Annotated in this window: 92 protein-coding genes, 4 tRNA genes and 4 pseudogenes; 68 read left to right on the top strand and 32 right to left on the bottom strand. The window is 45.4% G+C overall.

Going from position 1 to position 102,373, the window contains the following annotated elements; genetic code table 11:
* A partial coding sequence (locus tag JW968_03285) for a hypothetical protein (GenBank protein ID MBN1385976.1) occupies positions 1-165 on the bottom strand: 165 nt, incomplete at its 3' end.
* A gap of 450 nt (positions 166-615) precedes the next feature.
* On the opposite strand from JW968_03285, the gene acsA reads away from it, so the two are divergent.
* The gene (acsA, locus tag JW968_03280) at positions 616-2,337 is read left to right on the top strand and encodes an acetate--CoA ligase (protein MBN1385975.1); all 1,722 of its coding nucleotides are present in this window, start codon (positions 616-618) and stop codon (positions 2,335-2,337) included.
* Positions 2,338-2,384: 47 nt separating this feature from the next.
* On the opposite strand, the gene JW968_03275 is transcribed toward acsA, so the two are convergent.
* Positions 2,385-3,434, bottom strand: coding sequence for an mRNA surveillance protein pelota (locus JW968_03275; GenBank protein MBN1385974.1), 1,050 nt, complete (start codon positions 3,432-3,434; stop codon positions 2,385-2,387).
* A 343-nt stretch (positions 3,435-3,777) separates the two neighbouring features.
* On the opposite strand from JW968_03275, the gene JW968_03270 reads away from it, so the two are divergent.
* The 5 genes from JW968_03270 to JW968_03250 all read left to right on the top strand — a co-directional run bounded on the left by JW968_03270 (position 3,778) and on the right by JW968_03250 (position 11,069).
* Entirely contained in the window at positions 3,778-4,965 is a 1,188-nt protein-coding gene (locus tag JW968_03270; protein MBN1385973.1) for a hypothetical protein, read from the top strand.
* A gap of 54 nt (positions 4,966-5,019) precedes the next feature.
* A complete protein-coding gene (locus JW968_03265; GenBank protein ID MBN1385972.1) occupies positions 5,020-8,121 on the top strand; it encodes a transglycosylase SLT domain-containing protein in 3,102 nt (1,033 codons plus the stop codon).
* Positions 8,118-9,041 (top strand): hypothetical protein, encoded by a 924-nt coding sequence (locus JW968_03260; protein ID MBN1385971.1) that lies wholly within the window; start codon positions 8,118-8,120, stop codon positions 9,039-9,041. Before JW968_03265 ends, JW968_03260 begins: the two co-directional genes overlap by 4 nt.
* 133 nt (positions 9,042-9,174) lie before the next feature.
* Entirely contained in the window at positions 9,175-10,110 is a 936-nt protein-coding gene (locus tag JW968_03255) for a hypothetical protein (protein MBN1385970.1), read from the top strand.
* Positions 10,111-10,121: 11 nt separating this feature from the next.
* On the top strand, positions 10,122-11,069 hold the full coding sequence (locus JW968_03250; protein MBN1385969.1) for a hypothetical protein: 948 nt from the start codon (positions 10,122-10,124) through the stop codon (positions 11,067-11,069).
* 56 nt (positions 11,070-11,125) lie between these two features.
* Here the strand turns inward: JW968_03250 and JW968_03245 are convergent, their stop codons facing one another.
* From JW968_03245 to JW968_03235, 3 genes are all read right to left on the bottom strand, one after another.
* On the bottom strand, positions 11,126-11,890 hold the full coding sequence (locus JW968_03245) for a hypothetical protein (GenBank protein ID MBN1385968.1): 765 nt from the start codon (positions 11,888-11,890) through the stop codon (positions 11,126-11,128).
* Positions 11,891-11,923: 33 nt separating this feature from the next.
* On the bottom strand, positions 11,924-12,898 hold the full coding sequence (locus tag JW968_03240; protein ID MBN1385967.1) for a replication factor C small subunit: 975 nt from the start codon (positions 12,896-12,898) through the stop codon (positions 11,924-11,926).
* 62 nt (positions 12,899-12,960) lie between these two features.
* Entirely contained in the window at positions 12,961-13,224 is a 264-nt protein-coding gene (locus JW968_03235) for a PRC-barrel domain-containing protein (GenBank protein ID MBN1385966.1), read from the bottom strand.
* Positions 13,225-13,517: 293 nt separating this feature from the next.
* On the opposite strand from JW968_03235, the gene JW968_03230 reads away from it, so the two are divergent.
* The 10 genes from JW968_03230 to JW968_03185 all read left to right on the top strand — a co-directional run bounded on the left by JW968_03230 (position 13,518) and on the right by JW968_03185 (position 23,009).
* The gene (locus JW968_03230) at positions 13,518-14,594 is read left to right on the top strand and encodes a tyrosine--tRNA ligase (protein ID MBN1385965.1); all 1,077 of its coding nucleotides are present in this window, start codon (positions 13,518-13,520) and stop codon (positions 14,592-14,594) included.
* 21 nt (positions 14,595-14,615) lie between these two features.
* On the top strand, positions 14,616-15,971 hold the full coding sequence (locus JW968_03225; GenBank protein ID MBN1385964.1) for a TldD/PmbA family protein: 1,356 nt from the start codon (positions 14,616-14,618) through the stop codon (positions 15,969-15,971).
* Complete coding sequence (locus tag JW968_03220) at positions 15,968-17,230, top strand: TldD/PmbA family protein (GenBank protein ID MBN1385963.1); 1,263 nt, start codon at positions 15,968-15,970, stop codon at positions 17,228-17,230. The genes JW968_03225 and JW968_03220 overlap by 4 nt, the downstream gene beginning before the upstream one ends.
* On the top strand, positions 17,227-18,279 hold the full coding sequence (locus tag JW968_03215) for a M24 family metallopeptidase (GenBank protein MBN1385962.1): 1,053 nt from the start codon (positions 17,227-17,229) through the stop codon (positions 18,277-18,279). Before JW968_03220 ends, JW968_03215 begins: the two co-directional genes overlap by 4 nt.
* 398 nt (positions 18,280-18,677) lie before the next feature.
* Positions 18,678-19,778, top strand: coding sequence for an AAA family ATPase (locus JW968_03210; protein ID MBN1385961.1), 1,101 nt, complete (start codon positions 18,678-18,680; stop codon positions 19,776-19,778).
* A 43-nt stretch (positions 19,779-19,821) separates the two neighbouring features.
* Positions 19,822-20,556 (top strand): hypothetical protein, encoded by a 735-nt coding sequence (locus tag JW968_03205; GenBank protein MBN1385960.1) that lies wholly within the window; start codon positions 19,822-19,824, stop codon positions 20,554-20,556.
* A gap of 365 nt (positions 20,557-20,921) precedes the next feature.
* Positions 20,922-21,554, top strand: coding sequence for a GTP-binding protein (locus JW968_03200; protein MBN1385959.1), 633 nt, complete (start codon positions 20,922-20,924; stop codon positions 21,552-21,554).
* Complete coding sequence (locus JW968_03195) at positions 21,555-21,944, top strand: DUF2073 domain-containing protein (protein MBN1385958.1); 390 nt, start codon at positions 21,555-21,557, stop codon at positions 21,942-21,944.
* Between the two features lie 43 nt (positions 21,945-21,987).
* Positions 21,988-22,362 (top strand): hypothetical protein, encoded by a 375-nt coding sequence (locus tag JW968_03190; GenBank protein MBN1385957.1) that lies wholly within the window; start codon positions 21,988-21,990, stop codon positions 22,360-22,362.
* Entirely contained in the window at positions 22,359-23,009 is a 651-nt protein-coding gene (locus JW968_03185; GenBank protein MBN1385956.1) for a hypothetical protein, read from the top strand. The genes JW968_03190 and JW968_03185 overlap by 4 nt, the downstream gene beginning before the upstream one ends.
* Here the strand turns inward: JW968_03185 and JW968_03180 are convergent.
* A complete protein-coding gene (locus JW968_03180; GenBank protein ID MBN1385955.1) occupies positions 22,993-24,183 on the bottom strand; it encodes a redox-regulated ATPase YchF in 1,191 nt (396 codons plus the stop codon). The genes JW968_03185 and JW968_03180 overlap by 17 nt on opposite strands.
* Before the next feature lie 130 nt (positions 24,184-24,313).
* Between JW968_03180 and JW968_03175 the strand changes: the two genes are divergently transcribed.
* From JW968_03175 to JW968_03165, 3 genes are all read left to right on the top strand, one after another.
* Entirely contained in the window at positions 24,314-24,895 is a 582-nt protein-coding gene (locus JW968_03175) for a hypothetical protein (protein MBN1385954.1), read from the top strand.
* A 276-nt stretch (positions 24,896-25,171) separates the two neighbouring features.
* Complete coding sequence (locus JW968_03170) at positions 25,172-25,612, top strand: hypothetical protein (protein ID MBN1385953.1); 441 nt, start codon at positions 25,172-25,174, stop codon at positions 25,610-25,612.
* 7 nt (positions 25,613-25,619) lie between these two features.
* Positions 25,620-26,249 carry an adenylate kinase gene (locus JW968_03165; GenBank protein ID MBN1385952.1) on the top strand — a complete coding sequence of 210 codons (630 nt, stop codon included), beginning with the start codon at positions 25,620-25,622 and terminating at the stop codon, positions 26,247-26,249.
* Between the two features lie 25 nt (positions 26,250-26,274).
* Here the strand turns inward: JW968_03165 and JW968_03160 are convergent, their stop codons facing one another.
* Complete coding sequence (locus JW968_03160) at positions 26,275-27,231, bottom strand: helix-turn-helix domain-containing protein (protein ID MBN1385951.1); 957 nt, start codon at positions 27,229-27,231, stop codon at positions 26,275-26,277.
* Between the two features lie 333 nt (positions 27,232-27,564).
* Between JW968_03160 and JW968_03155 the strand changes: the two genes are divergently transcribed.
* The 7 genes from JW968_03155 to glmS are packed head-to-tail and all read left to right on the top strand — an operon-like array spanning position 27,565 to position 35,594.
* Entirely contained in the window at positions 27,565-28,905 is a 1,341-nt protein-coding gene (locus JW968_03155; GenBank protein MBN1385950.1) for a phosphoglucosamine mutase, read from the top strand.
* A complete protein-coding gene (locus JW968_03150; protein MBN1385949.1) occupies positions 28,902-29,699 on the top strand; it encodes an inositol monophosphatase in 798 nt (265 codons plus the stop codon). Before JW968_03155 ends, JW968_03150 begins: the two co-directional genes overlap by 4 nt.
* 49 nt (positions 29,700-29,748) lie before the next feature.
* A complete protein-coding gene (locus tag JW968_03145; GenBank protein ID MBN1385948.1) occupies positions 29,749-30,930 on the top strand; it encodes a hypothetical protein in 1,182 nt (393 codons plus the stop codon).
* Positions 30,927-31,826, top strand: a complete 900-nt coding sequence (locus JW968_03140) for a CoA-binding protein (GenBank protein ID MBN1385947.1) — start codon at positions 30,927-30,929, stop codon at positions 31,824-31,826. The genes JW968_03145 and JW968_03140 overlap by 4 nt, the downstream gene beginning before the upstream one ends.
* Positions 31,819-32,589 carry a citryl-CoA lyase gene (locus tag JW968_03135; protein MBN1385946.1) on the top strand — a complete coding sequence of 257 codons (771 nt, stop codon included), beginning with the start codon at positions 31,819-31,821 and terminating at the stop codon, positions 32,587-32,589. The genes JW968_03140 and JW968_03135 overlap by 8 nt, the downstream gene beginning before the upstream one ends.
* A gap of 52 nt (positions 32,590-32,641) precedes the next feature.
* Positions 32,642-33,835, top strand: a complete 1,194-nt coding sequence (locus JW968_03130) for an NTP transferase domain-containing protein (protein MBN1385945.1) — start codon at positions 32,642-32,644, stop codon at positions 33,833-33,835.
* A 1-nt stretch (position 33,836) separates the two neighbouring features.
* On the top strand, positions 33,837-35,594 hold the full coding sequence (glmS, locus tag JW968_03125; GenBank protein ID MBN1385944.1) for a glutamine--fructose-6-phosphate transaminase (isomerizing): 1,758 nt from the start codon (positions 33,837-33,839) through the stop codon (positions 35,592-35,594).
* Here the strand turns inward: glmS and truD are convergent.
* Positions 35,587-36,546, bottom strand: coding sequence for a tRNA pseudouridine(13) synthase TruD (gene truD, locus JW968_03120; protein MBN1385943.1), 960 nt, complete (start codon positions 36,544-36,546; stop codon positions 35,587-35,589). The genes glmS and truD overlap by 8 nt on opposite strands.
* Before the next feature lie 144 nt (positions 36,547-36,690).
* Between truD and JW968_03115 the strand changes: the two genes are divergently transcribed.
* Positions 36,691-36,895: transfer RNA gene (locus JW968_03115), tRNA-Arg, on the top strand.
* The gene (locus JW968_03110; GenBank protein MBN1385942.1) at positions 36,896-38,005 is read left to right on the top strand and encodes a hypothetical protein; all 1,110 of its coding nucleotides are present in this window, start codon (positions 36,896-36,898) and stop codon (positions 38,003-38,005) included.
* On the opposite strand, the gene gatE is transcribed toward JW968_03110, so the two are convergent.
* From gatE to JW968_03080, 6 genes are all read right to left on the bottom strand, one after another.
* Positions 37,998-39,815, bottom strand: a complete 1,818-nt coding sequence (gene gatE, locus JW968_03105; GenBank protein MBN1385941.1) for a Glu-tRNA(Gln) amidotransferase subunit GatE — start codon at positions 39,813-39,815, stop codon at positions 37,998-38,000. The two genes, JW968_03110 and gatE, sit on opposite strands and share 8 nt — an antisense overlap.
* Positions 39,812-41,095, bottom strand: coding sequence for a Glu-tRNA(Gln) amidotransferase subunit GatD (gatD, locus tag JW968_03100; protein ID MBN1385940.1), 1,284 nt, complete (start codon positions 41,093-41,095; stop codon positions 39,812-39,814). Before gatD ends, gatE begins: the two co-directional genes overlap by 4 nt.
* 3 nt (positions 41,096-41,098) lie before the next feature.
* The gene (locus tag JW968_03095; protein MBN1385939.1) at positions 41,099-41,854 is read right to left on the bottom strand and encodes a Nif3-like dinuclear metal center hexameric protein; all 756 of its coding nucleotides are present in this window, start codon (positions 41,852-41,854) and stop codon (positions 41,099-41,101) included.
* Positions 41,855-41,870: 16 nt separating this feature from the next.
* A complete protein-coding gene (locus JW968_03090) occupies positions 41,871-44,144 on the bottom strand; it encodes a CDC48 family AAA ATPase (GenBank protein MBN1385938.1) in 2,274 nt (757 codons plus the stop codon).
* Positions 44,145-44,206: 62 nt separating this feature from the next.
* Positions 44,207-44,635, bottom strand: coding sequence for a hypothetical protein (locus JW968_03085; protein MBN1385937.1), 429 nt, complete (start codon positions 44,633-44,635; stop codon positions 44,207-44,209).
* Between the two features lie 92 nt (positions 44,636-44,727).
* Positions 44,728-45,234, bottom strand: coding sequence for a hypothetical protein (locus JW968_03080; GenBank protein MBN1385936.1), 507 nt, complete (start codon positions 45,232-45,234; stop codon positions 44,728-44,730).
* A gap of 158 nt (positions 45,235-45,392) precedes the next feature.
* Between JW968_03080 and JW968_03075 the strand changes: the two genes are divergently transcribed.
* From JW968_03075 to JW968_03025, 11 genes are all read left to right on the top strand, one after another.
* The gene (locus tag JW968_03075) at positions 45,393-46,172 is read left to right on the top strand and encodes a thioredoxin domain-containing protein (GenBank protein MBN1385935.1); all 780 of its coding nucleotides are present in this window, start codon (positions 45,393-45,395) and stop codon (positions 46,170-46,172) included.
* 72 nt (positions 46,173-46,244) lie between these two features.
* Positions 46,245-46,997 (top strand): TatD family hydrolase, encoded by a 753-nt coding sequence (locus JW968_03070; GenBank protein MBN1385934.1) that lies wholly within the window; start codon positions 46,245-46,247, stop codon positions 46,995-46,997.
* Entirely contained in the window at positions 46,994-48,190 is a 1,197-nt protein-coding gene (locus JW968_03065; GenBank protein ID MBN1385933.1) for a radical SAM protein, read from the top strand. Before JW968_03070 ends, JW968_03065 begins: the two co-directional genes overlap by 4 nt.
* Before the next feature lie 21 nt (positions 48,191-48,211).
* Positions 48,212-48,284 (top strand) — tRNA-Val (locus JW968_03060).
* Positions 48,285-48,302: 18 nt separating this feature from the next.
* Positions 48,303-49,547: a hypothetical protein gene (locus tag JW968_03055; GenBank protein MBN1385932.1), complete on the top strand. Its 1,245-nt coding sequence runs from the start codon at positions 48,303-48,305 to the stop codon at positions 49,545-49,547.
* A gap of 8 nt (positions 49,548-49,555) precedes the next feature.
* A complete protein-coding gene (locus JW968_03050) occupies positions 49,556-49,969 on the top strand; it encodes a hypothetical protein (protein ID MBN1385931.1) in 414 nt (137 codons plus the stop codon).
* Complete coding sequence (locus JW968_03045) at positions 49,944-50,177, top strand: hypothetical protein (GenBank protein MBN1385930.1); 234 nt, start codon at positions 49,944-49,946, stop codon at positions 50,175-50,177. The genes JW968_03050 and JW968_03045 overlap by 26 nt, the downstream gene beginning before the upstream one ends.
* A 31-nt stretch (positions 50,178-50,208) precedes the next feature.
* Complete coding sequence (locus tag JW968_03040) at positions 50,209-50,751, top strand: DUF2391 family protein (protein MBN1385929.1); 543 nt, start codon at positions 50,209-50,211, stop codon at positions 50,749-50,751.
* Between the two features lie 75 nt (positions 50,752-50,826).
* Positions 50,827-51,228 carry an archease gene (locus JW968_03035; protein MBN1385928.1) on the top strand — a complete coding sequence of 134 codons (402 nt, stop codon included), beginning with the start codon at positions 50,827-50,829 and terminating at the stop codon, positions 51,226-51,228.
* A gap of 1 nt (position 51,229) precedes the next feature.
* Positions 51,230-52,678 (top strand): RtcB family protein, encoded by a 1,449-nt coding sequence (locus tag JW968_03030; GenBank protein MBN1385927.1) that lies wholly within the window; start codon positions 51,230-51,232, stop codon positions 52,676-52,678.
* A 22-nt stretch (positions 52,679-52,700) separates the two neighbouring features.
* Positions 52,701-53,120, top strand: coding sequence for an archease (locus tag JW968_03025; protein ID MBN1385926.1), 420 nt, complete (start codon positions 52,701-52,703; stop codon positions 53,118-53,120).
* A 25-nt stretch (positions 53,121-53,145) separates the two neighbouring features.
* On the opposite strand, the gene JW968_03020 is transcribed toward JW968_03025, so the two are convergent.
* Together JW968_03020 and JW968_03015 are read right to left on the bottom strand one after the other, a co-directional pair.
* On the bottom strand, positions 53,146-53,748 hold the full coding sequence (locus tag JW968_03020; GenBank protein ID MBN1385925.1) for a metallophosphoesterase: 603 nt from the start codon (positions 53,746-53,748) through the stop codon (positions 53,146-53,148).
* On the bottom strand, positions 53,745-54,314 hold the full coding sequence (locus JW968_03015) for a threonylcarbamoyl-AMP synthase (GenBank protein ID MBN1385924.1): 570 nt from the start codon (positions 54,312-54,314) through the stop codon (positions 53,745-53,747). The genes JW968_03020 and JW968_03015 overlap by 4 nt, the downstream gene beginning before the upstream one ends.
* Before the next feature lie 576 nt (positions 54,315-54,890).
* On the opposite strand from JW968_03015, the gene JW968_03010 reads away from it, so the two are divergent.
* Positions 54,891-55,160: an acylphosphatase gene (locus JW968_03010; GenBank protein ID MBN1385923.1), complete on the top strand. Its 270-nt coding sequence runs from the start codon at positions 54,891-54,893 to the stop codon at positions 55,158-55,160.
* 224 nt (positions 55,161-55,384) lie between these two features.
* Here JW968_03010 and JW968_03005 read toward each other — a convergent pair whose 3' ends face one another.
* The 5 genes from JW968_03005 to tadA form a co-directional block, all read right to left on the bottom strand.
* The gene (locus tag JW968_03005; GenBank protein ID MBN1385922.1) at positions 55,385-56,455 is read right to left on the bottom strand and encodes an AAA family ATPase; all 1,071 of its coding nucleotides are present in this window, start codon (positions 56,453-56,455) and stop codon (positions 55,385-55,387) included.
* Positions 56,456-56,657: 202 nt separating this feature from the next.
* On the bottom strand, positions 56,658-57,137 hold the full coding sequence (locus JW968_03000; GenBank protein ID MBN1385921.1) for a PH domain-containing protein: 480 nt from the start codon (positions 57,135-57,137) through the stop codon (positions 56,658-56,660).
* 1 nt (position 57,138) lies between these two features.
* The gene (locus JW968_02995; protein MBN1385920.1) at positions 57,139-57,417 is read right to left on the bottom strand and encodes a hypothetical protein; all 279 of its coding nucleotides are present in this window, start codon (positions 57,415-57,417) and stop codon (positions 57,139-57,141) included.
* Positions 57,418-57,437: 20 nt separating this feature from the next.
* Positions 57,438-58,715, bottom strand: a complete 1,278-nt coding sequence (gene serS / locus JW968_02990) for a serine--tRNA ligase (GenBank protein MBN1385919.1) — start codon at positions 58,713-58,715, stop codon at positions 57,438-57,440.
* Between the two features lie 85 nt (positions 58,716-58,800).
* On the bottom strand, positions 58,801-60,633 hold the full coding sequence (tadA, locus tag JW968_02985; GenBank protein ID MBN1385918.1) for a Flp pilus assembly complex ATPase component TadA: 1,833 nt from the start codon (positions 60,631-60,633) through the stop codon (positions 58,801-58,803).
* A gap of 221 nt (positions 60,634-60,854) precedes the next feature.
* Between tadA and JW968_02980 the strand changes: the two genes are divergently transcribed.
* Positions 60,855-61,001 (top strand): hypothetical protein, encoded by a 147-nt coding sequence (locus tag JW968_02980; protein MBN1385917.1) that lies wholly within the window; start codon positions 60,855-60,857, stop codon positions 60,999-61,001.
* 9 nt (positions 61,002-61,010) lie between these two features.
* On the opposite strand, the gene JW968_02975 is transcribed toward JW968_02980, so the two are convergent.
* From JW968_02975 to JW968_02965, 3 genes are all read right to left on the bottom strand, one after another.
* Positions 61,011-62,108: a GTP-binding protein gene (locus tag JW968_02975; protein ID MBN1385916.1), complete on the bottom strand. Its 1,098-nt coding sequence runs from the start codon at positions 62,106-62,108 to the stop codon at positions 61,011-61,013.
* 1 nt (position 62,109) lies between these two features.
* Positions 62,110-64,041, bottom strand: a complete 1,932-nt coding sequence (locus JW968_02970) for a transglutaminase domain-containing protein (protein MBN1385915.1) — start codon at positions 64,039-64,041, stop codon at positions 62,110-62,112.
* 43 nt (positions 64,042-64,084) lie between these two features.
* Positions 64,085-64,168 (bottom strand) — tRNA-Ser (locus tag JW968_02965).
* Positions 64,169-64,667: 499 nt separating this feature from the next.
* Here JW968_02965 and JW968_02960 point away from each other — a divergent pair.
* The 3 genes from JW968_02960 to radB all read left to right on the top strand — a co-directional run bounded on the left by JW968_02960 (position 64,668) and on the right by radB (position 66,751).
* Positions 64,668-65,312 (top strand): hypothetical protein, encoded by a 645-nt coding sequence (locus JW968_02960; GenBank protein MBN1385914.1) that lies wholly within the window; start codon positions 64,668-64,670, stop codon positions 65,310-65,312.
* On the top strand, positions 65,309-65,962 hold the full coding sequence (locus JW968_02955; GenBank protein ID MBN1385913.1) for a ribonuclease HII: 654 nt from the start codon (positions 65,309-65,311) through the stop codon (positions 65,960-65,962). The genes JW968_02960 and JW968_02955 overlap by 4 nt, the downstream gene beginning before the upstream one ends.
* A 102-nt stretch (positions 65,963-66,064) precedes the next feature.
* Positions 66,065-66,751, top strand: a complete 687-nt coding sequence (gene radB / locus JW968_02950; protein MBN1385912.1) for a DNA repair and recombination protein RadB — start codon at positions 66,065-66,067, stop codon at positions 66,749-66,751.
* Here radB and JW968_02945 read toward each other — a convergent pair.
* Positions 66,745-67,137 carry a hypothetical protein gene (locus tag JW968_02945; protein ID MBN1385911.1) on the bottom strand — a complete coding sequence of 131 codons (393 nt, stop codon included), beginning with the start codon at positions 67,135-67,137 and terminating at the stop codon, positions 66,745-66,747. The genes radB and JW968_02945 overlap by 7 nt on opposite strands.
* Before the next feature lie 160 nt (positions 67,138-67,297).
* Between JW968_02945 and JW968_02940 the strand changes: the two genes are divergently transcribed.
* Both JW968_02940 and JW968_02935 read left to right on the top strand, forming a co-directional pair.
* A complete protein-coding gene (locus JW968_02940; GenBank protein MBN1385910.1) occupies positions 67,298-68,056 on the top strand; it encodes a hypothetical protein in 759 nt (252 codons plus the stop codon).
* 198 nt (positions 68,057-68,254) lie between these two features.
* Complete coding sequence (locus JW968_02935; GenBank protein MBN1385909.1) at positions 68,255-71,275, top strand: hypothetical protein; 3,021 nt, start codon at positions 68,255-68,257, stop codon at positions 71,273-71,275.
* Positions 71,276-71,560: 285 nt separating this feature from the next.
* On the opposite strand, the gene JW968_02930 is transcribed toward JW968_02935, so the two are convergent.
* Positions 71,561-72,511 carry a phosphate uptake regulator PhoU gene (locus JW968_02930; protein MBN1385908.1) on the bottom strand — a complete coding sequence of 317 codons (951 nt, stop codon included), beginning with the start codon at positions 72,509-72,511 and terminating at the stop codon, positions 71,561-71,563.
* A 138-nt stretch (positions 72,512-72,649) separates the two neighbouring features.
* On the opposite strand from JW968_02930, the pseudogene JW968_02925 reads away from it, so the two are divergent.
* The 6 genes and pseudogenes from JW968_02925 to JW968_02900 all read left to right on the top strand — a co-directional run bounded on the left by JW968_02925 (position 72,650) and on the right by JW968_02900 (position 82,321).
* Positions 72,650-75,172 (top strand): annotated as a pseudogene (locus JW968_02925) (hypothetical protein).
* Positions 75,173-75,583: 411 nt separating this feature from the next.
* Positions 75,584-76,546: pseudogene (locus JW968_02920) on the top strand (hypothetical protein).
* A gap of 222 nt (positions 76,547-76,768) precedes the next feature.
* A pseudogene (locus tag JW968_02915) lies at positions 76,769-78,070 on the top strand (hypothetical protein).
* 33 nt (positions 78,071-78,103) lie between these two features.
* Positions 78,104-79,516: pseudogene (locus tag JW968_02910) on the top strand (hypothetical protein).
* 300 nt (positions 79,517-79,816) lie between these two features.
* Positions 79,817-81,055 carry a hypothetical protein gene (locus JW968_02905; protein ID MBN1385907.1) on the top strand — a complete coding sequence of 413 codons (1,239 nt, stop codon included), beginning with the start codon at positions 79,817-79,819 and terminating at the stop codon, positions 81,053-81,055.
* A 120-nt stretch (positions 81,056-81,175) separates the two neighbouring features.
* A complete protein-coding gene (locus tag JW968_02900; GenBank protein ID MBN1385906.1) occupies positions 81,176-82,321 on the top strand; it encodes a hypothetical protein in 1,146 nt (381 codons plus the stop codon).
* 8 nt (positions 82,322-82,329) lie between these two features.
* Here the strand turns inward: JW968_02900 and JW968_02895 are convergent, their stop codons facing one another.
* A complete protein-coding gene (locus tag JW968_02895; GenBank protein MBN1385905.1) occupies positions 82,330-82,932 on the bottom strand; it encodes a 30S ribosomal protein S2 in 603 nt (200 codons plus the stop codon).
* Positions 82,933-83,072: 140 nt separating this feature from the next.
* Between JW968_02895 and JW968_02890 the strand changes: the two genes are divergently transcribed.
* Positions 83,073-83,417, top strand: coding sequence for a DUF192 domain-containing protein (locus JW968_02890; protein MBN1385904.1), 345 nt, complete (start codon positions 83,073-83,075; stop codon positions 83,415-83,417).
* Here JW968_02890 and JW968_02885 read toward each other — a convergent pair.
* Together JW968_02885 and JW968_02880 are read right to left on the bottom strand one after the other, a co-directional pair.
* Positions 83,414-84,010, bottom strand: coding sequence for a hypothetical protein (locus JW968_02885; protein MBN1385903.1), 597 nt, complete (start codon positions 84,008-84,010; stop codon positions 83,414-83,416). The two genes, JW968_02890 and JW968_02885, sit on opposite strands and share 4 nt — an antisense overlap.
* A 185-nt stretch (positions 84,011-84,195) precedes the next feature.
* Positions 84,196-84,329, bottom strand: a tRNA-Trp gene (locus tag JW968_02880).
* Positions 84,330-84,421: 92 nt separating this feature from the next.
* Between JW968_02880 and JW968_02875 the strand changes: the two genes are divergently transcribed.
* Positions 84,422-85,531, top strand: a complete 1,110-nt coding sequence (locus tag JW968_02875; GenBank protein MBN1385902.1) for a hypothetical protein — start codon at positions 84,422-84,424, stop codon at positions 85,529-85,531.
* An 11-nt stretch (positions 85,532-85,542) separates the two neighbouring features.
* On the opposite strand, the gene JW968_02870 is transcribed toward JW968_02875, so the two are convergent.
* Positions 85,543-88,773 carry a hypothetical protein gene (locus tag JW968_02870; GenBank protein ID MBN1385901.1) on the bottom strand — a complete coding sequence of 1,077 codons (3,231 nt, stop codon included), beginning with the start codon at positions 88,771-88,773 and terminating at the stop codon, positions 85,543-85,545.
* A 197-nt stretch (positions 88,774-88,970) separates the two neighbouring features.
* Between JW968_02870 and JW968_02865 the strand changes: the two genes are divergently transcribed.
* The 5 genes from JW968_02865 (at position 88,971) to JW968_02845 (ending at position 92,393) form a co-directional block, all read left to right on the top strand.
* Positions 88,971-89,843, top strand: coding sequence for a hypothetical protein (locus JW968_02865; GenBank protein ID MBN1385900.1), 873 nt, complete (start codon positions 88,971-88,973; stop codon positions 89,841-89,843).
* 12 nt (positions 89,844-89,855) lie between these two features.
* Positions 89,856-90,047 carry a MoaD/ThiS family protein gene (locus JW968_02860; GenBank protein ID MBN1385899.1) on the top strand — a complete coding sequence of 64 codons (192 nt, stop codon included), beginning with the start codon at positions 89,856-89,858 and terminating at the stop codon, positions 90,045-90,047.
* On the top strand, positions 90,048-90,932 hold the full coding sequence (locus tag JW968_02855; protein ID MBN1385898.1) for a TIGR00269 family protein: 885 nt from the start codon (positions 90,048-90,050) through the stop codon (positions 90,930-90,932). It begins immediately after the preceding gene.
* A 112-nt stretch (positions 90,933-91,044) separates the two neighbouring features.
* Positions 91,045-91,671, top strand: a complete 627-nt coding sequence (locus tag JW968_02850) for a hypothetical protein (GenBank protein ID MBN1385897.1) — start codon at positions 91,045-91,047, stop codon at positions 91,669-91,671.
* Positions 91,668-92,393, top strand: a complete 726-nt coding sequence (locus JW968_02845) for a hypothetical protein (protein ID MBN1385896.1) — start codon at positions 91,668-91,670, stop codon at positions 92,391-92,393. Before JW968_02850 ends, JW968_02845 begins: the two co-directional genes overlap by 4 nt.
* A 66-nt stretch (positions 92,394-92,459) precedes the next feature.
* On the opposite strand, the gene JW968_02840 is transcribed toward JW968_02845, so the two are convergent.
* Together JW968_02840 and JW968_02835 are read right to left on the bottom strand one after the other, a co-directional pair.
* Positions 92,460-92,810 (bottom strand): hypothetical protein, encoded by a 351-nt coding sequence (locus JW968_02840; GenBank protein ID MBN1385895.1) that lies wholly within the window; start codon positions 92,808-92,810, stop codon positions 92,460-92,462.
* Between the two features lie 72 nt (positions 92,811-92,882).
* Entirely contained in the window at positions 92,883-93,317 is a 435-nt protein-coding gene (locus tag JW968_02835; GenBank protein MBN1385894.1) for a peptidylprolyl isomerase, read from the bottom strand.
* Between the two features lie 102 nt (positions 93,318-93,419).
* On the opposite strand from JW968_02835, the gene JW968_02830 reads away from it, so the two are divergent.
* The 9 genes from JW968_02830 to JW968_02790 form a co-directional block, all read left to right on the top strand.
* Positions 93,420-93,992, top strand: coding sequence for a M50 family metallopeptidase (locus JW968_02830; protein ID MBN1385893.1), 573 nt, complete (start codon positions 93,420-93,422; stop codon positions 93,990-93,992).
* A gap of 551 nt (positions 93,993-94,543) precedes the next feature.
* Entirely contained in the window at positions 94,544-96,178 is a 1,635-nt protein-coding gene (locus JW968_02825; protein ID MBN1385892.1) for a CTP synthase, read from the top strand.
* A gap of 203 nt (positions 96,179-96,381) precedes the next feature.
* Positions 96,382-97,368 carry a protein translocase subunit SecF gene (locus JW968_02820; GenBank protein ID MBN1385891.1) on the top strand — a complete coding sequence of 329 codons (987 nt, stop codon included), beginning with the start codon at positions 96,382-96,384 and terminating at the stop codon, positions 97,366-97,368.
* On the top strand, positions 97,368-99,095 hold the full coding sequence (locus tag JW968_02815; GenBank protein ID MBN1385890.1) for a hypothetical protein: 1,728 nt from the start codon (positions 97,368-97,370) through the stop codon (positions 99,093-99,095). The genes JW968_02820 and JW968_02815 overlap by 1 nt, the downstream gene beginning before the upstream one ends.
* Positions 99,096-99,153: 58 nt before the next feature.
* Positions 99,154-99,531: a hypothetical protein gene (locus JW968_02810; GenBank protein MBN1385889.1), complete on the top strand. Its 378-nt coding sequence runs from the start codon at positions 99,154-99,156 to the stop codon at positions 99,529-99,531.
* Positions 99,528-99,875 (top strand): EamA family transporter, encoded by a 348-nt coding sequence (locus JW968_02805; GenBank protein ID MBN1385888.1) that lies wholly within the window; start codon positions 99,528-99,530, stop codon positions 99,873-99,875. Before JW968_02810 ends, JW968_02805 begins: the two co-directional genes overlap by 4 nt.
* Positions 99,872-100,537 (top strand): UMP kinase, encoded by a 666-nt coding sequence (locus tag JW968_02800; GenBank protein ID MBN1385887.1) that lies wholly within the window; start codon positions 99,872-99,874, stop codon positions 100,535-100,537. Before JW968_02805 ends, JW968_02800 begins: the two co-directional genes overlap by 4 nt.
* A gap of 234 nt (positions 100,538-100,771) precedes the next feature.
* Positions 100,772-101,320: a hypothetical protein gene (locus JW968_02795; GenBank protein MBN1385886.1), complete on the top strand. Its 549-nt coding sequence runs from the start codon at positions 100,772-100,774 to the stop codon at positions 101,318-101,320.
* Positions 101,313-102,373, top strand: a 1,061-nt coding sequence (locus tag JW968_02790) for a hypothetical protein (protein ID MBN1385885.1), incomplete at its 3' end; no start/stop codon positions are given. The genes JW968_02795 and JW968_02790, both read left to right, overlap by 8 nt.

Below are 102,373 nucleotides of genomic sequence, written 5' to 3'. Positions count from 1 at the left end.
TTCAAGAACATCATAGCTCCTTGACCTGGGAACATTAGCGATATCAGAAAGCTCACCAGCAGTCGACACACCCCTCGACAACAACGCCGCCCAAATCTTAACTTCATATAGATTCAGCGAAAAATACCTTCTCAATCTGCTCAAAAACTCTTCTTTGACAATCATTTCACTCCCCCTCCTTTTTATAAGACAAAAGTCCAGTAATCCTTACATGCCACTACTATTAATATATTACGTTTTTTCACCCGCAAACTAAATTACACATTTTATCTTCTGATAAGAGGAAAAAACAGGGAAAATCACTTCACGACTCCGGAGTAGAAAACAAATATTATGCAGATAAAAACAAGCATTATGCAGATAAAAACAAATAGAATACAGATATTATCTGATAAGCATATTGTCTTCTTTCATCTGATAAGCCACAGTAAAGTCACAGACAAACCAAATATGACCACGCTGTTCTTTAAAAATAGTTTTTAAACAAGACCTTTTTCTCAAAATAAATGATGACCAAAAAATAATGGGGACAAATGACACTGAAGACAAATGGGCAAAACTTTTAAGTAAACCCGGAATAGGGGGTATAAAAAGCCCCGAGGTGCTATAGTGGAAATCCTGAAAAAAGACTCGCCAGAGAGGATAAAAGGCCTCCAAAAATGCAACCTGAAAGACTATGATACAGCAAGATCATCATTCGACCGGTCAATAGCTGACAAAGAGCTTGAATTCTTTGAAGACGGCAAGATGAATGCTGCGCACAATGCCATAGACAGGCATGTCCCTTCAATCGGCGGCAAGACAGCACTCATCTGGACCGACGGGAGCTGGGAAAGAAAATACAGCTTCTCAGACATGAAAAAACTCACAAACAAATTTGCGAATGCCATCAGGAAACTCGGGGTGAAAAGAGGAGAAAAAGTATTCCTCTTCCTTCCAAGAGTGCCAGAACTATACATATCCTTCCTGGGGGCACTCAAGGCAGGCGCGATAGCAGGAACACTCTTCTCTGCCTTCGGACCAGATGCTCTCTACGACAGGCTCGGCGACAGCGAGGCTGTCGCGATAGTCACCAACAAAGAGCTAAAGGAAAGGCTTGACAAGGTAATGAATAAACTGCCCAACCTCAAGCATGTGATGCTGATCGACGGCGGGGATCCGGAAGGAGGCATAAGCTACTGGAGCGAGATGGACTCAGCCAGCGAAGAATTCGAGACAGAACACATGGGCAAGGATGACAGCGCCTTCATGCTCTACACCTCGGGCACAACAGGCAAACCAAAGGGAGTGATCCATAAGCATCATGCGATAGCCCATGACCACCTCACGGCAAAATGGGTGCTGGATGTGCATGAAGACGACATCTACTGGTGCACAGCAGACCCAGGATGGGTGACAGGGATAGCCTATGAGATACTGGGGCCATGGTCAAACAAGGCAACACAGGTGATCTATGCAGGGAAGTTCTCCCTAGATGCATGGTATTCGGTCATCGAGAAATACAAAGTGAATGTCTGGTACACAGCACCGACAGCAATAAGGATGCTGATGCAGAAAAAGAGCGAGACAGGTAAGAAGTATGACCTGGGCTCGCTGAGACATCTCGCATCTGTCGGCGAGCCGCTCAATCCAGAGGCAATAAGATGGGGCCTCAAGGAATTCGGACTTGCATTCCATGATACCTGGTGGCAGACAGAGACAGGAGGGATACTGATGGCAAACTACCCCTGCATGGACATAAGACTCGGAAGCATGGGGAAACCTTTCCCGGGACTGTCTGCAGCAATAATCGACGACCAAGGAGATGAACTGGGTCCAGGGAAAGAAGGCAATCTCGCATTCATGCCAGGATGGCCCTCAATGATGAAAGAGATATACAAGAAACCCGAGAAGTATGAAAGCTACTTCATGAAGGGCTGGTATGTCTCAGGCGACAGGGCGAGGAAAGACGAAGACGGATACTTCTGGTTCATAGGGCGCGCAGACGATGTGATAAAGACAAGCGGAGAGAGGGTCGGGCCATTTGAAGTCGAGAGCGCACTGCTAGAGCATCCAGCGATAGCAGAGGCCGGAGTGATAGGGAAGCCTGATGAGGTCCGCGGGGAGATCATCAAGGCATTCGTCGTATTAAACCCTGGATACAGCTATGATAAGAAGCTATATGATGATATCAAGAATTTCGTCAAGCAGCACCTTGCAGGGCACGCCTATCCCCGAGAGATAGAGGTTGTCGAAAAGCTGCCAAAGACAAGATCAGGGAAGATAATGAGGAGGATGCTCAAAGCAAAAGAACTCGGCCAGGAGATAGGGGATGTATCGACACTGTCAGAAGAATGAGGGATAGCCAAAAACACTGCCTGCAATGCACAGACCTCATAAAGAGATCATCTTATCCTATATCTTAAGATGGCGGCAATCCCCCCCAAACCTTCAAGCTTCCTCCCTGCTTCTGAATCAGCACCTATAAGGCGGACATCAGCACCCATCGAATCAGCCTGCTTCATGACCCTTTCCAAGCCATTGAAAGTGTTCTCCTGCCTCGTCTTCCTTATCAGAGAATCTGCGACCAACAGAACCGAAACAGCACCCATGGCAACAGTCTCGGAAGTCTCCCTGAACCCATACACAGCAAGACTGTCCTTCGAGATTTCCTTAAGCAGCTCTTCAACCAATGAAGTCTCCCTGGCAACCCTGTCCTTCTTCAACACACCCTTTATCTCCTCTCTCCCGAGAATCTCATTGATGGCCTCTCCCTTCACGCTCGAGCAGGTGGCAAACACAATCTTCTTCTTTATCACATCATCCCTGAGCTCCCTGTTCAGCTCATCCTTCCAGAATGACGGACTGGCGGCAATTATGTTTGGTGTATGATATCTCAAATCATAATCAGACAATGTCTTAATTATCCTCTGATAAAAATTCTCACCCTTCACAGAAGGCTCACCTTTTTTCGAGACATCACCATGGAGCTCACTGAGCACACTGAAGCCCTTCCTGGTGAGGAGAGCAAAGATCGCTTCCTCCCTGTCAAAGATGCATATCAGCAGGTCGCTCTTGGCAGAATCCGAAGCCTCCCTGAGCTTCTCAATCTGGTATCCTGGGAATCTCTCTTTCTCAATGCTGAAAACCGTATCAAGTTCAATATTCAGGCTATGATAAGAACCCCGGGGCACATCATCAGGGCCATCAAGCACAGTGCCATTGACCTTCAGCATCTGTTCACTGAAATCAATCTTCTCAGCCTTGATTTTCACAAAAATGCTCTTCCTGACAGTCTGACCGCGCTCTCCTGATTCGATGCGGACCTTCCTGTAGCTGTGACCAGAGAGGACATCCCCTGGGTCAATTATCTGGCTTAGATACCACAAATCATCCAAGTCCTCAACCTTCAGCTTCACAAGGCCATTCCTGAAATCTGAAAAGATTATTCTCATACCAATCCCCTATCAACCTGCACAAGCCAGGATATATACAAAATCCAATAAATACAAAATCCCATAATTCCAGACCATTGTTTTGTTTCTATTTTAATTATATTAGCATATATAATCATATTAGTATATGCGAAGAGGGCTTTTAAATCAAAAATATCACAAATCCGGCTACTAAAATAGAAAAACATATATATATAAAGTTATTTGTTTTAAAAAGACCAAAAAGACCAAATACTGAAATATTATATACCAAGACCATATTGGTAAGATACCCGAACCAAGGGCAGATCAGCAAATCAAAGCAAGCACACTAACATAAATTATGCAAAAAAGGTGGCTGTAGATGAAAAAAGGACAAGGGACAGGAGCATCAGCTGCAACATTTGTCGCACTTCTAGCTGCATTGATATTACTTTATGTACTATTCCTCCCCCCATCTGAAAGAGAGGCACTGCTCGGCGAAAATTATACAGGCTATGGCGGTGATGACGGGGGTAATGACACTGCTGAGAGGACAATCCTCCTGGAGAATCCCGGGAAAATCGAAGGATCCGGAGAAGAGGAGATAATACACAACATAGCATCCTTATCCCTGCTTGCAGTCACTGAGACCAACCTGATCAAGAAAGTCAACAACATCTATGTGAAAAACGGGTGGTTCGACAAGCAAGATGCAAGGGTGTCATTTACATTCGAAGACCTTCCCAACACAGACAATACGATGATGGGATTCACAATAGGGGAGAAAGCCATAGGCAGACTCAGCGTATATCTCAATGGCGAGAAAGTATATGATGATGAGACCACATCACCAGCTCCGGTGCTGCTCGACAAGAAAAACCTGGCAGAGACAAACGAACTAGTGCTCTCAGTATCGACAGTCGGATGGAAGTTCTGGAAGACAAACGAGTATATCATCAAGGACCTGTCGATCACAGCAGATGTCCAGGACATAAGCAGGCAGACAAGCAGGAACACATTCATCGTGACATCGACTGAAAAAGACAATCTCGAGAAGGCCACGCTCAAGTTCATCCCAGAATGCGAGGCCGGGGATGTCGGCAAGCTTAACATATACATAAACAACCACAATCTCTATTCAAGCGTTCCTGACTGCGGCCTCCTGATACCTCTGGAGTTCTCACCAGGATTCCTCTCCACCGGAGAGAATGAGCTAGTATTCAGGACCACCAGAGGGAATTATGTCATAGACAGGATACAGGTCAAGACAGAGCTGAAAGACATATCATTCCCGGTGTACTACTTCAGCCTGACCTCAGACGAGTACAATGATGTAGCCAACAACGAATTCGACATAAACCTCTCGATGGACTTTGTCGATGACATAGAATACAAGCAGGCCACAATCGTGGTCAATGGGTATGAGACGCATGTAGACCAGAGAGACAGGAAATACTGGAAACTGATCGACGAGTTCATAAAGAAAGACAACAATGCGATCGAGATAATACCGAAAAAGAACTCAAAGCTAGAGATAATAGAATTAAGAGTAAGGCTTCAAGAGCATTAATCTTATTTTTTTCTGAAAAAGAGGAATAAAATGGCAGAAGGAGAATCTTCTAAAATGGCAGCATTGAAGGCCATACTGAAGAAATCAGCTGTCAAAATCGGCGAGAAAATAAAAGAGAATTATACAGAATACATGAAGAAGAGAGAGAACAGATACGCCCCTCAAACCGCCCCAAAAAAAGGCGTCCTGGCCACCATCGGCATCGGCGGGCTGGCACTGGGGAAATTACTCTTTTCAAAAGGCAAGCAGGTGACGGAAAGGCCGGATATCGGCACATGGATGATCTGGCTCGGCCTTGCAGCATGGATAACTGAACTGGGCATCTGGGGACTGAGGCCGTGGGACCTTCTATGGGGCAGCAAAGATATTATTGCATTCGCAGCAACCTATCAAGCTTTCATAGTACATACCATGGTCCTCTTTGTGGTGCTCTTCCTGGCAGAAGGCGATTTTGTCCTGATCTTCAAGACAATAATGCTCATCTTAGGCGGTTATATAACATTCATCATCCTGCCTTCACTGATTAAGATCCTCAACCTGCCACCTCTCTATTCAGATGTTGCAATATCTGTCATGGCTGTCTTCATAATATCAGTGCTCGCCACCAGAGTCACGACAAGCTACGCTGCACAGGCATTTGTCATGCACACTGCGATGCCACACCTCAGCACGGCTTATTCAATCCTATGGAAAAACATAAATGACCCCACATGGACACCAATACTGACGGCATTAAGCTTCATCTTCATAGGGGCATATTGGCCATATTGGATAATATTCGGCGCAAAAATATCAGGATCAAAATTCGCCAAATGGCTTAATATCATAATATTTCTCGCAATCTTCCTGTTCCTGCTCGTCCCTATCATGAAAGATGCCTACACACAGAGGACAGAACTCCCAGTCTCCCAAGAGGGCCTTCAAAGAATGGCCACTTTGACCGGGCCGACTGCCAAAGAAGCTGTGCAAGACTTCATAACATGGGTAACAACCCTGCCAACCAAGACGACAAGCCTATACCAAAGGCAGATAGACTATGCTACCGGCGGGGATTACTACACGGGCAAAGTAGACGAGAACCAAGAGGAACCACTCGGTGTCTACATAAAAGACCTTGAGCCAAGCAGCCCGAAGTTCGATTTCAAAGAACCAGTGACAGTCTGGGGGCTCATGTATGCGAGGACAATAGAGAATGACATCCAAGTGAACCTCAGCTGCAATGCAAGCAAGTCAAAAATCCTGAACAACGGGATTGTGTCGCCATCCAGGCCGATAAAGGTGACAACACTGGATGAAGTCGACATCAGCTGCGGATTCAACTCAAGCACGCTGCCCCTCGGCACGAACAATGTATACATCAATGCATTGTTCAATTTCGAGACGATGTCCTACCTGCGTACATACTTCATGGCAGACCACAGGATAAGAAGCCTGAGGAGAGAAGGGGTAGATCCACTGCAGCAGTATGACATAATAGACACGAATCCGGTCGCTGTATACACAAACGGGCCGCTCTATGTCGGCATGGAGACAAAAAAGCCGCCGATAGGAGTCGGTGAGAATGATACAGTGCCTCCCAGGTTGGGAATAACCCTGGACAACAGGTGGGAAGGGCAAGTAAAGAAATTCACCAAGATAGAGATCCACGTGCCTGAAGAGACAAACCTCACAGACTGCGACTGGAACCACAAGTTCAACATATCAGATGCACAAGAAGAAGGCTATAAAATATATTCACTCAGCGAAGAAGGCCTGAAGAATCTCGGCACATTGAATGATGGTTACAAGAACATAAACTGCAGGATAGGTGTTGTGGATCCTGAAGGACTGCTCGGGGACCAGCCCATCACGACAAAATACTTCAAGATGACAGCAGAGTATGTATATGAACTCTCAGAAAGCGTCCCGGTCGAGGTGTTCTGCGCAGACCCGACAAGCCCAGAATGCAAGACCTACCAGGGCAGGGGTAGCTATTCAGGAACAAATTTTGATTTCCAGCAGTCAGACATACTATACCCTTCTGAAGCCAACAAGAAGATAGTGGAAAAAATCATCGAGACATGGCACCCTACCATCTTGGAGCACACTTCAACATACAATGTCCCATACTGCCTGATTGTGGGCACAATAGCACAGGAATCAGGAGGGAATGTCAATGCAGTTTCAGGTACAGGAAGCACAGGATTGATGCAGTTCATAATCAGCACTGCCAGAGATTATGGAATAGACCGCAATGACCCAAAAGATTCAATAAAAGGCGGGACATTGTTCTACAGAGATCTCCTGAACCATTTCAGCAGATATGGGGCTCCATGGAAATACACATTCTCGATAGCATCATACAATGGGGGGCAAGGCACAGTGGACAAGGCAATCCAGAAACTTGGAACATATTCAGTGACATGGCAGGATGTATCTTCGCAGCTCACACCAGAACTGCTGAAGAGCACAGGGGATCCGGCATACACCGACCCAAGCTTTGACCTTGACAGGAAAATCGAGGAGATAAGAAAGCATGTGCCGAGAGTGCAAGGATACACGATGTACTGCGAAGAGTTCATGGGCTCACAAAATATTGTGGTAACACCAACTGAAGATGATTTCGACACCACAAGCATAACACTCGAGTTCAGGAAAGGGGAGGAAAAGGAGCTGGACAAGGATAAAAAAATCAAGGCTAAACTCACAAACTTCGTGGAGAACAAGGCAGCATACTACACAATCACTGCACTAGACAGGACATACCAACTGATGACAAATACAACAGAATCCTGGCCGACAACAAATCCATTCATAAAATCCCAAGTCACAAAATACACAAATGAAACTGTGACCTCATCATTCACAATAGCAAATGCCGCATCAATCAACAAAGAATTTGTCAGATATGGCATTGCGATAACACCGACAATGTATCAGGAGAAGAGAGAAACAATATTTGAGAATCATCTATATGGTTTCTATGATGACACAAACAACCAACACAGATTCACACTGCTGACCCCTGACAACAAGGTATTGTGCACAATGTTCCTATCAGCGCAAAGCCCAGTACAAACCTGCTCTGCAATACCCCGGCTGAAAGCCACAATATTTGATGCAAACAGATATGACAAGATAGCAATAAACATAGCCTATGAGCCTGAACCAAAATGAGAATGAGAAAAGAAATGATAATCATCGGAATGATCTGTGCGATCCTGCTCATCGGGGGCTGTACAGGAGGAGGCAGCGGGGGCTCAAAGGTTGTGGATGTAAGAAAGGGTTTCGACGGGCTTTCGCTCGAGTTCCATCCCAATGCACCGCCGGCAAATTCCTTAGTCAATTCCACAATAGACATAATAGCAAAAGTGACAAACAAAGGCGCGTCAAATGCAACAGGGATACTTGTACTCTCACTCGAGAAGGGATACATGGACCTAGAATCCGGGCAGAACAAAGTGAAATTCCAGATACCAGGGAAAACAATCTATTACCCTGATGACCAGCAAGAGTTCTATGAATTCACAGCTGAAGTCAGGGATCTGGATCCGCTCCTGGAAAAGCATAACTCGATCATAATCGGAACAATCTGCTACAATTACACGACAACAGCCTCATATGACATATGCGTCGATACTGATGTATACGGCCAGAAAATCGGCATGAAGCCATGCACGTCAAGCGATATCCAGAGCAGTTCAGGGCAAGGAGGACCAGTCGCTGTGACAAACATTGAGCAGAAAACAAGAGAGAGCGATGGAACCATAAGGCCAATGTTCATCATAACAGTCGAGAACAAAGGAGACGGGCTTGTGATGAACCAGGCGCTCGTGGAAAAGACATGCGGCTCAGATCCGATAATGGACATCGACTGGAACCTGATACAGATAGAAGCAAAACTGGGGGCGGTCAGCCTCCAGTGCGATCCCGGCCACATTGACTTGAAAGAGAAGAAAGACAGGATCAGATGCATCTATCCAGAATACTCGAACATCGAAAGAACACAGGGAAACTACATGACAAACCTCAATATAAAGCTCAATTACGGCTATACAACCTCAAAATCCAAGACAGTGACCATAGAGAAGATATAGAGAAGATATAATCGCTTTTTAGTGCCAAAAAAGCGTGATTCAGGCTTTTTAAACTGTCTGATGCTAAAAAAACCAAAAAGTTTATATAGAAAATAAATAAAGATAGATAAAGACTAATAAGGTGAACCGGTACATGGGCAAAAAAAGAGACATCATACTATTATCCACAATCCTTTTTCTATTATCAACATTGCTATTGACCGGCTGCAGCGGACCAAGCGAGCCCCATGATTCAGTGCCTGCGCATCAAGGAACTGAGGGCCTGGTGCTGCGATACATGCAAGGACAGCCGCCGAGCAGAGTCTACAATGGAGACCAGCTAGATGTCACTGTAGAGCTCAGGAACAGGGGAGCATTCCCTTCCCAGGAATCAGGAGAGCCATTCATCGGAACAATCATACTCGGGGGTTATGACCCGGTCTATCTGCCATTCTCGCCATCATACTATATCCTCGACGGGACAGAACTCTACGGGAAAGACCAATACAATGTCGAAGGAAGCTATGCAACGAGGACATTCTCTGTCCCAAGGGTCAATATACCCAGAGATGTCGATTTCTACAGGCCAACGATACAGGCAACAGCATGCTATGAATACAAGACATTCGCAGCAGCAAGCGTCTGCATCGATCCCGACCCCTGGAAATCAGGAGTCGAAGACGAGGTCTGCGATGTCACAGATGTAAGCATGGGAAGCCAGGGAGCCCCAATAGCTGTCACAAGAATCGAAGAGGATGTCACAAGCCAGGACATCAAATTCAAGATAACCTTCTCAAATTCAGGAAGAGGATACGCATATGACTACATGGCCAGGGATGCATGCCCAGACATAGAATATGTAGACCTGGACAAGATAGATGTGCATTCAGTGATATTATCAGGCGCTGAGATCAGGGGAAGCTGCACGCCCCCTAATCCAATCAAGATGTACAACAACCAGGGATTCGTGGTATGCAGCGCGCAAAAGCCGAGCGATGAGACTCCGGCATATGTCACACCGCTCCAGATAACCCTGAAATACGGCTACATGGATTCAATAAAACAACAAGTAGAAGTCGTCCAATCCTAGGAGGGATAATAATGAAGAACAAAATCATCATGGCCCTTTTGATAAGCTCAATCCTAGTATTTACAGGATGCACAGAACAGGAATCATCAACATCAAAAACAAACCCATTTGTCGGCGGTGATACAGGCCTCACAATACAGTTCGAGCCAGACTCGCCGCCAGCAGAGGTATATGACGGAGGGAGCTATCCATTCGGCATTGTGGTGAGAATCAAGAATGTGGGCGAGACAAATGTGCTCCCAGAAGATGCAACAATAAAGATAACAGGCATCGACCCAAATGAGTTCAATGTGAATACAGCTGATCTCATCAAGCATCCTGAAGATGAACTCATAAGGACAAAGAAAGACGCAGAAGGGAACATACTCGAAGGCACAACAACATTCGTGAGCTTCGACGACCTTAACCATGTGGATCCGCTCACAGCATCACATCTCTATCCGATAAAAGCAGAAGTCTGCTATGAATACGCCACACAGGCAATCTCAGACATCTGTGTCCGGGAGAATCTTCTCGATACAAAAAAAGAAGGGGTGTGCATGATAAACGAGGACAAGCAGGTATTCAGCTCAGCAGCCCCTGTAAAAGTCGAGGAGTTCAAGGAAATACCCAGAGCAAGCGACAAAGTCGCATTCCAGTTCAAGGTCAAGCACAAAGGGACAGGCGACATATTCAAGAGAGACTCGAACTGCGCACAGAATTACACAATAGAGAACAAGGTATGGGTCGAAGTCACGACAGGGATAGAAGGCCTGTCGTGTTCAGGTCTGACAGACGGCACTGCGCCAAACAACGGCTATGTAACCGTGTTCGGTAATCCCGGGGAGAGGATTGTGGCCTGCACACAGGCAATCGCGAATCCAGCAGACTATGAGAAGCCGGTCAATATAAGGCTTGAATACGATTATCTGCAGGACATCACAACAACACTCCTGGTGAAGCACGAGCCTCTCGAGTAATAATGTTTTTTGAATTCTTGCCAAATATTTTTTTATAATATTACTTTACCAAAAACCTATCCTAAAAATCCAGAATTCTTATTGATGATGCCCATGATATACTCTGAACCGTACCCAAACATCTGATAATAATCAATTATCTCCCTATAATCCATGCCTTTCTCAAGATCAATCCTGATCAGATATGCTATCTCATCGTCATTAAATCGCACCTTGAGGTCATCGAACACATTGCCCAGCTCAGACAGCTCATTGAAGTGATTCTTTATCTTCAGCAGGACCTCCCGTATACGGTGCTGCTTCTCAAACATGACCCTTTTCTGCTCAATCAGCCTGTTCTTGAGCTCAGAATTCTCTGCCTTCAGCTCATCTGTTATCCTTGTGTCTGTCTCCCTGATAGCCTCCAGCTCATCCTGGATCTCCCTGAGCCTCCTGAGATGATGCTCCTCCCTGGCCTTAAGGGCTTCCCTCTCTGACTCGAGCTCAAGCTTCAGCTCAGCCTCACGCTCAAGATAGGTGTTCTCAAGCTCAGCGAGAGACTTCCTGTACTTCCCCTCCCTCTCATTCAGGACCTTATCATAATGCGCTATCCTCTCCCGGATACGGAGCTCAATCATCTCCCTGGCCTTGACCACCTCGTTCTCAATGAACCGCTTCTTCTCGATCAAAGCATCTTTCAGAGCATTGACCTCTCGCTCAAGATCGCTGTTTCGCGTGATAAGAAGCTTGGTCTCATTTGCCAGATTATAGATGATCTGTTTCTGGTTGTCCTCAAAAGAAATGTCCTCAACCCCTTTTTCCTTCAGCTCAATCTGCTCCATAAACCCAACCAATGCCATTAATTTATTTAAATATTACCTTTTTTTCTTCCCTTCGCCGGCCAGGACCACCTTTGCCAGAAAAGCCTCAAGCTGGACAAACTCATCAGAGCCCTCCACCATCCTGAACTCTGCCTCCCCGCAATGGACCATGAGCTGCATGATCACTGACGGATCAGCATCAAGACCAAGGAGCTCCTTCTGGATCTGCTTTATCACATCAAGGCCTGATAGGCCGAAATCGAGCATGGTCTTCAGGAGAGCATCACGCGCCTCGACAAACCTCGAATCCACGGCAAGCTCAAGCACATGCTTCAGATCCTCCGGCCTTGCAGCAGAAGCCATGGAATAAATGAGATCAGTGCCGATATCATCAGAGATGACAGCACAGCTCTGCAGGATATTCTCGACTTTCCTGCAATCACCGCCTGAAATTTCATAAAGCGCATCCTTCGCATCCTGAGAGAGCTTAAGACCCTCCTTCTCAGAAATCTTGACGATAATGGCATCAATGTCCTTCCTGGACAGAGGCCTGAACCTGAATACAGCACATCTTGACTGGATAGGATCGATGATCCTCGAGCTGTAATTGGCTGAAAGGATGAACCTTGTCGTCTGGGTATAATTCTCCATGGTCCTCCTTAGAGCCTGCTGAGCCTCTTTGGTCAAGGCATCGCACTCATCAAGATAAATCAGCTTGAAAGGCACATCACCTATGGCCCTTGTCCTGGCAAAATCCTTCACCTTGTTCCTGATTACATCGATGCCGCGCTCATCTGAGGCATTCAGCTCAAGGAAATTGGCACGCCAGCCATCCCCGAAAAGCTGTCTCGCGATGACCAAAGAAATGGAAGTCTTGCCGACGCCAGCAGGGCCAGTGAACAGCAGATGTGGCATGTTCCTGCCTTTCACAAATGCCTCAACCTTCTGGACAGTATCATCCTGACCCTTTATATCAGAAAAATCCATCGGCCTATACTTCTCTGTCCAAATCTGAGCATCTTCACCCAAAAAACCACCCTCCAAAACAAGATAAATCCAAATATATTGATTATATAAAGTTTATGCAGAAATCAAATGATGTCTTCCTCAGCTATGACCATGAAATCCCCAATCGCTATGACTGCACTGAAAGGCACCAGAAGATTGCCGTTCTTATCCTTCTCAAGCTCAAGCTTCTCAGTATAGGACGTCGGATTCACAAGAACCATATGGATAAGCTCACCGGAACGGGTCTCAAAGACAATATCACCGACCTCGCCAAACCTCTTACCTGTCTTGCTAACAACTGTCTTACCTATGAGCTCCCTTGAAAAATGCTTATCGTCTTCTGCCATATGAACCCCTCGTTTTTCTCCCTAAGACAAATAAAACCGAATTTTCCGTGTTCTAAAACGGTGCAAAGCTGTCCCAATAAATAAAACAGTCCTATTTAAATGTTTTGTTTTGATTTAAGACTTGAAATCAGGCCTAAAAGCAATTTTTAGGCTTTTCAGACCTTTTAGAGAAAAAATATTTTTGTTCCCAAACAAATATAAAGAATAATCCAATCAACATACCTGACATATCCATACATGGTATTTTTATATATCAATCTCCGGCATGAACCATTGCCTACACAGGTGAGAAAATGAATACTGAGGAAAGGCTTGAACTAATCCGCCAAGTGGGGGAAGAGATCATAACAGAAGAGGACCTGAGGAAAGTCCTTGAAGAGAAGAAGCAACCCATAGCCTATGACGGATTCGAGCCATCAGGGAGGATGCACATAGCGCAGGGGATCCTGCGCTCCATCAACACGAACAAGATGATCAAAGCCGGATGCAAATTCAAGTTCTTAGTGGCAGACTGGCACGGCTGGGCCAACAACAAGATGGGCGGCGACCTCGAGAAGATAAAGAAAGTCGGTGAGTATCTCATCGAGATATGGCGTGCATGCGGCATGGATCTGGACAATGTCGAGTTCGTCTGGGCCAGCGACTTCATGAACGATGACAACTACTGGAAGAAAGTCATGAACATCGCACGCGCATCCACAGTCAAGAGGATACTTAGATGCTCGCAGATAATGGGAAGGAGCGAAAGCGAAGCCCTGCAGGCATCGCAGATATTCTACCCCTGCATGCAGTGTGCAGACATATTCCATCTTGACGTCGACATATGCCAGCTCGGGCTCGACCAGAGGAAGGTCAACATGCTAGCCCGCGAGATCGGGCCGCAGCTCGGCTACTGGAAGCCGGTCATTGTCTCACATCACATGCTCATGGGGCTCGGGCAGCCAGCATCAAAAAATGCAGATGCCACAGAAAGGGCGATAGAGCTCAAGATGAGCAAATCAAAGCCGGACACAGCAATATTCATGACAGACTCATATGATGATATCAAGAGGAAGATGAACAAGGCATACTGCCCGGAGAAGATCACAGAGAACAACCCCATAATGGAGTATGCAAGATACGTAATCTTCGAGAAATTCAAGACTCTAGACATAAAAAGGCCCGAGAAGTACGGCGGCGACCTCTCTTTCGTGTCATATGATGAGCTAGCCAAATCCTACTCCGACGGAGAGCTCCACCCAATGGATCTCAAGACAGCAGTCGCAGACAGGGTGTACGAACTCGTGAAACCGATAGAATCACACTTCACAAAGAACAAGAAAGCGGTGAAGCTGAAAGAGGAGATAGAGAGCTTCAGGGTCACAAGGTAAAAAAATATCCAGCTGAACCAAATGCCAACCACACCATTAGACGAAAGAGGAGTAAGATACTGGGAAATCAGGCAAGGAAGGATCCAGAGCAATTCTGTAGCCCTATGGAACAAGGAAGTAAAGGACATGAGCCACGGGGTCCATGAAGGAGCATCAGTCAGAGTCCTGTACAAGAACGGATGGGGATTCGCATATTCTGAAGAAGGAAACCTGAAGAGCATAATGAAACAGGCCCTGTCGATAGCAAAGATAATAGACAAGAAAACAAAGGTCAGGAGAGAGATAGCTTCCCAGAAAAGGACCAAGGCAAGCAAGGCAGTGCCGATGAAGACAGATTTCCACGGCATAGGCTTCGAAGAGAAGAAAAAACTTCTGCTCGAGATGGCCAAATCAGCACTTTCTGACAAGAGGATAACAAATGCATCCACAAACTATCTTGACATCACAAAAGAGACAAGATTCACGAACTCGGAGGGATCAGAGATAAGGCAAAGGCTCAACTACTGCTACGGCGGCGCATCAGTCACAGCAAAAAGAGGCCTGAAGATAGAGCAGTACAGCAGAAGGGTGGGGGCGCAGGCAGGCTATGAGGTGACAAAAGAATTCCATGCAGCGACAGAGAAGGCAAAGGAGAAAGCAATAGCGCTGCTTGATGCAAAAGTCCCGAAAGGAGGCAGGACAAAGGTCGTGTGCGACGGAGTCCTGACGGATGTATTCATCCATGAAGCCCTGGGCCATGCAGCAGAAGCAGACCACATAATACAGAAGGCATCATGCCTCGACGGGAGATTAGGCACAAGGATAGCCCCAGACCATGTCACTGTGATAGACGACGGCACAATACCAAAGATGTGGGGAAGCTACTTCTATGACGATGAGGGGATCAAGGCCAGCAAGACGACGTTGATAAACAAAGGGAGGCTCCAGACATTCCTGAACTCAAGGGAGACAGCAGCGGCGCTCAGGCAGAAGCTAACAGGGAACGGCAGGGCAGGGGGCATATCACAGATACCTCTTGTCAGGATGAGCAACACATACATAAAGAAGCATGACTGGAAAACAGAAGAGATGTTCAAGGAGATGAAGAACGGATACTACCTCAAGGGGAGCAGCGGGGGGCAGGTCGACACTGCAGTGGGCAGCTTCCAGTTCTCAGCACAGGAGGGCTACCTCATCGAGAGGGGCGAAATAAAGACACTCCTAAAGAACATCTCATTAGCGGGGAATACACTGGAACTCCTAGGCAACATAACTGCGATATCAGACAGGTACCAGGCCGGATTCCCGGGGCACTGCGGAAAATCAGGGCAGATGGTGCCTGTCATCGGGCACTGTCCCAGCATACTCATAGAAGATGCTCTAGTCGGCGGAAAATGAACTCGAAAATAAAAAGAATAATAAGAGAAGCGGAAAAAGAAGCAGACCATGTGCAGATAAACATCGGCTCTGTCACACATAAGTCCCTCACAATAAACAACAACAGCTACCAGAGCTTCGAAGAGACAGAGAAGGGCAAATACCAGATAAGGGTGTGGAAAAACCAGGCCATGGGCTACGCATATTCAAACAGGCTCACAAAAGACACACTCCGCCAGGCCATCAAGATATGCAAGGCAAATGACAGGCTAGACTATTTCCACGGAATCCCGAACAGGTCCAGATACAGCAACATAAGATGCCATGACAAGAAAGTGGCTGAGCTGACAAAAGCAGAGATGTCAAGCATGGCCGACGTCATAATAGATGAATGCGTCAAGTCAGGAATAATAGCCTCGCATGTCGCAATCGAGGCCAAGCATGAAGAGAGCCAGATATTCAATTCAAACGGCATAGAAGGAGAACAGAAAAGGACAGAGTTCGGGCTTTGGGCAAACACAATAGCCAGGAGCGGAGCGAATGTATCAAGCTATTGGAACTCAATGACAGAAGTGAAGCTTTTCGACATCATACCCTTCATAGATGACCTTAAAAGGAAGACATATGATTTCCTCTACCCAAGAAAGATGGAACGAAAAGCGAGATATGTGCTATTCAAGCCAAAGACAGCAGCTGACCTGATACATAATGCGCTGGTGCCGAACTTCTCTGCAAAGAACATAGAAAAGAACAAATCAGTCTACAAAGGCAAAACAGGAAAATCAATCGCGCACCCGAAACTGTCGCTTGTCGATGACGGGACACTTGAATGGGGGCAGAATTCGAGCAGATTCGACTATGAGGGGACACCATCGCAGAAGACTGTCATAATCAGCAACGGGATATTCAAATCCCCGCTATATGACTTCAACACCGCAAAAAGGCTCGGGCAGAGGAGCACAGGGAACAGGACAGAGCAGGGCATCGACCACTCCAACCTCATACTCACAGGCCCATACAGTGAGATCGATGATGCACTGATTGTCGAGACACTGATAGGGAGCCACACAGCCAATCCTGCGACAACGGCATTCTCAACAAAAATGGAGCATGGATACTACCTGAAAAAAGGCGAGCGGATACCTGTCAAAGACGTGATGCTGTCAGGCAAGATGGACGAAGTCCTCAGAAACATCGTGTCTGTGGGGCGGAAAGTCTCGAATAACTATGGGATATACACAGGCGCGCTTGCCTGCAAAAAGGTGAACCAGACCATATGAAACTGAAAGAATTCAAGAGAAACCTGAATAGCAGGGGGATCGATGCAGCTGCGCTGTTCAACATATCATTCACCACTTCAGACCCAAGCATAAAATATTTCACAGGATCCAGCTGCGAGCACGCAACACTCATAATACCAAAATCAAAAAGGGATACACTGTACCTACCCCCGATGGAACTTGCCGGGGCAAAGACATCCATCAATGCAAAACCGCTCACAAAGGAATTCCATGAGCTGTTCAAAGGTATCAAGACAAAAAACCTCGGAGTCAACAGGAAAAAGATACCTGAATACTACACTGCCAGAATAAGGAAAGAGACAGGAGCAAAGATATCTGATGTCTCCAAATCCATAATAGAGCTCAGAAAAAAAAAGACCCAACATGAGATGGAGAACATCACGAATGCCTGCAAGGAGACTGACAGGATACTCACAGAGGTGTATTCTGAAATGTCAAAAAAGAAGATCAGGACAGAATCAGAGCTCGCAGGCAGAATCCTCTATCACATGAGCTCAAGAGGGTATCAGCCGTCGTTCCCGCCGATTGTAGCAAACAGGAAGAATGGAGGGAAGCCCCACCATACACCAACAACACAGAGGATCAGGAAAGGATTCTGTTACATAGACTTCGGCCTGTGGAACAAAGGATACACATCAGACATAACAAGGACAATATACTTCGGCAAGCCAAGCAAGAAAGAGAAAGAGATCTATGACAAGGTCCTGCATGCCCAAGAGGAGGCAATATCAGCAGTCAGGCCTGGGATCATGGCAAGACAAGTCGATGCAGCAGCAAGAGAAAGCCTAGGCAGTCTCGCAAAGCATTTTCTCCACGGGCTCGGCCATGGTATAGGCGTAGAAGTGCATGAAAGGCCCTACCTCAATGAGAAATCACTGGAAATCATCGAGAATGGCCAGGCATTCACAATCGAACCAGGCATCTATACAAAGAGATACGGCATAAGGATAGAAGATGACATCCTTGTCCACAGCAGGGCAAAGATCCTCACAAAGGCACCAAAAGAACTTCTCTGCTTCCCAATATGATAATCAGCTGACATGGGCTCTGCCAGGAATCCCGGGGCTGCAACAGCGGAAATGCTCCATTCCCATTCTCACGATCAAAGATTATGAGAGTCAGCCGGCATGTCTAAAACCCCTGATTTTCAGATATCCAAAATGATACCTGTCAAGAAACAGAATCACCTCATACCTCACTCAAGCTGAACATGAATCCCCTCAGGCCGCTCCTGATAAAGGATAATAATAAAAGATAATCGATCAGAGAGCTTCCCTGGCGACGTACCTGTATCCCAGTCAGAAAATCATCCTGACCTTAAACCAATGACCCGGACAGAGCCGCTGACTGGGAAATATTTATAAATAGCCGACCACCCCAATCCATTATGGTTATAAAAGACCAAAACAAGGAGCTGGAAGATGTGATGTACAGCTATACAACCAACATCAGCCAGCTCGAAGAGGAGAACAAGCTCCTCAGGGACACGATAAACAGCCTGAAGGAAGAGGTAAAAAAATACAGGGAACCTCCGCTCCTCGTGGCGCAGGTAAGGCAGATAAGCAAAGGCCACGCATTCCTCATGCTCCAGAACGGAAATGAGTTCTTCGTTGCGCTGTCTGGAGATGCAGGCAAGATAAAACCTGGAGACACAGTGCTGGTCGAGCAGAAGAACCTCACAATAATCAGGAAAGCAGAGAAGATGAAGAAATTCAATGTGGAGAAATTCATAATCATCGAGAAGCCCAAAGTCCAATGGGGTGAAATCGGCGGCCTCAGCAGAGAGGCAGAAGAGATAAGGGAAGTTGTGGAGCTTCCGCTGAAGAAACCGGAGCTATTCGAAAAGATAGGGATAAAGCCCCCAAAGGGGATACTCCTGCATGGCCCGCCAGGAACAGGCAAGACCCTTCTGGCAAAGGCAGTCGCGACAGCAACAGATTCGACATTCATCGAGATCGTGGGCAGCGAGCTTGTCCAGAAATTCATAGGTGAGGGAGCAAAGCTTGTCAAAGAAGTGTTCCAGCTGGCCCGCGAGAAAGCCCCTTCAATAGTATTCATAGACGAGATAGATGCCCTCGCTGCCAAGAGGATAGAAGTAGGGACATCCGGCGAGAGGGAGGTCCAGAGGACATTCATGCAGCTGCTGGCTGAGATAGACGGGTTCAAGCCGTTGGGAAATGTCAAGATAATCGGATGCACAAACAGGAAGGACATACTCGATCCGGCAGTGATCAGGCCAGGAAGGCTTGACAGGCTCATCGAGATAGGGATACCGAACGATGAAGGAAGGAAAGAGATATTCAAGATACACACAAAGAACATGTCCATCTGTAAAATAGATATCGACAAGATAATATCGAAGATGCATGATTTCTCAGGAGCAGAGATAAACGCATCATGCACAGAAGCAGGATATTTTGCAATCAGGGAAGACAGGTCTAAGGTCACAGAGAAGGACTTCCTGAGTGCAGTCGAGAAAGTCAGGCAGAAAGAAGAAGAAAACGACTACAAAGGAATCTTCGGTTAGATTCAACCAGGCCAGATAATTCTAAAAGGGGTAGGCGGATAAAATGTCAGCATTAGAAGCAACACTAGGCGGATACCTTGTACTGTACGACAATTCAATAGAGACAAACCTGCCGAGAAGGCATTTCAATGAGTTCTATGCCAGAGCAAAAGGGGCAAGCGCCATAATCACCAGCTACCTGAGAAGACACTCCAAAGACATCTCAGATTTTGTACTGAGATACATCCGACGGGGAAAGCCTGTAAAGATTATCGGGCAAGGAGTGCTTGACTATGGGAAAGAAGTCCTGGCAGCCACTGATTATACAAAAGATACAGAAGAAAATGGCAGCGCAAACCTCGAGGAAGCAGTCATCCTGCTCTCAAAATACTATGAGCAACCAAGAAGCGTGGCGCCATTCACGATAAAGAGATCCATCTCAACAAGATACTTACTGGACCATGAATACATGCATGCAGAAGCAAGAGAAAGAACAGAAGCAGGGGTGGAAAGGAACCTTTACAACTATTACAAATCAAGATATGAGAGCACAACAGGACAAGAAAAACTGGATTACAAGACACTCATGATGATAGCATTGTACAGGATGAATTACCATGCACCAAGAATCGACAAAGAAAATGCAAAGAATGCAGAAAGAGACAAAAAATCCTCAGAAGACAAAAAATCAGATGAATCCGAGGGAGACGAGCCAGAGAATGGTGGGGCTGACCCCCCGGATGAAGCAGACCATGAAGAAAATCATGAAGGAGACTGTGAAGGTGACTCTGAGGAATAAATCCAAGTGACGTACCCAGTGCCATGACCAAGTGCCATAATTTATAAATAATCAAGCGCTATTGATATTGCGCGATGATGTAGTGAACACCAACAGATCCCGCAAGGGAGATGATGAACGGAAGTAACTACTGAGCGCCTATTATCCTTATGACCTCAATTCTTATGACGCCATATGATTCTTATGATGTCCTGTATTCTGTCAGGCTTAAAAGGGAAACATATATAAACCAATTCCTGCAAAAGATGATAACAAAAATATGATAATATTATATCAATCAACATATAACCCAATACATAAATCGATATATAACTCAATATATAAATCAGCATATCCATGACACATTAATAATATATGGTGGTCAGATGATTGAACTTTTCAAGAAATTCCTGAACAAAGTCTTCAAGAACATCTTCAAAGAGAAGAAGCATGTAAAACTCGGACTATACGGTCCTCCGAACGGGGGGAAGACAACACTTGCCAACAGGATATGCAAGGACTGGCTCGGCGAGGAGATGGGCAAGACAAGCGCCATGGCCCACGAGACAAGAGAAGTCCAGATAAAAGAACAGATAAACATAAAATCCAAAGGGAAGGAGCTCTCATTCAACCTTGTTGACACGCCCGGGATCGCGACAAAGATCGATTATGAAGACTTCGTCAAAAAAGGAATGAAAGAGAAGGATGCAAAGAAGAGAGCGAAAGAGGCAACAAAAGGAGTCATCGATGCAATAAAATGGCTCGATGACATGGATGCAGTGATAGTGGTGCTAGACGCCACAAAGGACCCTTATTCTCAAGTGAACATAACAATCATCGGAAATCTCGAGGCCAGGAAGATACCTGTACTCATCGTAGGGAACAAGATCGATCTCAGGAGAGCCAACCTCAAGAAGCTCCAGGCCACGTTCCCACAATATGATGTCATCGGGATAAGCGCCAAATTCGGCAAGAACATAGACAATTTTTATGAAGGATTATTTGCACTGGTGGGATAAATGCTGACAATACAATTCGTGCCGTATACAGAGATAGAATCCCTGAGCTCGCTCGGTAGAATAAGGAAACTGCTGAAGATAGCCAAAGAGAACAAGATAGTGCTGCTAGAAGGCCGACTCAAAAAGGAAGAGGAAGCAGAGATGATAAAGACGACAATGGAAGAGATCGATGACGAGTTCAAGGGGATAGAGATGGCAGTCATAAATCCAGAGGCGAAAGAAAATGACCCGGTCGGGAAGATGAGGGCGATACTGGCAGGAGCCCTCCTCGGGAACAGGCAGGGATTCACAATCATAGGGCCGGCAAGCGTAGTGAAAGAGATAACCAAAGACCCACACAAGATACAACTCCTCGCGCAAGAGCCGAAGAGGAGAAGGAAAAAGAGATAAGGCACAGGAAAATCAAAGAAATTTTCTGCGTGCGGAGTCCAAAATGCCGCATCAATGCGTGAGATGCAACACATTTTATGACGACGGATCCAACGAGATCCTAAAAGGATGCCCATGCGGCTCAAAACTGTTCTTCTACATACGAAAGGAAAAGCTACAGCAGGCAGAAGAGATAACCGAGAAGCTCACCAAAGAGGAGAAGAAAGAGATCGAGAAAGATGTCCTTAACATCATAGGCGAGCACAGGAACAGGGATGACCCTGTTGTTCTCGATTTCGAATCTATCAGGGTGCTGAAGCCGGGCAAGTTCGAGATAGACCTCGTGCACCTATTCAAGAAAGACCCTCTCGTCTACAAGCTGGAAGACGGCAAATACATGATAGACCTTCCCACGACCTTCAAGCACGCAAAAAAATGAGAATTCTCCACCAGAAAGGATATGCCATCAACAAAAAAGCCGATGCTATCGTGAATTCCGCCAACGGGCTGATGCTCCTCGGAACAAGCGGTGCCGGGAAAATCAGGGAGAAATCAGAGAAACTCAAAACGCCAGAAAAAGCGGCATACAACCTTCTGCTCAGAAAGCTCCCAAAAGAGATAAGGCATTACTACACCATGATGTATGACAAGCACAATTGGGAGCCGAGATACGCCCAGATGTCCTCAATGAGACTCCTCCTCAAGAACGGCGGCCCGTTCCGGAGAGGGACGGCAATCCTCGATAAAGGATGGTCGAAACATGACAGGCGCAAGCTGATACATGCGATAGCACTGACATATGACCCGGCAACAGGAAAAAGGAAGAGGGCATCAGAAGCCACGATAAGGAAGGCGGCCACCGAGGCAATCAAGATAGCGCTGTCTGAAAAAGCCAAGAGCATAGCAATACCTGTGATGGATGCAAGAAAGAAATATGGCGTGACACCGAGCAGATCACTCAAGGCAACACTCTCAGGACTCAAGAAGTTCGGGAATGAAAAGATAAAGGTCATCATCTGTTTCGACAATCCCAGGACTGCAGCATATCTCGATTCAATAAACAAACGCGCTATTTCCCGCTTATGATCTCTATCACATCACCGCTCTTCAGGACATGATCCCTGCCCACAGCCCTCTTTGTCTTGACATCAATGGCCCTGATGAAATTATCCCCGAAATCAGAATGCAGACGATAAGCGAAGTCAAGGGCTGTCGATTTATCCGGCATCAGGAAGCAGTCAGGCAGGGTATTCCCATACTGATCCTCAAGCTTGTTCAGGCCGCCCGGGAAAATGGGGAGGTATTTCAGCAGCCCAAAAACCGCCTTGTCCAGTGCATCCTGCACACCGGTGGTATGATACCTGTCAAGAACATTGACCTTGATGAAATCAAGAGCCTTCATCTGCGCCTCATTCAGGCCGCCCTTAACCATGTAACTGCCAGAGCCCGGCAAATAATCAATCATATTGCGCTTTCTGGCCTCCTTAAGAGCAAGTTCTGATTCAGCACTGCAAGGAACAAATATGAAGTCAGGGAATCCCTTCCTGAGCCTCTCATAATTATCATATGCCCCCCGGATGTCGATTTTATTGCAGGCAATAATCATCGGCTTGGTCAGTTTCCTCAGACGGACAGCCAATGACTTCAGCTGATCAGCACTCCACAGAGCAGGCTTCTCAGGATCAAGATCCAGCAGCCTGACAGACGACTTAATCATCTCCTCATCAACACCCAGTCCAGAAAGCTGCTTCGCAAGCGCCTTCTGCACATGGCCATGCTCCTGCTGGATGGTCCTGGCGAACTTCTCCCAACCCTTGTTCAGGATGCCGAGATACCACATATCAAGCTCAACTTCCAGGAACTTCACATCTTCAGCAGGGTCATACTGAAGGGGCTGTATTGACTCACCTTTCTCATTTGTTGATCCAGAAGCATCAATAACGTGGATCAGGGCATCAGCCTGCCTCAGATCATCAAGGAACTGATTGCCCATACCTTTGCCCTCATGAGCACCCGGAACAAGACCAGCAACATCAATGACATCAACAGGCACAAAGCGGATATGATCTATGCAATAGCCCTCCCTCGGATTGCACTGCCTGCCAAAAAATTTGTCTGCACAAGGGGTCCGCACAAAACCCACCCCATGATTCGGTTTGATCGTAGCAAAAGGATAATTCGCTATCTCGACATCAGCCAGAGTGAGGGCCTTGAAGAAAGTGCTCTTGCCGACATTAGCCTTACCAACAATGCCAATCATCATTTTATATCCTGGTAAAAAGGGTGCTTTAAAAATATTATGAGCTATACATGTGAAAACTGCCCAAATCTACACAAATTTTATAAATTCTAAGCTGAATATTTAAAAAGAGAGGAAAAAAGAGGCAAAAATGGCAGAACAAGTCATGGTGGTGAATGATATCGCCCTGAAGTACAGGGATGTCTTCCACATGAAAGGGCTCTACCAGATGATAAGATTCTGGCTCTTATATGAAGATTTTGTAAGAGAGGATTATGACCAGCCAAGTTCTGAGAAATACATGGAAAAACTGATGCTTGAGCGCAGAGAAAAAGGGGGCCACAAAGAGATGTGGATCTGGTGGAGGACATTCAAGGATGAGACAAAGTTCTTCAGGCTTGAGCTGGATGTCGACTATCATGTGCTCTTCATGAAAGACATAGAGATAATGCACGAAGGGGTGAAGCTCAAGACCCAGCAAGGCGAGGTAGAGATAAAACTGACAGCAAGGGTCGTCATGGACCCGGAGGGCGACTGGGAGAAGAACAAGATACTGAAAGCATTCAACCTGCACAATTTCGTGAAGAAGAGGCTGCTGAAGAAAGAGCTTGAAGGCTACAAGCTCAAGCTGTACAGGAAGACCTACGAGCTCCATAGGAGGATAAAGCAATATCTTGACATGAAAGGCTTCCTTGAGGAGACAGAGGCATTCTGGCCCCAGCACGGGCATTAATATGTATCAGTCTTTATAAAGGCTTTATAAAAAGATATTTAAATAGGAAATTTTCTCACAGAAACAGCTACATTTATGCCCCCGTAGCATAGTAGCTATTGCGTCTGACTTGTATCAGCCAATCAATGATTGCTGGGAAGCAATCAGAAGGTCGGGGTTGCAAATACCCCCGGGGGCTTATTCTCTCTCATCAATGATTAAAGCAGTGATTCACTCATACAGGTAAGAAAAAGAATATAAACCTGATTCGGCGGATCAAAGCAAAGAGGTGGTAAAGTGGACGCGAAACAAATACAGAAGTATGGTTTGGACCATGCATTTCTTGATCATGAATTCGAAATATCCAAGATAGAGGTCACCAACTTCGTCCTGCGGGACATAAGAGGAAGGATACTAGAGAAGATAAACCAATTCCTTGAGATAGTGACAGAGATAATCCAGCCAGACAACAAAGTGACAAGCTTCAATGAAATCAGATTCTTCTCAGACAAAGAGAAAATACAGGTGTTCAATACAATGCGAAAACTAAAGATAATGCACAGAGAAGGCCTCAAGCTGGAAATAGACTCCTCAGAGGAGAAAGAGATAAAATATATAAAGAAAACAACAATAGAATGGAATGACCTCAAGAGAGAGATGCTGCAGATCGTCGACAAGCTGCAGGATGCATGGAAAAAAGAGCTGAGAGTCGAGAAAGAAGTGGAATATTTCGGGTGAAAATCCAATGAAGATCCTGATAATGGGGCCGCAAGGCGCAGGAAAAGGGACACAAGCCAGCAGGATAAGCAAGAAGCTTGAAGTGCCCCACATATCTACAGGAGACCTGTTCCGTGAGGCGCTGTCAAATGGGACAGATCTCGGGGCCAAGGCAAAAGAGTACATGAACAGAGGTGAGCTGGTGCCAGATTCCATTGTAGTCGGCATGCTCAAAGAGAGAATCGAGAAAGAAGACTGCAAAAAGGGATGGATACTTGACGGGTATCCCCGGAACAAGCTCCAAGCAGAGGAGCTGGACAAGATAACCAAAGTGAGCCACATGATTGTGCTGACTTTGGACGATGATTTCGCAGTCCAGAGGATTGGCGGGAGAAGGACCTGTTCAAAATGCGGAGCAATATTCCACACAACAAACCTGAAGCCGAAAAAAGAAGGAATCTGCGACAGGTGCGGCGGGAATCTCATCCAGAGAGAAGATGACAAGGAAAAAGCGATAAGGGAGAGGCTGAAGATATACAGGAATGATACAGAACCTATCATATTGCATTACAAGAATAAAGGAATCAAGATGATAGAGGTGGACGGAAAGAAATCAATCCAAGAAGCATTCGATGAGATAATGCCACAGCTCAGATGAACCTGCTGAAACCCCAACAAACAATTCACACCAATTCTACAGAATCTATCTTGCCGTCGCCATCAAGGTCAAATCCCCTGACAATAACAGCAAAGCTGTCCTGGCCAGAGAAACCCCTCAATATCTCCTTATGGAATCTCGTGAATCCGATCACAGCACTCTTCACACCCACATACCTGTAGCCAGCGATGAACAGGATACTGTGCCTGGGAGAATACGGATTAGGGATCCTTGCGATTATCCCCGCTGTGTCCTCACTGATCAGCTCACCTGCCTCTGAGATCAAGCCAGCACAAGTATATCCCTTCTTCGACGCCCTGATGTCAAACTTTATAGGCAGGAAATTATTTATCTCATGCGAAACAAGATTGGGGCCGGGGCCTCCGACAATTATCAGATTATCCTTCTCTTGCCTCTCAGATTTAACGTCGACATCGAGCTTTACAGCAAAATACTTGGGGAAACGGCAGAACTGGCCCATGAACAAGGCCAGATCAACAGCATAATGGCCGTCCCTTGCAGCAGCCTTGTAAGGACCATGCGGGTCAGGACAGCCGACAACAAACTTAGCATTGAAATCACCATCCCTGATGAAAGGCTCAAGAAAAGCCTCAAGCTTCTTATCAACAGAGGCCCTCATTCCCTTAAACCTGCTCCATTCCCCACCAAGTGAGACAGCAAAGTTCATGCTTTTCGGGAAGAATTTCTTCGCTATCGTCCCCCTAATCTCCTTCTTCTCAACAATCTCAATAAGATCAGCATTAAGCATCTGCTTCATATGATAATAGACCTTCTGCTCATGCATCCTGAGCTTCTGCGCAAGCTCAGCAGGGTACATCGGGGTCTCTGCAAGAAGCTTCAAGATCCTCAGCCTGATAGAATTCGAAAGAAGCTTGATGGATTCGGGATTCTCCAAGATCTCACAATCTGAATGGAGCATCCCGTCTTTTGTGATCCTGACAAGCATCGACCTATCTTTCATGACAAAAAAGGAACAGGAACAATATTATAAATCTTTTTATAATATTATTATAATATTCTATAAATAATAATGTTTTTTAATAATAAAAATTGCTCTATTTTCACTATAAAACTTAAAAAAGTCTTATTAATACTTTTAGAGCATTATTACTGCTTATAAAGCTTTTTAAAGATATAAAAGAGCTAATAAAATATAATATTATCAATACATTCTTAATAGAATATATAAACGAGAGCGGCAAAATATGAAACACCCATTAACCTCTTTTTTTCTTTTTTTGGGTGACAGATCAAAGAATCTGATTTTTATGATTCATCCCAGCATGGAGGGCACATGATGAAGCTATTCGGAACAGACGGGATAAGAGGCAAGGCAAACCAACACCCTATGACACCAGACCTGATGATAAAGCTCGGCAAGGCAATCGCAAAACATTTCTCCAACAAAGGGAAGAAGACACGAATACTCATCGGCAAAGACACAAGACTATCAGGCTACATGATAGAGTATGCGCTTGTGTCAGGCATGTGCTCCATGGGAGCAGATGTACTTCTTGTCGGGCCAATGCCGACACCTGCGATCGCACATCTCACGAAGAGCTTTGCAGCAGATGCCGGCATAGTGATAAGCGCCTCACATAATCCAGCTGACGACAATGGGGTGAAGATATTCGGCAAAGACGGATTCAAGCTTCCGGACAATGAGGAAAAGAAAATAGAGATGATGATCGAGAAGGATGTCACAGACGAATCTGTCGTCGGAGACAGGATAGGGAAGGCCTCCAGGATAGATGACGCGCAAGGGAGATATATCGAGTTCGCGAAGGCCAGCATAAAGAACAACTCACTGGATGGCATCAAGATAATCCTGGACTGCGCAAACGGAGCAGCATACAAAGTGGCTCCGCTGATACTCTCTGAGCTCGGGGCAGAGGTCATCCCAATGGGGAACAAGCCAGACGGGCTGAACATAAACCAGAAAGTCGGGGCAATGCATCCTGAAGTCATCCAGAAAAAAGTTGTCGAAGAGAAGGCAGACATAGGGCTTGCTCTCGACGGAGACGGAGACAGGATAATCATGTCTGATGAGAAGGGCAACACCGTTGATGGGGACAAGATAATGGCCATAATAGCAGACTATTGGCAGAGGCAAGGCAAGATGAAATGGGCACTTGTGGCGACCCAGTACAGCAATATGGGACTGGACATAGCAATGAAGAAAATCGGGGTCGATGTCATCAGGACAAACTGCGGAGACAGGTATGTCGTAGAAGAGATGCGTAGGGGCAAGCACAGGATAGGGGGAGAGCAGAGCGGGCACATAATCCTTCTTGATCATGCAACAACCGGAGACGGCATAATCGCATCACTCTACATACTGGACATCATGAAAAGGACAGGCAAGAGACTATCAGAACTCGCTTCGGTCATGAGACATCTCCCACAGGTGATAGTCAATGTAAAGGTGAAAGAGAGGAAACCAATAGAAAGACTGGATGCAAACAAAGAGGCCAAGAAAGCACAGGAGAGTCTCGGCGGGACCGGGAGAGTGTTCCTCAGATATTCAGGGACAGAGAACAAGCTAAGGGTAATGGTGGAAGCAGAGGATCCATCAGAAGTGAAGAGAATATCAGATTCCATAGCCAAGAAAGTGAAGGAAGAGATAGGTGAATGACGATGCCAGAATTCCTCGAGACTGCAAAAGCAGCGGCACTGAAAGCAGGCATCATACTTATGGAAAAGTTCGGAACCGGAGTGCACTCAGAAAAGAAGAAGGACAACTCTTTTGTAAGCGAGGCAGACCTCGCTGCAGAGAAGATAATCCTGGAGACAATCAAGAAAATATATCCTGAACACTCATTCTTCTCAGAAGAGGCAGGAAGGTCAGAAAATGACTCTGAATACTGCTGGTACATAGACCCACTGGACGGGACGCATAATTATCTCCACAATATACCATTCTTCGGGGTCTCGGTCGCGCTGGCCAGGAATAAAAAGTTCATTGCCGGCGTCATATACCTGCCATTCACAGATGAGCTTTTCTATGCAGAAAAAGGAAAAGGGGCATGGCTCAATGACATGAGAATCAATGTATCAGACAAGAGCATAAATGAAGCAGTGTATGCATCACCAGCATCCTTCATCCACCAGGGAGATGAAACCATCATAGACCTAATGAAGCTCTTCAGGAAACACTGCCCTGAAGTCAGGATGACAGGATCATGCGCCTTCGGGCTGGCATATGTGGCATGCGGCAGATTTGACATATCAGTCAAGGCCTCCATAACACCATATGACACAGGAGCAGGGAAAGTCATTGTCGAAGAGGCAGGGGGCAAAGTGACAAAGTTCGACGGTACAGACTTTGACGGGGACTCATGGAACTTCATAGCATCAAACAACAGGTTCCATGAAAAACTGCTTGAGATGCTAAAAGGATTCAAAGCGAGGACAGGAGAGAAAAGATGAAGACAAGGGAAATCAATCATTTTCCTGCTTTCATCCTTGCGGTGCAAAGATGAAAATAATGGAGCATGAAGGAAGGACTATCCTTTTCAAATCCGGGATCAAAGTGCCTTTCGGCAGGATAATACATAATATAAAAGAGGCAGATGAAACACTGGATGAATTCAACTATCCTGTTGTTGTCAAAGCGCAAACATTATCTGGTGGGAGAGGGAAAGCCGGCGCAATAAAGACAGCCTCAGACAAAGAGGAAGCAATGAAATATGCCAGTGAGATGCTGGGAGCCCAAATCCTCGGGGAGAAGATACAGGCCATACTTGCAGTCGAGAAACTGGATGCCATAAAGGAATATTATGCCTGCTTCACATTCAGCACCGATATAAGGGCTCCGATATTGATATTCTCAGACAAGGGAGGGGTCGATGTAGAGCACAATGATGCAAAGATAATCCGCATCGATGCCACAGTGGGTGTGAATCGCCAAAACATAGGAACAATCACAAGCCAACTCAACATACAAGAAGACCTCTCAGAATTCATAATCAAACTATATGACGTGTTCATGGGGAACGATATGCTCCTTGCCGAGATCAATCCTCTCATCGTGACCGCAGAAGGAGAGATATATGCAGCTGACATGAAAGGAGTGCTTGATGATGAAGCATTGGGCAGGCATGATTTCCCATTCCCCAAAAGAACAGGCTTCAGAGAGCTGACAGAAAGAGAGAAGAGAGCAAAGAAGATAGATGAAGAGGACTACAGCGGGGTTGCCGGAAAGACCTTCATAGAGCTGGATGGTGACATCGCAGTGCTGGCTTCTGGCGGGGGGGCGAGCATCACAGCAGTCGATGCACTCTACAGCTATGGGGCAAGACCAGCAAACTATACAGAATACAGCGGAAACCCGAGCGGAGAGAAAGTGAGGAAGCTGACTGAAGTGACACTAGACAAGCCGGGGCTTACAGGATGCTTTGTGGTCGGCGGGAAGGCGAACTTCACAAGAATCGACATAACACTCAAGGGATTTCTCCAGGCAATACAGAGGATCAAGCCAAACTATCCTATTGTCATAAGAAGAGACGGTCCATGCAAGAGAGAAGCATTCGAGATGCTAGAAGAGGCAGCAAAAGAAGAAGGCTATGACATCCACCTCTTCGGATATGACACCCCGATCTCAAAAGCCGCTGAAATAATGGCAGACCTATCAAGGAAATACAAGGAGAAACTAAAATGAGCATAATGATCGATGATGAAACAAGAGTGATGATCCAGGCCATAACAGGCAAGCAAGGAAGACAAGCCTGCAAAGAGATGCTCGACTACAAAGTGAAGGTAGTGTGCGGAGTGACTCCAGGCAAGACAGGCCAGAATGTAGATGGAGTCCCTGTGTATGGATCAGTGAATGAGGCGCTGCATAACCATGACGTCGATGCAACAGTGATATTTGTGCCTCCGATGCAGGCAAAAGAGGCTGTCATGGATGCCATAAACAACGGAATCAAGCTCATCAATATCATCACAGAGAATATACCTGTGCATGACACAGCCTATTTCCTGGAAGCAGCAAGAAAAAGCGGGGCTGTGATTGTCGGACCATCATCAGTCGGCATAATAAGCCCTGGCAAATGCAAGATGGGACCAATCGGCGGAGCGGACAACAGCAGCTACATGAATGGACCAGTCGGGATAATATCAAAGAGCGGCGGAATGAGCTCAGAGACAGCAAATCTCCTGACACAGGAGGGCATCGGACAATCCACAGTAATAGGAATAGGCGGGGATCGGCTCATAGGATCAGACTTCGTCGACATGCTCAAGATGTTCGAGAGAGACAAGGACACCAAGTGCACTGTGATCTTCGGAGAAATCGGGGGCACGTATGAAGAGCTCGTGGCAGAATCAGTATCAAGAGGAGAGATAACGAAGCCGATAGCAGCATTTGTGTCAGGCAATTTCGCATCAAATCTCCCCAACATGACACTTGGGCATGCAGGAGCCATAGTTGAAGGAACAAAAGGCACCCGCCAGGCAAAAGTAGAAGCTTTGAGAAAAGCAGGAGTCAAGGTTGCGGAAGTCCATCATCATATTCTGGATGAAATAAAGATGATACTAGGTGATAATCATGGCTGACAAGAAATGGAAGACAAGCATAGCAGACTCGACCCAAGAAGGGGCGATAATCAGAGGATATCCATTGATCGACATGATAGATAAACTGACATTCACAGAAGCCATATTCCTATTGCTGAAAGGAGAGCTGCCGAGCGAGAAGCAGAGGAAGATGACGGATGCCATACTGGTAACATCAATAGAGCATGGGATTGCGCCACCATCAGCACAAGCAGCAAGGATAATAGCAAGCGGAGGCAATTCCATAAATGTCGCTATTGCAGGAGGCATATTGACATTGGGAGAGCATCATGGCGGAGCAATAGAAGAGGCAGCCCGCATCATGCAAGAGAATGCCCCAAGGACTGTCAATGAGAACCCAAAGAAGATAGCGGCAGAAATCGTCAGGAACATACTTGACCAGAAGAAAAGGCTATCAGGATTCGGGCACAAACTCTATACCACTGACCCGAGAACAACAAAGCTTTTTGAGGTGGCCAGGAAGATCGGATTCTTCGGTCCTGCATGCGAACTTGCACTGGAGATGGAAAAACAGATAGAAGAACAGAAAGGAAGAAAGCTATGCCTGAATGTAGACGGAGCAGTTGCTGCAATAATCACAGAGATGGGATTCGACTGGAGAATGGCAAAGGCATTCTTCATCATACCAAGGACATGCGGGCTAGCGGCACATTCATATGAAGAGCTCACAAAGGAAGCGCCATTCAGAAGATTAGAAAAAGGAGAATATGAATATATCGGGGAAAAAAGGAGGGAACTATGATGAAGCAACGAAAAGAAATTTCCGATCTTAACTTTTTCCCAGGAGGTAAAAAATGAAGGCTGTGATATTATGCGCCGGGAAATCAACTAGAACATATCCATTGACTGTGAACAAGCCAAAGCCCCTTCTCAAAGTGGCAAACATATGCATACTGGAAAGGAACATGAATGAGCTGCATAAACTGGTGGATGAATTCATACTTGTGGTCGGATTCAAGGCGGAGATGATCAAGAACCATGTGGGCAAGGAATTCAAAGGGAAGAAAGTAAGATATGTGGAGCAGCAGAAGCAGCTCGGCACAGGACATGCTGTGCTGCTGACAGAGAAGCTTATCAAAGACAGGTTCATCGTCATAATGGGAGATGATCTCTACAGCGGAAAAGACATCGAGAAATGCACAAAACACAGGAATTGCCTGCTCGTGAAGGAAATTGACGATGTCAGATCCTATGGTGTCTGGAAGGTAAAAGGAAAAAGAGTCCACTGCATGACAGAGAAGCCCACGAAAAAAGCGAAGGGGCTGGCGAATATAGGCGCATATGTCCTCAGCAAGGAGGTATTCGGCTATCTGAAGAAGATCAAGAAAGGCCCCGGAGGAGAATATTACCTACCATGGGCTGTGGCTGACATGGCCAAGAAAGAAGAAGTGAGATATGAGAAGTCAACAGATTTCTGGTTCCCGCTGCCATACTCATGGAGCCTCCTCGATGCAAATGAAGGCACACTCAAGAGATTCAAGAGAAGCATAATCCGGGGAGAAGTGGAAAAAGGCGCGACGATAAAAGGGAATGTCGTGATAGGCAAAGGCACCATAATCAAGAGCGGTTCCTATATCGAGGGGCCTGTCGTGATAGGCCAGGACTGCAAGATAGGGCCGAACTGCTACATAAGGCCACACACCTCCCTTGGCGACAGATGCAAAGTCGGGAATGCAGTCGAGATAAAGAATTCAATCTTATACGAAAATGTGAGTGTCGGTCACCTATCCTATGTCGGAGATTCCATCATCGGCGAGAATACAAACTTCGGGGCAGGGACCATAACCGCAAACCTGAGGCATGACAACAAGAACATAGTGACCATGCTCCATGGCAAGAAGATAGACACAGGAAGAAGGAAGCTCGGTGCAATAATCGGAGAGAATGTGCACACCGGCGTGAAGACGACGATATACCCCGGAAGGAAGATATGGCCGGGCGTCGATACAATGCCTCTTCAGGTTGTCGATAAGGATATGGTGAGATGAGATGTGCGGCATAATAGGGTATATCGGGAAGAAGAATGCAAGCAAAATAGTTGTCGAAGGCCTCAAGATGCTCGAATACAGGGGGTATGATTCCTGGGGGGTCGCTTTCAAAGATAAAGACAAGATAGACATAATAAAAAAAGTGGGGCAGATAAGCAAGTTCACACAAGAGCTTCCCGAGTCCAATATAGCAATGGGGCACACAAGATGGGCGACACACGGAAGGGTAAATGAGACAAACGCGCATCCCCACACAAATTCAGACAAATCCGTCGCAGTTGTGCATAATGGGATAATCGAGAACTATCAGGAACTCAGAAAAGAGCTAAAAGACAAGGGCTACAAGCTCATCACAGAGACAGACACAGAAGTAATACCATTCCTGATAACCGAGCACATGAAAAAGAGCGGATTCACAGAAGCTGTACGGAGCACATTGCTGGAGCTGCAAGGCAATTATGCAATAGCCGCCATCAACAAAAAAGACGGCATCATGATAGGCGCCAGAAAAGGGAGCCCGCTCATACTGGGAGTCGGAGACGGGGAGAATTTCATCGCATCAGATGCGCCGGCATTCATGCAGCACACGAGAAAGGTGGTCTTTCTTGAAGAAGGAGAGATGGCAGTCCTGAATGGCGGATACAAGATATTGAATGTAGAGACAGGAGCAGAGAAAGAAAAAGAGATCTCTGAACTCACATGGAGCATAGAGAAGGCGATGAAAGGAAAGTTCCCTCATTTCATGCTCAAGGAGATACATGAACAGCCAGAATCACTTCTCAGGACAATGAAAGCAGGCAATGGAGAGATAAAAAAAGCAGCTGAAATGATAAACAAAGGATTCGGCATATTCCTTGTGGCATGCGGAACAGCATACCATTCATGCCTGTCAGGAAGCTACCTGTTCTCAGAGATAAGCCATAAACATGTCAATCACACAATAGCATCGGAGTTCAAGTACTATGAAGATTTCCTGACAGACAAGACACTCATGGTGCCGGTCTCGCAGAGCGGAGAGACAGCAGATCTCCTGGATGCAGTGCGATCAGGAAAGAAGAAGAAAGTCAAAATCCTGCCGATAGTGAATGTCCTGGGTTCAACGCTTGCCAGGATGGGAGATGATATAGTATATCTGAATGCAGGACCAGAGATAGGAGTGGCAAGCACAAAAGCATACACATCACAGGTAGCTGTCATGATCCTGCTAGCCCATGCAATAAACGGGGACCTGGAGATCGGCAAGCAGAGGATCAGAGAGGCATCAGATGCAATAAAAGAATTCCTGAAATCAGATGGAACAGAAAAGATACAGAAAATTGCAAAGGAAATCAAAGACAAGAGAAGCATATTCACACTCGGGAGAGGGCTGAGCTATCCGACAGCACTGGAGGCAGCACTCAAGATAAAAGAGATAAGCTACATACATGCAGAAGGATTCCCAGGCGGAGAGCTGAAGCATGGAACAATAGCACTCATCGAGAAAGGGACGCCGTGCATTGTCTTTGTCCCTGAGAATGAGACAAAGATGGAGATACTGAGCAATGCCGGCGAAGTCAAGGCACGAGGCGCATCAATAATAGGTGTGGGGCCTGAGAACAATGAGATATTTGATTATCATATAAAAGTGCCAGACATAAAAGAGGCCCATGTGCTCGTCAATATAGTCCCGATGCAGCTGCTGGCATATCATCTTGCACTTCTGAGGGGATGCGATCCAGACAAGCCTAGAAACCTGGCGAAGAGCGTCACAGTCAAATAAAAAGCCTCTTGATGACAAGGGTCGCATAGCTGCCTTTGGGAAGCGAGAAGGTTATCGAGCACTTTTTCTTTCCTACATTCAATTCATCAGGTTCAAGTTCACCTATCTCCATATCCTTAACCTTAACGCAGATATTTCTTGGCACCCCTTCTGCAGAAAGCTCTGGAAATTCCCTCAAGACAAAATCCCTCAAAGTGATGCCTTCTCCAGAAAGAACATCCTCCACAAGGTGCATATCTGATGAGTACTCGGATCCAAAGCCAGGTATGTCAATCCTGATATCGATGAAATCATCCGGGAAAACAAAATCACCCAGAGAATAAGGAATAGATACCAGATCATCATTTCTTTTTTGGAGGTACAAAGCCACAATCTTATTCCATAAATAAGACTGGTATGCATGAATGAAAAAGATAATTTTCTTCTTGGTCAAGGACCTGAGAAGATTAACAGGATTATTGCCTGAAACACCGAGGAGCCCTGCTGCTCCTGAAAAATCCCTCTTGACCAGGCGCCTGCCAATCTCAACATTCTTATCAGAAAAACGCTGCTCATCAAAATAGTTAACGATGGATACAATCTTTTCAGGCCTCTTGTCTATGTTTCTCACAATAATCTCAAAACGATTCCCGTCCAAATCCCCAAGACTGATGGGATCCTTTGAAGTACAAACATAATCAAGCTCGATATCTTTAAGATACAAAGCATCAACTCTTGATTTCTGGGACTTAATAGAGACATATTGCTCGGTCACAGCATGCTTATCCTTATTTCCAGCAAACCCTATGCTCTTCAGCGGGATCTTCAGGCTCTTAGCAATGAGAGAAACAGCATCAAGCGTGTTCCACCCAGTTTTCTTCATCTTATAGATCAAGAAAGGGCCTTCTGATGGAATATGATCCGCAATCTCAAAAACCTTAAAATCCTCTGGAATCTGCTTAATCCTGAACATATTATAACGAAAGACATAATTTTATTATAATTGTTATGCCTTTCGAATATAATAGAGAAAATTCATTATTGAGAACTAATAGCCTCTATTATATATATAAAAGTCGAAAACTATTAAAAGATTAGTATTCGCTGCTTTATAAATGCGCCTGTAGCCTAGCCTGGATTTCCCAGAAAGGGCAAATAGGGTGACAGCCTCCTAAGCTGATGACGAAAACCTTTGAAGTATCCTTCGGGGTATGAAGAGAGTTAGCTGAAGCGGCATGTGGAAAGCTGTAGATCGAGGGTTCGAACATCGCCACTGGCGTGACAAGCTTAACGCCAGGGCATCGAAAGTCCCTCCAGGCGCGTTGAAAACCTTTGACATGATCTCTGAAGGCAGCAGAATATTCCTCAAAAGCCAAGCAAGGAAGATAATGGGATTCGAGAAGCATGCCGGAGACCATAAAGAGATATGCAAATCCATAATCAAGAGATGCTGGAATGGAAAATATTTCCTGACCAGCAGCGGGCATTTCAATGAGTTCTATGTGAGGGACTTCACATTCTGCATGCCACACCTGCTTGAGCTCGGACATAAAAATGAAGTCAAGCAGACACTCTCCTATGCATTGTCAAGATTCTCAGAGCACCACAAGCTGACAACAACAATAAACCCAAGAGGAAGGCCAGTCAGCGTGTTCTCATACTCAGCAGAGTCCCTGCCGTTTCTACTGATGTGCCTGAGGAAGTCAAAATCAAAAGAACTGTCTGAGAGATACCATGATTTCCTGCAGGCCCAGACATATTTCTACCACGAATTCGCATTCGATGAGAAGACAGGGCTCCTCACAAAGAATATCAATTTCTCGTCGATAAAAGACAACTCCAGGAGAAGGAGCAGCTGCTATGACAACTGCATGCTTGCATTGCTCAATGAAGAATTAAAGAGGACAAGACTGGACAATCCTTTCAAGAATCATAATATAACGAAGACAGTAAAAGAAAAATTCTGGAACGGAGACTATTTTTTGGATACCACAAATACAAATCATGTCGCAGGGGACGCAAACACGTTCCCATACTGGACAGGGCTCTTTGATTCGGCAGCGATGATGAAGAAATCAATCAAAGCAATACAAGAGAACCATCTTGATGATCCATTCCCCCTAAAATATACACACAAGCCGCTCAAGGGGGAAATAAGATGGCCAATGAGCATGCTGCTCCCGGATTATGAGGCTGATACGCTCTGGACGCATCTCGGACTGTGTTATATATCAGTCGTGTCTAAGGTGGATAAGAAACTGGCAAAAGAGTACTTGTCAAGATACAAGGAAAACATCGAGAAGCACAAGAATTTCCTGGAAGTATACTGGCCAAACGGAAAGCCATTCCGAACCCTGCTTTACTATTGCGACCACAACATGCTATGGGCATCAATGTATCTGGGCATGGCGAACAGAATGAGACTCAATTGACTTTTTTCTTAAGGATATCCATAATTTTCTTGCCATCTGCCTTGCCCCTGAGCTCATTCATGACTTTGCCCACAAGAGCATTAAACGGAAGGCCTTTGTGCTTCTTGATTATACTATCAATCTCTGACCCAATGTCCTCATCTGAAAGAAGCTGATATCCTGACAGAGAAAGCTTCCCAGTCCTGGAATAATCAGCCAGAGCCCCAATAACAGCATCCTTTGAAATGGTTCCTTTGTCTGCTGCATCCAAGACCTTTGTCAGGACATCTTCATCAAATAAAAATTCAACATCATATCTTTTCTTGATCTCCTTCGGGGTGTTCAGTATGGTTTCAGCAATGAACAACGGCTTAAGATTCCTGAACCTATCTCTCAATCCATTGAACAGATCAATCCTATCTGACTTGGATATCTGCACAGAAAGATCCTTCCCAAGAATCTTCTCAAGATCCTTAGCAACATCTGTCAACAATGCAGGAATCCTGATCATTCCCGTGTCTGGCCTGACAGGAAGCACATCAGTCTCAGGATACATCCTCGCAGCGCTGGGTATAGGCCTCATGAAAGTAGAGGTACCGTCAGGATTGGCCCTTCTCACCTCTTTCGGAACACCATCAAAACACATCATTACACGTTCGAAAATAGCATCAATTGCCTTACGAGCCTTCTCCTTTGAATCAGCAACCAATATGAAGGCATCCCCTTCCTTGCAGGAAAGCTTTGAGGATATATTCCTGACATCATCTCCAGTGATGCCATATTTCGGAAGCTCATCAGAATGAAAAAGACCGCTGACACCAGCCTTGACCTTGGCATAATCGCTGAATTCAGTGCCAAGCCTCTTGTTCGGGACAAGCTCCTTGCCTATAAGCCCTCTGAATCCAGGAAGCTTAAAACCTATGACAACACCTTTAGCCTTCAGAGCTGAAGTGATGATCTTCGAATCACAAGCTGACAAGATCTTCGTAAGATCCACTTTCTCAAGCTTGAAATCCTTCTTCAGAGCATCCTTTATCTCAAGCAATGCAAGCTGACGCTTTGCTTCGTATTCTACAAGAGTGGGGATCATCCTCAGATCCTGAGCACCCTTGATCTCAATCCTCTCACCACCCTTTACTGAAACATTCAAATCCTGCCTTATGGTGCCAAGACCCCTCTTGACCCTCTTGGTGCTCCTCAGCAACATACCAAGATATTCAGCAGCCTCCTTCGCATGCTCTGGTGTCTTTATATCCGGCTCAGTGCCAATCTCAATCAATGGGATGCCAAGCCTGGAAAGATCATAGACCTTCTTCTCCTGGCTCTCCTCGATAATCTTGCAGGAATCCTCCTCAACCATTATTGTCGGCACCCTAATCCTACCCAATGAAGTGTCATAAGCGCCATTCCTGGCAACAAGAGCAGTCCTCTGAAATCCGGATGTATTAGAACCATCAACAACAGTCTTCCTCATCACCTGGATCTCGTCCACGACCTCTGCATCAAGCATCTTAGAAACTGTGAGGACAATATCCAAAGCACCCTTATCCATATCATGCGGAGGCTCCTCATCCATATCGACAAGACAGCAATTCCTGCCATGGAAATGATATTCATACAGCTTCTGGCGCATCTGCTCATGAGCAGCAGCTGCATCAACCTCCCCAGTCTCACCAATCACAGCCCTGAGACGCCTTGTGAAAGTGAAATCCGGACCATCATCAAGGATCATTGAAGGGCATCTGCAGAAAAGCTTACCAGTATCCAGCTGCTGGTGAATCTCAATACCACACTTCAGACCGATCTTTCCATAATCTAATATCATTTTCAACAGAGATATGATTCAGGCAAGGTCCTTTCAGTGATCTCCCCTGCCATGTTCGTGAGCATCTGTTTCCTCACATCTTTGATGTCCTTGGTGTGGCCAAGCACCCAGCCAAGCTTGACAAAGGCAGTCTCGGGCAGCATATCCTCAACAAATATGCAATCCTTCTCAACAGAAAGCTTCCTCAGATTAGTGTAAACATAAGGGTGGACACGACCATACAATGTCTGGGATGCGATTATGATCGGAATCTTCTCCTGCTTCGCCCTCTCAAGCTGATCAAGCACATTCTTTTTTGAATTTGTCGGGACATGGCCAAGAGCAGTCGCTGCAAGGACAATCCCCCTGAATTTCCTGTCAATATAATAATCAATGACACCCGGGTCCATGCCAGGATGGATCTGTACAAGCGCTGTCTTCCCCTCAAACTTCGTGTCAGCCACCACATCCCCCTTTTGTGCAGGAGGGAATTCCACAGCAGTCTCTATCCTCCCATCCGGGAAAACCTTTGCCATCGGGAGATCATTAATCGGCCTGAAAGCATCACGCCTTGAAGTGTGCATCTTCCTGACCTTTGTGCCCCTAACAAGAGTGCAGTAATCATCAGAAGTCGTTCCATGCATGCAAGTCATGACCGCACCTGCCTTCAACTTAGAAGCAGCATGTGCAGAACAGACAAGATTCATGAAAGCATCACTTGAGCCACGATCAATGCTCCTCTGGGATGCAGTGAATATGACAGGCTTGTTCAATCCCCTCAGCATGAAAGAGAGCGCAGCAGCAGAGAAATGCAGGGTATCAGTGCCCTGCGTCAGGATGACCCCTTCAGCCCCTGAGTTCAGCTCTTTCGCTGCAACCTTTGCCATGCTCTGCCAGTCCTCATGACAGAAGTCCTCGCTCATCACCTGAGCAGACTTGATGGCCTTGAGATTAGCGATATCCTTCAGCTCCGGGCACATGGAGACGAAATCCTCAGCAGAATAATCTGCAAAAACACCACCAGTCCTGTAATCTATCCTGCTTGATATGGTGCCACCAAATGATATCAGAGAAATGTTCGGGAGCTTTGGATCATGCTTAAGAACACCTTTCTTGGCCTGTTTTGGCGCATATGCCTTGACAGTCTCGATGCTCTTTATCTTCTTCTTATCCATACCAATATTATAACCAGTATCCAACTTGAGAACGATGAAACCCTCATCAAGAAGCTTAGGCCTAGGCATAAGGATGCCATGAAGCTCTTCATCTGGAAGAACAACCTTCACATAATCTCCAGTATCTGCCATAAATCACACACTTGTCGGTATGTCAAGGAAAAATGTCTTGATATCCTTGAACCTTTTCTCAATATGCTTCTGGAGAAGCCACATCCCTGGCTTTTCAGTAGCATAATGGCCTGCATAAAGCACATTAAGCTTCATCTCAAGGGCGTCATGATGATTAGAATGCTTCGGCTCCCCTGTGAACAAGAGATCAAGGTCATGATGCTCGATATCAGTAAGATCCCTCGGTGCTGAACCGCAGGATATCCCCACCCTCTTCACACTCTTCTTCCCAAAAGCAAGAAGATGACACGGGGTGTCGAGCTTCTGCTCAACTTCAACCATGAAATCCTCCCTCTTCTTGTGCTCATCAAATTCAGCCACAACACCAAACTCCCTGTTGCCATCCTTGAAAAGAGGAGAGATGGGTTTGGCCTTGAACATCCTTGCCAGTTCTCCATTATGATTCATCTCCTGATGATAATCCAAAGGGAAATGTATCACATAAAGAGACATATTATTATCAATCAGATACTTAAGGCGCTTCTTCCAGATACCCCTGATGGGCTTGTCCTTTGTGATAAAACCATGATGGGCTATCACCAGCTGACACCCTCTCTTCCTGGCCAATTCAAAAGCTTCCATCGAAGCGTCGACAACCACAGCAATCTTCTTCACAGAATTCCTGCCTTCAATCAACAGGCCATTCATGAGAAGATCATCAAATGCCTTCGGCTGATAAAGAGAATCCAGGTAATCCACCAGCTTCTTCAGTTCAGCCATTTTTCTTATCCCTCAACTAGCCCATATAAGACGGCCTGTCCTCATTTATCCCCTTGCCCCGTTCAGCCTTGAGCGTATCGCCCAATTCCTTGTAACCTTTCTCAACATCAACAGTCACAGAAGGCTTCACTTTTTTCAGGGCAGCGCTGAAATGCTTCTTCAGGATCTTCTTGGCTTTCATATTCTCCCTGAGAGCAAGAATAGCCGCTTCCCTGCAGACTGACTCGAGATCAGCTCCCACATAGCCTTTTGTGCTCTTGGAAATCTCAGGCAGATCAATGTCTTCGACAGGCATCCCCTTTGTATGGACCTCAAGGATCTTCAGCCTTGATGCCTCATCAGGCACGTCAACCAGGATCAGGCGATCGAACCTTCCGGGCCTCAGCAGAGAGCTGTCAATGATATCCGGCCTGTTTGTTGCAGCGATCATGACAACATCATGCATGTCCTCCAAGCCATCCATCTCAGTGAGAAGCTGGTTCACGACCTTGTCACTGACATGAGAATCAGTGGATATGCCGCGCCTTGGGGCAAGAGCATCCATCTCATCAAAGAAAATGATCGTAGGAGCAGTCTGGCGCGCCTTCTCAAAGATCTTCCTGACAGCCTTCTCTGACTCGCCGACCCACTTGCTCAATAGCTCAGGCCCTTTCACAAGAATGAAATTGGATTCAGACTCATTAGCCACAGCCTTGGCCAGCATGGTCTTTCCAGTGCCCGGAGCGCCATACATGAGGACACCTTTCGGCGGATTCACACCAAGCCTCTTGAATGCATCAGGATATTTCAGAGGCCACTCAACAGCCTCAATAAGCTCCTGCTTAGCGTCCTCAAGCCCGCCGACATCAGTCCACTTGATGTTCGGCACTTCAACAAGGACCTCTCTCATGGCGCTCGGCCTTACAATCTTGAGTGCCTCAAGGAAATCTTTCTGATTAATCCTAAGCTTCTCCAGGACATCCTTCGGGATCGTTTCATCCTCATGAAGCTTCAGGTCAGGAAGAACCTTCCTAAGAACAATCATTGCAGCCTCTTTTGCAAGCGATGACAGGTCAGCGCCGACAAAACCATGGGTTATATCAGCAATCTTCTTCAGATTGACAGTGTTTGCCAGCGGCATGTTCCTGGTATGGATCTTCAGGATATTGAGCCTGCCTTCCTTGCCAGGGACACCGATCTCGATCTCCCTGTCAAACCTTCCCGGCCTTCGCAGGGCAGGATCCAATGCATGGGGGATGTTCGAAGCGGCGATGACAACAACGCGACCTCTTGACTGCAGACCATCCATCAAGGAAAGAAGCTGAGCTACAACACGCCTCTCAACCTCACCTTTTGATTCCTCCCTCTTGATAGCAATAGCGTCAATCTCGTCGATGAAGATGATAGCAGGGGCATTCTTCTCTGCCTCCTCGAACTTCTTCCTGAGATTCTCTTCAGACTGGCCGTAATATTTAGACATTATCTCAGGCCCGTTTATAGTAAGGAAATGCGACGAGGTCTCGTTAGCAACCGCTTTTGCCAGGAGAGTCTTTCCAGTTCCCGGCGGGCCATGAAGCAAGACACCTTTAGGCGGCTCAATGCCGAGGCGCTCAAATATCTCAGGATGCTTCAATGGAAGCTCGACCATCTCCCTTATCTTCGTGATCTCATCATTCAATCCGCCGATATCCTCATAAGTCACTTCAGGGACAGCTTCCTGCTCAGAAATCTCAGCAGGCTCGGGATTGAAGATGACCTCTGTGAGCTCTGTGATTATGACAGCCTCCTTGGGATTAGTGTCGACAATAATGAATTTCAGGTCACCGAAACCAAAGCCAAGCATGTTCTCATCAAGCATGTTGAAGATATCCTCAAAGAATGGAGAGGATGACATGGTGGATTTCCTTGATCTTGTGCCTCCTAAAGAAACGATATCACCTTTCGAAACAGCCCTGCCCAGAAGACCCTGCTTGAATATGTTCGGCGGAGCCTTTATCATGACACCCTCTTTAGCGGGAGCGATCGTTATCCTCTTGGCTTCCTTCACTGCAGCTTTCTCGACCTTCACAGTCTCACCAATAGCAGTCTTGGCATTCCTCCTTATTATGCCGTCCATCCTTATGATGTTGAGTCCGATGTCCCCCGGATAAGCACGGTCAACAATCGCAACAGCATCACGTTCGCCAGCGATCTTCAAGATGTCTCCCGGCCTTACACCCATCTGCCTCATAAGATTAGAATCAATCCTGACAATGCCCTTATTGACATCATCCTGAATGGCCTCTGCGACCTTAAGCTCAAATTCCTTCATGTTACCACCTTTTTAAAATTCAATACCTGATGAATAAATAAAGCTTTTGGAAAGAAAAAGAATTATTTCGAAGGTTTCGGATTCTCCTTGACATCCACCTTAGGCATAGGTATGGGCGGAGGAAGATTCAGATCCCTGCTCAAGATAAGAGCCTGGATATTGCACTTTGTCAGGATATTGTTAAGAAGAGACTTCATCATGGCACCAGGCACTTTCTTGTCTTTCTTCCATGAATCCATGACCTGTTTCACTGTCTCAGGTGATTCCAGCAAAAGGACATCACCAATAATAAGTATCTCCCCAATTTCTGGGTCATATTTTGACTTGAATTCATATTCAAAGCGCAATCCTTCCTGTTTTGCTGTTCCCAAGGCTAAATCAGCCTTTTCTACCTTCTTAATCCCAACATTATTGCTTATACCCACCTTGCCTTTTATAGGGTTTTTTTTCTCAGCAACAATCTTTATGAAACTCATACCAACAATTGCCATAAATATCACCTGAATCAGTCCAAAAAGCCCAGTTTTATAAATTTTATGAGAATGGAGTACATATTGTCTGTGGGATTATGCTATAAGAATGTCTAAACCTGCTGTTCAGACAGCATATAAAGAATATTCTGATGCAGGATTATATTCCTTAATTTGCCATGGGTCTCAATATCAATGAGATTCTTCTCGTGCATGCGCTGAAGAAGCCTATATGCCTTCACCCTTGTCATGCCAGGAAGCCTCGAGATCTCAGCCTGGCTCGATCTGCCTTTGTTCTCCACGAGATGACCCAAGATAACCTTCTCGTCCTCGCTGAGGAAGATTGAGATGATATCCATCATGGTCTTGGTCTGCTTCTTGGTCTTGGAGATCTCAGCATAAGATATCTGGGCCCAGAAGAAACCGAATGCAATGCTGATGATGATCATTATGATAAGAATGGTCAGATGGTTGTCCAATAATGATGTAATAACCTTATTTGCGCTGGTCATATCACGATATATGTAAGTAAGCATGGTAAGGGCTATTGCTATGATAAGAGAAGCTGTCAGGATGCCAAATCCAAGGTTCTTATAGGCTTTAAGTGTTATGTTACGCATTTTGAAACAACAAGCATAGGTGTCAGAACCTATTAATTAATGTTTTGTCTTCATTTCGGAACCATTTATATATTGTTTCAGATAATGAAACATAGTTCTCCAATCCAATATCATAAATGGAGGCATTGAGATATCAAATAATCTAGGAGGTTGTATAGATGGAAGAGAAAAATGAGAAAAAGGAACATGCTGAACACAAGCATACCTCAAATGAAAAAAACCATACACATACAGACAAAGCAATATTCTGGATAGGAGGAGTACAAATCCTCCTGATGGTCATCCTGATATTCCAGGTGAATGGACTGCCCGGAAAGATGGATCTAGGGACTGCAGCTGTGGATGATGATGCAGATGCAAAACCTACACAGCCGACCCAGCCAACAAACCCTACCCAGCCAACAATCGACATGAAGAAACTGGTAGATGATGATACAGTCAAGGGAGACAAGGATTCTCCAGTAACCATTGTGGAATTCTCAGAATTCGAATGCCCTTTCTGCGGGAGGTATTATAGAGACACATATGGCCAGATAATGGACAACTATGTCAAGACAGGCAAAGTCAAATATGTGTTCAGGGATTTCCCGCTCTCGTTCCACCAGAACGCACAGAAGGCAGCAGAGGCTGCAGAGTGCGCAGGAGAACAGGACATGTACTGGGAGATGCATGACAAGCTATTCGAGTCAGGAGTCACTGGCGGCGTGGATTCATTCAAGCAGTATGCAGCAGACATAGGGCTTGACACTGATGATTTCAATTCATGCCTGGACTCTGGCAAGATGGCAGCTGAGACAGCAAAGGACATGCAGGACGGACAGGCAGCAGGAATCAGAGGAACACCAGGATTCATCATCAACGGCAAGCTGCTTTCAGGAGCGCAGCCTTATACTGCATTCGAGGCAGCAATCAACGAGGCTCTGGCAGCTGCGAAGTAGCTGTAATCAGCTAATTTTTTCTTTTTTTCTTCATATTTATAAATAAAAGCTCATTCTGAATGCCTTGGTGATATGATGTATGTGGATGTGCATTGCCATCTGGATGATGCAAAATTCGAAGGCAAAATAGAGTCAGTCATAGAGCGGGCCAGGAAAGCAGGAGTAAAGGCCATAATCAATAATGGGACAAACTATGCGAGCAATCAGGAGACACTTGCCATCTGCGGGAAATACGAGATTGTCAAGGCAGCGCTGGGATTCTATCCACTAGAATGCAAGGACATGACAGATGCCCAGATCGATGATGACATCGGATTCATCAGGAAACAGAAAGACAGAATAATCGCAATAGGAGAGGTCGGCCTGGACTATCACTGGGACACAAGTTTTGTGGAGAAGCAGAAGCAGCTGTTCAGCAGGATAATTGAATTGTCTGAAAAGATTAAGAAACCATTGATCATACACACCAGAAAAGCAGAGAAAGATGCATTTGAGATGCTGCAGAGCTCAAGGATCAAGAAAGCAGACTTCCACTGCTATGGCGGAAGCCTGAAGCTGGCAAAGAAAATATTCGATGCAGGATACCATTTCTCGATACCTCCTTCTATTGTGCGTGACAAGCACTTCCAAGACCTGGCAAAGACAATACCTGCAAGCCATCTCATGACAGAGACAGATGCACCTTATCTCGGTCCTGAAAAGAACAAGCTCAATGAACCGGCATTTGCGGTCGATGGAGCAAAGAAGATAGCAGAGCTGAAAGGGTCTACACAAGAAGACATGATGAATGAGCTGTTCATGACATACCAGAGGTTCTTCGGATGAGAAAAATAACAAAGATAAAAACAAGAAAAACAATGAAAAAAAGAAAGACAAGAAAGATAAGGAAGACAAAATACCATTCCAGACTTGTCGGCAAACTGCCTAAAGGATGCCGGCAATGCGTCCGCGGTGAGAAACTAGTGATGTTTGTCACAGGGGTCTGCCCCCGCAACTGCTATTACTGCCCTGTCTCAGAAAAGAAGAGATTCAAGGATGTGACATATGCAAATGAATGGGAAGCCGGGAATGAAGACGAAAAAAAGATGATAAACAGCGTGATCAAGGAAGCAGAGCTATGCAACTCAAAAGGCATGGGGATGACAGGAGGGGATCCGCTTGCCAGGATCGATCGCACAGCAAGACTCATAAGGGCAATGAAAAGGAGATTCGGCAAGGAGTTCCATGTGCATCTCTATACATCACCAGTGTCTGTGACAACGGAGAGACTGGATAAGCTCCATAAAGCAAGGCTTGATGAGATAAGGCTGCACCTTGACCTATATGATAAGGTATTCTGGAACAGGCTTGACCTAGTGAACAAATATGACTGGGATACCGGGATCGAGATACCTGTGATACCCGGGCAAGAGGAGAAGATCATCGAGATGGTCAAGTACATCAGAAACAAAGTGAAATTCCTCAACCTCAATGAATTCGAGATATCCGAAGACAACATCGGGGAATTCCTCAAAAGAGGGCTCCTGACGAAGAACAAAGTCTCATATGCGGTGAAGGGATCAGAAGAGAGCGCCAAGAAGGTACTGAAATACTGCGCCGAGAACACAAAGCTGGATGTGCATTACTGCACAGCAAAGCTGAAAGACAAGGTGCAGATGACAGAGAGAATAAAAAGAAGAGCAAAGAATGCGAAAAGGAGATTCGATGTGATGCTTGAAGACGGGATACTCTACAGGGGCGCTTTCTATCCCGGCAGCATAAAATCAAGGTTCCACGCGATAGACCTGCCAAAGCTAAGAAAAGCAATGGTGCATATCAAAAAGAGATATGAGATCCCTAACGGGATGATAGAGCTTGACCAAAAGAGGGCAAGGATACTGACAAGCCCTTTATTTATAAAAGAACTAGGGGAAAACAAGGAAGAATTAGGTAAAATTAAAAAACTGGGTCTGATACCAGCACTTATAAAGGAATATCCCACAGAAGATGCTTTTATAGTGGAATTAGTCAAATATTGAAGAATAATCAAAGAATAAACTGGGCCCATGGTCTAGTGGCTATGACGTCGCCTTCACAAGGCGAAGATCCTGGGTTCGATTCCCAGTGGGCCCATCAGTACCAAAACCCAAAATGAAAAAAAGAGGAGTGACACAGATAGACTGGGTGATCAGCCTGAGCATATTCCTGCTATTCCTGACGCTGTTCTTCATCTACGCAAGACCTTCACTGTTCACAACACGGGAAGTGACAGACTACACAGGGCTTGTGCTGGAAAACCTAAAAGCAGAGACATTCACACAAGTGAGGGAATATCCAATCCTCATAAGCAGCGAAGAAGTGCAGCAGCACGCCGCAATACTCATCGACTATCCGTTCCAGACAGGAGAAGCGCTTCTCGAGAACATCCAATTCGTGACTGATGAAGGGAAACTGATATTCATAGACAACCTGCCGCAGGGATACAAGACAAGAAAACTCACATTATCAGACAGGCCGATCACAGTGCAAGGCCAAGAAAGACTGCTGCAATTCCACGCAGAAGAGAATGAGACAAGAACCGGGAAATCAATAATAAACTATCTAAATTCAAACCTCAGACTCTATTCCTACAACGGGAATCCGGTAATAACTGATTTCAGGATACAGATAAACAATGCAGACATCATCCCTGAGAGTACAGGGTTCGCCTCGAGCAGCATACATTCAAAATATAAGATGACAACCAGCATATTCGACCATTCCAATATCATGACAGCAGAGAATGATGGGATATATGGAATAATAAAAGCAAAAAGCCCTCATGAAAGCAAAATGATGAGGATAAAGATCAAAGCCAAGAGTTATCCCAACTATTATTTCGACAATTCAGAATTCGGGAGCTTCAACGAGACAGAGTGCATCATGAAGACAGATGATTACCTAAATCTCCACGGTGGAGGAGCGCTCTCCATAAAATTCACAAAAGAAGTTGATTACACTGTCTGCGGAGGGGAAGAGACAGACATCTACATAGACTTCAACCTCAATGACACAGAATACAAGATAGCTGTATTTGAAGACGATGAACATGTCCCATCAGGCTTCGAACACCATCATGCATGGATAGGCCATGAAGAGAGATACACACTCCTTGACCCCAACAAGCTAGGCAGCATGAATGAGAGCTATGAAGAAATGAAATCAAGATGGGCATACCAGAGGAACAAGGAATTCGACATACAGGTATTATCCAGTACAGGGGCCACAGTGTTCAGCACAGGACAGGAGCCGTACCAGATGGCGCAGGTCAACTCAAAGAGGGTCCTGGCAAAAACACTCCCAGATGAAATAGACGGAGAGAAAAAGGATTATTACATCCTGATAATGACATGGTGATGACCTTGATGAGCAGCAGAAAAGGATTCTTCAAGATAATCGAAGCAGTCGCAGCAATCCTTCTTGCCCTGGTATTCCTGCTCTACATCATACCCTTCTTCCATGAGACAGAACCATCAAAGACAGACATGCACATCTTCGAAGACATGCCCAAAGATCCTGGATTCAGGAACTGCGTCCTTGCAGAGAACAAGACCTGCATAAACGCGACGCTCATCAGATACTACAACAAGTTCGACAAGCTCTACGACTATGAGATAATCATAGGAGACAAGGACATAGACCTCAGCTCACTGCCTGAAGAAAGCGTCGCAGTAGAAAGCTATTTAATAGCAGGCAATTATACATCATATGAACCCAAGACCATAAGGATAATATACTGGGAGAGAGCGCACTATGAAGATTACTATAGACACCAATGAATCACCGGAACAGATAAGGAAACTGATAAGGTTCTTACAGGAAATAATCGGGGATAGGCCTGTACCTGTGCCATCCGAAGCTGTGCTATCAGAAGTCCAGGATGCCCCATCCGGAGCCTTCAACATGTTCGGCGACGCACCACCTGCAGAGAAGACAGAAGAGAAAGGGACAGAGCAAAACGAAGAGCTAAAGATAATTGCCTATTGAAAAAGACAATACACCCTCACCCCCCAATAAAATGGCAAAGGCAAAGAAAACAGCAAAGAAACTCTCAGGTGAAGAGAAGAAAATCATCGAGGAGTTCAAGGAGAAAAGAGAGATGGATGAGATACTCAAGGACATAAAGCTCCTTGAGGAGAAGCTTATCGAAAAGAAACCAGACCTGTTCTCAAGCAAAGACATTATCTATGCAGTCTTCGGTTCCTTGGTCATAGCATCAGGATTCGCCTTCAAGGGAGCTCTTGTGAGGACAGTCAATCTGATGACAGCACTTAATGTGATATGGATAATATCACTGACATTGATCGTTCTAACACTGGAGATATACTTCATAAGCTACCAGCGGGTGCCGAACAAACAAGAGAGGAGATTCGGGCAGTTCTGGGCAAAAAGATTCTTCACATTATATGCGATATCACTGATAGTCTCATTCATGATGATCTACATATTCGGGGTAAACCATTCCTTCCAGGAACATGCCACAGTATTCAAGGCAGTAATCACAATATCATTCCCGGCATCAATCGGAGCAGCAATCCCGACACTGCTAAAAAAATATTGAAACACAAAAAATGCCGCAAAATGCCGATAAAAAATCAGCATATATTTAAATAAAACCAAAGCTCAAGGTGATAAAATGACATTCCTGAACGAACAACTCGAAAAAAGGATAACAGTGAGGGCAAAGACAAGAGAGAACTTACTCACAAATGCAATCAAAGAGATAATAAGAGTCATATATGCAAGCCATGCCCCTGATCCAGGCAAAAAGACAACAGAAGATGAGATAGAAGCAGAGGCAGAAGACTTCGAGGACCTGGCGATATCCATACTGCAGAAGACAATAGACCTATCAAAAAAGAAAAAGATACTTGACATCAGCATAGACAAGCTATCAGAATCAAGGATACTGGCAAAATTCACGACGCAAGCGCTCGACCAGACAGAGATGGTGAAAGAGCTCGGCATAGTCACCTATTATGGATTCGAGCTGACGCAGGACAAAGGGACATATGAGATGAAATTTCATTACGACTAAAATGAGAGAAGAGCCAAAAAGACCGGAATTAAGCAAGATAAATGATTTTGTATGGGAAATAGGAAAAGGATACAAACCAGGGATGAGAGTCCCTGCAAGGATCGTGGCAAGCCAAAAACTCGTCAATGAGATGGATGCGCATGTATTCGGCCAGCTGACAAATGTAGCAACGCTTCCCGGAATCCAGGACTACGCATACTGCATGAGCGACGGCCATTCAGGATACGGATTCCCGATAGGCGGTGTCGCGGCATTTGACCTGGAAGAAGGCATCATAAGCCCCGGCGGAGTGGGATTCGATATCAACTGCGGAGTCAGGCTGATAAGGACAAACCTCACATTCAATGATGTCAAACCAAAAATCAAGGAGATAATAGACAGGCTCTATGGAAGCGCAAGGCCAGGAGTCGGAGCAAAGGGAGCATCAAGACTGAGCAAGAATGACCTGAACAACCTGCTCAATGAAGGCGCAAAATGGGTTATCCAGCAGGGCCAGGGATGGGAAAAGGACCTGGAGATGATGGAAGACCGTGGTTGCATAGAGTCAGCAGATGACTCGAAGGTCAGCGAAAAAGCGAAATCCAGAGGCATAGACCAAGTCGGCACACTCGGATCAGGGAACCATTACCTCGAGATACAGCATGTCCCAAAAGGTGCAATATTCGAAGACAAGATCGCCAAGAAATTCGGCATCTTCGAGGACCAGATAGTCATAATGGTGCACTGCGGCTCACGAGGTCTCGGTCATCAGGTCGGAACAGACTACCTGAGAAAATGCCTCGACATAATGCCCAAGTACGGCATAAAAGTAATCGACAAGGAGCTGGCAAGCGCGCCATTCAATTCCAAGGAAGGGCAAGACTATTTCAAGGCGATGTGCGCTTCAGCCAACATGGCATTTGCGAACAGGCAAGTGCTGATGCACGGGATCAGGGAAGGATTCTCAAAGATATTCGGAAGCAGTGCTGAGGAGCTCGGCATGGAACTGGTGTATGATGTCGCGCACAATATCGCAAAAGTCGAGGAGCATTCAGGAAAAAAATTGCTCGTCCACAGGAAAGGGGCCACAAGGAGCTTCGGACCAGGGCGCAAGGAGCTATCGCCATTGCACCAAGAGACAGGACAGCCAGTCATAATCGGAGGGAGCATGGAAACAATGAGCTATCTGCTTGTCGGGACAGACGAATCCGAGATGACATTCGGCAGCACATGCCATGGCTCAGGCAGGGTGATGAGCAGGGCAGAAGCGAAGAGCAAAGTGAGAGGCGACGAGCTCAAGAGAGATATGGAAGCACACGGGATATATGTCAAGGCTGTGTCGCTGCCAGGACTGGCAGAGGAGGCAGGACTGGCATACAAGGATGTGTCAGAAGTAATAAATTCAGTCCACAATGCAGGGATTTCTAAGAAGATAGCATCATTCAAGCCATTAGGCAACATCAAAGGATAATCCAGACAATCATGGAACAAAAATGGCGTACAAATATATCGAAGGGATAACAAGAGCGGATGTGGCTTTTGAGGCATACGGAAAGACACTGGAGCAGATGTTCTCAAGCGCAGCACAGGCAGTCGAAGAAGTGCAAGTGGATGTAAGCAGGATCCAAGGGTCCGAGACCAGAGAGATAAAGCTTGAAAATGAAGACATAGAAAAGCTGCTCTTCGATTTCCTCAGCGAGCTCGTATACTACAAGGATGCAGAGCAGCTGGTATTCTCGAAATTCGACATAAAAATAAAAGACGGCTATACCCTGAAAGGAAAACTAACCGGTGAAAAGATAGATTTCCAGAAACACAACCCGAAAGTCGATGTGAAAGCGATAACGCTCCATATGTTCAAAGTCGAGAAAACAGATTCAGGATGGAAATGCTTCGTGATAGCGGATATATAGCAGAATAAGCGAAGCCACGCACGGCCTATATCTCTATGATCCTTCCTTTTGTGCCGACATTGATGACCTTGGTCTTACCAATCTTCTCTTCCAGACCTTCTGCCTCATGGACATGGGAGCACAGAAGGATATCCGGGTGGAACTTGTCAATCGCTTTCCTGACACCTTCGCTCGCAGGAACCATCTTGGAGAAACGCTCCATGACACTTGACTTCGGATGGATATGCGTCACCATTATCTTCTTCTTCATGTCCTTGATCCTATCATATCCTTTCTTGAGGAGCTTATATATCTCATCTTCAGGAAGCTGGAAGACGCCGATATTGGCCCCCCCGCAGCCGAACAGGCCGACATCGCCGTGCTCGATAGAATATCCATGGAGATTAGTGACCCCATAAAGCTCAGCAAGGAAATCAGCAGTGGCGACAGTCTCATGGTTGCCAGGAATGAGAACAACCTTCTTATTCTTCTTGAGGAAAGGGCCGATGATGCCTTCAGTGGACTGCTCCTCCAGGGTCAGATCACCGCAGAGCACAACAAGATCGACATTCTCCTTCTCAGCCTTGTCAGCAAGCCTCTTCACAATACCCTTATCCCCATGGATATCCCCAGCAGCAAGGATCCTCATCTTCTCTTCACCTCTACAGAACCCTTGCTCAGATCAATTATATCAGAAGGAGAACCTTTCTTCTGGCCTTCATATATTATGAAGCTGCAGAATTTCCTTATATCCTCATCAAGGTCATCAATCTTTGTCATATAAACCTTGCCAGAGACATTGGCGCTTGTCGTGACAACAGGAAAATCCAGATTCTCCACAAAACCCTTTATCCAATGATCCGGTATCCTCACACCCAGAGTGCCGCTTCCCTGATTAACAGATGGGGCGATGCAGGAACTATCCTTCAGCTTGAGGACAAGGGTGTAAGGTCCAGGCAGCTTATCCAACCAAGCCATGGCCTCCCCCGTCATGACACAATTATTCCTTATCCAATCCTTTGAAGGTGCTATGACTGAGAAGAGCATGTCCGGCCGCTTCTTGATGTCCCTCAATTTCCTGACAGCCTTATCATCACACGCATTGCAGCCTATGCCGTAAATGGTATCTGTCGGATAAATAAACAGGGCGCCTTCACAGACCTTCTTAATCAGCAAGTGCTCCTGTAATTTAACTTCCTCTTTAGTAAGTATCATGATGTCCCAGAAAGAAGGCATTTTTATAAAGTTTTGGTAAGCCAAATAAAAAGAAAAAAGCCCCCAAACCAGGGGCGGCGGGCGTGGGGGTCATGAGCAGATATAGCCCAGCATGAAACCTTCCTCTTCCGGGGTGAAATGATCCTCTTCTATGAAATCAAGAAATCCATCCACTGTATAAATATCATTGTCCTCTTCCATATCTGAAACAAACTCTTCCATTGTAGCACCTCCTTTTATCCCGCTAAATATCATCATTCCATGCATAATCAAATTCCCATGCATAATCAAATCTCATATACCTCAAGCCTATGTTTTGAGACACTCAAGCTCTTCATCTGCTGAAAAAACAAGTCCTGTATCGTGGGCAAAGATATGTCATTCGGATTTGTCAATTGAATCACCTCCCGGCATGGGGCAAAACTGCCCCTCCCCATTGTCCCGGGGAGCAGGGCAAAGTTGCGTCAGCCATTCCTTATTCTCTGATGAAAATCTTTTATATACCTCACGCAGGCCTGTCTTGTGACCAGTGGATGCAGGAAAAGCTTATATACCTATGAAAATAATTGTGGGTATATGAAAAGATTGAACATGGTCATATATGGAGAAGTGCAGGGAGTAGGATTCAGACACTTTGTGCAGAAACAGGCCATATCACTCGGTCTCAAAGGCTATGTGCAGAATGTGACCGGTGCTGTAGAAATTGTGGCAGAAGGCTATGATGACAAGCTCCAGGAATTAGTCCGGGCCTGCAAGAAAGGGCCAATATTCAGCCAGGTCGTCGATGAAGAGCATTCCATTGTCGAGACAAAAGGAGAGTTCAAGGATTTCGGGATACGTCATTGAAGCTAATCCTGATCTGAATCCTTCAAAAGATGAGAATAATAATGAATCTGCACTTCTTCCTATCCTCTGCCAATCCAGCATATTCTGACAAAAAATTCAAGAGGTCCTGGCAAGATTTGCTATGCAAATCCGGATATTATCTTTTCTGACTCCTGAATTTTCCCGCAATGCAGACATGCAAGGCGGATAATCCCAAGTAAGAAACAATGAAAATCAACAAAATATCAGAAATCAGTCAATTTTTTTGTTGTCTGATAAGTGATTATCGATGTCGTGCCTGTTGTCCCCCCTGTCATCTTCTGGATAACAATGAATTTCCCTTCTTCAAGCTTTTTTATCTTCCTCTGGAATGACTTGTAGGATTCCTCGCCGCCCTTGTCCAGGTAGAGACGATAGAGGTCGCCTATCTTCTGGCCAGAATTTTCCTTGATGATATCAAGCATGAACTGGGACTCATCTTTAAGCTCTGATTTCTTCTTTATGGAGAACTCATCAAGCTTCCTGATGGCTTTCTCGACATGAGCCCTAACAATCTTTTTCGAGGCAACATCCTCAGCAGCATTGCCTGCCTCCTTCAGTATGTAAAGCCCTGTCCTGATATCATTCATCTCATAAGCCTTCTTTGCAGCAATGAGAAATGCATCATCATCCCAGACCCCGGGAGCGAAAGCATACTGGAGCCTGTGCCTCATGATTTCAGTTGTCTCATGCTCGTTGTACGGCCTGAACTCCTTCATCTCAGCAGTGAGCCTGGATTTTATGCGCTCATCAAGATCGACATGCCACTCCTTATAATTTGTTATAAGAACGATGGTCTTCCTGTAAATCTCTTCCAGAAGATAATACAGGAAGTCCTGATCCTCTGTCTTGTCAATCTCATCGAACACAAAAACCACAGACTTCTTGTTGAGAGCATCCTTCACGATCCTGAAGAGCTCTTCAGTCTTCTTGTTATGGGTGAAGCGGTAATCAAGCAGATGGCACATCTCCATCACGATCTTGAAAGAGGTGTTCTTCTGCCAGCAATTTATGTACATCGGGATTATATCTTCAGTCTCCTCCTCAAGCTCCTTCAGAAGATGCTTCACAGCGACTGTCTTGCCGACACCAGGAGGCCCAAAGACCACGACATTACGGCCAGAACGATTGCTAAAAAGCGGCTTTATACACGCGGCTATATGCTCCTGCTCCCCTTTCCTGAAAGGCACAATCTTCGGGATATAATCATAATCAAGCGCAACACTATCCCTGAAAAGAGATTCGTCAGAGCCTAACATATCCTTGAACATCGACATCTTATCCCACCAACATAAAATCAATTATATAATAAGTTTACTCCTCTGTTTTGTGCCACGTTTCTTCGAAATCTCACTGCGTCAGGTTCGGCTTCAGATACTGTAATTGCAGGCTCTGCGTCCCTGTAAGGGACAAGCCCCCGCGACGAGCAGGGTTATTTCCTGATAAAGCCTCACGAATTGGCGCAAATGGCACAACAACTTACCTATTCATGCCTGAAAACTTCTCGATTATATTCTTCACATGGATGGGGTGACTTATCTTGTCAATCCTGAACTCCTTCTGGCTGGCGCCGCTGGTCCTGATATAAAGGTTCCCATAATTCAGCATCCTCGCAAAAAAATTCTGCGTGACCCCGATCTCAGTTATATTAGGATATCTTATCGTCAAATGATGCTTGTTCAGGATGCCCTCATCCATTACAAGGCTTGATTCTGAGATATTAAGCTTCTTTGAATAAATCCTGATATGGATATAGACAAAAGTGGCAAATGAGAGGAACAGCAGGATAAGGGTCAGGAAGGTCAGGGTCTTCTGGTCAATGCCGCTTGCCCTGAGCCTCAGCTCGATGAAGATGACAACAACAAGATAGAGAACTATCATAAGGAAAGACAAGAAAAATCCTTTCCTTGCGGGCCTGACCGATATGTTGACAGATCCCTTCTTCTTATTCGGCTCCATTTTAGTTCTTGATCCCGCAGTTCGGGCAATAAAAATCTGATTTCCTCATCTGGAAGCCGCACCTGATGCAGTACTTTATCTGAACTTGATGATACTGATGCATGACCTGCTTCCTGTGGACCTTCTTCTGGCGCATGATGATCTTCCTGACACCGTTCAGAAAGATGAAGAAACCTATGATGAAAAAAAGTATGAACTTAAGGCCGAGAAAAGCAGAAGCGACACAGATAACCAATCCGATGATTATCAAGATAGGGCCTGAAACCTGGTATTTATCCATAATATTACCTCTTTCTGCATTCACTTCGGCTTTTTTATGATTCTCTTGCCGACATAAGGGACAAGAACTTCAGGAACAGCGATGGAGCCGTCCTTGTTCTGGAAATTCTCCAGTATGGCGACGAGAGCCCTTGATGTGGCGACACATGTAGCATTAAGCGTGTGGACGAGCCGGCTGCCATCCTTTGTGCGGTACCTGATGTTAAGCCTCCTTGCCTGATAATCAGTGCAGTTTGAGCAAGAGACCACTTCACGATATGCATCCTGGACAGGCATCCACACCTCAAGATCATATTTCTTGGCAGCAATGGATCCTATGTCACCTGTACAGATATTGACTTTCCGGAAATGCAGGCCAAGGCTCTGGAAGAACTCCTCTGCATTCCTGATCAGCTCCTCGTGGAATTTCCAGGACTGCTCCGGCTTGCAGATGATGATCTGCTCCACCTTATTGAACTGATGACCCCTGAAAATACCCTTTGTGTCCTTGCCATGCGAGCCAGCCTCTCTCCTGAAATTTGTCGAGAGACCGACAAACTTCAGAGGAATGGCCGATTCATCGAGCACCTCATCCATGAACTGCGCTGTGAGAGGATGTTCTGAGGTCGCAATCAGATACAGATCCTCGCCGTCAACCTTGTACATCATCTCACCGAAATCATCGAATGAGATGACCCCTTCATAGGCTTTCCTGTTCATCATAAAAGGAGGATAGACAAAGACATAGCCTCTCTTTGTCATGAAATCAATGGCATATTTCTGCAATGCAAGATCAAGCATCGCAAGATCGCCTTTCAGGAACCAGAACCTGGAGCCAGAGATCTTGGCAGCGCGCCCTGTATCTGCCAGATCAAGCTGATCAATGATGTCAACATGAGACTTTGGCTTGAAATCAAATTTAGGCTTCTTACCGAAAAGCTTCTCCTGCTTGTTGCCTTCCTCGCCTTCACCTGCCGGAACAGAATCGTGCAGGAAATTCGGGATGTTCATCAAGCCAAGACCGATTTCCTCCTTGAGCTTATCAACTTTCTGTTCCTCTCTCTCAATCTTCTTCGGAAGCTCCTTCAGCTCCTTGAGCTTTGAGTCTATAGGCTTCTTAGCTTTCTTCAGCTGATTGATCTCCTGAGAGATGGTATTCTTAGAATGCTTGAGCTTCTGGAGATCGAACTTCGCCTGCCTCCAGGTCTCATCCTTTTCCCTCAGAACTTCGACTTCCTTGAATCTTTCCATTATCCTTCGCTTCTCAAAATTCTTCCTGATCAGCTCCGGATTCTCCCTCAGAATCTTGATGTCAATCATGAGAGATGCTTATTTGTGGAGAATTTAAAAAGGTTTATGTAAGATTCTGGCGAGAATCAAATTATTTTCATATATACAACTCATATCAAACCAATATCAACCTGATATTGCCATTCTTATGGATAGCCTCTTCGAGCATCTTGCCGATCTTGTTCTTGGCATGGATCTTTATGCGGGCTTTTTTGCCGACATTTGCAGTGAGAAGATAATCATCATCCAGATAGATCTCCACATTCTTCCCAATGAACCTTTCATCAACATAGAAAAGCACAGAATTCTTTGAGACCTGAGGATCAAATGCAACACCCTCACTTGAGCCTTGCTGTGCCCTGCCCGAAAGGGCTTCAACATTGATAGAAAGGCCCAGATCCTTCTCAATCTGCTCAATGTTCTTGCCCTGCCTTCCGATAATCTTCGGGATATCCTTCTCAGGGACCCTGACAGTGCAGCTGTTCTCGCTCGTCACATCAACCTCGCATGCCCCGGAGATATTCTTGAAATACTGTGTTATGCTCTTCTCAGCCATCCTCTTCACAGTGGATTTCTGGCCGCCGCCCTTAACAGGTATGACAACAGTCTCCTCGCCATAAGAATAAAGCTCATATTCAAGCCTGTTGGATTCAAAATCATTGACGACCACAACAGGCCTGGCCAGATCCTGCTCAGTCATGCCGCTCGGCACCTTGACAACCATGGCCAGATTGAAGACCTTCTTCGGCTCCCCATCCTTTATGAAAATGACAGTATCAATGACCTGGGGAATAACACCCAATTCAATCCTGCCGACAAAACGCTGGATAGCATCAATAGGATTTGTGGCATGAAGGACACCGATCATGCCGACGCCGCTGAGCCTCATGTCAGCAAAGAGCTTGAAGTCAGAAGTGTTGCGCATCTCATCAAAAACAGTATAATCCGGCCTGACCAACAAAAGTATATCATGGATTTCTTCAGGCGAGCCATGCGAGATAGCATACTGCGTGATTGTCTCAGGAAGCTGGAGATCCCTCGGGGCCTCAACAGTCTTCACAGTCTTGTTCTGCGATGCATAAAATTCCGCCAATGCCTGCACAAAAGTTGTCTTCCCAGCTCCAGGAGAGCCAGCAATCAAGATCCCTTCAGCCTGCTGTCCTATCCTCTGCATAAGCTTCTCTGAAAGGCGATATTCATCAAGGCTGAGCTTCTTCACAGGCCGCACAGCAGTGATCTCCCAGCCATCAGAGAAAGCAGGCCTTGTGATCACAATACGATAAACACCGAGCTGGACAATAGTCGAGCCGCGGCGCTCTATCTCAATAAATCCATCATCCCTTATGCTGGCCTCTTCGATGATCTCAGAAGCAATCTCCTGAATCTGCTCCCTCTTCAAGGATGATCCTGACAGAGGGACAAAATCCCAGGATCCAGGCCTGCCTTTCTTCGCATAAGGAAAAGTGTTCTCCCTCAGATGGACAGACATCGTCGTCTCATCGAAATATGATTCGAGCTTGATCCTAGTCCTCTTTGTGAAAATCTGGAGAAACCTGACTTTCATGCCTTTAGCCTCTGCAACCTTGGCCTGAACCTTATCTGCAGTGAAAAGAACAGCATCCTCATCGTAAGCAAGATCCCTTATCAAGGAATCAATCTCACCAAGCTTCGCATACCTGATCTCAGATGATCTCGGCTTCTGACCAGAAAATGTGATCCTGTAATTGAACCTAGGCTGAAGCTCCCTGATCCTCTTCAGCTCATTTATGCCAAGGAAGCCTGTCTCCTTAGACTGGTTTGCCTGATTCTCAAGCTCAGCCAGCACAGCCTCATGAACAAGAATCTCCTTAACCTCAATCTCACCATTTTCAATCTTCCTCGACAGAATCCCTTCTATTATCACTGAAGTATCAGGAACAACCTTCTCAAAGATCTCTTTTTTTGACATGCCAGACCATTCTCACTTTATTTTCAATATGATAATAATCACTCCTGAATCGCATATCCTTGCTAAGTTAATAAAGCTTTTCATTGGATCCCACAAAAAATTTCCTGCGAAACAAAAAATCAGGAATGATAAAATTTATATAACAAACTTCGCTAAGCTGTTAAGTTGTGTGTAGGAGGTTTCCGGCGGGTTACTTACTACATCTAAAAGAGGCTGATGCGATGAAAGCTAACCAGTGGGTTGTCCAACAGAACGAAGAAAAAAACATTGACACAAAGATCAGGCAACTCATGCTGAAGTCAAGCATCACATACCACGAAGCAAAAGACCTTGTGCTGAAAGGACAGAAAGGCCTGATGGATTTCTAGGAAAAATATTCAATTAAGATGAAGCTCCAGGATGTCTTCATCTTCCAACTGATGAGACTTCTTCATTATCTTCTGGGCGTCAAACTTCACTGACCTGCCCCAAACCCTCGCAAACTTGAACTTACTGACAAACTCCCTATGGAGCTTGTTGCAGACATCCTCTATAGTGCACCCTCTCCACATTATGAGCGGGACCTTAGTGTCAGCTTCCTTGCCGGGCTCCTTCATATAGACCCTTATGAGCTCCATCCTCTCGAAAATCCTATCCTTCAGCTCGTCGATGTTTATCTTCTCCTTGCCTGAAACGAACACAGCGTCAGGATAAGACCTCCTCAATCCATCAACCTGCTGCCTTGTGGCCTCATCAATCTTGTTGACGACAATCAGTGAATAGATATAAGCCTTGTTAGCCTCGACAGCATCAATGAAACGATCAATGTCAACATCCTCCCTGATAAGCACATCAGCATTCATTATCTTGAATTCCTTGAGGATGCCCTGGATGTTCTCATTCGTTATCTTGGTCAGCTTCACAGTGGAGCCTATCCTAAGACCGCCCCTGCTCGTCTTGGTTATCTTCACCTGAGGTGGCTTCTGGTTCACCCTTATCCCAAAATTGAAGATCTCATCATACAGCACCCTGTAATGATTCGTCTGATGGACATCAAGGAGGAAAATTATCAGATTGCTTGCCCGGACAACGGCAAGTATCTCCTTGCCCCTGCCTTTGCCTGCAGCAGCACCCCTTATTATCCCCGGGAGATCAAGAATCTGGATCTTGGCACCCCGATATTCCAGGAGACCAGGCACAACATCCAGAGTCGTGAATTCATAAGCCCCAATCTTTGACTCCTGATTTGTCAAGGCATTCAGCAGAGTTGATTTTCCGACACTGGGGAATCCTACCAGGACAACAGTGCCGTCGCCGGTGCGCTTAACATCATAGCCAAAAGTCTTTCCCTTGCCACGCTTCTTGGTATCCTGCTCCTCCTTGAGCTTGGCAATCTTGGCCCTGACAAGGCCATAATGATGCTGAGTCCTCTTATTGTACTTCATCTTGGAGAGCTCATCTTCAAGATCCTTTATCTTCTGTTCACGGCCTGCCATATTAGTCAAAAATATTCCTTATCCTTATCATAAATCTCTGAAAAAATGTAAGATCATCGAGTGATATATAATCCTTTTCAATGAACTCAGCCCACTCATCACCATCCTGATAGGCGATCCTCAGCCTTATCTCGTTCTCCCCCTCTGCGAGATGCTTTGAGCCAATCCTATATACATACCTCACCGGATCCTGGAGCTCTTCGATATCAACTGTCTTGCCGTACCTGCCTGCTTCAAGTGTAACAGAAAGGTACTTCGGCACTGAAACCGAGGTCTTCCTTATGACAACATCCACATCAAACAGGCCACCATATGCAACAGAGTCAGGCGCTGTTATCCCCACATCAAAGCCCACCCTGTCAAAGACCTTCACCTTCTGCGTGAAAGCCTTTGAAAAATAATCATCCCTGATGCTGACCAGCATCGCGTTCTCACCAGGCCTGTCAAACCGGACGCTGAAGACCAACGGCCTCTCCTGACTGATGCTCAGATCAAAGACCTCACACTGGTCCTGATAGCAGGCATCCACATCCTCAAGGATCTGATTGCCCGTGTTCTTGATCATGCAACCTATATCAGATGATACATTAACGAGCAGTCTCTTTTCTGCAGTGCAATACAAAGAGACCTCTTTCCGGTAATTCTTGCTCTCAGTATCCTGCAGAGATGATCTTATATCCTCAATATCCTCCAAGGAAAAGACAGGACGGTCATACCTCAAGGCGAAAGATGACCTGGATTCCAGACCATACTGGGTGTATACAGTCACAGGAACAGTGTACTCATATCCCTTATTGAGATCCTCATCTGTCTTCAGGATGAAGAAGATCCTCTTTCTCTCATCCGGCCCAAGGCTGACTCTCATCTTCGTATCGAGGGCAGTGAGGATTTCAGCGCCAGAAACATACAGGGTCTCTGTTATGTAATAATCAGCAAGATTCTCAACTTCAGCAACTATCAGCTGGTACGAGCCGAAACCGACAGCGTCCTCATGCGGGTAAACATTGATGCTGATCCTGTCAGGCTGGTCGCCATCATGAGACCTCAGCCTCACATCGAAATCCACTGCCTTAGGAATGATGTCCACATTATGGCCTCTCCACTCATATTTGGACGAAGGCTCACCAGAATCCAGTGATTGCTTCAGGATGATATGGGCCGGGTCAACAAACCCGAACTGGTCATATGTTATGTCATAAGGTATCCATCCGACTCCGGGGAAATAGACCTCTGCCCAGCCATGCGGGCCCCATTCAGCATCAAACTGGGGTGAGTTAGTGTAGGCGATGCCTGAGACGAACCGGGCCGGGATCCCCACAGACCTAAGCAGGGAGATGAACAAAGATGTTATCTCATCGCAGACACCATAACGGTTCTCAAGCACCCAGCTCGACTTCATGGATGCATCAGCAGCCAAGGTGCTCAGGTCATATCCAACATTTGCCTCAACCCACCCGCCTATCTTGGCCACTGCAAAAAACAGGTCATCCTCGCCTTCGATGATCCTTGAAGCAAGCAGAGCCATCTCATAATTCAGATCAATCGTCTCAGAAGGCTGAAGGAATGGCCTGACATCATCCGGCAAACTGCCGATAGGAAAATCTACCTTATCAGTGACTTCAAGCCTGGCTTCAGAAAGCTCGATATCAGCTGTCAGTTCATACCTGACCCTGTCTGTCTGCACATCATGCCAGGAAAAAAGAGCACCATCACTGATCTCAGCCTTCGGCCTCGTGTCAAGATTGCTCACACTCTGCTGAAAGCTGTCTTCCGGCACCATGGTGAGCTTTGCATTGATGTAATCCAGCCTGTATGAATCTGAAAGAGGGACCACTTCAAGCTCTTCAGACATGCTGAAACCGACACTGACTTTTTGGCTGTCAAGATGCCAGACATCAGAAGCAGATATTGCAGAGACTAAGAAAAGGAACACCAAAAAATACAAACCTCTTTTTTTCATCTTCATGGTAAAAAAAAGCCGAGGGTGGGATTTGAACCCACATATCCCGAAGGAAACTGACTTAGCAGGCCAGCGCACTACCAGATTATGCGACCTCGGCATTTAAAAGGCAGTGAAAGATGGTGTTTTTAAAAGTTTCTTAATATTGAGAGATAATATTTATAAAGAGGGTGGAGTTTCAAGCTCACAATAGCGGGGTAGGGCAGAATTTAAGGGCTCTATACCCTTAAATGTCCAACCAGGAGTGCCCGTTGAGGCCCCTAATTGGCCGCGGAAGGCTCATATGGCACTAGTTGCCTTGGAGACCCAAAGGTCGGTGGAAGCATTCTGAGAAATCAGATGCTGCCGAATTCAAATCCACCCCCCGCTATTTTTTCATTTTTCTTGGAAGATTTTCCTTATTTCTGAAAGTTTACACAGGACACTAGCCATATTGGCATAAAATACTAAAAAACTGATTCTTATTAGAAAAGAGGACATGCAAAACTGCCAAATTAAGATTTTTGGTCTTCAACACAAAATCTTTTACGCAGTTTCGCTTAATGTCCTCTTTTCAGAACTCCAAAGTTTTGGATAATAAAAACTTTGGGGGTGATAGGATGAAAATAACCAAAGAATTAGCTGAATTGGTCGGGATAATCTTAGGAGATGGCTCAATAAATATCTATCTCTCAAATAAATATTCTACTTATTACCGACTTAAGATTTCATTTCATAGTGATGATAGAGAGTATATCTCTTATGTTTCCTATCTTTTATACAATGTTTTGGGCACTAAATCAATTCTCAAGAAAAGAAAAGATGAGAATACAGCTGATTTGTATATCTTCAAGAAAGAAATTATTATGCATTTGCTTAATTTAGGATTGAAATCTTCTCCAAAATGGAATCGTGGGATAATCCCACCATACTTACTAAATAAAGAATTTGGTAAATATGTGTTAAGAGGATATTTTGATACAGATGGAAGTGTTGTACTCACGAATAACAATGGAACACTTTATCCACGTTTAGAGATGAAGATATCCCCTTCCCCTATGTTGAAACAATTTGAATATTTGTTAAATCTATACAATTTCAGATTTAAATCATACCAAATTGGAAAAGGCAAGGTCAGAATTCAGATAAATGGTCGAAAAGAGTTGATTAAATGGTGTGATTTTATCGGATTTTCAAATCCAAAGCACTCAATGAAAGCTCATAAAATTTATAAAAGGGAAAAGGTTGAAAAAACATTAATATGACAACAATCTGCGGTATTGATGAAGCAGGCCGTGGTTCAGTGATAGGTCCGCTTGTAATAGCCGGAGTTCTCATAAATGAGAATGATGAGCAGAAACTGAAAGAGATGGGAGTGAAGGATTCGAAGCTCCTGACTCCGAAACAGCGAGAGGACCTTTTTGATAAAGTCATCTCTGCAGTGAAAGAGTACCGGATCCTCATCATTGAACCAAGCGAGATAGATGAGGCAGTTCTCGGTCCAAAAGAGATGAACCTGAACTGGCTGGAAGCAGACAAATCAGCCGAGATCATCAATTTCTTAAAACCAGACAAGGCGATACTTGACTGCCCAAGCAATAACATCTCTAGTTACAAATCATATGTCCTCAAGAAGGTCAAAGATGTGGAGATAATTGCAGAACACAAAGCAGACATGAATTATCCCTCTGTCGCAGCAGGATCAATACTTGCAAAAGTGACAAGAGACAGGGAGATAGAGAAGATAAAAGCGAAGATCGGTGCTGATTTCGGCAGCGGGTACCCAAGCGATCCATTGACTGCGAAGTTTGTCGAGAAGAACTTCAAGAAATATCCTGAGATATTCAGGAAGAGCTGGGAGACATTCAGGCGAAGCGCTGACAAGAAGAAGCAGAAGAAATTGGGAGACTTCTGAAAGATTTCTGATTTTTTATTGTGAAGAAATATTAATCCTTTAATATGAAATATATTCATGAGGAGAAGAAACTATATAAACAATCTGGCATCCATGCAACTGATGGAAGCCGGCAAGACAAGCTCAGGGACAAAGATAATCGATGATCTTCTCGGCGGGGGATTTGACAGGGATGTAATCACAGTGGTCTATGGGCCGAGCAGTGCAGGAAAGACAAACCTCTGCCTAATTGCGATGGCCGATGTTGTGCGCAGAGGGAAAAAAGCAGTGTTCATAGATACAGAGGGGGTCTCTATTGACCGGGTAAAGCAGATAGCTCCAGATTACCAGAAACTGTTAGAAAATGTGCTATTCCTGAAGCCGACAAACTTCGAGGAGCAGAGAAACGTGTTCGAAAGGCTCGCCAAACTGGTCAGCGAGAAAATAGGCATGATAATAGTAGACTCAGTATCAATGCTATACCGCCTTGAGATTGCAAAAAGCAATGACACCTTCAATGTGAACAGAACACTCGGATACCATCTAAATTTCCTCTCTGAGATAGCACGCAAGAAGAACATACCCATACTTGTGACTAACCAGGTATATTCAGATGTCGACGGAAAGGACCAGGTTAAGCTTGTCGGGGGGGATATATTGAAATATAGTTCTAAATGCCTAATTGAGCTGCAGAAACTGAAGCATGGCAGAAAGGCCATATTGAGAAAGCACAGGAGTCTCCCTGAGAAGGAGACCTATTTTGAGATATATGACAAGGGCATAAGGCCCTTAGATAATATCAGTCAATAATAATCTTCAGACATATCAACGACCCTTGCCAGGATCCAATAATCATCATCAAAGGAATAAATTGCAACCTGCTCCTGAAGCCCATAAGGCTGCTCAATCATGCCCGCCTTCAGACCAAATTCATTGTTCCAATCAGATGCATGGAGGCCTTCAGGGTTCTTGGCTTCAATATCACCCCTGACAAAATATTTTCTTTCACCATCTGCAACAAGAATGAGCTGATCCTCATATAATTCTGTCAGGCCAAGCTCAAGAGCCCTCTCAAACTTCTCATAAAAACTGGCGCAAATAATCTTTGGGTGGCTCTCTGATAGTATAATCTCCTCTAAATGATCATCATCTGCCATCAACAGGCCTGATATATCTGACTGGAAGTCTGGGAGCATCCTGGTGCGTGTTTATAAGAGGTATATTAACCTTGCTTAGTCTAATTTATATTTCTATATTGAATTTAAATAATATTTACTACTTTATAGTAATTAATATCAGAAAAATTTAAATAGTATACCCCCTATCAATACCTTCATCCTTAATAGAGGTGAAACAATGGAACAAACCCGTATTCAAATAACCCCGACTCCCGAGCTAGCAAGATTAGGCGAATCAGTTATGCATTCTACATGCAGTAGAAATTATTTTCCGGAAAGCAGGGAAGCAATACGCAAGGCTTATCTTGCCGAACGAGGAACAGTACTAAATGATTCCCTAAGGGAAAGAGTGGAAGAATTAGAGCACAAAGAATATACTGAGGTAATCGCATTCAATGGTTCATCATTCATGATCCCCCCAAATGGCGGATGTCTCTTCCTTCTAGGATCAGACGATCATTTCTATTCAGATGGCAATATGGGGATGAGACAACTCGATCTTCTCGAATTCAGGATCGGGATGAACCCAGTCATGTCAGGAGCTGATGATCATATCCTGAAAGGATCTTCACTTTGCTTCCTAAAAGATCCTGCCAATGATACATATTCGATGCTTGGGACCTTGTTAAGACTTACGGATTCCGGTTCCAACACAAGACATTTAGATGAATTCGACCAGAATATAGCAGAGGCAATCAGTCAGACAGGATTAGAACATGTGCTGACATTCGGAAGCGGTTCATCATATAAGCATCTATTCGAAAATCCGAAAGGTGGCGCAGCAATATTCTTTCCTGGTCCAGCTCCCTTTAAAGTGGATAATGGGCATGGAAATAAGATAGATATGTCTCTTCCTTATGGAGCATTGGCTTTTGTCGGGATGCCCCAGTCACAGATAAATTCCATAAATGGATCTCTACGCGATTATATCGTTTAAGGCTTTTTTCTTTTTTATGGTTATTATGCCAGGATTTATTCGGAATCTATGTAACTTATATTATCTTCTATATAGAAATTAATAAATACTATATATAAATAATCACTAATAAGTGGTAAATAATCACAAAATATATAAAGGAAAGATGCCCTTGATTCTCCAGTTATTATTACTATTAAGTGACAATATCTGGGCGCAATGGAAGCAACAGCTACAATCGGATCTGGAATCGATTTTGGATCAATAGCCAGACTTCTCTCTTTCAAACGAAACAGACCAGATTATTCCAGATGGACAATCGACCAGATGATCGCATCACCGAAATTCGCAAGGATCAAAGAGATCTATCGCGCGACAAAGAAAAGAAAGGATCTACATACACTTGAAGACACTATCGGCAATTACCAGGAATTCTTCGCAAATGAGATACTCGCATCAATCAATGAGATGCCGATGGATGATCCAAGAATCAAGAGGGTCGTGGCTTACCTGAATGGATTGAGCGGAAGAGAGCTTGCGCGACTGCCAAGATTTGAAGTGCCTCTTGACAGGATGACAGGGAAAGGGCTCAATCAGCGAGGAGCAAACATAATCTCATACATAATTGTACCATTGGGGCATACTGACCCTGAAACCGGCAGAGATTACATGATCGTTCAGTCTTTTGTCAACAAGTATAATGATGAAAAAGAGCATGCACAAGCGCATGCATGTGCGGGATTCTATCACGAAATCCATGGGATGGCGTCAGCAACCGAGGCAGGAGAAAGGTTCCTGTCAAGAACAAAGAGCCTGAAGCCAAGATACAGCTCACAAGGAATCATTTCTGACACATTTCTTCACGAAGAAGATGGATTAAGAGCATCAGGAGGCATGACAGACCAGCAGAAAGTAGACTGGGTCAGAGACAAAGTAAGAATGGATACAGTAATGTCATATGAGATGACCCGGGCTGCATCCGGGGGGCCTGAGGCACTGCAGAGAGATGTCATCTCCCTGATCTATGAGAAGATGATGGGGAGAGCAAATCCAGATGCAGATCCTGAATCAATCTCAAGAATGAGAGCATTCTATGAGCCAACACAGAGACTTGTCGTCCATGGCGACAATAACCCAGCAAATGTGATGCTAGGTCAGGATGACTCTGGCATGATCTACACACAAAGGGATTTCGAGCTGATGGGGACCGGCTCACTTGCCCTGCAGACAATGCAACTGATGTCTAAACTCAATCTTTACGACCATAATGGAAATCCTGTCGAGACAGAGCAGGGAGTGTCAGAGGATCAAATAAAAAATGCCCAACTTGAGGCAATACAAGCAGCTGGGGTAGATTATCCACAATCAGATTTTGATAGGGATTTCGACAGGGCAAAGATATTCGAGCATCTCACCTGGGCAGTAAGATACAGGCATCATGCAGGACTAGAGAAGATAGTGAACGGATATGATGCAAGAGACATCTCAAATTATTATTATACTCTAGCAGTCAAGGAGATAGCAAGGCAGAAGCAGAGAGCAGCAGGAGCAGAGCTAGAGAAACTCATACAGCATGAGGCTGATGTGACAGAATCAATAGGATATGCCCATGCTGAGCTTGATGAAGCCATGATGCAGGATATCCACACAAGGCTCCATCCACAGACAACACTACTGAGTTTCCTGAAGATAAGCGATGAGAAAGAGAAATTAGGCAGGAAGCTCAGAGGATATTCCGGCGGAAAAAGCAAAATGGGCGTTGCAGCAGCATGCCTGTCAGCAGCGCTGTTATTGTCGGCATGCGCTTATTATGGAAACAGCTTGCTGAATAAGGCTCCAGCTGCGTTACCAGCGACAATGCCAGCACCTGCCCGGACAGGCGTGCCAGCAGAAGGAGCACCAGCCCAGGAGAGCATAGACCTTGAGAAGAGGTTGAGATTCTACACAGCAATGAGCATCAAAGAGATCAGGCAAACCCTCAAGTACAATCAACTCTTCCATAAGTATCATGATAATGGTTATTCAGACAGCGACGAGTTCGCTCTCGCAGAATTCTATGATGGAAATGCTCTCCAAAGAGCTGTGGAGGCAACACAACCTGAAAGAAGAAAGAGCTGGGCATCGGTCAGCGGCAACCTGCCCCCTGATATCAGAATACTTGTCGATTATTGGCAGGATGATGAGATACAACACAAATTTGTGTATGGCACACCAGGAGAGGTTCCCATACATACCCAAGAGGCTATCGATGCAGACAACAAGAAATGGGATGAGCAATTCGGGCAAGGAGTGAGGAATAAAGATCTTGAAATGTTATTTGCAGATTTTGATGTGTATCATGGAGTCAAGGATCTATTCCGTGATATAAAACAAGAGGTACTGCAAGATATTGCAGAGGACCTCTTAGTGACCCTGAAGACAAAGTACAGCTATAATATGAGCGGAGTACCAGACCTCTGGATGCTGCCTGCTTCACTCAGGGATTTTTTCTCAAGAAGCGGTATAGATTGGGACAAGCTAGCTGAGGAGATGAAAGGATCAAGCAATTATGAAGAGTGGATGAATTATATCATAAGAGAAGATGGGTGGAAGAGATTCATTGATCAGGAAAGATATCAGGCATTCAAGGAAGGGAGAACAATGCATGATGTGTCAGGTAAGGACTTATGCGCCTTATCTGAACAATATGACAGAGAACATTGGCAAGATGTACTCAAAACAAACTTCCAGCATCTAATGTACTCCCACAGCAATAGCTATAACGGATCCAGATATTCTTACTCATGGAGACTTGAGAATACTGGTGATGCGAGAATTGCAGCTCTAGGCATGATTGATGAGGGATTCTATAAGCAATTCATGGATATGTATAGTGAGGTTACGGGCAATCCAAATCCAGACTATGCAGATGTGTATTCATTCCTGCCCAAATCAGTCAGATTCCTTTTTGAGAATGTAGATTTCAGATGGGAAGACGTAATGGAGAAGAAGGAAAAGGATGACCCAGATTTCTTGGGTCTGCAAAGACTTGGACAAGGTACAGGGCAATGGGAAACTGTTATCAAATCCAACAATTCCAATAACACATATGCAAGATCATATAAGAAGATGGCGAGAGAGTTTACAGAGCAGAATCCAGATATTGTCTCACCTCCAGATTCAAGAAGTGGTTGGAGAGATACACAGCAGATGCATGACCAGCAGTATCAGGTTGCGATGAGACAGAACATGCCAAGATGATATTCAAGGCTGCGGCCTGGTTCGTGCGCCCGAGCCTGGCTGCAGCCATTCTTTTCAATATTTTGCATGTAACTCTGATATATGTGATTTTTTCTGCTACTTCTTTGATTCTTTGCCCTGTTGTTTGCATTGCGGGAAAATTCAAGAGGTCCTGACCAGATCTGCTTTGCAAATCTGGATAAGATAAGATCCTATCTCTTTGATTTTCTATCACAAGATGGGGGCTTGGCAGAGCATGCGGCGGTATAGTACAAATTTCTCTAAAAATCCATCAACAACTACTGTTCAGAGATCCATTATCAATTGAATCCTTGCAGTCTCTCCGAGAAGATCAGCGATCTGCTTGAAGATGAACAAAGCCCGTGCTTCCTGGATGGAACCAAGCCTCTCGATAAGCTTATCAAACTTGGAGTCAGGCAGCTTATGGGTCTTATCAAGTCTTCCTCCCGGGGTCGAAGCAAGATCACGATACATCTTGTCGAACTTAGCAGCATCCTTCTGGCTGAACCTGAAGAAAAGATTGTAATAAGCATCAAGGAGATTCCTCACTTCTTTCATGAAAGCAACTGAGTCCTTAGAGAACTTAATGTTCTTCGTCGTGACAAGCTTGGAGAACTCATTCAGGTAATCACCAACCTCCTCAATATTCGTAAGTATGTTGAAGATGATCGCGTTCTTCTTAGGATCAATGCCCCTCTTGTTTATTATCCTCATGCAGAGCCAAGAGAACTTGTTCACGCTGTGATCAAGAGACCACATGTTCGGAATGTCAGTCTCGCCTTTCTCAATGACATCGATTATATCATCAGCCATCTGCTTGAGCAAGAGGAATATCCTCCTGGCCATAGTATTGAAATCGAACTCCTTGATGCCGGTAAGATCCTTGATGTGCATGTAATTCTTGCCCTGATCAACAATCTCATAGCCAAGAAGCTCAGGCATGGGTCTCCTGTGCAAAAGCTCGAGCATCTTGGGATCAGAGCTCTTGACCTCTAACTCATCAACACCCCTGATGTACATCGCAAGCAAAGAGTAAGTTGCAACAGGATGAAGATCAGAGACATCCAAGACCTGCTTATCAACACCAAAATCATTCTTAGTGCGGATTATGAGCCTTGTATCCTCTTCCTCAATATCAATCTCATCACCTGGCTTCAGGTCATATCTCTTGACCCATTTGGAAGGCAATGAAGTCACAAGCGTTGCAGAACCAAGCTGGATAATTTTTCTTTTCATATGTGATGTTGATGATTTCTAGTATATAAGTCTTTCTAATTTATATATGTATATACAAATATATATAGTATTAGAAAAAGGTATATATAATTTTAGGTGGATTCATTACTGAGTAGTAATAATGCTTGGAGTGAAACAATGATCCCACCTTCCATAAGAGATATACTCAAATCCACAGAATTCTGTGAAAAAGCAACGGTGCAAGGCCTTAGGTTCTTCCATGCAAAATTCGGTTTTGTAAGCACACTAGATGAACTGAGCCCTGTAGGATTGAGCCATGGAACACTTCTTTGTGTCCATAATAAAGATTCGACAAGAATCCTTGTGAGCAAAAAGAATGATGCTGAGATAAAGAAAAGATTCATTGATCTACTGAAGCATCATCCCACTTTCCTCAAGAACCATAAAGAGAAACTGACAGAATGCCTTACAAAGGCACTCAAGGTAGCTCTTGGGGCTTATCATTCTGACCTGAGGAAGAAATCAAACAAGGAACTGTTCTCATTATACAAGAAATTCAGCAAACAGCTAGTAGAGGTGTACAACAATACATACCTCCATTTTGCACTTGATATCGAAGACCTAAAGGAAGAAGCGAAGAAGATACTGGCAAGAAGCGGGGATGAAGACCATCTCGAGACATTGAGCGCTCCGAGTGGAGAAGACCATCTGACAAAATATGAAAAGAGGCTTCTTGAGCTGGTCAAGTACATCAATGAGGCAAAGCTCAGATTTCTATTCGAGAAAAACACAGAAGAGAGGGGGATAAGGAAGCATCCAGTGCTATATGAGAAGATAAGGGAAGTGCTTGAGGACTATGCATGGCTGCCTTATCTCTACACAGGACCTGCATGGAAGATACGCGAAGTGATATCCAATATACAAGAATACCTGAAGAAGGACCCTGAGCATGAACTGAGAGAGATTGAGAGGGAGAAAGCAGAGAATAACGCTGCAAAGTCAAGGATCCATGATGAGCTTGAGCTGAATGCAGAAGAGAAAAGGCTTGTCAAGTCAATATCAGAGATAGAATCCCTCAAGAAGCTGCACAGGGAATATCTGTCAATGTCATACTATTATTCTGAAAAGCTATTCAAGGAGATAGCTGGCAGGACAGGAGCAAGCTTTGATGGACTCACAATGATGCTCGGCGAGGAGGTCAAAGATGCTCTCCTAAAAGGAAAATTGCCCCAAGACCTAGTCAAAAGGTCTGAAAAGAGCGTTCTTGTCTTCTTCAACGGAGAACAAAAAGTGTACACAGATGGGGACTATGATGAGATCAAAGAAATAACTCGATATGAAGGCATACAGCATGATAATAGCAGTCCAGAGGACAAATTCAAGTTCTTCAACATGGATATTGATGTCTCATTCCTCACAGTAGAAATGACAGCGAGAGGGATGCATGATCCAGGTGTCAAGGACATAATCGGGATGGAGGCACCACTGATAGTGATCCATATTCAGGACAGCAGGAACCAGAGATATTACATGAAACAAAGCGAAGTGAAGAGATTCTGCAAGACAAGCGCTGACAACCTCCTGAAGAACCCTGAGCTGGTAAGCTTCCTCAAGAAAGAACTGGAAAGGGCATCAAAAGGATTAGTGGAGTTTGCAGCAAAGCATGTCGACAGAGTTGAAAGCTATGATAACCCTGGGTTGGCTCAGATATTCAAAGAAGCAATCAAGCTGCAGCAGGAATGCGCAAAATATGGAGCAGCACCAGCTTATGCTGACATCCAAGGAGGGGTATCCAAGGAAGTAGACAACATATTCAAGAAAAGAAAACTCCAAAGACCCAGATATGAATATGACATACTGATGAAGCCAGAGACACCAACAGAGAAGGCATATGAAGATATCAGGAAAAGAAAAGATGATGACCAATTACTAAAAGAATACTTCTGGCTTGACCAAGGATATATAGGAACAGGACTCACCCAAGAATTCATCAATGAGATAAGGGGTGTCAAGCCAAAGAAGACAGAAGTTGATGAGCAGGCACTTCTTGGAGAACTTAACTTGAGTACAGAAGAGAAGAGAATCCTTGAGCTCTCCAAAGACCTAGTCCATATGAAAGCCCTCAGAGGAGATGCAAGGCAAGCTATACATGTGCTGCTCAACAGGATTGCAGAGAAGCTGTCCAATGAATGGAAGATCCCGAGAGAAGAGATCGAGGTCCTGTCAGGAGATGAGGTCATCTCTGTACTTGAAGGAAAAAGGGGGGTCCCATCAAGACTCTCTGAAAGGCTTAAGGACTGCATAGTGATATGGGATGGAAAGAAATATGATTTCCTGACAGGAAAAGACGCTAAGGAATGGCTGGAAAGATACTATGAAGAAGACAAAGCAGAAGAAAGCGATGAGGTGAAAGGCCAGCCAGCATATCCAGGGAAAGCCACAGGAAAAGCCAAACTGGTGCTGAAACCAGAGGACATGCACAAGGTGCAGGAAGGAGACATCCTGATTGCAGGAGACACGAGCCCGCAGCTACTTCCAGCGATGAAAAGGGCAGCTGCTTTTGTCACAGATGTCGGCGGGATCACTTCGCATGCAGCAATAGTGGCCCGTGAGATGAGGAAACCATGCATTGTAGGGACTGTAGTCGCAACAAAGACATTCAAGGATGGGGATCTTGTTGAGGTAGATGCAGATCAGGGCATTGTCATCAGGGTGGGCGGCAAAATATTTGTGCTGAATGCACAGAGGCAGATAGACCTGTTCTTCATGAGCTGCGTCCTGAAATGCTATAGAGACCATTATGCACATTTCATAGGAACAAGATTCACGAAACAGGTTGTCCATGGCAAGAAGGATTACATTGCGCAGTACAGGCCAAAAGATGAGACCCTGCAGATAAAAGAACACCTACGCGAGAAAGTGAAAGACGATGAATTCCTTGTCGATAATCTCGAAAGGGTAGAGGAAGCATATACAAAATTCGAGGATTTCATTGAGGATCTCAAGAAGAAAAAGCCCGACAGAAGGAAAATAAAACAAATATTCAAGAAACTGCCTGATGTATATGCTGGATTTCTGGCATCCATAAGCTCTACGATCCTGGCAGCTGAGATGCTAGGAGAAAGGATACAGGCTGAGATAAAACTAGAGAGCTATGATGAGGTATTCACGCCAGATCAACAGCTGATCGTGACAGAAGAGCAGCTGAGCATGTATGATATAATAGAAAAGGTGCGGGAGAAAGGCCTTTCTGATATGACTTTTGCTGACAAATCAATAAAGGGAATGATCAGGAAGCACTTATCCAAATACAACTGGGTCTACTCGTATACAAATGGCAAGATAATGGACAAGAATGATGTCATGCAAAGGATAAAAGATGGAGATCTTTCCAAGATTGAAGAGAACAGGCAGAAGCTGAAAGGGATCCAAATAAGAACAGATGCAAAAGTTGAAGAGATCCTTGATGTGTTGCCTTCGAATCATCAGAAACTGATAAGACTGATCAGGCGATACCTATACTTCAGAATAAAGGGGGAAAGCCTGATGGGGCTTGTGAACCTCTCTTCGCGAGAACTATTCCAGAAGATAAAGAAGCTATACAACATCAAATGGGACATCAAGAACCTATCCTTCTCTGAGATACAAGAGCTGCTGTACGGCAAAAAGTTCGATGCAGAGATTGCAGAAAGGGAGAACGGATATGTCCTGAAATACTGGGATGACAAGATTGAAGTTCTGACAGGCAGCAGTGCAGATGAATTCTTCAGCACACTGAATATAGAGGAAGAGAAGACAGAAGCGGCAGATGAGATAAGAGGGCAGACAGCTGTCAGGGGCAGGGTGCAGGGAAGAGCCAAGAAGATCCTAGACCTTTCTGACCTAGAGAAAGTGCAGAAAGGAGACATCCTTGTTGCGGCAAGCACAACACCTCCAATGGTCATAGCAATGGAGAAATCAGCAGCAATAGTGACAGATGAAGGGGGCATAACCTGCCATGCAGCGATCGTCTCTCGAGAGTTAGGGGTGCCATGCATTGTGGGAACACGAGTTGCCACAAAGGTACTTGAGGACAATGATTTCATAGAAGTCGATGCAGACAATGGGAAGGTCAGGGTAATTGAGAGGGCATCTGACCAGGAGAAATGGAAAGTGATAGCAGAAGATTCTGCACAGATATTCCCTGTCTATCTAGCATTCGAAGGATTGGCCAAATATACTCAAGAAATGATAGGCTTCCAGGCAAAATACAATGGGATGACAGCCAAGAACTCCATATGGAAATACATTGTGAAAATGAGCGAATGGGAAAAGGCAAGCGAGATAACACTAAACAAGCTCAGAGATAAAGAATATTTCAGACTCTCAAGCAAAAAAGTTCTCGACAAAGGCAATGAAGTCCTGGATTTCTGCGACAATCTAGAAAACATAGGACTGGCAGGACTATCCAATGAAGGACTCTTATCCCTATTTGAAGAATACAGAAAAATCATACAAGCCTTCTGGGCATGGGGCTGGACAGGGAACTGGGCAGACTTCGAGAACTTCAAACTGTCAACAAAAATCAGGGATTTCCTATCAAAAAAGGCCGGGAAGATATCTGAGGTATTCACAACCCTGGTGGCATCTCCAAAAGATACATATCTGAAGATGGAAGAAAGAGAGATCTACAAAATTGTGAATTTCATACAAGAGAACAAACTACAAGATTTTGTGCCAGAAAGATACGAAGAAAATGCAGAGCTCAAGAACATGATAATGGAACTGTGGGGCAGGTTCAGATGGATGGGATTCGGCTTCAAAGGTCCGGATACACCTCTTTCTGATTATGTCGATAGGATAGCAAGCCTTGTCAGACAAGACATTGATCCACAGAAAGAACTCCAGAGGATGCAGAAAGAGGAGCAAGAAATATTAGCTGCACAAGACAAGCTGACAAAGCAGCTGAAACTGAGCGAAGAGGAGAAACACTGGCTGGAAGTAGCAAGAATGACGACTTTCCTCAAAGGATACAGGAAAGACATCATGTATATGTCATTTTCAACAATGGAAAAATGGTTTGATGAGCTGGAAAGAAGGATGAGGCTGGAGAAAAAAATTCTGAAAAACATGACATATCATGAGATCAAGGATTTCATACTTGAAAACAAGGTGAATCTGGCTGAAATGCATGATAGGCTGGAGCATTATACAATAACCATCGAGGATAATGGCATAAAAGTCCTTTCAGGGGAAGAATCAAGGAATTTTGAGAAGAATGAAACATATGAAGAGAAACCAGATGAGAACCTAAAAGAGCTACACGGCCAAGTGGCTTGCGTGGGAAAGGCAAAGGGCACAGTGAAGATACTGAAAGAAGCACAGGACATGGCGAAATTCAATGATGGAGATATCCTTGTCAGCCCTGCCACAAATCCAAACCTTGTGCCGGCGATGAAAAGAGCCGGGGCGATCGTGACTGATGAAGGCGGACTGACATGCCACGCAGCAATTGTCTCTCGTGAGCTCGGAGTACCTTGTGTTATCGGGACAAGAGTTGCGACAAAGGCGTTGAAAGATGGAGACTATGTCGAAGTAGATGCAGAAAAAGGCGTAGTTCTGATCAAAGGCACAGAAGACAAATTTATCGAGATGAGCCAGAGGACAAGAGTGAGCCCTTTCCCTAACTACCTGTCTTTCGAGGTCATGACAAATGATCTCAAGAAATATGCGGGGGTGAAATGGAGCAAACTGGCAATCGTATATGAGAACAACCACCATTATGGGTATGTGCCAGAGCAGGAATGGAAGAAAATAATGCAGGAAGTACTGCAGAAAATATTAAACGACCCAGCATTGGTGTACAGACTGGTAGGGAAGGCACAGCAGTTCGGGCCAAAGCTTGTGAAATCTGCAAAGAATGCATCAAAGAATGCAAAAAAAGCTACAAACAAGGAATTACATGAATATTATGAGATGTATACGAAACTGTACAAGCCACTCTATGCTGTCTACGGGCTCACCTGGATAGTTGACACTCCATTTGCAGAATATCTCAAAGAGCTTTTTTCCGGGAAAGGACTTACAGAACAGCAGTTCACAGACTTGATAGTATCAGAGAAAGCAGTATTCTTCGAGAAGGCAGAGCTTGAGCTGCTTGAAATCGCGAAGGGGATGGATGGCAGGACCAAGAAGAAGCTACTTAAAGAAGATATAAGGAGAACAGAGCTGTTCAGGAAGATAAAGAAGCATCATGCGAAGTATTTCTGGCTGCCCCATGACTATGAGGATCCAGACTATACAGTGGAAGACTTTGTCATGCAGATTAAGAAGCATGTCGAAGAAGGTACACTGGAGAAAAGGAGAAAGGAGCTTATAGAGAAACATACTGATATCATAAGGAAAAGAGAGAAAGCAGAGAAAGAACTTAGCCTAAATGATGAAGAGAAGGGGCTTTTCCAAGTGCTTCGTGAATTCATATTCCTCAAAGAGTGCCGGAAGAGATATGTCTCAGAATCATTGACATACATGGACAAGGTGCTGCTTGAGATGGGGTCAAGGACAGGGCTTGACCTGAATCAGGTAAGACATCTGAAGAAAGAAGAGATCAAGAAAGCACTGTCAGGCAAGAATCTAGGCAAACAAGCATCAGAGAGGATAGGGTTCTCTGTATGGATAGCAGAGAATGGCAAGACAGAGGTCTATCCAGGCGAGAAAGGGCGTGAGATATCAAAGGATTTCCACAAACAATATGGTGATGCCATACAGATCAAGGGAGTAAAGGGGTGTGCCGGAAGAGCCACAGGCCCTGTGAGGAAAGTGATGGAACTTGACCAAGTAAAAGATGTAAAGGAAGGGGAAGTGATAGTATGCATACAGGCATTGCCGCCTTTCCTTCCTGCAATGCACAAGGCTGTCGCTATTGTCGCAGACGGACATGCAGCAGTGACAGGGCATGCAGCGATATTGGCCCGTGAAGTGGGCATACCCTGCATCGTAGGAGCAAAAATATCCACACAGATGCTGAATGATGGCGACATTGTCGACGTGGATGCATATAATGGTATTGTAAACATCATCCACAAGAAAGAGGAGCCGAAAAATGATTTCTTCATATTTGAAGAGCTGCCAAAGTGCCACATGCTGGCCATCGAATATGCATTGTCAGGATATATAAATGGGTACAGGGAGAATTTCGGTGATGGATTCAAGCACGCAATAGCCTACTGCAGGCAGAATAACATCACACTAATATTCGACAGGGCTGATTTCGAAAGGGTGGCCAAAAATATCTTCAAGAAAATATATGAAGATCCTAATACGCTGCAGTTCCTCAACAACAAGATCGAGATATATTCCAAGGACATGATAAAGCTATGCGAGCAGTACCAGGATATGGATTTCAGCAAGCTGACTGACAGAGAACTGATCCTGTTCTTTGATGATTTCATGAAGGCCTATGGGGAGCTCCACTTTGCAGGGCAGCCGGCCGGAGTAATGGAATATGAGCACCAATACCTATCAAACCATCTCATAAAGAAACTAAAAGAAAAAATCGAGGAGCTTGACCTCGCCAGGAATGAGGCAGATCTTTTCAGCATGATGACCACACCAACAAGACCATCCTACCAGCAGTCAGAGGACCTCAACCTGCTCAAAATCTCTGAAAAAATAAGACAAAACGAGGGGATGCTGCAGATCTTCAAGTCAAAACAGCCAAACATAATATCCAAAGTCAGGAGATTATACCCTGCCCTCCATAAGGATATCGAAAAACACCACAAAGAATTCTGCTGGCTCAGCTACATGTGGCAAGGCCCCTGCAGGAAGCTTGATTATTACTATGAACTGCTTATCGGACTTGCCAATGATGACTGCGCCGAGAGAGCAAAGGAATCCAATGATCATATGAAAGAATTGGAAGCAGAGCAACGAAATATCCTATCCATGTTCGATTACAAGACAAGAAGACTCATGGAAGGAGCCAAAGACATAGTCTATCTGAAAGGCCTAAGAAAGGATGTGCTCTTCCTCGCAAATCATTCAATGGAAAAGATGCAGAAAGAAATCATGAAGAGGATAGGCATCGTGAAACCTGATTTCAGGCTCCTTTTGCATGATGAAATAAGGAGCGCCCTGATGGGAGCTGATCCCAAGCCTCTCATAAAAAGAAGAAGAAAGATGCATGCTATAGACTATACAGAAAAAGGAACAGAGATATTTGAGGGAGAGGATTCTGCAAGCTTCATAGAATCCCTGAAAATCAAAACTGAGATAAAAGAAGTGCATGAGCTCAAAGGAATGACCGCATATCCGGGAGAGGCGATCGGTATTGTCAAGATAATCAATATCCCTGAGGATATGGACAAGATGAATGAAGGGGACATCCTTGTAAGCCAGGCAACACAGCCTGACCTTATACCTGCGATGAAGAAAGCAGCTGCATTTGTGACAGACATGGGTGGCATCACATGCCACGCTGCGATAGTTGGTCGTGAGATGAAGAAGCCATGCGTGATAGGGACAAAGATCGCAACCAAAGTGTTCAAAGATGGGGGTAGGGTTTTTGTTGATGCCAATAATGGTGTTGTAAGGAAGGTTTAATTATTTTCATATATAAAACTGGAAAAAAAGTATATACTCTCTTATACAATATAAGAACAAAATATATATTAAAAATTGTCTCTTGATGGTAGTAATTTAATCCAGATCCAAGGTGCAAAAATGTACACAAATCCAATCACAGTCAACATGAGCGATATGCATGATTGCCTATTGGACCAGGAAGGGAATCCATTGGCTCCAAGCCAGCAGTATGCTGCTGTTGTGCAGAGAGCGATGGCAGAAGGGCCAGCAGTCGTGATCTTCAACGGAGACTGCATGTTCGACAACAAGAAGGACAGGCCCTCGAAGAAAGCAAAGTTCAGCAGTCCAGTGCCACAAGCAGTGACTGACCTAGGAAGGCCAGGAGCGTATATCCTTGAAGCAGCTGTCTTCATCCAGGGAGAGGAATCCATTGTCGATGGTAAACCTACAATATCACTCGATGAGCTTGTAAACAGAAAATTCGGTCAGCCATTGCAGCAAAACACTAATTATGACAGGATGGTTGAATATTTCAAAGGAGTCACAGAAAGAACAGCAGAGAGATTCAACGAGCTTGCCCAACTGACATCAGGATCAAGGATGATCTATTTCGGAGGACATGACAATGCCTACAATGTCTGGCTTGAGCATATGTTCACCGAAGAGATCAGATCAGGCAATCTTGAGACATTAAGCCAAGTATATTCCAGGATCTTTTCCAAATTCCCTCATGCAACATATGTCGAGCAGCCGACTGCATTCTACTTCAAGGGAGGAATTGATGTAACGCACGCATGGTGCGATGCAGACATAGCTGAAGTCATTATCCCTCTTGATGTCCAGAAGAGCGCTGTGGATTATCTACGAGCCTTTATTGGCAAGGAGGCTTCAACTGAGAACAGGCAGAATGCGAAGATATCCAGATTGAAGACAGTTCTTGCAGAGGCAGCATCAAGAGCAAGAGTCATCAGCGTCAATCTGCACGAAGCTCCGACGCAGGAGCTATCAGAGCTAGTGCTGTCGTACAATGGAGAAAAAGGAAAGCTGGTCGAGGAGCCTGAAGTGGTAGACTATGTTCTGAAGACGCTAGCGCAGTACCAGAAAGAAGGCAAAGTGGAGAGAGTAATCATAAAATATGGAAATGACGGTCTTCCTATCGCGCTCAAGCAGATGTTTGAGAAATACGGCGGCAGGTTCGAGGCGCACCATCTCACGGAGATGGACTTCGGCGGCGACTACAGCGTGACTGAACACAATACAGGAAGAGTTATCCATCCAGGATAATATCTGATTTATTCCTCAGTAAAATCTTCGATCTTTACATCGAAGTCCTTATCTGATTTTATCATGCCACGCTTGAGCATGTAGCCCCTTGCAAGGACCCAGAAGACAAGAGCCAGTGATTTCTTTCCCTTGTTGTTGCAGGGCATGATGTAATCAATATGATTCGCCTGATTATTCGTGTCACAGAGAGCAGCGATGGGGATGCCAGCGGCAAATGCATCCTTGATAGCATTCCTGTCAGGCCAGGCATCAGTCGCAAGAATGAATTTAGCTTCCCTATAGATGTCCAACCGAGGATTTGTGAGCATGCCAGGCGGATATCTCCCTGCGAAAACAGTTGCGCCAGTAAACTTGCCGAACATCTTCACAGGCTTCCAGCCATTCTCTCTCCTTGAGACAATAAGGATATCCTCAGGAGCATAATGGGAGATCAGCTCGATAAGGATGCCAAGCCTCTCATCAATCTTCTGCAGATTAAGGACATACAATCCATCAGGCCTTGTCTTATAGATGAAATTGGCCATGTGCTTTGTCTTGAACTTGGTACCTATATGTATGCCTGTCTTAAGATATTCATCAATCGGTATGAGTAAATTCTGTTCTTCTGCCATTTTACAGCCTTAAATGCCTCAATAAAGCTTTTACTGCTGGAGATATGAGCTATTTATAAATTTTATGCGATAAGATTATACTTACATTGTAAGTATTATTATGGTGTCTTTTATATATAAAACCCCCAAAACCAAAGATCATGATAAAGAATACCACAAATGGAAAAACACTTGTGCGCGAGAAGAGGTTCTGCAGGAATGACCTGCAAAAATTCATGGGGCTGCGCTTCTATCCAAAGCTCAGGGACAAAGGCCTCGTCTTCCCATTCGAGAAAGACACAAAAATCAGCCTGGACATGCTTTTCGTATTCTATCATATTGATGTATTGTGGCTGGATGCGGGCAGGAAAGTCATTGAGATGAAGGAAGATTTCATGCCATTCACATTCTACATCCCTAAAAGGCACGCAAGATATGTCATCGAACTGCCAAGAGGGACAATCAGAAGAACAAAAACAAAAATAAAAGACAGAATAGGTTTCTAAGGCATTAGTCTGTCAGCTGTACCTTCAGGATAATAATCCGTCTCCAGAGCAAGACCCCCGATGAATGAAAGATCGATATGCAAGATGCCGAGATCCTCATCGAGGACATCCTCAAGAAGGTCCTGATCATAATCATCGAATTCCACCTTAATCCTCGGGTAAGTGCAGTCCGGAGCGACCATATCCTGCTTGAATCTCACACCTTTTCTGTAGATCTCATCGTCACCTACAAACTTGCCATTCCTTATCCTGGTCGTATAGACAACAACCGCAGCATTGCCCTCGACAAGAACATTCTCAGAGTCTGCCTCGTTCCTGAGCAGCAGCTTGAATGAGAAGCCATCGCTCTCTCTCCTCAAATCTGTTATCCTTATCATCTTCAACTGCTGGGGTGGCAGGTCAGAATCGCAGGATTCCGGTTCGTCGTCCTTGTCAATCACCGGGTCATCATCCTTGTCTGCAGCAGGATCATCCATAATGATATCAGAGTCATCCTCCACATCCCCAATGTCATTGTCATCCACTTTTGGCTGAGAGCAGCCAACAGCAAATACCAATAATATCAAACACAGCACAAAAAAAATCCTTTTCATTTTCATCACCTATTATAGTATAAATAAGATATGGAGGCACTGGGCAGCTGACATGTCACGCCCCAAAATCTTTGATTTTTGGCGCACGAAAATCTATGATTTCCGCCGGCTGGCACCATCGAGGGTTTCGCAAATCAGAGATTTGCTCAAGCCCACACTTTAATCAGTCACCTCAAATCTATTAATGGGGGTACTGGGATTTGAACCCAGATCCGCAGGTGTCTTCATGCCGAAGCACACACCATCAGTACATCATCGCCGAAGCTCAGTGCTCCAGTTACTGGAGCCTACTATGATAGCCAGGTTACACTATACCCCCCTAGCAAAGACAATGATAAATTGTTTATATATAAAGATTTTGACAAAAAATATATAATCCTGACCTGAGAGGCAATTTTAGAGGCATATAAAATGAAAAAAGAGGTGTGGACAGCGGCAGCGACACTGATGGCGACAACCATCGGAGCAGGCATCCTAGGACTGCCATATGTCTTTGCCAAATCAGGATTCCTGATAGGCACAGCCTATATCATCCTTTTCACAACAGTGTATGTCATAATGTCATTCTTTGTGGCTGAGATAGTCCTTAGGACCAAAGAACAGCATCAGCTGGTCGGCCTTGCAGGCAGGTATCTGGGCAAAAAAGGCAAGATATTCTATCTAATCATAACAATGCTAGCGTTCTACGGAAGCCTGGTGGCATACCTGATAGCCCTGGGGCAGGCCTTCAACTCCATCTTCGGCGGGGCACAGATATTATGGTCGTTAGCCTGCTTCTTCGCATTCTCCCTCATATTATATTATGACATAGATGTATTCAAGAAGTCAGAGAACATCCTCATCCTGGCCCTGATTGCGATAATAATATCAATTGTGATATTTTCCATACCCCATGCGGATACAGCCAACCTCTCAGCATACAGCCTCTCATCATGGTTCTTCCCGTATGGTGTGGTCCTGTTCGCCTTCATGGGCCTTTCAGCAATACCTATGATGAAAGAAGAGCTCAGCGACCTGCATGACTTCAAGACAGCAATCCTGATAGGTGTCATAGGATCCGGAGCGCTCTACCTCTTATTCAGCTATGCAATGGTGGGTCTGCTCGGCATGTCTGTATCAGAGGTTGCGACAGTAGGGATAGGTGCAAAGCTCGGTGCAGGGATGAACATCATCGCGAACCTGCTGGCCATACTCACACTGAGCACATCATTCATCGCAGTAGGCTATGCCCTGAAGGAAAGCTATTTCTTTGACGTAAACCTCGGAGGAGATGCGTCATTCCTGACAACAATGATCATACCTATCGCAATTGTCCTGCTGGGCGTGACAGGATTCATATCAGCACTGAACTATGTCGGCGGCATCGGATCAGGCCTCATCCTGCTTTTCATGATAATGATCCTCCGCAAAGCAAGAGCGCGCGGCGACAGGAAGCCGGAGTTCACAGCAATAAACAGCAGATTCCTCGAATACATATTGATGAGCATATTCCTAATAGGATTGATACACACCATCATCTGAGAACCAGAATACTAATGAGATCGTCTTCTCTTCCTTCTCTTCGGTTTATCAAGAAGACTCATCACAATAATAACAAATATCAATATAACAATACCTGCGATGAAATAGTACATGTAGGACTTCAAGAAACTGACAAATCTGCTGCCTTTGCTGTCCAAATCCCCACCAACCTCTTCTCCATCATCGGTATAAGGCTTCACTATGAGAGTCACTTTCGGGCTCGAGACGCTGTTTCCTGAAGTGTCAGTTGCAGTGAATGTGACAAAGCGCACCCCAACCATACCCTCATCCGGGATGATATCCGCAGTGCTGCCATCAATAACAATATCAATATCCTCGACTTCAGAAGCTGAGAAGCTCAGCAGGTCGTCATCAGGATCTGTGAAATGCTGGCTCAGATCAATGCTCTTCGAGGAGTTCTCGCCAATTATCTGATATGTGAAAAGACCTGTCTTGTTCTCCTGCTCCAGAAAACCTATGAGCTCCAGAATCCTCTCCCTGTCAGACTTCTCTGCGGGTGCTGTATCCTGCATATCCTGCATATATCCTTTGTCCTGCGTGTCCTCTGTGTCACGTATGTCATCTGTGTCCTGCGTATCCGATGCGTCGTCCTTTGGAGAACCTTCTTCTCCACCTGCCTGCCCATCTGTTCCATCCCCATCCAGGGACTGTTCCCGCCCAGGTTCACCATCTGTCTGGTTGACATTATCAGCTGTCTGGTTCCCGACTACAGAAACAGTCTTCTTCTGAGTCAGGTTTGAGCCATCAATAACAGAATCATCAGACCCATCAGATCCATCCAATCCCATATCCTTTATCGTGTCGCTCCCTGCTTTCCAGATACCATATCCAATGCCTCCGATTATTGCCAGCACCAACGCAACCAAAGCAATGACGAGCCAAGGATTGACTCCATCTTTCCCTGTCTTCTTACCGGCCTTAGATTTCTTAGATGACTTCTTCTGCACTCCCTTTCTCAGCTGTTTGGATCCGGCAGGCCCGGCAAACATAAGCACCATTGCTGCGATGATGAGCAGCACTACCCCCAATATGATGAACGGAAGATAAACAACCAGATAAACATAGAAGAAAACAGAAGCCAGGACCAGCAGCGCAATCAATATGATGATCCCTGCAACAGCCCAGAATTTCATCCCGAAAAATCCAGGCGGGAAAAAAGGACCTTTCTGAGTCTTCTTTTCCTTCAGTGTCTTCTTCCCACTCTTCGCGGCCTTCTTCTCCCTCTCTGCAGCCGGCTTCTCAGCCAGAGGTTTCTTTGCCTTCTTAGGCCTGAACCTGAAGAAAATGATGAGCCATGCAATGATTAGCAGCGCAATGGAGGCAATAATGAATGGGAAATAAAGGATATAATAAGCGTAAGAGAATACCATGAGAAGGACAATCAGGATAACAGACACCAGAGCAAATACCGAGATGAACCTGAAAGGCATAAGCCAATCACGATCTTCCGGCCCCATAAGCCGGGCTTTTGCAGGTGTCTCTCTGACCTTTACAATCTTCTCTTCCTTCTTCTCCTCTTTCTTGCTTTTCTTTTCCTCTTTCTTGCTTTTCTTCTCGTCCTTCTTCCCTTTGCCCCCTTTTCTGGAGACAAGGACCGCCACGAGGATAATCAAAATAATCAGCAGGATAGCCCCTCCGATCAGCATGTAGAGCAGGATATCAGAACCAGAGCTGAACCCGATGTCATATGCCTGGGAATAATATGAGCCCCCTCTCACCTCGTGGGCTGTCAAAGTAAGATTATAATCCTCTCTGGATACATTATCCAATGAGACATTGATGTAAACGATGCCCTGCTCTTCAGGGGACAGATCAAGCTTGTCTGTCGCCAAGATAATCCAGTCAGGGCTGTCTATTGAGAAGACATAGGTTGCGTTCTTGAAGCCTGTGTTCCGGACAGGCAATGATGCTGAGCCCATGCCTTCCTTCAGCAGGATCTTCTCCTGCCCGAAAGAGATTTGGTATGACTCAGACTTGTTGAAAACACTGACACTGAGCGATTTCGATACTGATTTACCGCTTGCAATATGCTTGGCCTCAAGTGACAGGTCATACTGCCCATGGGCATCACAGGGTATGTCCAGGTACAATGACAAGGATATCTCCTGACCATAGGCAAGCTTGAGGGACTGAGGAGAATTCAAGGAAACCCATTCAGGGCCTGAAAGGACCAAAGCCATATCAGATGATTCACCCAGATTCTTAATGACAATATTCTGACTCTTGGACTCGCACTGCAGAGAAGTAAGCTCTGAAGGCATATCCACCATGAGGAAATCACATTCCTCCACATCAACAAAGGCCTTTATGACAGTCTTGCCTGATGAACCTGAACTGATGTCTATGTCAAAGCTGTCCTGGATCGGCGAAGTCGCTTCCACATATACTGTGATGCTCTTTGAGGCATCCGGCCCAAGCTCAAAATCCGATTCTGAGAATGAGACAAAGCCCGCATCAGAGGAGACAGAGAATGTCTCAGTCTTGCCGGCACCATTCTTCAATCCAAGCGTGTAGCCGGATTTCGCATTCAGGCATGTTTTTATCTCATCAGGAAAATCAACCTCAAAAGGGACAATCCCGATCATATCCACATAGAGAGGGACACTGCCTCTTATCATATTCCTCGAGGCATCGGCAAAAAACTCAATCTTCACATCTTTCTCAGCACACAGGCTATCGAAGAAAAGAAAAACTTCCTCTTTCTCTCCAGGCAAGAGGATCACAGGATTCTTTGACAGGGTCGCATGGTCTTCATAATCATCCACACCCAGATAATATGTCTCTACAAAGGAACCTGTGTTCAGTATCTCAAACTCAAACTCAGCCGGACTGCATGACACGATATCCTGGGCATAGTTCTTAGCGATTATATTCACATTCGGACAGCTCCTGTACTCAAGCTCATTCCTTATCGTCTTCTCAGTATCTCCTGAATAGATGATCGTGTCAATCCTGCTGGTCCCTTTTTCCCCGCAGGGAATGTTCACAAAAACTGTGACCTCACCGGTCTCACCAGGCGCAAGATAGAAAAGCTTCGGAGCAAAGCTCATCCATCCGGAGATCCCGGAATCAACACCAATATTGAATGATGCTCCTGCAATCTCATTGTTCGTGACATAGACCTTATACTCAAACACACTGCAAGAGCATGTCCTTGCGCCAGAGAATGAGGTGAAGGCATCGAAATCTGCAGCAAAAGCTGGAACAGCGCTGAAAGCCATAATAAATATAAACAAAATCATGTATGTCATGTATGGGATTTTGAGGTATGAACTCATATTAGGACACCTTTGTTTGCTACTGAGTAATGGTGGTTATTTAAAAAGGTTTCGGTCAGTTGCGGCATTGGTCGGATTTAATAAGAAGCTCGAATTCCAGGTTTATAGGGTCTGGAAAGGCAAAATCAGAAATCACGGAGATGATCAAAAGGATTGAGGATCAGGTTATTATCAGATATGGTGAAATTGGCATAAAAGGCCAGAACAGAGGATGGTTCGAAAGCAGACTGGTCCAGAACATAAGAGATTTTGCCTCAAGAAATGAAATCGACTGCTGGATCAGGAGAACAAGGGGGAGGATACTCCTAAGCATGCATGAGGGAGTCGAGATGCCAGACATATCAGGGCTGAAAAGAGTATTCGGCATATCAAGCTTCAGCAAGGCAGTAGCCTGCAGAGCAGACATCTCTGATATCAGCAGAGAGACAGAGAGATTCTACGGAAAGATAAAAGGCAAGAGCTTCAGGGTCACAGCAAAAAGGCTCGACAAGGGATTCAAGCCGGACAGCATAGAGCTGGAGAGAGTGATAGGGCAGCAGATAGTCGAGGCGACAGGCGCGAAGGTCGACCTTAAACGGCATGACACCGAGATAGGGATAGAGATCACGAAAGAGAATGCGTTCATCTTCGACAACACCACAAGAGGATACGGCGGGCTCCCCCTGGGCTCAGAAGGAGAATGCCTCGTGCTCATGGAAGACATGCAATCATGCGTTGCAGCATGGCTGATGATGAAAAGGGGGGCAGAGATAGAAGTCGTGACAATGGACGGAAAGCATGAGAATGCAAAATTCATAAGTCACCTGGAGAAATTCGACTACGGCTCGAAAATAGGCAGGCACTGCACAGAGGACATAAAAGGACTGATGGAAGAGACAGGCCACGAAGCGCTCGTCAGAGGCGACACCCGAGTCCCCAAAGTGCAGGATGAAGTCTTCACACTAAGGCCGCTCCTCGGATGGTCAGAAGACGAGATATTCAGGGCATACCATGAGATAGAGGGAGCAAGATGATGGGCTAGCAAGATGAAGGTCTATATAGAGAAAGACGACAAGGAACTCAGCATGAAAGCGACGGATGCAGGCAGACTGCTGAAGAAGCTCGGCATAAACCCCGAGACAGCGCTCATAATAAAGAACAACGAGCTGGTCACAGCAGACGAGAAACTGAAAGAAACCGACGAGATAAAGATAATATCAGTCATATCAGGCGGATAGATGAAATGCAGAAAATGCAGTGCAAAAGCAGTATCGGATGACCCACAGTACTGCAAAGAACATTTCGTCAGCCATATCGAGAAAAAGGTAATAAAAACAATAAAGGACTACAATCTCCTGGAGAAGCAGGACAGAATATGCGTGGCAGTCTCAGGGGGGAAAGACTCACTCACAACACTGCATATACTCAAAAAATTAGGGTATGACGCCGAGGGCATATGCATAGATGAAGGGATCCGAGGCTACAGGGAGCATACAATAGAGGACCTCAAGCATTTTGCCGAGAAGGAGAGCATAAAGATAAGGATATATTCTGTGAAAAGGATATTCGGCAAAAGCCTGGACCAGCTCGTGAAGATGACAAAAAGGGGTCCATGCACAATATGCGGAGTGCTGCGGAGATACCTCCTCAACAAATATTCACAGGGATATGACAAGACAGCAACAGGGCACAACATGGATGACGAGGCGCAGGCGGTCATGATGAACCTAATCCGCAACCAACCCGAGATAAACGCAAGGCTCGGCCCAAAGACAGGACTCAGGAAATTCAAAGGGTTCACACCAAGAGTGAAGCCGCTGTACTTCTGCAAAGAAAAGGAGATAATGACATACGCCCTGCTCAATGGGTTCAGGATAAGATTCAACGAATGCCCCTATGCAAAGCTCAGCTTCAGGGCAAGGATAAGGGACATGATAAATGAGCAGGAAAACAAGATGCCAGGCTCAAAAGAGAACATCATAAAATACTATCTGGCCAGGCAAGAGAAGCTGAAGAGCAGATTCACTGGCGCAGGGGAGCCGAACACATGCAGCTGCGGCCAGCCATCAAAGAGCATGATATGCAGCACCTGCGCATTGCTGCAAGAGCTAAAGATGAAATGATCCGCAAGATACGGATAAACCCCCAAAATATCCGCCAAATCAGCTTCGGATACCAAACCATGACATAATCAATGATAAAAAATAAAAAGGCGCACAAAGTCCAGACCTTATGATGAAGAATCCCAACAAAGGCTACAAGAAGCTGAAAAGCAGGGAAGAAAAGAAGAAGAGGATGTCAAAACAGACATTAATGACCATCTTCATAGCAGCAATAATGATATCCAGCATAGCAGGATTCCTATATATGGGCGGAGGGACCCAGACATCAAACTACAACGGACACAAGTTCAAGCTCCTATCGAACAGGATGTGGGAAACAGAAGTGAATGGGGTGAGCTATTACTTCTATTACCTGCCAGAGGAGGTCCAAAACCTAAACCTGAACCCGGATGCATACCATCTGCTGCAGGACAGCAATGCAATAGGGCTGACATTCAATCCAAAAGACAAGAACATACAGACAATAGACCTTCTCAGATATGATCTGGGCATCTCATTCAGCCAACTCGGGAAGCATCTCGAGCAGGGCATGGCAAACAACACAAATCCTGCATACACACTCCCCCTGATGACATGCGAGGACGCAACACCGGAGAAGCCAGTCATATACATAAGGACAAGCAATACAACAGGCCTGAACCTGGACGGATACTGCGCAATCATGGAAGGCTTCGGAAACATGGACATGATCGCAGTGAGGGACAGGATCTTATACCAGATGCTCGGCATATTACAATGAACCCGGACCAGAACAATAATAGGATCCCTGAAAAAACCGAGGGAGATAATGGCACCCCTCCCAACAAAATCAGGGTCTCCAAGAGCGCCATGTATATCATTGCATTCATCATCCTCGTAGTGATCATATTCTCAGGAACAATCGGCCTCACGAGATACATGGAGCACAGGGAGAGCAAGAATGAGCTAACGCTAGAGCAGAAATTCCAGGAAATCGAGGCAGGGAACGAGATAACAGGGGCCATGTTATACAACAGCTTCCCTTTTGTCTTCCATGACGGGCTTTGGTACACGAGATTCCTCTACAACAGCAACCTCATCGTGCTGTCGCTGCACTACAATCCAGAAGAGGTAAAAGAAATCCCGACAAGCGGGCAGATAAGCGAAGAATTCTTCAGGACAAACGAGATCTACATAACATTCAACCCAGACGGGCAGGATATGGGCTACACTGCACTCTCAGCAGCGGAGCTAAGCCTCAGCATAGTGAAGTCATTCAACGGGAAACCCATCGCGGCATGCACAGAGAAGACACCGGGCATATGCTCAGAAAGGCCGACAGTCACATGCGATGACGACGACAAATCAGTGGTGTTCATAGACAATTCAGGCGGCGAGATGGGGGTGGAGTTCGAAGGGAGATGCATGAGGGTAACAGGCTCAGGAGAAGGGCTGCTCAAGGCTGCAGAAAACCTCATATATGACTGGTACGGATTCATCTGAGAACATAAATCGAGAGCATAAACCCCAAAATAAAGAGCATAAATCCTAAAATCTAGAACATAAATCCTAAATCTCTCTTATGCCATCAACAGTCAGGGCCATGAACCTCATCCCAAGGCCAAGCCTCAGCAATGCAGCCATCAGGGCGATATGAAGCTTCCCATCTCCGGAGATTATGTTCACGGCAACTTCAAAACCACTTATCCTGCCCTTCAGGTCATTCTTTATGTCCTCAGTGAGATCCGGCAGGTGCTTCATATCAAAAGTCAGGGCTTTCGCATCCCCTATCTTCGCAGACCTGCCTGAATAAGAGACCAAATAGACATTATCCCATGAGCCAAGCTCGATGAGTCTCATGACATGATTCAGCCTGCTCTTCTCATCATCCCTGTCAAAAGTGCATATAATATCAGTCATGACAGGACAACAGAAAAAAGGTTTAAATATTTTTATGGCATCGAGCCGATATATAATGAAAAAAAATGGAGATCATCCGATGCTGACAAGGGTTATGCTGAAATTCAGGGCCCTGCCTGCCAGCGGATGATTCAAGTCCAGCTTCACCTTGTCATCTTTCACATCGACAACAGTCGCCGGGATGACCTGGCCAGTCGGAGCCTTCAAAGCAAGGGTCATGCCCTTCTCAGGATCCAGCTTATCACCAAAAGCTGCCTTAGGAACTTCCTGCATCAGCTCATCAACCCTCTGGCCGTAAGCCTGCTCAGGAGAAAGCCTGATATCCTTCTTATCACCGACCTTCATGCCGATAACAGCGTCCTCAAAACCCCTGATGACCTTATGCTCACCTATCTTGAACTCAATAGGCTGCCTTCCTTCAGAAGTGTCAAACACCTTCCCATCTTCCAGAGTCCCCTTATAATCAACCCTGACAAGATCATTCTCTTTTGCAGATTTATCTGACATATTATCAACCCCACTTATGATGAGGCCCCAACCGGCATCATTAATAAAGGTTTGGACAATATTGCACAACATTTATAAAAGAAATATCTGAAAAATCAGGACATGCTGATCACACCAAGAGAGGTATTTGATCTTATCGCAATGTCGCTAATACTCGGATTCATATTCAAGGACATATTCAAGCCACACCAATTCATGGACCTCGATGGCGTCAGAATCCCTCTGAGAGCATCCACTCTCAACTGGAAAGACATCGGCTTTGCAGCTCTTGTCACAGCACCGGCAGTTGTGCTGCACGAGCTGGCGCATAAATTTGTGGCAATAGCTTTCGGCGTAAGCGCGACATTCTACACAAGCTACACATGGCTGTTCATAGGACTGCTTCTCAAGATGTTCAACTCACCGATACTGTTCTTCATCCCTGGATATGTCCAGCACGCAGCCACCACAAACCTGCAAGGATCCCTGATTGCGCTGGCAGGGCCTCTGATGAACCTGATAATCTTTGTGATATGCTATTTTGCGCTCAAGAACCCCAACATAAAACAGAGATACAAGCCAGTGATCGGCATCACAAAACAAGTCAACCTGTTCCTGTTCATCTTCAACATGCTGCCGATACCACCATTTGATGGTTTCCAGTTCATATCAGGGCTGCTTAAAGCAATATTCTAGAATATCCCAGCAATCTGCCTGAATTTTCCATATCACTTATTGATAATCCCTTATTGATATATCTGTAACATATCATATTGACAACATCTCACATTGACAACATATCATCCGGGGAGCTTCCCATCTGTCAGCCAGAAAATCACCCATCAGGACTCTGACCTAATGCCACCAACCTACATCCCGGACAGAGCTCCATTTACCGGCTCTGTCCGGAATCTCGCTAAAGCTCGATGCATTGGCTTCAAAATGCCAGTTTATTATATCAGCAGATGCTGCGTTCCCGTAGGGAGCATCCCCTCGCAACGCATTCTTTTGATTATTGAGAAGGCATTTTGACCTTAAGCCAATGACTTTCCGGACAGAGCTCCATTTACCGATATATTTATATATAGATGATTGCGTTTCCAAATAATGCACACAATAGTTTTCTCAGAATCTGAATCCCTGTCAGCAATTGCAGAATCATGCAAGACTTCACAAGGATCCGGCCAGCAGAATGCAAAAATTAACGAGGTGAAAAGATGCTAGGAGAAGATGGAATGGAAGGGTATATGGTCGGAAAGACCAATTATATCGTTGTCACAGGGGGCGTGCTGTCGGGCCTCGGGAAAGGGACTGTGACAAGCTCTCTCGGGAAACTTCTCCAGGCACAAGGCTATCAGGTGACATCAATCAAGATAGACCCATATATAAACGTGGATGCTGGGACGATGAGACCCACAGAGCACGGCGAGGTGTTTGTCACAGAAGATGGGGGAGAAACTGATCAGGACCTGGGGAATTATGAGAGATTCCTCGATGTGGCTATGATGAAAGAGAACAATATCACCACAGGCCAAGTCTATCTTTCAGTCATCCAGCGCGAGAGAAACCTGGAATACGGGGGGAAATGTGTCGAGGTGATCCCGCACATACCGCAGGAAGTCAAGCTCCGCATAATGAAGGTAGCAAAAGACGCGAATGCGGACTTTGTGCTGATCGAGGTCGGCGGGACAATCGGCGACTACCAGAACATACTCTTCCTTGAAGCCCTGCGTGAGATGAAGATGAGCAAAGAGAAAGTGGCATTCGTGCATGTCTCATACCTCCCGATACCGGGCAACATAGGCGAGATGAAGACAAAGCCGACACAACATTCTGTGAGGGCGCTCAATTCAGTCGGGATACAGCCGGATTTTCTTGTGTGCAGAGGAACACAGCCTGTCGACGATGTGAGAAAGAAGAAGCTTGCCATGTTCTGCAACATCGAGCCTGATAATGTCATATCCAGCCCAGATGCCGGGACAATATACGAAGTGCCCCTGATATTCCAGAGCCAAGGCTTCTGCAGGAATCTCATGAAGATGTTCAATGTGCCATACGATGAAGGCAAGCTGGAATCATGGAAAGCATTTGTCGACAAGATAAAATCATGCAGACAAGAAGCCAAGATAGGGATAATCGGGAAATACTTCGACATAGGAGACTTCACTCTTGAGGATTCATATGTGTCAGTCATAGAATCAGTCAAGCATGCAGCATGGGCAGTGGGGCTCAAGCCGCACATAGAATGGATAGATTCCAAGGATTTCGAGAAGGACAGATCAAGACTCAAGAATCTTGACAATCTGCATGGCGTGATAGTGCCGGGAGGATTCGGCGGGTCAGGTGTCGAGGGGAAGATATCTGCGATACAATACTGCAGAGAGAACATGATACCCTATCTCGGGCTCTGCTACGGGATGCAGCTTGCAGTGGTCGAGTTCGCAAGGCATGTATGCGGCATGGAAGGGGCCAATACAACTGAGATAGACCCATCGACAAGATATCCTGTGATCGATATACTGCCTGAGCAGAAAGAGCTGATCGCCAAGTCCCAGTACGGGGCCACAATGAGACTCGGAGCTTATCCGGCAAAATTGAAACAAGGAACAAAAGTGCATCTGCTGTATGGGCAGGACCAGGTGAGCGAGAGGCATAGGCACAGATATGAAGTGAATCCGGAATTCATAAAGAAGCTGGAAAATGCAGGCATGCTGTTCTCAGGCGCCTCACCTGACCGCAGACTCATGGAATTCATGGAGCTCCCCACGCACCCATATTTCGTCGGGACCCAATCCCATCCTGAATTCAAGTCAAGGCCGACAAGACCGGCACCATTGTTTCATGGATTGCTTAAAGCAGCGAAGGAGAGGCTAAAACCCTGAAATTCGTGCTTTTGCAGTGAATATTAATGGGAAAATTTATTAATAAGGGCTTTTTCTCAGCTAAAGTCAATTTTATAAATGCTTTTTAAATAATAATCAATAAAATAGCCAAACAAACAGTCAAACATCCAAACAAACATTTAACTAAACATCCAAGCAAACATTCAAATAAAAAATCATCAATCATAACCATAGTGGAGATCATGGCAAAATTATCTCGAAGGGAAAGACGGCTCGGTTTCAAACAGGAAAAGCAATTAGAAGTCTATAGGGCAGAAGAAGAAAAACCTGCCGAGGAGACCAACAGGAGAGACAAGAACTTCTTCCTCCATGTTTATGACATACACTACAAGAAATTCGTAATCTTCACAATACTATTGATACTGCTCTCACTCGGAGTGATAGGGAACAGTTACATGCAGACAGGGGATTTCATACCAAAAGGGATATCACTCAAAGGAGGCGTATCACTGACGCTCCCGATCACAGAGCAGGTAGACATCAATGACCTCCAGAACTTCCTGATGAGAAGCTCAGATGCAGAATTCAATGTGAGAGAGCTGACGCAGGCAGGAGAGTACAAAGGGATAATCGCCGAATCAAGCGACGAGAACCCTGATAACCTCATCGGACTGCTCGAGCAGAGATTCGGAAGCCTGGACAAATATGAATACCGCGTCGAGGTGATGGGCTCCAACCTCGGAGAGAGCTTCTTCAAGGAAGCGCTGATCGCAATCCTGATAGCTTTTGTCTTCATGGGCATAACCATATTCATCTACTTCAGATCAATCGTGCCGAGCCTATTTGTGATACTGGCGGCATTCTCAGACATGATAGCCCCATTGGCAGTCGTCATCCTATTGGGCATGAAGCTCAATACAGCAGGAATCGCAGGATTCCTGATGCTCATAGGATACTCAGTAGACACTGACATCCTACTGACCACAAGGGTGCTGAGAGGAAAAGAAGGAACAGTTTATGACAGGATAATCAAGGCGATGAAGACCGGCCTCACAATGACCCTAACAAGCTTTGCGGCAGTCCTCATAGCATACTTCTTCACAACATCGGCGGCACTCAAGGAGATAATGTTCATACTCGCATTAGGACTGTTCTTTGACCTCATATTCACATGGTTCCAGAACGCGCCCATACTAAGATGGCATCTGGAAAACAAGGGCAAGACATAATGAAGCGGATCAAAAAGATATTCAAGGACCTGAGAGTGATCATACTACTCGCAGTGCTCCTGCTCTCAGCTGTCGCGATATACCCGAATTTCTGGAATGAAGGGGCGACAATAAGGGCTGTGGGCAAGAACTCCTCAGCAGAGCTTGCAGGAATAGCGAACCCTTCACCAACATCAACACCGATGGCAAAAGAGAGGGTATTGGCTCTCAACAACCTCCCTGTCGAAGATGCCAAGGATTTCTATGACATACAGAGAGGCCTGGAATGGAACACAACAATCACACTGAAGACAAACAAGCAGGTCTACAGGCTGGAGCTTGATGTCCCATATAACCTAATAATACTTGATGAGAATGAAACAGTCGAAACTGTGGAGCAGGTATCCGACAATGAGACCAATGAGACATTCAATGTGACGACATACATCCAGGTGCCGAAGACAGAGAAGGAGTACCTGTGGGACAAGGAAGTCGACCTGGGGCTCAGCGTCTATGATGCACCCAAGACAAACCTAAGGAAAGGGCTTGACCTCCAGGGCGGCACAAGAGTCCTCCTGGAGCCGGAGCAGGAAGTGGATGATGAGACATTCTCTGTCGTCGTGGACAATATGAAAGAGAGGCTCAATGTTTTCGGCCTGACCGATATAATCGTGAAGCCGGTGTATAATCCGTTCTCAGGCGCAAAATACATACTTGTCGAGATAGCCGGCGCAAATGAGGAGGAAGTGCAGGAACTCATAGCCAAGCAAGGCAAGTTCGAAGCAAGGATAGGCAATGAGACAGTCTTCTTCGGCGGAGATGACATATCCTATGTTTGCAGATCAGCGCAGTGCGCATTCGCCATAGACCCACAAAGGGGGTGCGGGCAATCCTCAGACGGAAGATATTACTGCCAATTCACATTCTCAATATCACTCAGCCCAGAGGCGGCACAGAGACAGGCAGACATCACAAGCGGCCTGGATGTGGTTCTCTCAGAAAACGGGGAAGAATACCTCTCACAGAAGCTTGACCTGTACCTGGATGACGTGCTCGTAGACCAGCTCAATATAGCAGCAGACCTGAAAGGCAGGGCAATAACAGACATCGCGATATCCGGGTCAGGGACAGGAGTCATGTATGAAGAGGCAGTGCAGGACTCAGCAAAGAACATGAAGAGACTGCAGACAATCCTGATAACAGGAAGCCTTCCTGTCAAGCTGCATATCATCAAATCAGACTCAATCTCACCAGTGCTCGGGGAGGAATTCACAAAGAGCGCGCTCCTCATCGGCCTGGTATCAATACTTGCAGTTGCACTGGTCATCTACATAAGATACAGGGTGTGGCAGATAATAGTGCCAGTCGTAGTCACAATGGTGAGCGAAGTGATCGTGCTCCTGGGTTTTGCAGCGCTGATCGGCTGGAACCTGGACATCGCAGCAATCGCAGGAATAATCGTCGCAGTAGGAACAGGAGTGGATGACCAGATAGTCATCACAGACGAGACCCTTGCAGACAGGAAGAAGAACGAGGAGATACTTGACTGGAGACAGAGGATCAAGAAAGCGTTCTTCATCATCATAGTCGCATACACCACAACAGTCGTTGCCATGCTCCCCCTCTGGTTCGCAGGAGCAGGACTTGTGAAAGGCCTCGCGCTCACGACAATAGTCGGCGTGACAATCGGAGTGCTGATAACAAGGCCGGCATTTGCCAGGATAATCGAGATAATTCTGAAGGCTTAAAACGCCCAAAACAATAGATTTTTATATCATACTCCCATGAAAGCGACCTGGTGGGGGAATGAAGAGCAAAAAGGCCACAAAGCCGTGGGCAATAGGATTAGTGATGCTAAGCACAGTTCTCATAGGATTTGCCCAGATATCATGGAAACTTGCCTCTTCCAAACTTGAGCCCAATCTCATCTCTCTGATCCTGAACCATCATCTCATCGTCGGGATATTATTGTACTGTGCGGCCGCTGCAATGCTGATAATCGCGCTCAAACACGGGGAATTATCTGTCCTCTATCCGGTTGTGGGCATGAGCTATGTGTGGGTCTCATTTTTGTCGATGTGGCTCCTGAGCGAGATGATGACCATGCTCAAATGGGGCGGTGTGGCGCTGATACTGGCAGGAGTCAGCTCAATAGGCTATGGGTCAGCCGGAGGCAGGAAATGAGTCTTCTCTTCGGAATCGGGCTGGTTGTCGTCGGGACACTTATCGGGGCTTACGGAGCGCTATTCCTGAAATTTGCTTCTGGCAAGATAAGCCTGAACCCATTGAAGCTCATCAAGAATCACTGGCTCATTTTCGGGGTCGTGCTTTACGGAATATCGACGATACCATGCATCATCGCACTCAGGTACGGGCCGGTCTCTGTGATGTACCCTTTTGTATCACTCAGCTACATCTGGGTCATCCTGCTTTCGATAATCCACCTGAAAGAGAAGATGAACGTGTACAAATACCTGGGCGTGACATCAATAATCATGGGAGTGACACTTATCGGGGCTGGAGCATGACACTCGTGATATCATTAGGCGGGTCAGTAATCAATCCAGGAAAGATTGATACCTGTTTCGTCAAAAGATTCAAGGAGCTTGTGCTCTGGGCAGCAAAAAAAGAGAGAGTCATCATAGTGTGCGGCGGGGGCAGGGTCTGCAGGGACTATCGTGATGCGCTCTCGCCTTTCAACCAGGACCCTCCTGAGCTAGACCGGATGGGAATCTATGCGACATACCTCAATGCATTCTATATCAAGTCTGTGTTTAAGGACAAGGCATATCCTAAGATATTGACAGAGCCATTCAAGGTGAAGACACGCAAGAGGATCATTGTCGCAGGAGGGTGGAAGCCGGGATGGAGCACAGACTATGATGCAGTGCACCTTGCAGCAGAATATGGAGCAAAACAAGTATTGAACCTTTCCAACATAAAATACCTGTATGACAAGGACCCTTCAAAGCATAAGGGTGCGAAAGCCATCAAATCGATAAGCTGGGATGGGTATCTTGACATCATCGGTCGTAAGTGGAAGCCAGGCATGCATGCACCTTTTGATCCGGTCGCCTCAAAACTGGCCAAGAGAAAAAGCATATCAGTTGTGCTGATGGACGGAAGGGACCTGGCCAATGTCAAGAACTATCTTCTCATGAAAAAATACTCAGGCACAATAATCAATTAATGATCTGTTAATCCACAGACAAAATGCTTTCTTATTCAATAAGTATATTTTTCATATTTAATAGGTATTTAATCTAATTTTTTCTGTTTAAATAAGATTTATGTTGGTTTTTTTCATATTTGGTGAGTATTATTTCTTATTTAATAAGTATATAATTCAAAACATTTATAAATAAATTCTTATTTAATGAGTAAATAGCAATCCATTAACTTCGACAGAAACAGGGTAGTATTTTTGGAGAGGAAAAGAGGCGAAGAACGGGCAGAAGGGGGTACAAATAGCTCTGCCAATCTAATTCTGGACCAGGACCTTGGCCTGATAAGGCATGCGCTGAAAAATTACATCACCAAAAGAGGCATCTCAGAGAAAGAGATGCTGAGAATTCTTGCACAGATGATGACAGAGAAAGAGAAGCCTATGCTTCCCATCCAGATATTCAGCAGCGAACTCGGCGTGCTTGAAAGCATTGTAAAATACATGAAAGAGAACCTCTGCATGAAAAATTCTGAGATAGCGAAGATGCTGTACAGGAATGACCGCACAATCTGGGCGACATATGACAAGTCACAGAAAAAACATCCTGCACCATTCCCTCCAGCTGACAAAAAAGTGATACCTATCGCGATATTCCAGCACAGAGAGGCAGGGGCGCTTGAGGTGCTGACAATATTCATGCATGATGAGCTGGAACTCTCATTCACACAGATAGGGAATTCGATCGGCAGGGATCCAAGGACAATCTGGACAAGCTACAACAAGGGCAAGAAGAAACACAATGCATAATAAAAAGGATAGATGGATAGAGAACAGGAAAAACCAGATGATACTGGCCATAGCATCCCTGCTGCTTGTCCTCGTGTCAGCCAGCATCTACATCTACATGCAGAGCCCCCACATAACAGGACTCTCAATAGGCACTGTGAAGAAGAACACAGAACTGCTGAACATCTCGACAAACCAGTCAGGAACATACACCATAGGGCTCACCACGCTGCCGCCAAATGCGACGATAACCTCAGTCAGGCTCTCAGGGACCGCAGCCGGAGAGGGATATTTCAAGGTGTATATGGAAGACGGAGAGAAGAGACATCTGATAGTCGAGAAACCCATGGAAAAAGGAGGCATATTCCACATAACAGGCCTGGCATTCAGCATACCTGTGGAGACAGGAGATCAGGAAAATACCACCCAGCAGACTGAAAATCCGCCTGAAAATGGCAATCCATCATACAACATGACACCCAACATGACCAATGGTCCAGACAACCTCACAGACAACCTGTCGCTGAACATCTCAAACCTCCTGCTAAACCTGTCTGACAATCTAACCATGAACTTCACACAAAACCTGACTCTTAATCTCTCTGGCAATCTCACCATGAACCTCACAGACAATCTCTCATTCAATCTCACTGACAATCTGACGCTCAATCTCTCTGACAACCTAACACTGAATCTGACAGAGAACCTGACTCTCAATCTCTCCGGCAATCTCACCCTGCCCGGCAACCTCTCTGTCAATGCCACCCTCAATGAGACAAACCAGACACAGAACATGACAATGCCGCTTTTCCTTTTCCAAGACACATGCGACGAGACATGCGCGATAGTGCTCAAGAAACCTGAATTCGACCTGAGAATAGAAATCGAGGATGTCCAGCTCAACCTGGAATCGGTCACATACACATACTTCGCAGAGAATAAGACAAACATCACAGAGCTCGCACTAACAGCTTTCATACCTGACCTCCATATCGCACCAGGGGAGAACAAGACACTCAACCTATCAACATATTTCGGCAACATGACAGGGCTGGAGTACCAGTATGAGGAAGC

The sequence above is a fragment of the Candidatus Woesearchaeota archaeon genome (assembly GCA_016928155.1).
In the GTDB taxonomy this organism is placed as follows: domain Archaea; phylum Nanobdellota; class Nanobdellia; order Woesearchaeales; family JAFGLG01; genus JAFGLG01.
This window is presented reverse-complemented; position numbering and strand designations above follow the sequence as displayed.

What these genes read in the sequence shown, in the direction of transcription:
- JW968_03275 (MBN1385974.1), bottom strand. Translation starts at nt 3,434, where the DNA reads ATGAGAATAATCTTTTCAGATTTCAGGAATGGCCTTGTGAAGCTGAAG.
- JW968_03270 (MBN1385973.1), top strand. Translation starts at nt 3,778, where the DNA reads ATGAAAAAAGGACAAGGGACAGGAGCATCAGCTGCAACATTTGTCGCA.
- JW968_03265 (MBN1385972.1), top strand. Translation starts at nt 5,020, where the DNA reads ATGGCAGCATTGAAGGCCATACTGAAGAAATCAGCTGTCAAAATCGGC.
- JW968_03260 (MBN1385971.1), top strand. Translation starts at nt 8,118, where the DNA reads ATGAGAATGAGAAAAGAAATGATAATCATCGGAATGATCTGTGCGATC.
- JW968_03255 (MBN1385970.1), top strand. Translation starts at nt 9,175, where the DNA reads ATGGGCAAAAAAAGAGACATCATACTATTATCCACAATCCTTTTTCTA.
- JW968_03250 (MBN1385969.1), top strand. Translation starts at nt 10,122, where the DNA reads ATGAAGAACAAAATCATCATGGCCCTTTTGATAAGCTCAATCCTAGTA.
- JW968_03245 (MBN1385968.1), bottom strand. Translation starts at nt 11,890, where the DNA reads ATGGAGCAGATTGAGCTGAAGGAAAAAGGGGTTGAGGACATTTCTTTT.
- JW968_03235 (MBN1385966.1), bottom strand. Translation starts at nt 13,224, where the DNA reads ATGGCAGAAGACGATAAGCATTTTTCAAGGGAGCTCATAGGTAAGACA.
- JW968_03230 (MBN1385965.1), top strand. Translation starts at nt 13,518, where the DNA reads ATGAATACTGAGGAAAGGCTTGAACTAATCCGCCAAGTGGGGGAAGAG.
- JW968_03225 (MBN1385964.1), top strand. Translation starts at nt 14,616, where the DNA reads ATGCCAACCACACCATTAGACGAAAGAGGAGTAAGATACTGGGAAATC.
- JW968_03220 (MBN1385963.1), top strand. Translation starts at nt 15,968, where the DNA reads ATGAACTCGAAAATAAAAAGAATAATAAGAGAAGCGGAAAAAGAAGCA.
- JW968_03215 (MBN1385962.1), top strand. Translation starts at nt 17,227, where the DNA reads ATGAAACTGAAAGAATTCAAGAGAAACCTGAATAGCAGGGGGATCGAT.
- JW968_03210 (MBN1385961.1), top strand. Translation starts at nt 18,678, where the DNA reads ATGTACAGCTATACAACCAACATCAGCCAGCTCGAAGAGGAGAACAAG.
- JW968_03205 (MBN1385960.1), top strand. Translation starts at nt 19,822, where the DNA reads ATGTCAGCATTAGAAGCAACACTAGGCGGATACCTTGTACTGTACGAC.
- JW968_03200 (MBN1385959.1), top strand. Translation starts at nt 20,922, where the DNA reads ATGATTGAACTTTTCAAGAAATTCCTGAACAAAGTCTTCAAGAACATC.
- JW968_03195 (MBN1385958.1), top strand. Translation starts at nt 21,555, where the DNA reads ATGCTGACAATACAATTCGTGCCGTATACAGAGATAGAATCCCTGAGC.
- JW968_03190 (MBN1385957.1), top strand. Translation starts at nt 21,988, where the DNA reads ATGCCGCATCAATGCGTGAGATGCAACACATTTTATGACGACGGATCC.
- JW968_03185 (MBN1385956.1), top strand. Translation starts at nt 22,359, where the DNA reads ATGAGAATTCTCCACCAGAAAGGATATGCCATCAACAAAAAAGCCGAT.
- JW968_03180 (MBN1385955.1), bottom strand. Translation starts at nt 24,183, where the DNA reads ATGATTGGCATTGTTGGTAAGGCTAATGTCGGCAAGAGCACTTTCTTC.
- JW968_03175 (MBN1385954.1), top strand. Translation starts at nt 24,314, where the DNA reads ATGGCAGAACAAGTCATGGTGGTGAATGATATCGCCCTGAAGTACAGG.
- JW968_03165 (MBN1385952.1), top strand. Translation starts at nt 25,620, where the DNA reads ATGAAGATCCTGATAATGGGGCCGCAAGGCGCAGGAAAAGGGACACAA.
- JW968_03160 (MBN1385951.1), bottom strand. Translation starts at nt 27,231, where the DNA reads ATGAAAGATAGGTCGATGCTTGTCAGGATCACAAAAGACGGGATGCTC.
- JW968_03155 (MBN1385950.1), top strand. Translation starts at nt 27,565, where the DNA reads ATGATGAAGCTATTCGGAACAGACGGGATAAGAGGCAAGGCAAACCAA.
- JW968_03150 (MBN1385949.1), top strand. Translation starts at nt 28,902, where the DNA reads ATGACGATGCCAGAATTCCTCGAGACTGCAAAAGCAGCGGCACTGAAA.
- JW968_03145 (MBN1385948.1), top strand. Translation starts at nt 29,749, where the DNA reads ATGAAAATAATGGAGCATGAAGGAAGGACTATCCTTTTCAAATCCGGG.
- JW968_03140 (MBN1385947.1), top strand. Translation starts at nt 30,927, where the DNA reads ATGAGCATAATGATCGATGATGAAACAAGAGTGATGATCCAGGCCATA.
- JW968_03135 (MBN1385946.1), top strand. Translation starts at nt 31,819, where the DNA reads ATGGCTGACAAGAAATGGAAGACAAGCATAGCAGACTCGACCCAAGAA.
- JW968_03130 (MBN1385945.1), top strand. Translation starts at nt 32,642, where the DNA reads ATGAAGGCTGTGATATTATGCGCCGGGAAATCAACTAGAACATATCCA.
- glmS (MBN1385944.1), top strand. Translation starts at nt 33,837, where the DNA reads ATGTGCGGCATAATAGGGTATATCGGGAAGAAGAATGCAAGCAAAATA.
- truD (MBN1385943.1), bottom strand. Translation starts at nt 36,546, where the DNA reads ATGTTCAGGATTAAGCAGATTCCAGAGGATTTTAAGGTTTTTGAGATT.
- gatD (MBN1385940.1), bottom strand. Translation starts at nt 41,095, where the DNA reads ATGGCAGATACTGGAGATTATGTGAAGGTTGTTCTTCCAGATGAAGAG.
- JW968_03095 (MBN1385939.1), bottom strand. Translation starts at nt 41,854, where the DNA reads ATGGCTGAACTGAAGAAGCTGGTGGATTACCTGGATTCTCTTTATCAG.
- JW968_03090 (MBN1385938.1), bottom strand. Translation starts at nt 44,144, where the DNA reads ATGAAGGAATTTGAGCTTAAGGTCGCAGAGGCCATTCAGGATGATGTC.
- JW968_03085 (MBN1385937.1), bottom strand. Translation starts at nt 44,635, where the DNA reads ATGGCAATTGTTGGTATGAGTTTCATAAAGATTGTTGCTGAGAAAAAA.
- JW968_03080 (MBN1385936.1), bottom strand. Translation starts at nt 45,234, where the DNA reads ATGCGTAACATAACACTTAAAGCCTATAAGAACCTTGGATTTGGCATC.
- JW968_03075 (MBN1385935.1), top strand. Translation starts at nt 45,393, where the DNA reads ATGGAAGAGAAAAATGAGAAAAAGGAACATGCTGAACACAAGCATACC.
- JW968_03070 (MBN1385934.1), top strand. Translation starts at nt 46,245, where the DNA reads ATGATGTATGTGGATGTGCATTGCCATCTGGATGATGCAAAATTCGAA.
- JW968_03065 (MBN1385933.1), top strand. Translation starts at nt 46,994, where the DNA reads ATGAGAAAAATAACAAAGATAAAAACAAGAAAAACAATGAAAAAAAGA.
- JW968_03055 (MBN1385932.1), top strand. Translation starts at nt 48,303, where the DNA reads ATGAAAAAAAGAGGAGTGACACAGATAGACTGGGTGATCAGCCTGAGC.
- JW968_03050 (MBN1385931.1), top strand. Translation starts at nt 49,556, where the DNA reads ATGAGCAGCAGAAAAGGATTCTTCAAGATAATCGAAGCAGTCGCAGCA.
- JW968_03045 (MBN1385930.1), top strand. Translation starts at nt 49,944, where the DNA reads ATGAAGATTACTATAGACACCAATGAATCACCGGAACAGATAAGGAAA.
- JW968_03040 (MBN1385929.1), top strand. Translation starts at nt 50,209, where the DNA reads ATGGCAAAGGCAAAGAAAACAGCAAAGAAACTCTCAGGTGAAGAGAAG.
- JW968_03035 (MBN1385928.1), top strand. Translation starts at nt 50,827, where the DNA reads ATGACATTCCTGAACGAACAACTCGAAAAAAGGATAACAGTGAGGGCA.
- JW968_03030 (MBN1385927.1), top strand. Translation starts at nt 51,230, where the DNA reads ATGAGAGAAGAGCCAAAAAGACCGGAATTAAGCAAGATAAATGATTTT.
- JW968_03025 (MBN1385926.1), top strand. Translation starts at nt 52,701, where the DNA reads ATGGCGTACAAATATATCGAAGGGATAACAAGAGCGGATGTGGCTTTT.
- JW968_03020 (MBN1385925.1), bottom strand. Translation starts at nt 53,748, where the DNA reads ATGAGGATCCTTGCTGCTGGGGATATCCATGGGGATAAGGGTATTGTG.
- JW968_03015 (MBN1385924.1), bottom strand. Translation starts at nt 54,314, where the DNA reads ATGATACTTACTAAAGAGGAAGTTAAATTACAGGAGCACTTGCTGATT.
- JW968_03010 (MBN1385923.1), top strand. Translation starts at nt 54,891, where the DNA reads ATGAAAAGATTGAACATGGTCATATATGGAGAAGTGCAGGGAGTAGGA.
- JW968_03005 (MBN1385922.1), bottom strand. Translation starts at nt 56,455, where the DNA reads ATGTCGATGTTCAAGGATATGTTAGGCTCTGACGAATCTCTTTTCAGG.
- JW968_03000 (MBN1385921.1), bottom strand. Translation starts at nt 57,137, where the DNA reads ATGGAGCCGAATAAGAAGAAGGGATCTGTCAACATATCGGTCAGGCCC.
- JW968_02995 (MBN1385920.1), bottom strand. Translation starts at nt 57,417, where the DNA reads ATGGATAAATACCAGGTTTCAGGCCCTATCTTGATAATCATCGGATTG.
- serS (MBN1385919.1), bottom strand. Translation starts at nt 58,715, where the DNA reads ATGATTGACATCAAGATTCTGAGGGAGAATCCGGAGCTGATCAGGAAG.
- tadA (MBN1385918.1), bottom strand. Translation starts at nt 60,633, where the DNA reads ATGTCAAAAAAAGAGATCTTTGAGAAGGTTGTTCCTGATACTTCAGTG.
- JW968_02980 (MBN1385917.1), top strand. Translation starts at nt 60,855, where the DNA reads ATGAAAGCTAACCAGTGGGTTGTCCAACAGAACGAAGAAAAAAACATT.
- JW968_02975 (MBN1385916.1), bottom strand. Translation starts at nt 62,108, where the DNA reads ATGGCAGGCCGTGAACAGAAGATAAAGGATCTTGAAGATGAGCTCTCC.
- JW968_02960 (MBN1385914.1), top strand. Translation starts at nt 64,668, where the DNA reads ATGAAAATAACCAAAGAATTAGCTGAATTGGTCGGGATAATCTTAGGA.
- JW968_02955 (MBN1385913.1), top strand. Translation starts at nt 65,309, where the DNA reads ATGACAACAATCTGCGGTATTGATGAAGCAGGCCGTGGTTCAGTGATA.
- radB (MBN1385912.1), top strand. Translation starts at nt 66,065, where the DNA reads ATGGAAGCCGGCAAGACAAGCTCAGGGACAAAGATAATCGATGATCTT.
- JW968_02945 (MBN1385911.1), bottom strand. Translation starts at nt 67,137, where the DNA reads ATGCTCCCAGACTTCCAGTCAGATATATCAGGCCTGTTGATGGCAGAT.
- JW968_02940 (MBN1385910.1), top strand. Translation starts at nt 67,298, where the DNA reads ATGGAACAAACCCGTATTCAAATAACCCCGACTCCCGAGCTAGCAAGA.
- JW968_02935 (MBN1385909.1), top strand. Translation starts at nt 68,255, where the DNA reads ATGGAAGCAACAGCTACAATCGGATCTGGAATCGATTTTGGATCAATA.
- JW968_02930 (MBN1385908.1), bottom strand. Translation starts at nt 72,511, where the DNA reads ATGAAAAGAAAAATTATCCAGCTTGGTTCTGCAACGCTTGTGACTTCA.
- JW968_02905 (MBN1385907.1), top strand. Translation starts at nt 79,817, where the DNA reads ATGATAAAGCTATGCGAGCAGTACCAGGATATGGATTTCAGCAAGCTG.
- JW968_02900 (MBN1385906.1), top strand. Translation starts at nt 81,176, where the DNA reads ATGTACACAAATCCAATCACAGTCAACATGAGCGATATGCATGATTGC.
- JW968_02895 (MBN1385905.1), bottom strand. Translation starts at nt 82,932, where the DNA reads ATGGCAGAAGAACAGAATTTACTCATACCGATTGATGAATATCTTAAG.
- JW968_02890 (MBN1385904.1), top strand. Translation starts at nt 83,073, where the DNA reads ATGATAAAGAATACCACAAATGGAAAAACACTTGTGCGCGAGAAGAGG.
- JW968_02885 (MBN1385903.1), bottom strand. Translation starts at nt 84,010, where the DNA reads ATGAAAAGGATTTTTTTTGTGCTGTGTTTGATATTATTGGTATTTGCT.
- JW968_02875 (MBN1385902.1), top strand. Translation starts at nt 84,422, where the DNA reads ATGAAAAAAGAGGTGTGGACAGCGGCAGCGACACTGATGGCGACAACC.
- JW968_02870 (MBN1385901.1), bottom strand. Translation starts at nt 88,773, where the DNA reads ATGGCTTTCAGCGCTGTTCCAGCTTTTGCTGCAGATTTCGATGCCTTC.
- JW968_02865 (MBN1385900.1), top strand. Translation starts at nt 88,971, where the DNA reads ATGATCAAAAGGATTGAGGATCAGGTTATTATCAGATATGGTGAAATT.
- JW968_02860 (MBN1385899.1), top strand. Translation starts at nt 89,856, where the DNA reads ATGAAGGTCTATATAGAGAAAGACGACAAGGAACTCAGCATGAAAGCG.
- JW968_02855 (MBN1385898.1), top strand. Translation starts at nt 90,048, where the DNA reads ATGAAATGCAGAAAATGCAGTGCAAAAGCAGTATCGGATGACCCACAG.
- JW968_02850 (MBN1385897.1), top strand. Translation starts at nt 91,045, where the DNA reads ATGAAGAATCCCAACAAAGGCTACAAGAAGCTGAAAAGCAGGGAAGAA.
- JW968_02845 (MBN1385896.1), top strand. Translation starts at nt 91,668, where the DNA reads ATGAACCCGGACCAGAACAATAATAGGATCCCTGAAAAAACCGAGGGA.
- JW968_02840 (MBN1385895.1), bottom strand. Translation starts at nt 92,810, where the DNA reads ATGACTGATATTATATGCACTTTTGACAGGGATGATGAGAAGAGCAGG.
- JW968_02835 (MBN1385894.1), bottom strand. Translation starts at nt 93,317, where the DNA reads ATGTCAGATAAATCTGCAAAAGAGAATGATCTTGTCAGGGTTGATTAT.
- JW968_02830 (MBN1385893.1), top strand. Translation starts at nt 93,420, where the DNA reads ATGCTGATCACACCAAGAGAGGTATTTGATCTTATCGCAATGTCGCTA.
- JW968_02825 (MBN1385892.1), top strand. Translation starts at nt 94,544, where the DNA reads ATGGTCGGAAAGACCAATTATATCGTTGTCACAGGGGGCGTGCTGTCG.
- JW968_02820 (MBN1385891.1), top strand. Translation starts at nt 96,382, where the DNA reads ATGGCAAAATTATCTCGAAGGGAAAGACGGCTCGGTTTCAAACAGGAA.
- JW968_02815 (MBN1385890.1), top strand. Translation starts at nt 97,368, where the DNA reads ATGAAGCGGATCAAAAAGATATTCAAGGACCTGAGAGTGATCATACTA.
- JW968_02810 (MBN1385889.1), top strand. Translation starts at nt 99,154, where the DNA reads ATGAAGAGCAAAAAGGCCACAAAGCCGTGGGCAATAGGATTAGTGATG.
- JW968_02805 (MBN1385888.1), top strand. Translation starts at nt 99,528, where the DNA reads ATGAGTCTTCTCTTCGGAATCGGGCTGGTTGTCGTCGGGACACTTATC.
- JW968_02800 (MBN1385887.1), top strand. Translation starts at nt 99,872, where the DNA reads ATGACACTCGTGATATCATTAGGCGGGTCAGTAATCAATCCAGGAAAG.